Annotated in this window: 104 protein-coding genes (2 of these 104 running past the window's edge); 39 read left to right on the top strand and 65 right to left on the bottom strand. The window is 62.6% G+C overall.

Annotated elements, in window-relative coordinates; translation table 11 throughout:
* The 7 genes from HMI59_RS05140 to HMI59_RS05110 all read right to left on the bottom strand — a co-directional run.
* Positions 1–1,855 carry the 5' portion of a hypothetical protein gene (locus HMI59_RS05140; protein ID WP_193593032.1) on the bottom strand. 32 nt of this gene lie to the left of the window's left edge, so 1,855 of the gene's 1,887 nt are visible here — the first part of the coding sequence; its start codon is at positions 1,853–1,855; its stop codon lies beyond the left edge, outside the window.
* Positions 1,855–3,879: a CDP-glycerol glycerophosphotransferase family protein gene (locus HMI59_RS05135; protein ID WP_193593031.1), complete on the bottom strand. Its 2,025-nt coding sequence runs from the start codon at positions 3,877–3,879 to the stop codon at positions 1,855–1,857. The genes HMI59_RS05140 and HMI59_RS05135 overlap by 1 nt, the downstream gene beginning before the upstream one ends.
* 149 nt (positions 3,880–4,028) lie before the next feature.
* Positions 4,029–5,393 (bottom strand): lipopolysaccharide biosynthesis protein, encoded by a 1,365-nt coding sequence (locus HMI59_RS05130; protein ID WP_193593030.1) that lies wholly within the window; start codon positions 5,391–5,393, stop codon positions 4,029–4,031.
* 93 nt (positions 5,394–5,486) lie between these two features.
* Entirely contained in the window at positions 5,487–6,974 is a 1,488-nt protein-coding gene (locus tag HMI59_RS05125; protein ID WP_370583584.1) for a polysaccharide biosynthesis tyrosine autokinase, read from the bottom strand.
* A 211-nt stretch (positions 6,975–7,185) separates the two neighbouring features.
* A complete protein-coding gene (locus tag HMI59_RS05120; RefSeq protein ID WP_193593028.1) occupies positions 7,186–8,511 on the bottom strand; it encodes an O-antigen ligase family protein in 1,326 nt (441 codons plus the stop codon).
* A gap of 25 nt (positions 8,512–8,536) precedes the next feature.
* Positions 8,537–9,703, bottom strand: a complete 1,167-nt coding sequence (locus tag HMI59_RS05115; protein ID WP_193593027.1) for a glycosyltransferase family 4 protein — start codon at positions 9,701–9,703, stop codon at positions 8,537–8,539.
* A complete protein-coding gene (locus HMI59_RS05110; RefSeq protein WP_193593026.1) occupies positions 9,679–10,623 on the bottom strand; it encodes a glycosyltransferase family 2 protein in 945 nt (314 codons plus the stop codon). The genes HMI59_RS05115 and HMI59_RS05110 overlap by 25 nt, the downstream gene beginning before the upstream one ends.
* A gap of 330 nt (positions 10,624–10,953) precedes the next feature.
* On the opposite strand from HMI59_RS05110, the gene HMI59_RS05105 reads away from it, so the two are divergent.
* From HMI59_RS05105 to HMI59_RS05085, 5 genes are all read left to right on the top strand, one after another.
* On the top strand, positions 10,954–12,432 hold the full coding sequence (locus HMI59_RS05105) for a sugar transferase (protein ID WP_193593679.1): 1,479 nt from the start codon (positions 10,954–10,956) through the stop codon (positions 12,430–12,432).
* A 48-nt stretch (positions 12,433–12,480) separates the two neighbouring features.
* Entirely contained in the window at positions 12,481–13,794 is a 1,314-nt protein-coding gene (locus HMI59_RS05100) for a UDP-glucose/GDP-mannose dehydrogenase family protein (protein ID WP_193593025.1), read from the top strand.
* 473 nt (positions 13,795–14,267) lie between these two features.
* On the top strand, positions 14,268–15,656 hold the full coding sequence (locus HMI59_RS05095) for a DUF4012 domain-containing protein (protein ID WP_227471541.1): 1,389 nt from the start codon (positions 14,268–14,270) through the stop codon (positions 15,654–15,656).
* A gap of 173 nt (positions 15,657–15,829) precedes the next feature.
* Positions 15,830–16,450 carry an LPXTG cell wall anchor domain-containing protein gene (locus HMI59_RS05090; RefSeq protein WP_193593023.1) on the top strand — a complete coding sequence of 207 codons (621 nt, stop codon included), beginning with the start codon at positions 15,830–15,832 and terminating at the stop codon, positions 16,448–16,450.
* Positions 16,451–16,756: 306 nt separating this feature from the next.
* Complete coding sequence (locus HMI59_RS05085; protein WP_193593022.1) at positions 16,757–17,188, top strand: VanZ family protein; 432 nt, start codon at positions 16,757–16,759, stop codon at positions 17,186–17,188.
* Positions 17,189–17,485: 297 nt separating this feature from the next.
* On the opposite strand, the gene HMI59_RS05080 is transcribed toward HMI59_RS05085, so the two are convergent.
* A complete protein-coding gene (locus HMI59_RS05080; protein WP_193593021.1) occupies positions 17,486–19,720 on the bottom strand; it encodes a glycosyltransferase family 2 protein in 2,235 nt (744 codons plus the stop codon).
* A gap of 371 nt (positions 19,721–20,091) precedes the next feature.
* On the opposite strand from HMI59_RS05080, the gene HMI59_RS05075 reads away from it, so the two are divergent.
* Positions 20,092–21,624, top strand: coding sequence for a chitinase (locus HMI59_RS05075; RefSeq protein WP_227471540.1), 1,533 nt, complete (start codon positions 20,092–20,094; stop codon positions 21,622–21,624).
* 28 nt (positions 21,625–21,652) lie between these two features.
* Here HMI59_RS05075 and galU read toward each other — a convergent pair whose 3' ends face one another.
* Entirely contained in the window at positions 21,653–22,537 is an 885-nt protein-coding gene (galU, locus tag HMI59_RS05070) for a UTP--glucose-1-phosphate uridylyltransferase GalU (RefSeq protein WP_370583583.1), read from the bottom strand.
* 185 nt (positions 22,538–22,722) lie between these two features.
* Between galU and HMI59_RS05065 the strand changes: the two genes are divergently transcribed.
* From HMI59_RS05065 to HMI59_RS05050, 4 genes are read left to right on the top strand one after another with little or no spacing between them, the layout of a single operon-like run.
* Positions 22,723–23,250, top strand: a complete 528-nt coding sequence (locus HMI59_RS05065; RefSeq protein ID WP_193593018.1) for an alternate-type signal peptide domain-containing protein — start codon at positions 22,723–22,725, stop codon at positions 23,248–23,250.
* Positions 23,251–23,283: 33 nt separating this feature from the next.
* On the top strand, positions 23,284–23,901 hold the full coding sequence (locus tag HMI59_RS05060) for a SipW-dependent-type signal peptide-containing protein (protein WP_193593017.1): 618 nt from the start codon (positions 23,284–23,286) through the stop codon (positions 23,899–23,901).
* Complete coding sequence (locus HMI59_RS05055; protein WP_193593016.1) at positions 23,888–24,529, top strand: signal peptidase I; 642 nt, start codon at positions 23,888–23,890, stop codon at positions 24,527–24,529. Before HMI59_RS05060 ends, HMI59_RS05055 begins: the two co-directional genes overlap by 14 nt.
* Entirely contained in the window at positions 24,526–25,005 is a 480-nt protein-coding gene (locus HMI59_RS05050; RefSeq protein ID WP_193593015.1) for a hypothetical protein, read from the top strand. Before HMI59_RS05055 ends, HMI59_RS05050 begins: the two co-directional genes overlap by 4 nt.
* 9 nt (positions 25,006–25,014) lie before the next feature.
* Here HMI59_RS05050 and HMI59_RS05045 read toward each other — a convergent pair whose 3' ends face one another.
* Positions 25,015–25,962: a lipid kinase gene (locus HMI59_RS05045; protein WP_071416709.1), complete on the bottom strand. Its 948-nt coding sequence runs from the start codon at positions 25,960–25,962 to the stop codon at positions 25,015–25,017.
* A 131-nt stretch (positions 25,963–26,093) separates the two neighbouring features.
* Here HMI59_RS05045 and HMI59_RS05040 point away from each other — a divergent pair, with 131 nt between their 5' ends.
* Together HMI59_RS05040 and HMI59_RS05035 are read left to right on the top strand one after the other, a co-directional pair.
* On the top strand, positions 26,094–26,507 hold the full coding sequence (locus tag HMI59_RS05040) for a hypothetical protein (protein ID WP_193593014.1): 414 nt from the start codon (positions 26,094–26,096) through the stop codon (positions 26,505–26,507).
* Positions 26,486–26,929, top strand: coding sequence for a hypothetical protein (locus HMI59_RS05035; RefSeq protein ID WP_193593013.1), 444 nt, complete (start codon positions 26,486–26,488; stop codon positions 26,927–26,929). Before HMI59_RS05040 ends, HMI59_RS05035 begins: the two co-directional genes overlap by 22 nt.
* A gap of 6 nt (positions 26,930–26,935) precedes the next feature.
* Here HMI59_RS05035 and HMI59_RS05030 read toward each other — a convergent pair whose 3' ends face one another.
* Genes HMI59_RS05030 through paaA form a run of 6 tightly spaced genes read right to left on the bottom strand, consistent with a single transcriptional unit; the run spans position 26,936 to position 31,839 of the window.
* Positions 26,936–27,715: an enoyl-CoA hydratase/isomerase family protein gene (locus HMI59_RS05030; protein WP_193593012.1), complete on the bottom strand. Its 780-nt coding sequence runs from the start codon at positions 27,713–27,715 to the stop codon at positions 26,936–26,938.
* A 9-nt stretch (positions 27,716–27,724) separates the two neighbouring features.
* Entirely contained in the window at positions 27,725–28,930 is a 1,206-nt protein-coding gene (gene paaE, locus HMI59_RS05025; protein WP_193593011.1) for a 1,2-phenylacetyl-CoA epoxidase subunit PaaE, read from the bottom strand.
* 8 nt (positions 28,931–28,938) lie between these two features.
* Positions 28,939–29,502, bottom strand: a complete 564-nt coding sequence (paaD, locus tag HMI59_RS05020) for a 1,2-phenylacetyl-CoA epoxidase subunit PaaD (RefSeq protein WP_193593010.1) — start codon at positions 29,500–29,502, stop codon at positions 28,939–28,941.
* 5 nt (positions 29,503–29,507) lie between these two features.
* Positions 29,508–30,425, bottom strand: coding sequence for a 1,2-phenylacetyl-CoA epoxidase subunit PaaC (gene paaC, locus HMI59_RS05015; protein ID WP_193593009.1), 918 nt, complete (start codon positions 30,423–30,425; stop codon positions 29,508–29,510).
* Positions 30,422–30,844 (bottom strand): 1,2-phenylacetyl-CoA epoxidase subunit PaaB, encoded by a 423-nt coding sequence (gene paaB / locus HMI59_RS05010; protein ID WP_193593008.1) that lies wholly within the window; start codon positions 30,842–30,844, stop codon positions 30,422–30,424. Before paaB ends, paaC begins: the two co-directional genes overlap by 4 nt.
* Positions 30,844–31,839 (bottom strand): 1,2-phenylacetyl-CoA epoxidase subunit PaaA, encoded by a 996-nt coding sequence (gene paaA / locus HMI59_RS05005; RefSeq protein ID WP_062097748.1) that lies wholly within the window; start codon positions 31,837–31,839, stop codon positions 30,844–30,846. Before paaA ends, paaB begins: the two co-directional genes overlap by 1 nt.
* Before the next feature lie 313 nt (positions 31,840–32,152).
* Between paaA and HMI59_RS05000 the strand changes: the two genes are divergently transcribed.
* The gene (locus HMI59_RS05000; protein ID WP_193593007.1) at positions 32,153–32,761 is read left to right on the top strand and encodes a low molecular weight phosphatase family protein; all 609 of its coding nucleotides are present in this window, start codon (positions 32,153–32,155) and stop codon (positions 32,759–32,761) included.
* Here HMI59_RS05000 and HMI59_RS04995 read toward each other — a convergent pair.
* Complete coding sequence (locus HMI59_RS04995) at positions 32,758–33,762, bottom strand: LysM domain-containing protein (protein WP_193593006.1); 1,005 nt, start codon at positions 33,760–33,762, stop codon at positions 32,758–32,760. The genes HMI59_RS05000 and HMI59_RS04995 overlap by 4 nt on opposite strands.
* Before the next feature lie 503 nt (positions 33,763–34,265).
* On the opposite strand from HMI59_RS04995, the gene HMI59_RS04990 reads away from it, so the two are divergent.
* From HMI59_RS04990 to HMI59_RS04980, 3 genes are read left to right on the top strand one after another with little or no spacing between them, the layout of a single operon-like run.
* Positions 34,266–37,610: a response regulator gene (locus HMI59_RS04990; protein WP_227471539.1), complete on the top strand. Its 3,345-nt coding sequence runs from the start codon at positions 34,266–34,268 to the stop codon at positions 37,608–37,610.
* Positions 37,607–38,527, top strand: coding sequence for a diguanylate cyclase (locus HMI59_RS04985; protein WP_193593004.1), 921 nt, complete (start codon positions 37,607–37,609; stop codon positions 38,525–38,527). The genes HMI59_RS04990 and HMI59_RS04985 overlap by 4 nt, the downstream gene beginning before the upstream one ends.
* Before the next feature lie 9 nt (positions 38,528–38,536).
* Positions 38,537–40,756 carry a S9 family peptidase gene (locus HMI59_RS04980; RefSeq protein WP_193593003.1) on the top strand — a complete coding sequence of 740 codons (2,220 nt, stop codon included), beginning with the start codon at positions 38,537–38,539 and terminating at the stop codon, positions 40,754–40,756.
* A 69-nt stretch (positions 40,757–40,825) separates the two neighbouring features.
* Here HMI59_RS04980 and HMI59_RS04975 read toward each other — a convergent pair whose 3' ends face one another.
* The gene (locus tag HMI59_RS04975) at positions 40,826–41,638 is read right to left on the bottom strand and encodes a class I SAM-dependent methyltransferase (protein WP_193593002.1); all 813 of its coding nucleotides are present in this window, start codon (positions 41,636–41,638) and stop codon (positions 40,826–40,828) included.
* A gap of 19 nt (positions 41,639–41,657) precedes the next feature.
* Positions 41,658–42,056: an STAS/SEC14 domain-containing protein gene (locus tag HMI59_RS04970; RefSeq protein ID WP_193593001.1), complete on the bottom strand. Its 399-nt coding sequence runs from the start codon at positions 42,054–42,056 to the stop codon at positions 41,658–41,660.
* Between the two features lie 183 nt (positions 42,057–42,239).
* Between HMI59_RS04970 and HMI59_RS04965 the strand changes: the two genes are divergently transcribed.
* Positions 42,240–43,883: an ATP-binding protein gene (locus HMI59_RS04965; RefSeq protein WP_193593000.1), complete on the top strand. Its 1,644-nt coding sequence runs from the start codon at positions 42,240–42,242 to the stop codon at positions 43,881–43,883.
* 192 nt (positions 43,884–44,075) lie between these two features.
* Here the strand turns inward: HMI59_RS04965 and HMI59_RS04960 are convergent, their stop codons facing one another.
* On the bottom strand, positions 44,076–44,243 hold the full coding sequence (locus HMI59_RS04960) for a hypothetical protein (protein ID WP_021473873.1): 168 nt from the start codon (positions 44,241–44,243) through the stop codon (positions 44,076–44,078).
* A 106-nt stretch (positions 44,244–44,349) separates the two neighbouring features.
* Between HMI59_RS04960 and HMI59_RS04955 the strand changes: the two genes are divergently transcribed.
* Both HMI59_RS04955 and HMI59_RS04950 read left to right on the top strand, forming a co-directional pair.
* Entirely contained in the window at positions 44,350–45,411 is a 1,062-nt protein-coding gene (locus tag HMI59_RS04955) for a hypothetical protein (RefSeq protein WP_193592999.1), read from the top strand.
* 4 nt (positions 45,412–45,415) lie between these two features.
* Complete coding sequence (locus tag HMI59_RS04950) at positions 45,416–46,972, top strand: bifunctional diguanylate cyclase/phosphodiesterase (RefSeq protein WP_227471617.1); 1,557 nt, start codon at positions 45,416–45,418, stop codon at positions 46,970–46,972.
* Between the two features lie 48 nt (positions 46,973–47,020).
* Here the strand turns inward: HMI59_RS04950 and HMI59_RS04945 are convergent, their stop codons facing one another.
* Positions 47,021–47,584, bottom strand: a complete 564-nt coding sequence (locus HMI59_RS04945; protein ID WP_021473870.1) for a GNAT family N-acetyltransferase — start codon at positions 47,582–47,584, stop codon at positions 47,021–47,023.
* A 132-nt stretch (positions 47,585–47,716) separates the two neighbouring features.
* On the opposite strand from HMI59_RS04945, the gene HMI59_RS04940 reads away from it, so the two are divergent.
* From HMI59_RS04940 to HMI59_RS04925, 4 genes are all read left to right on the top strand, one after another.
* Positions 47,717–48,178 (top strand): hotdog fold thioesterase, encoded by a 462-nt coding sequence (locus HMI59_RS04940; protein WP_021473869.1) that lies wholly within the window; start codon positions 47,717–47,719, stop codon positions 48,176–48,178.
* Between the two features lie 6 nt (positions 48,179–48,184).
* Positions 48,185–49,531, top strand: a complete 1,347-nt coding sequence (paaK, locus tag HMI59_RS04935) for a phenylacetate--CoA ligase PaaK (RefSeq protein WP_021473868.1) — start codon at positions 48,185–48,187, stop codon at positions 49,529–49,531.
* Positions 49,532–49,612: 81 nt separating this feature from the next.
* Positions 49,613–50,215, top strand: a complete 603-nt coding sequence (locus HMI59_RS04930) for a TetR/AcrR family transcriptional regulator (RefSeq protein WP_021473867.1) — start codon at positions 49,613–49,615, stop codon at positions 50,213–50,215.
* A gap of 258 nt (positions 50,216–50,473) precedes the next feature.
* Positions 50,474–50,881 (top strand): VOC family protein, encoded by a 408-nt coding sequence (locus tag HMI59_RS04925; protein WP_166186645.1) that lies wholly within the window; start codon positions 50,474–50,476, stop codon positions 50,879–50,881.
* A gap of 101 nt (positions 50,882–50,982) precedes the next feature.
* Here the strand turns inward: HMI59_RS04925 and paaZ are convergent, their stop codons facing one another.
* From paaZ to HMI59_RS04875, 10 genes are all read right to left on the bottom strand, one after another.
* Complete coding sequence (gene paaZ, locus HMI59_RS04920; protein WP_193592998.1) at positions 50,983–53,082, bottom strand: phenylacetic acid degradation bifunctional protein PaaZ; 2,100 nt, start codon at positions 53,080–53,082, stop codon at positions 50,983–50,985.
* Positions 53,083–53,294: 212 nt separating this feature from the next.
* Positions 53,295–54,272, bottom strand: coding sequence for a glycosyltransferase family 2 protein (locus HMI59_RS04915; protein WP_227471538.1), 978 nt, complete (start codon positions 54,270–54,272; stop codon positions 53,295–53,297).
* A gap of 29 nt (positions 54,273–54,301) precedes the next feature.
* On the bottom strand, positions 54,302–55,048 hold the full coding sequence (locus HMI59_RS04910) for a tyrosine-protein phosphatase (protein ID WP_193592997.1): 747 nt from the start codon (positions 55,046–55,048) through the stop codon (positions 54,302–54,304).
* A gap of 66 nt (positions 55,049–55,114) precedes the next feature.
* Complete coding sequence (locus tag HMI59_RS04905) at positions 55,115–55,720, bottom strand: GNAT family N-acetyltransferase (protein ID WP_193592996.1); 606 nt, start codon at positions 55,718–55,720, stop codon at positions 55,115–55,117.
* Between the two features lie 114 nt (positions 55,721–55,834).
* Positions 55,835–56,926 carry a DDE-type integrase/transposase/recombinase gene (locus HMI59_RS04900; RefSeq protein ID WP_227471417.1) on the bottom strand — a complete coding sequence of 364 codons (1,092 nt, stop codon included), beginning with the start codon at positions 56,924–56,926 and terminating at the stop codon, positions 55,835–55,837.
* Positions 56,927–57,277: 351 nt separating this feature from the next.
* Complete coding sequence (locus HMI59_RS04895) at positions 57,278–58,141, bottom strand: 3-hydroxyacyl-CoA dehydrogenase family protein (RefSeq protein ID WP_193592995.1); 864 nt, start codon at positions 58,139–58,141, stop codon at positions 57,278–57,280.
* Complete coding sequence (locus HMI59_RS04890) at positions 58,138–58,932, bottom strand: enoyl-CoA hydratase/isomerase family protein (protein WP_193592994.1); 795 nt, start codon at positions 58,930–58,932, stop codon at positions 58,138–58,140. Before HMI59_RS04890 ends, HMI59_RS04895 begins: the two co-directional genes overlap by 4 nt.
* Positions 58,932–60,158 (bottom strand): acetyl-CoA C-acyltransferase, encoded by a 1,227-nt coding sequence (locus tag HMI59_RS04885; protein ID WP_069695882.1) that lies wholly within the window; start codon positions 60,156–60,158, stop codon positions 58,932–58,934. Before HMI59_RS04885 ends, HMI59_RS04890 begins: the two co-directional genes overlap by 1 nt.
* Positions 60,159–60,274: 116 nt before the next feature.
* Complete coding sequence (locus tag HMI59_RS04880; protein WP_193592993.1) at positions 60,275–60,931, bottom strand: pentapeptide repeat-containing protein; 657 nt, start codon at positions 60,929–60,931, stop codon at positions 60,275–60,277.
* Complete coding sequence (locus HMI59_RS04875) at positions 60,931–61,389, bottom strand: SRPBCC family protein (protein ID WP_193592992.1); 459 nt, start codon at positions 61,387–61,389, stop codon at positions 60,931–60,933. The genes HMI59_RS04880 and HMI59_RS04875 overlap by 1 nt, the downstream gene beginning before the upstream one ends.
* Before the next feature lie 367 nt (positions 61,390–61,756).
* On the opposite strand from HMI59_RS04875, the gene HMI59_RS04870 reads away from it, so the two are divergent.
* Positions 61,757–62,266: a hypothetical protein gene (locus HMI59_RS04870; protein WP_227471537.1), complete on the top strand. Its 510-nt coding sequence runs from the start codon at positions 61,757–61,759 to the stop codon at positions 62,264–62,266.
* Positions 62,267–62,322: 56 nt separating this feature from the next.
* Here the strand turns inward: HMI59_RS04870 and HMI59_RS04865 are convergent, their stop codons facing one another.
* From HMI59_RS04865 to HMI59_RS04845, 5 genes are all read right to left on the bottom strand, one after another.
* The gene (locus tag HMI59_RS04865) at positions 62,323–63,783 is read right to left on the bottom strand and encodes an amino acid permease (RefSeq protein WP_071416124.1); all 1,461 of its coding nucleotides are present in this window, start codon (positions 63,781–63,783) and stop codon (positions 62,323–62,325) included.
* A gap of 224 nt (positions 63,784–64,007) precedes the next feature.
* The gene (locus tag HMI59_RS04860) at positions 64,008–65,681 is read right to left on the bottom strand and encodes an ABC-F family ATP-binding cassette domain-containing protein (protein WP_193592991.1); all 1,674 of its coding nucleotides are present in this window, start codon (positions 65,679–65,681) and stop codon (positions 64,008–64,010) included.
* A 126-nt stretch (positions 65,682–65,807) separates the two neighbouring features.
* Positions 65,808–66,668, bottom strand: coding sequence for a metal ABC transporter permease (locus tag HMI59_RS04855; protein ID WP_193592990.1), 861 nt, complete (start codon positions 66,666–66,668; stop codon positions 65,808–65,810).
* A gap of 1 nt (position 66,669) precedes the next feature.
* Entirely contained in the window at positions 66,670–67,404 is a 735-nt protein-coding gene (locus tag HMI59_RS04850; RefSeq protein ID WP_166186657.1) for a metal ABC transporter ATP-binding protein, read from the bottom strand.
* Positions 67,401–68,345, bottom strand: coding sequence for a metal ABC transporter substrate-binding protein (locus HMI59_RS04845; protein WP_069695888.1), 945 nt, complete (start codon positions 68,343–68,345; stop codon positions 67,401–67,403). The genes HMI59_RS04850 and HMI59_RS04845 overlap by 4 nt, the downstream gene beginning before the upstream one ends.
* A 52-nt stretch (positions 68,346–68,397) precedes the next feature.
* On the opposite strand from HMI59_RS04845, the gene HMI59_RS04840 reads away from it, so the two are divergent.
* From HMI59_RS04840 to HMI59_RS04820, 5 genes are all read left to right on the top strand, one after another.
* Positions 68,398–69,126, top strand: a complete 729-nt coding sequence (locus HMI59_RS04840; RefSeq protein WP_021473850.1) for a CPBP family intramembrane glutamic endopeptidase — start codon at positions 68,398–68,400, stop codon at positions 69,124–69,126.
* Between the two features lie 150 nt (positions 69,127–69,276).
* A complete protein-coding gene (locus HMI59_RS04835; protein ID WP_193592989.1) occupies positions 69,277–69,714 on the top strand; it encodes a VOC family protein in 438 nt (145 codons plus the stop codon).
* A 22-nt stretch (positions 69,715–69,736) separates the two neighbouring features.
* On the top strand, positions 69,737–70,684 hold the full coding sequence (locus tag HMI59_RS04830; protein ID WP_193592988.1) for a 1,4-dihydroxy-2-naphthoyl-CoA synthase: 948 nt from the start codon (positions 69,737–69,739) through the stop codon (positions 70,682–70,684).
* Positions 70,685–70,691: 7 nt separating this feature from the next.
* Positions 70,692–71,831 carry an AMP-binding protein gene (locus tag HMI59_RS04825; protein ID WP_193592987.1) on the top strand — a complete coding sequence of 380 codons (1,140 nt, stop codon included), beginning with the start codon at positions 70,692–70,694 and terminating at the stop codon, positions 71,829–71,831.
* A gap of 51 nt (positions 71,832–71,882) precedes the next feature.
* Positions 71,883–72,761, top strand: coding sequence for a 1,4-dihydroxy-2-naphthoate polyprenyltransferase (locus tag HMI59_RS04820; RefSeq protein WP_166186661.1), 879 nt, complete (start codon positions 71,883–71,885; stop codon positions 72,759–72,761).
* Here the strand turns inward: HMI59_RS04820 and HMI59_RS04815 are convergent.
* Entirely contained in the window at positions 72,758–73,063 is a 306-nt protein-coding gene (locus HMI59_RS04815) for a DUF4229 domain-containing protein (RefSeq protein ID WP_166186662.1), read from the bottom strand. The two genes, HMI59_RS04820 and HMI59_RS04815, sit on opposite strands and share 4 nt — an antisense overlap.
* A 90-nt stretch (positions 73,064–73,153) precedes the next feature.
* On the opposite strand from HMI59_RS04815, the gene HMI59_RS04810 reads away from it, so the two are divergent.
* Together HMI59_RS04810 and HMI59_RS04805 are read left to right on the top strand one after the other, a co-directional pair.
* Positions 73,154–73,597: a PLD nuclease N-terminal domain-containing protein gene (locus HMI59_RS04810; protein ID WP_021473844.1), complete on the top strand. Its 444-nt coding sequence runs from the start codon at positions 73,154–73,156 to the stop codon at positions 73,595–73,597.
* Positions 73,598–73,602: 5 nt separating this feature from the next.
* On the top strand, positions 73,603–74,151 hold the full coding sequence (locus HMI59_RS04805) for a hypothetical protein (protein WP_193592986.1): 549 nt from the start codon (positions 73,603–73,605) through the stop codon (positions 74,149–74,151).
* Here the strand turns inward: HMI59_RS04805 and HMI59_RS04800 are convergent.
* The 10 genes from HMI59_RS04800 to HMI59_RS04755 form a co-directional block, all read right to left on the bottom strand.
* Positions 74,120–75,625 carry a dynamin family protein gene (locus tag HMI59_RS04800; protein ID WP_193592985.1) on the bottom strand — a complete coding sequence of 502 codons (1,506 nt, stop codon included), beginning with the start codon at positions 75,623–75,625 and terminating at the stop codon, positions 74,120–74,122. The genes HMI59_RS04805 and HMI59_RS04800 overlap by 32 nt on opposite strands.
* Positions 75,622–77,538, bottom strand: a complete 1,917-nt coding sequence (locus tag HMI59_RS04795) for a dynamin family protein (RefSeq protein WP_193593676.1) — start codon at positions 77,536–77,538, stop codon at positions 75,622–75,624. The genes HMI59_RS04800 and HMI59_RS04795 overlap by 4 nt, the downstream gene beginning before the upstream one ends.
* Before the next feature lie 146 nt (positions 77,539–77,684).
* Positions 77,685–78,998, bottom strand: coding sequence for an IniB N-terminal domain-containing protein (locus HMI59_RS04790; protein ID WP_193592984.1), 1,314 nt, complete (start codon positions 78,996–78,998; stop codon positions 77,685–77,687).
* Positions 78,999–79,164: 166 nt separating this feature from the next.
* Positions 79,165–81,252, bottom strand: coding sequence for a LuxR C-terminal-related transcriptional regulator (locus tag HMI59_RS04785; protein ID WP_193592983.1), 2,088 nt, complete (start codon positions 81,250–81,252; stop codon positions 79,165–79,167).
* 2 nt (positions 81,253–81,254) lie between these two features.
* On the bottom strand, positions 81,255–83,303 hold the full coding sequence (locus HMI59_RS04780) for an Hsp70 family protein (protein ID WP_193593675.1): 2,049 nt from the start codon (positions 83,301–83,303) through the stop codon (positions 81,255–81,257).
* Between the two features lie 213 nt (positions 83,304–83,516).
* On the bottom strand, positions 83,517–84,578 hold the full coding sequence (gene ccsB / locus HMI59_RS04775; protein WP_193592982.1) for a c-type cytochrome biogenesis protein CcsB: 1,062 nt from the start codon (positions 84,576–84,578) through the stop codon (positions 83,517–83,519).
* On the bottom strand, positions 84,578–86,275 hold the full coding sequence (locus HMI59_RS04770) for a cytochrome c biogenesis protein ResB (protein ID WP_193592981.1): 1,698 nt from the start codon (positions 86,273–86,275) through the stop codon (positions 84,578–84,580). Before HMI59_RS04770 ends, ccsB begins: the two co-directional genes overlap by 1 nt.
* Complete coding sequence (locus HMI59_RS04765) at positions 86,275–87,030, bottom strand: cytochrome c biogenesis CcdA family protein (RefSeq protein WP_166186669.1); 756 nt, start codon at positions 87,028–87,030, stop codon at positions 86,275–86,277. The genes HMI59_RS04770 and HMI59_RS04765 overlap by 1 nt, the downstream gene beginning before the upstream one ends.
* A gap of 5 nt (positions 87,031–87,035) precedes the next feature.
* Positions 87,036–87,644 carry a TlpA disulfide reductase family protein gene (locus HMI59_RS04760; RefSeq protein WP_069695893.1) on the bottom strand — a complete coding sequence of 203 codons (609 nt, stop codon included), beginning with the start codon at positions 87,642–87,644 and terminating at the stop codon, positions 87,036–87,038.
* A gap of 9 nt (positions 87,645–87,653) precedes the next feature.
* Positions 87,654–88,319, bottom strand: coding sequence for a histidine phosphatase family protein (locus HMI59_RS04755; protein WP_193592980.1), 666 nt, complete (start codon positions 88,317–88,319; stop codon positions 87,654–87,656).
* A gap of 204 nt (positions 88,320–88,523) precedes the next feature.
* On the opposite strand from HMI59_RS04755, the gene HMI59_RS04750 reads away from it, so the two are divergent.
* From HMI59_RS04750 to HMI59_RS04740, 3 genes are all read left to right on the top strand, one after another.
* Positions 88,524–89,075 (top strand): YceI family protein, encoded by a 552-nt coding sequence (locus HMI59_RS04750; protein ID WP_193593674.1) that lies wholly within the window; start codon positions 88,524–88,526, stop codon positions 89,073–89,075.
* Between the two features lie 193 nt (positions 89,076–89,268).
* On the top strand, positions 89,269–89,985 hold the full coding sequence (locus tag HMI59_RS04745) for a hypothetical protein (protein WP_193592979.1): 717 nt from the start codon (positions 89,269–89,271) through the stop codon (positions 89,983–89,985).
* Between the two features lie 301 nt (positions 89,986–90,286).
* Positions 90,287–91,054, top strand: a complete 768-nt coding sequence (locus HMI59_RS04740; RefSeq protein WP_193592978.1) for a hypothetical protein — start codon at positions 90,287–90,289, stop codon at positions 91,052–91,054.
* Positions 91,055–91,112: 58 nt separating this feature from the next.
* On the opposite strand, the gene HMI59_RS04735 is transcribed toward HMI59_RS04740, so the two are convergent.
* Positions 91,113–91,820, bottom strand: a complete 708-nt coding sequence (locus HMI59_RS04735) for a redox-sensing transcriptional repressor Rex (protein ID WP_193592977.1) — start codon at positions 91,818–91,820, stop codon at positions 91,113–91,115.
* A gap of 75 nt (positions 91,821–91,895) precedes the next feature.
* The gene (locus tag HMI59_RS04730) at positions 91,896–92,150 is read right to left on the bottom strand and encodes a glutaredoxin family protein (RefSeq protein WP_193592976.1); all 255 of its coding nucleotides are present in this window, start codon (positions 92,148–92,150) and stop codon (positions 91,896–91,898) included.
* Positions 92,151–92,322: 172 nt separating this feature from the next.
* Between HMI59_RS04730 and HMI59_RS04725 the strand changes: the two genes are divergently transcribed.
* Both HMI59_RS04725 and HMI59_RS26065 read left to right on the top strand, forming a co-directional pair.
* On the top strand, positions 92,323–93,138 hold the full coding sequence (locus tag HMI59_RS04725) for an HAD family phosphatase (RefSeq protein WP_021474351.1): 816 nt from the start codon (positions 92,323–92,325) through the stop codon (positions 93,136–93,138).
* A gap of 562 nt (positions 93,139–93,700) precedes the next feature.
* On the top strand, positions 93,701–94,276 hold the full coding sequence (locus HMI59_RS26065) for an endonuclease domain-containing protein (RefSeq protein WP_370583567.1): 576 nt from the start codon (positions 93,701–93,703) through the stop codon (positions 94,274–94,276).
* 290 nt (positions 94,277–94,566) lie between these two features.
* Here HMI59_RS26065 and HMI59_RS04715 read toward each other — a convergent pair whose 3' ends face one another.
* From HMI59_RS04715 to HMI59_RS04665, 11 genes are all read right to left on the bottom strand, one after another.
* Complete coding sequence (locus HMI59_RS04715; protein WP_003792170.1) at positions 94,567–94,665, bottom strand: 30S ribosomal protein bS22; 99 nt, start codon at positions 94,663–94,665, stop codon at positions 94,567–94,569.
* A gap of 171 nt (positions 94,666–94,836) precedes the next feature.
* Complete coding sequence (locus HMI59_RS04710; protein ID WP_021474348.1) at positions 94,837–95,049, bottom strand: helix-turn-helix domain-containing protein; 213 nt, start codon at positions 95,047–95,049, stop codon at positions 94,837–94,839.
* A gap of 150 nt (positions 95,050–95,199) precedes the next feature.
* The gene (locus tag HMI59_RS04705; protein WP_166187348.1) at positions 95,200–96,348 is read right to left on the bottom strand and encodes a 3-deoxy-7-phosphoheptulonate synthase; all 1,149 of its coding nucleotides are present in this window, start codon (positions 96,346–96,348) and stop codon (positions 95,200–95,202) included.
* A gap of 220 nt (positions 96,349–96,568) precedes the next feature.
* Positions 96,569–97,576 carry an acetylxylan esterase gene (locus HMI59_RS04700; protein WP_193592974.1) on the bottom strand — a complete coding sequence of 336 codons (1,008 nt, stop codon included), beginning with the start codon at positions 97,574–97,576 and terminating at the stop codon, positions 96,569–96,571.
* 49 nt (positions 97,577–97,625) lie between these two features.
* Positions 97,626–98,321 carry a DUF1961 family protein gene (locus HMI59_RS04695; RefSeq protein ID WP_227471535.1) on the bottom strand — a complete coding sequence of 232 codons (696 nt, stop codon included), beginning with the start codon at positions 98,319–98,321 and terminating at the stop codon, positions 97,626–97,628.
* Positions 98,318–98,989 (bottom strand): rhamnogalacturonan acetylesterase, encoded by a 672-nt coding sequence (locus tag HMI59_RS04690; protein ID WP_193592973.1) that lies wholly within the window; start codon positions 98,987–98,989, stop codon positions 98,318–98,320. Before HMI59_RS04690 ends, HMI59_RS04695 begins: the two co-directional genes overlap by 4 nt.
* A gap of 54 nt (positions 98,990–99,043) precedes the next feature.
* A complete protein-coding gene (locus HMI59_RS04685) occupies positions 99,044–99,916 on the bottom strand; it encodes a carbohydrate ABC transporter permease (protein WP_021474343.1) in 873 nt (290 codons plus the stop codon).
* Positions 99,916–100,890, bottom strand: a complete 975-nt coding sequence (locus HMI59_RS04680) for a sugar ABC transporter permease (RefSeq protein ID WP_166187355.1) — start codon at positions 100,888–100,890, stop codon at positions 99,916–99,918. The genes HMI59_RS04685 and HMI59_RS04680 overlap by 1 nt, the downstream gene beginning before the upstream one ends.
* Positions 100,887–102,419 (bottom strand): extracellular solute-binding protein, encoded by a 1,533-nt coding sequence (locus HMI59_RS04675; protein WP_193592972.1) that lies wholly within the window; start codon positions 102,417–102,419, stop codon positions 100,887–100,889. The genes HMI59_RS04680 and HMI59_RS04675 overlap by 4 nt, the downstream gene beginning before the upstream one ends.
* Entirely contained in the window at positions 102,409–102,714 is a 306-nt protein-coding gene (locus HMI59_RS04670) for a hypothetical protein (protein ID WP_193592971.1), read from the bottom strand. The genes HMI59_RS04675 and HMI59_RS04670 overlap by 11 nt, the downstream gene beginning before the upstream one ends.
* On the bottom strand, positions 102,707–103,468 hold the full coding sequence (locus HMI59_RS04665) for a YesL family protein (RefSeq protein WP_193592970.1): 762 nt from the start codon (positions 103,466–103,468) through the stop codon (positions 102,707–102,709). Before HMI59_RS04665 ends, HMI59_RS04670 begins: the two co-directional genes overlap by 8 nt.
* Before the next feature lie 290 nt (positions 103,469–103,758).
* Here HMI59_RS04665 and HMI59_RS04660 point away from each other — a divergent pair, with 290 nt between their 5' ends.
* A complete protein-coding gene (locus HMI59_RS04660) occupies positions 103,759–105,783 on the top strand; it encodes a DUF6807 family protein (RefSeq protein ID WP_193592969.1) in 2,025 nt (674 codons plus the stop codon).
* Here HMI59_RS04660 and HMI59_RS04655 read toward each other — a convergent pair.
* Genes HMI59_RS04655 through HMI59_RS04635 form a run of 5 tightly spaced genes read right to left on the bottom strand, consistent with a single transcriptional unit; the run spans position 105,780 to position 110,893 of the window.
* Positions 105,780–107,060: an MFS transporter gene (locus tag HMI59_RS04655; RefSeq protein WP_193592968.1), complete on the bottom strand. Its 1,281-nt coding sequence runs from the start codon at positions 107,058–107,060 to the stop codon at positions 105,780–105,782. The two genes, HMI59_RS04660 and HMI59_RS04655, sit on opposite strands and share 4 nt — an antisense overlap.
* A gap of 15 nt (positions 107,061–107,075) precedes the next feature.
* Positions 107,076–107,693, bottom strand: coding sequence for a Poxvirus protein I5 (locus HMI59_RS04650; protein WP_370583566.1), 618 nt, complete (start codon positions 107,691–107,693; stop codon positions 107,076–107,078).
* Between the two features lie 10 nt (positions 107,694–107,703).
* Positions 107,704–108,624 (bottom strand): carbohydrate ABC transporter permease, encoded by a 921-nt coding sequence (locus HMI59_RS04645; protein ID WP_069695902.1) that lies wholly within the window; start codon positions 108,622–108,624, stop codon positions 107,704–107,706.
* Entirely contained in the window at positions 108,621–109,574 is a 954-nt protein-coding gene (locus tag HMI59_RS04640) for a carbohydrate ABC transporter permease (protein WP_021474333.1), read from the bottom strand. Before HMI59_RS04640 ends, HMI59_RS04645 begins: the two co-directional genes overlap by 4 nt.
* 32 nt (positions 109,575–109,606) lie before the next feature.
* On the bottom strand, positions 109,607–110,893 hold the full coding sequence (locus HMI59_RS04635; protein ID WP_021474332.1) for an ABC transporter substrate-binding protein: 1,287 nt from the start codon (positions 110,891–110,893) through the stop codon (positions 109,607–109,609).
* 205 nt (positions 110,894–111,098) lie between these two features.
* Between HMI59_RS04635 and HMI59_RS04630 the strand changes: the two genes are divergently transcribed.
* Together HMI59_RS04630 and HMI59_RS04625 are read left to right on the top strand one after the other, a co-directional pair.
* Complete coding sequence (locus HMI59_RS04630) at positions 111,099–113,117, top strand: beta-galactosidase (protein WP_193592967.1); 2,019 nt, start codon at positions 111,099–111,101, stop codon at positions 113,115–113,117.
* A 343-nt stretch (positions 113,118–113,460) separates the two neighbouring features.
* Positions 113,461–114,566, top strand: partial view of an IS110 family transposase gene (locus HMI59_RS04625; protein WP_166185223.1) — the 5' portion only. Its footprint extends 133 nt past the window's final position; 1,106 of the gene's 1,239 nt are visible here — the first part of the coding sequence; its start codon is at positions 113,461–113,463; the stop codon falls past the right edge of the window.

Raw genomic sequence — 114,566 nt, 5'->3', positions numbered from 1 at the left:
CCTCGGCTCTCACAACAGTGACGTGCGGCCATTCAAGTGCCGCAAAGGCGCCTTCCGCCTCAGGGTCATCCCTAAGGTCATAAATGACTGCCTGAACGTGTTCCACGCCCGCGGCCACCAGTAATCGCACCACAAACACGTCTGCCAGGTCCCAACCATCCCGGAGCTGGACGGCAATCACGTGGGAGGCATGCCCTGTGACCGGGACTTCAGCCAAGGCAGGAACTTCGGCCTCGATGTCGCTGACAAAGTGGACCTCCAGAGTGTGGCCATCGGGGTTTGACGCCAAGACCTTATATCGGAACCGGCCAAGGCGTGTTCCGTCCAGAACTGCATGCTCCGCAGTCGCGCCGCTAGCCAGGCTGAGTTGGGCTGCCTCGATGACCCCTTCGATTCTGTCCCCCTCATGAGCCAGAGCGACTTGAGGCAGTTCGCCACTCGCTATCGTCCCCCGCGGTCCGATCGCGACAACGTGGGCAAGCTGCCCCACCGGATCGTATGCACGGGAAAGCCTCTGGGCTTCAGAGGTGTACTTGACGAAGCCGTAGGCATGGTTGCTCATGAGCTGCAGGAATCGCGTCCGCCCAAGCTGGCCTTCCAGGAACCAATTCGCTCCGCTCATTTCTGCTGACTCAGGATCGACGCGAACCTGGAGCTGGATGGCATTGCCTTCTTCGAATACCCTGGCCTGTTCGCACGTGATGTTCTGGTTTTGCGAGCCGCCTTGGAGGAATGCGCGAATAATTCCCAGCATCGCCGGCAGGGCCGTCTTGGCAACGTCCGAGTGTGCGCCGTTGACCCGGTATTTGGTCAGGTTCGGCACATCCCGTACGAACTCGATGAGCGAGTGGTTACTCAGCTCATCTGAGTTTGTGTAGAAGTAGTCAATCGTGCGGCCTTCGGCGAAGTACCGTCGAAGAGCGGACTCGGGCTGTTCGATCGCCCTCAGCGCCTTGTTTCTAAAGAGGTTGTCCCGAAAGAACGGTTTGTTGAAGTAGTACGGCAGGTTCATTTGCGGCACTGCCAGGAGCAGCCGGGCGTCCGGGTACTCCTGGGCATAGTGGATAGCAATGCTCGCACCCTTCGATGCACCAAACATGAGCACGTCCGCAGCTCCGATCTTGTACCGCGAGAGCAGTTGATTGATGGCGGCGCATACGCGGCCGTACAACGGCCTGCCGGCAGCGTCCACCATCATGTACGATCCCGCGCTCAGGTAGCGGTCTTGGAAGCAGACCATGACGGTGTCCTTCAGGTCCTGGTCCGTTAGCGCCTTGAGGTAGCTGACGGCGTAGGAGATCCGGGTGGTTGATGGCCCAAACCCCGGGAAAGTGATGAGCATTCTTTTGGGATTCTTGGTGTTTCCGCGGATGGAGTAGAAGACGTCTCCGTGCTGTTCCACGCCGTACTGCTTGTCGTACTTGAGCTGCTGCGTGGTAGTGAACGCTCCCCTACCGATCTTTAGTTCATAGGGGACGTCGATATCTATCGTGAACTTTGTGGGGTCGTCCGAGGTGACCACAATGTTACGGTACTCGAGTGGGAACCCACGTGCGGGCGGTTCGATGCGGTTGCCGTAGACCACTTTGGAGCCTTGGAGCAGCCGGAAGTTTGAACCGTTGTGTTCGCGCCAACGTGCAATGGTCAGTTTGGCGAAGTAGGTTCCTGGGGGCAGCGTCCCCGACGCAACGCGGCGAAGGCTTCCTTCCAGTCCTTTCTTCTTGACGAACTGCCGGGCAGCGGAGTTTGATGGGGAACTGAGAACCCGGCGTGCAGCTTCGGTTCCTAGTGATGAATAGGCAAGGTTCTTGCCCAGGCCGGTAACGCGGCGTTTGATATGGCGTGCGATGTTCATTAGAGGCTCAGCATCCTCTCCACGATTGATGCGTTGATGTTGGCCGGGTCCACTCCCCGGAAGAACCTTTCCCTGCGTTTGGCGAAATGTTCGTTTGAACGGAGGTAGTCCTCCTGAACGATGTGGCTCACCAAGTCGGCGTGTTTGTGGAAAACAGGTCCCAGTCCGTCTTCGGTGTAATCAACCCTGGCTTCGTACGGTTGCTCTTGGAAGAAGTCGGCAGCATCCCAGTGGTAGTAGGCGATCGGCGTTTCGATGAATGCCGCGTCAAGGACCGCTGAGCTGTAGTCCGTGAAGACCATTTCAGCCGAAGTGATCGCTTCCCGGTAGCTCAGTTCCGACTGGATAACGTGTTCGGAGAATTTGAAGTGACCAGCGCGCTTGTCCACGTTCGGATGTAGTTTCACCTGCAGAATGCGGCCTGTTTCGCGAAGGTGATTCAAGAGCAGCGGGTCGGTAATAAGTTCGTTGATCGCCCTGCAGTAGTCGGATTTGGCGAAGCCCTCCGCCGACACTTGATGCAGGTTGAACCGCCACGTGGGCATGAACAGCAAGTGCGTCGATGATGACTTCTCCCTGGCCAGAACCTCATAACGAGGCAGACCGGAGTTGACGGTCTCATTGGGCGCCAGCGCAGCCATGTAGTCAGCTTCGAGTTCACCCGTTGCCACAAAGACGTCGTAGTACTTGGACAGTACCCAATCAGTCATGTCGTTAAGCTGGATCCCGTGCTGAAGGTAGACGAACCGCGAGTTGGCGAAGGACTTTCCCCTGTACCTCACGTTGTAGATCTGGGAAGAAACCACCAGGTCAGAGATGAGGAACTTCTCGTAGAAATCCGTGGTGAAAATCGGCACGAGCTTGAAGCCCTTGTCCTTTAGCCGGGACCAATCCGGGGACTTTGGGTTGAGGGCGAAGTAGGCTTCCGTGTATTCCGGATGATTCCGGGTGAAGTACTCGTAAAGGTGTTCGGCATTGTCGTCAGCCTGCATGGGTCGGTCGAAAAACAGCATGGTCGAGTGTGGCCCTATGGGCCGGCTGTAGAAGTCGTAGGTACCGGCCCGCCCGAAACCCGGCCTATTATCATGCGGCCGGTAGGACTTCCGGATGGTCAGGACGTCTCCCCCGCACGTCAACCTGTAGAGCAACAAGTCGTCACCCGACTCTTGTTCTCCTTCGCTGAAAAGCAGATAGGAGTCGCCTCCGGTCAGTTGTTTGAAGGGACGAGCCTCAGGGCCTGGCCCGCCCAGCCAGCGAATCCACGCCGCTTCAAAAGGCTGTAGAGGTTCCACGAAGCGGGCCAGCTCGACCAACCTGAAACTGCGCACAACGTCGCGGAGGTGGTTCAGGCTGACTTGGGTGGCCTTCTCCGCCCGCAAGCCGCGCAGAAAGAGCGCAAGGTACCTGACGAGGTAGATGCGAAGTTCCGTGGAGGCCGCACCTATGAGCGGCACCAAGCGTTCCACATCAGACTCGACGCTCAAACCAATGGCAGCCTTTGTATCCGTTGCAACGGAGAAACCGACGCTCAGGGGCTTAACAGCCCCAATTGACCAGTACAGGCGGTAGCTGAGGTAGAGGGCTGAGCGGTCAACATCTCCTATGGCTTCCAGCGCGAGCGCCAAACGACCCGTGTTGAAGACAACGCCATAAATGTCCGTGTCGCGGGCATAGCGGTAGGCGTCCTCGATCTTGGTAGCCGACACGTTCTGGGGAATGGCACCTGCGTAAACCACCGGCTCTGCCAAGTAGATGTTCCTTGGTCTTAGGTAGTCGAGCATGGCTGCCAAATAGGTTGGCGATAGCTGCTGGGTGGCCCTCATGAACACCACGTACTTACTCTCAAGGGAATCGCACAAGGCAGCGATCGCCTTAGTGGTGAGAGTCTCATCAACGTGCACGATGCGGAGCTGAGATTCAAAGCGCAAACGTGCGGCCAGGAGCCGCCTGAAAGTCGCCGACTCCCGGTCCAAAGGACCAGGTTCCTCAAGGACGACGGTAAGCAAGGGCAGTGAGTCGGGCATCAGGTGGTCCTCTGAGTCGAAGGCGCAGAGCATCTTCGGCGCGGACCCCTGCGTACTTATTTATGGTTCAAGGACACAGTGGGCGCGGGACCCGAATCGTGATGCAGGCCAACAAAGGAAACTGTCATTGTCACCTACAGCCCCTCCCTCTAACTTGACACGGACAACGGAGGATTCTTATCTGCCTCCGCCGGTTCATGGGAGCGATTGCCTGTCCGTCTTCCTGCCCGTCGGCGATACCGGGACTTAGTCAGCCGTCGCCGTCCGCGTCCACTTTTTTCTCGCCTCAGCACCCACCAAATGTGGGACCACAGCACTAGGGCCAAGAGTCCTTCGCAAACCAGTGTGACCGTAGCCGCGCCATAGACACTCCACGTCGGAATGATGATCAAGTTCAGGCCTACATTTACTAGGGCCGCTCCAACTTGAGCTAATGTCCTGAACCCTTGGCGTCCGCAACCCGTTAACGTATCTGCGGCAAGATAAGACGCGGCCCGAAGGACTATAAGCAATGCCAACAGCCGTATCAGATCAACGGCCTCAGCATAGTCAGCACCCAACAGCAGTGGCGCGATGGGCGCAGCCAGAAATGCGCCGACCGCCGCAAGCGCACCAAGCCCAAGCACCAATGGTGCTATCTTGCGTGTTAGGTGCATTGCGGCATACAGGCCGCGTTCTCCTTCCCGAAAGAAATGAGGATATGCAGCCGCAGCAACTGCCCGAATGGGAGCGTAGGCCATGTCGATGACTCTGTAGGCGGCGGAATAGAGGCCCGCACTAGTCACGGAGCTCAGTCTCCCCAGCATGGCCTTATCTATATCGTTGTAAACGTTCTGGGCCGAACCCGCAATCGAAAAAAGCATGCCTTCACGGACATCCGACCATCGGAGTTGAAAGCCAGCCTTCGCCCGGCCAAGTTTAAGCGTGGTTACAAGAACTGCAGCCATTGCTATGGGCATCGTCACCACAAGGTACGCGGTGCACCAATTTTCAAGTCCGATGTCGGGTGCCATGAGCATAACTACAGTTGCGGCCCCGAGCCGACAGGCGTTAATGACCGCCGGCAGAATGATCAACGCCCGAGTCCGCCCCAGGGCTTGCCAAAGCATGCCAGCCAACTCTACGAGTTTGACGCCTATGACGTCCGCTATGACGACCTGGAATATGGTCAAATAGGAGACCTCGGGCGGTGCAATGAGATCCGTTAGTGCGGTCACACCCAAGGCCAAGAGCAGCCCAACGACTACTGAATATCCCAGAGCCCTCAGCCACTCGGCACTCGCAACTGCCGCATTTCTCGAAACGTTGCGCACCATAATCGCGTTAGCACCTAAGCTGCTGAACGGCGCTACTAACGCTGCAAGCGCGAGTGCTGCAGCGAAGGCTCCATACTCGGCCGTTCCCAGCATCCGCGCCAACACAACAAAGTAGGCCGCCTGCAATCCCAGCCTCGTGAGCTGTCCGGCTAATAACCCCATGACATTCTTACGAAAGCCCTTTAGGTTGACAGTCACTTCATTCCCCTAAGACCTGGCGTCTATGACTACTGAACTAGTCGACCCCGGCACGCCTGCTTCTGTTCGTGCTGGAGAATAGGCGAGAGCGGGCTAAGAATCACCGGCTCGTCGAGGCGGATAGGTGGATGGAGTACGTACCGGCTCTTCGAAAAATGATCGCCCATGCTCCCTATACGAATCTTCATAGGTAGCACTCGCAGAAGAAGCCGAGGAGCGGACGCGAAAATCCTCGCGCCGTTTACTCCTAGATTCAACTCTGTCCGTGGTGTTGTCAGGGCGGCCGTCGTACGTGTAGGAGTAAGCATCAGGCCCCTTATGCGGCAATCTGTTCAAAACCATGCCCAGGACGGTGGCCCCTACTCGATTGAGTGCCTCCATCGAACGTTCCAAGGCCTGCTGTCGAATCTTGCCGACCCCTACTACGACTACAACCCCGCCGACATGCTCCGCGAGTACTGCAGCGTCGGTCACCGGAAGGAGGGGCGGTGCATCCACCACGACGATGTCAAATGTTGCTTCGAGACGGTCGACTAACTCGCGCATCTCTCGTGATCCAAGAAGTTCACTCGGATTTGGCGGCACTTGGCCTGAGGTAATGACATACAGGTCGTCTTCACCCCATCGCTGGATAACGTCATCTACTTCAACGGTGCCCACCAACGCACTGGTCAAACCTACCGTTTGGTCCAGTCCCAAGTACTCGGCAATCATTGGTCTGCGCAAGTCTGCATCCACAAGACAAACCGTTTGTCCCGCTTGAGCGAGGGCTATGGCCAGATTGGCTGCTGTAGTGCTTTTCCCTTCCCCCGGTAACGAGGAAGTAAGAACTAGAGATTTCTCTTTGAATGAAACGTTGGCGAACTTCAGGTTCGTTCTGAGCGTCCGGAAAGACTCCGCCCTTGGGCTTTGATGCGCGATTTGCGTAATCAAAGGCTTCTTCACAGCTGCTTGCTCGAAAGCTATGCCGCCAAGAAGCGGTGCGGAAGTGATCCCTTGAAGATCCGCTTCGCCCCGGATTCGGGTATCCAGGAGCCCCCGGGCCAACGCAGTTCCTAGCCCAAGCGCGAGGCCTGCCAAGAGCCCGAGAATCAAGTTCAACTTCGTATTCGGCGTCGACGGGGACTCAGGAGCAACCGCGGGAGCCACCACAGAAAGGCTGACCGGAGATGCCCCGCTTGTCCGCGGCTTTTCTAGAGTCTCCACTGCCTTGATTAGGCTGTCACCCACAGCTTGCGCAATCGCCGCGGCTTGGACGGGGGAACGATCCGAAACCTCAATGCTAATGAGCACAGTGTTAAGCTGCGAGGACACCTTCATCTGCTCAGCCAGTTCTTCGGGGCTGGTATCTAGCCCTAACGCCTGGATAGCCGGCTGGAGAACGATAGGAGTGGTCGCTGTTTGTACGTATGACTGCACCCGCGCTTGCGTGAAGGTGTTGCCCTGCTGTAGCTCCTGAACCGACCCAGAGTTCTGTATAGCAACAAATAGTTTGGTGTTCGCAGTGTAGCTGCGGGGCATGGCAAAGCTAAGTGCGGCCCCCGCTAGAAGGCCAACAAGTAATCCTGCGCAAACGATCATCCAGTTTCGGCGTAATATGCGCAAATAGTCTGGCAAATCCAAGACTTCGGTCCCCCCGTTTTAGTAAAGATGTTGTCCGGCACAGGCCGACAGAAGCCTCGATCCTCAGCCAGAGCAATCATACCGGCTTCAAAGCTCGTCTCGGTCGGCTGGCAGCCCGCTTCCGAATTGGACCGGCCGTGAGCGCTTCCAACGGATCCCGTTGGAAGCCTTATTCAGGACGCAACGAGAGCTTCCTAGAACGATTTGTTGATAGCCCAGACGGCACGGGATCGACAGCCCTACTCGCAAGATAGACAAGCGGAAGAACTAGAAAGGTGTGCCCGTCAAAGGCCACAGGGTTCCAGTAAGCCTCGGTTAGTCCTAGCACTGCAAGAAACACATTGTAGGAGACCGCAACTCCCAAGTCAGCCGTTCGCCTGCTTGCAGAAGCGATTGAAGAGTAGTGGGCCGCATACAGGAAGCCCACGCTCAATACACCTCCACCGAAGAGAAGTAACAAATACTCACTGTGTGGGAACAGCGGTGGCAACAGCCCAATCGATTGGTAATAAGTCCAGCGGTCGAGTCCTAGGCCTGCTGCCCAGTCATCACCAAGAGCTGTCAGACCCCGAATCCATATCATGCCCCGGTTGCTGAACTGTGCGGGTTCGGCATTGGTCACTAGGTAGAAACCGACACAGAAAATAGCGGCCACCGTCAATTGGAATACTAGCCGTTTGCCCCGGGACGGATCTGGGTGGAAGTCTCTCGTTCTTCTTGTCCCTTTCAGGCAGAGCAAGTAGAAAGCCCAAGCTGCGAGCCCCAGAACGACCGCAAGTTGGGACGTGCGTGACTCAGTTGCGTACAGCGTCAGCAGAACAGGCAGTAGCGACAGCACAGACACCGTCCCCGACCAGGTTTTCAGCACAAACAATATTGCCACACATGCATATATAGCGAGAGCGTTTTCTGATGAGAAAGGTCCGGTATATATAGCACCGAATGGGCCACATTTAAATATGTCGCATGGGCGCCATGCGGGCCCTGCAAAGAGGGTCAACATCAAAATGATCAAAACAGAGCATACTATGATTCGACCGACATCTTCGAGATATATCCGCCCCACACAAGCCAAAAGGCCCGCAAGCACAAGAATCGCAACAGCGAGGAAACGACCAACGGATTGCCCGAGTGGCAAATCGACATTTGCTACGGCATTCACCGTTGCCATGACTACAGCGACGGCGGACGGAAAGAATGGGCCAATAGACAACGGGCGGGATAGCTGCGCTCCCCCTCTTTGTTTCTCCCTTACACGACCGACCGTAGCAAGTATGACGCAGCCCAGAAGAAGACCGAATACAGCGACTTGCCCAGGCTGCCCGACCAGCCCAAGTCCAGCCTCATACAACAGTCCGCCGAGTACAAGGGATGCCACACCTATAAGACTTGGCAAGTCGCGTTTGATGATGCCACTGGAGGCGAGCACACGGAGGTTGGCGATCAGCGCGACCAGCGACATGCTTACGATGGCGTACTCGACGACAGTTTGCATGTCTAGCCTTCTCCCTCCCCGGCCATCATAGCGATCGCGCCGGTGAAGTCAGAGCGGAAAAAACTTCTGCCCACTTGTTAGCAACTGAATTTGAACTAAAAGTAGCTCGCCGACGCTGAGCTGATTTATATATCAGGGCCTTCTCTATTTTTGCCGAAGCTCGTGCCTTAATTTCTTCAGCTACGCCTGATGGACTTGCAGCGCAGGTCCACCCAGGAACAAAAGCAGGAATCATTTCCTCGGCCACGTCATTACTTGTGGATATAACGGGTAGACCATGGTTAGCTGCCTCCACATATACCAAACCAAAGGTTTCGACAACAGCGCAATGAACCATCAGGTCAGCGCTTATCATTTCATGTTTGAGTTCGTCAGGACCCAAGAAACCCGCGAACCTAATACGGGGGCCAAGACCCAAACTCTGTGAAAGCTCTCGTAAGTTATCCTCACGAGGCCCCGCACCCACTATAGTCAGCGTATATTTATCCTCAAGCAGAGATAGTGCTCGGATAACGATTTCTTGTGACTTTATTGCAGTTAGTGAACCAACAGTGATCAACCGAATACTGTCACCGCGAACGCGTGGCCGAGAAAGAGGTAAATCAGCATCCAGGGGGGTTTCTACAAAATTCGGTATGGTGACGACCTGAGAGGAACGAGCAAGAGCCGCTATGTCACGTCGCAAGGGTTCACTTACGGCAACAACAGCGTCCGAGCGCCTGTAAAAAAGCCGCGCGCCACAGGCCAGAACACGCATCTGCAGTGAGGACGCGACGCGCTTACTCAGTAAGGAATGTTCCCAGACCAAGACCGCGAATCTGTTTCGCCTGACAACCATCAGCCAGGGCAATGCTACCCAGACTCCAGTTAGTAGCACGACATCCGTCTCTAGCTGACCCGAGAACTTGAACAGGCGCCACAACGACGTCACTCGGCGCCAACCCCGCAGGGGCCCGCCCAAGATACGGGCCTCTGGATAAAGTTCGCGGTCTGATTGCGAACCGCCTATACAGACAACCTCAACCTCGTAGTTAGCACCCAACAACTCAGCGGTTTGAAGCGCCACTCGTTCCATGCCAAACGCTGGTGCCAGATGGGACACAACAATCGCAACCTTGCGGCATTCTGTTTGCTGCAAGTCGATCCCCCGTTCCTGTGTCATAGCACCTACCGTATTTTCCTCATCAACCACTGCAGTGATTTTCTCGGGATGGCACCGGCCAGGCCGATAGCCGCAGGGCCAATGCTTGGGACGCACCGGCTTTGGAGCATGCGCTTTAGGACCACCCGAACGCCCGTTAGGTCTCTCTTCTGAAGGGCGTAACGCAGCGTCTGCGCGGTGATGAAATCCACATACACCCTTGCGCCTAGCGGTCGAAGCAACCGATCTGCCCAAGCAAGGGAGCTAGCCCAATCGGCACCAGCAGAAATCGATCCTTGGCTGCCTAAGTGAATAGAAACGAGGACGTCCTCCGCCTGAACGACTGATACTGATTCCGCCTTGCTCGCACGCACCAACCAATCCCAGTCTTGGTGCCGAGCCAAGGTCTCATCCCACGCTATCTCTTCACAGATGCTTCGAGCAGCGAAAACCGTCGATGTGAAGAAACTCGCGCGCTTAGCTCCTGGGCGCCTCCTTGCAAAGAGGTAGTCTTCAATTCGATCTCCCGAACCGATCAGCTTTGCAGGGATTCCGGAAACGATGTTTGCGGGCCCAGACGTCTGCGATACTTGCTGCACCCGGCAGCCAACGATGGCTCTCTTCCCCCTGCTGGCTTTGGCTTCTGCAAGCTGCAACTGTCGGGTGATTTTTGAGGGGTGCCAGGTATCATCGTCGTCGAGAAACGCAATCCAGTCGCCGTTCGAGTGGCGGACTCCAAGGTTCCTGGCAAACCCGCCCTTCCGTCCCCCGCCCGTAAACATAACGGCATCGGCATCTGCAGCCAACCGTTCCACCTCAGGACTGGTCTTTTCCGGATCTATGTCGAATACAACGATAACTTCCAAGATGCCAGAAAAGTTCTGACTTTTAGCGCTCTCAATTGCCTGCGACAGCGTCGCTCTTCCGGTGGACGGAATCACAACTGTGACGTCAACAGCCCTCTTCCCCAAGTTCTGCCCCTTCTAATTTGATATCCGGCACGCCCCCACCAGCGTGAAAATGACGCGGAGACGGAGTCGCGCGCGATCGGCTGGACATGCGGGCCGGAGGCTCCTGCGTCAACTATCGCACGATCGCATAGAGCTTACGCCTAACCGCTTGTTCCACGATTCAGGTAGCCAGCGAGCATGGTCTATGATTGCGCTGTATCCGTTGACAGTCGCAGTTGTCTTTGGCATGCCTGACCAGTGACACCGTCGGTCGAGAATCCTTCGCAAGAAGTAACATTGGCGCCACTCACAGCCTTGACCGACAATATGCTGCGGACATCAACAAACACTATGGGGGCCCAAATTTCTTCGCTAACGAGGTTGCGGACGACTGCGCAACGAAAGGCATGGCGTACTCATTACGTCTCCAGAATCCGGTTCGTTGATGCCGCGGTCATCATCTGGGCCATCGTAGGTGCGTACGGCGTACGTTTCGGTTTCGCGGACCTAACCAACGGCACTATCCGCGACTTCGATTATGTTCTCCTATCCGTAGCATTAGTATTAGCTTGGTGGCTAATGCTCGAGTTGTGGGGGTCTCGTGAATCCAAGGTGCTAGGTAGCGGAACAGATGAATACAAACGAATTATCTCGGCTTCCGCTTGGCTTTTTGGTTTCGTTGCCATTTTTTCCTACGGGTTCAGAATAGATACTGCCCGTGGATATGTTGGATTGGCTTTCCCAGCGGGCGCTTTAGGCCTGCTCATAGCCCGGTGGTTGATTAGGCAGCACCTCAACTTGGACCGCAGAAGAGGGCAAAGTAGCTCCCGAGTATTAATTGTTGGCAGCTCTGACTCCGCAGCGCATCTTGTTGAGTCCTTAGGTAGTGTTCCTGAAGCAGGCTACGTGCCTGTAGCTGCTCACCTACCCGGTGAAAGCAACCAGAGAGTCGAGCAAACGAATCTGACCGTTCCGGTCACCGGCCGAGAAACAGACGTAGAGTCGATTCTGGCCGCCATATCAAGCATTAAAGCCGACTCTGTCGCCATTTCAGCAGGTGCAAACATCCCCCCTCGCGACCTCCGGAAACTAGGGTGGGAGCTGGCTGCTCGTGATGTAGGAATGATACTGGCGCCAGCGCTTACAGATGTAGCCGGCCCGCGCATCCACACGCAACCAGTAGCCGGCTTGCCGCTAATTCACGTTTCCACCCCTAAGCTAACCGGCGGCAAGAAGGTTGCGAAACGGACTTTCGATATCGCGATTGCCGGGTCGCTGGTGGTCATTCTGTCCCCACTTTTTCTAATAATCGCTTTGTTGGTCAAGGGCACAAGCAGTGGACCAGTGTTTTATCGTCAAAGCAGGGTGGGACTACGTGGCTCAACCTTTGACATGCTTAAGTTTCGCTCCATGCGCCCAAATGCGGACGCCGAACTAGCGGCCCTGTTGGAAGCGCAAGGCTCAGCAGATAGACCACTGTTCAAAGTTGAAAACGATCCACGAATTACGCCGATAGGACGAATTCTACGCAAGTACTCTCTGGATGAATTGCCGCAACTCATCAACGTCCTGGGTGGCAGTATGAGCCTCGTAGGACCCCGGCCGCAGCGTGACGGCGAAGTCGCACTCTATGATGACGCAGCTCATCGCCGTCTCTATGTCAGTCCTGGAATGAGCGGGCTATGGCAGGTCAGTGGCCGTTCAAACTTGACCTGGGAAGAGAGCATCCGCCTCGATCTCTACTACGTTGAAAACTGGTCCTTGATGGGCGACGTAGTCATCCTGTTCCGTACATTTAAGGCCGTTTTCGCAAGCACAGGTGCCGTTTAGCACCGAATCGGCTAGACCAGATTCAACAATGGGGAAGGCAATCGTCTCATGCGCATTTCAGTTATCGGCTGTGGCTATTTAGGCGCCGTGCACGCCGCCTGCATGGCTAAACTCGGACACGAAGTAGTGGGGATAGAACTGGATGAAAGCAAAGCTAAGGCGCTTGCATCGGCAGAAGCGCCATTCTTCGAACCCGGCCTCGATGACCTCCTCCAGGACGTTCAGCAAACTGCTCGGTTGACTTTTACGAGTGACATCGCAAGAGCCGCTGGAAGCGATGTCCACTTTATTTGCGTCGGAACACCACAGAAGAAGGGGGAGAACGGCGCGGATCTCACATACGTCCACGCGGCGGTTCGTGCTCTGATCCCATACCTTTCGCCGGGTGATGTCCTCGTTGGGAAGTCGACGGTACCAGTTGGAACAGCAGCCGGGCTCGCCCGGTTGGTGGCTGACCACGTACCGGGTGTTCACGTTGTCTGGAATCCTGAATTCCTACGTGAAGGCCACGCGATTAAAGACACTCTTCAGCCCGACCGATTTGTATACGGCGTCGCCGATGGCTTGGAGGATAACGTCGCGGTCACTATCCTCGACAAGGTTTACGAGGCTCCACTGGCCGACGGAACCGTTCGGTTGGTCGTTGATCTACCAACTGCAGAGCTGGTAAAGACGGCCGCAAACTCCTTTTTGGCTACGAAGATTTCTTTCATCAATGCCATGGCAGAACTATGCGATGCTGCAGGAGCAGACGTGACCCAGTTGGCGGATGCAATTGGGCTCGACGAGCGTATCGGACGCAAGTTCCTCCAAGCTGGCATTGGTTTCGGTGGAGGATGCCTTCCGAAAGACATACGAGCTTTCATGGCACGAGCCGGGGAACTGGGCGCGGACCAGGCACTGACTTTCCTTAGAGAAGTCGACGCAATAAACATGCGCCGGCGTACTCGTGTTGTCGAGTTGACCCGCGAGCTCTGCGTGGACGGTTTGCTTGGAAAACGCATAACCGTGCTGGGCGCGGCTTTCAAGCCCGATAGCGACGATGTCCGGGATTCTCCTTCTCTGAGCATCGCGGCCCAGCTACAGCTCCAGGGCGCCGTAGTGACGGTCACCGATCCAAAAGCCCTAGCCAATGCATCACGTCGCTTTCCTGAACTGCAATACGAGCCCGAATTGGATCAGGCCCTCCGCAACGCCGACGCCGTCCTGCTGTTGACGGAGTGGAACGAATATCGGGATCTCGACCCATATGTTGTCAAGGATCTCGTTACTGAACCACGGATCCTAGACGGTCGAAACGTTTTGGATTCTGCCAAATGGCGCACAGCCGGGTGGCAGTACCGCGGCCTCGGAAGGCCGTAATCTTGGACGCGAATACCACGGAGACCAGCGACGACGACAAGTCAGTCGCGCCCCGATTGGCACGGAGCCGCACGCCCCGGCGATCTGGGCGGATAGGGATATGGCTACTCGCATTCGTTCTGGTCGTTCTGGGAGCCGGGGCTTGGGTAGGCTCTAGGGCGCTGGTTATCGGCACGGAACTTAAGGATGCCTCAGCCCTCGTCCCTGCACTGAAAAAAGCTATCGCTTCCAACGATGTGACTTCGGTTGCTGAGTCCGTCGATTCCCTCCAGCGACATACAAGTCGCGCACGTGAAGCTGCGAACGACCCTCTCTGGAAAGCGTCCTCACTAATTCCATGGGTCGGCGCAAACGTCAGCGCTGCGAGTGAAGCGGCCACTTCCGCCGACGATGTTGCTCAACTCGCAGCTGGACCGCTTGCAGATGTCTTTCAGTCCTTAGATTGGAAGTCACTGAGCCCCACACCGGAGGGCATGGCCCTGAGCCCGATAAAGTCTGCGGCGCCCAAAGTCCAAGCAGCCGCCCATGCCGTGAGGGAATCGGTAAGGAGGCTACATGGCATTGATTCAACCAAGCTACTGCCCCAGATCTCCGAGCCCCTCGCTGAAGCCAGGAACGACTTATCGACCTTGAGCAGCCAACTCGACACTGCGGCCGATGCCGCGGTGTTAGCCCCATCGATGCTTGGCGCCGATGAGCCCAGGCGGTACCTGCTTTTGATGCAAAATAACGCTGAGTCAAGGGCTACAGGTGGTATTCCTGGAGCGCTCGCCGTGCTGGACTTTGATCAGGGTCAACTCAGCTTGAAATCACAAACGAGTGCCGGCGCCTTGGGCCAATTCACGCCTCCGCTGCCTATAAGCACTGAGGAGCAAGCAATCTACTCGCCACGAGTCGGCAAGTTTATGCAGGACGTGAATCTCACTCCGGATTTTGCCACCACCGCACCCACGGCAAAGGCCATGTGGGAACAAAGGACCGGCGAGAAGGTTGACGGAGTGGTTTCACTGGATCCGGTTGCGTTGAGCTACTTGCTGGAAGCAACGGGTCCGGTAGAAGTTAGAGATCCCGCGGTATTACAGATCAGCGGGGGTCTACCCACTGAACTCAGCAGCAGAAATGTAGTGAAAACACTGCTCTCAGATGCCTACGCGGCGATCGAAGATCCGGACCTTCAAGACGTCTACTTCGCCGGGGCAGCGAAAGAGATTTTCTCTGCCCTTTCTGACGGCAAGAGTGATGCCAAGGGACTAATGGAGGCCCTTGCCAGAGGCGTCGAAGAACGACGCATCCTGTTATGGTCGAGCGCTGAGCCTGAGCAGTCTGTTCTTGCAAAATATCGCGTTGCTGGTCTCGTCTCGGGGCCGAGCGTAACGCCAGCTCAGTTCGGCATCTACTTCAACGATGGCACCGGGGCAAAGATGGATTACTGGGTGAAGCGCTCAGTACGCGTGGTGAAGGATTGCACTCGCGACGGATACCGTGCGGTTACCGTAAGGGTTACGAGCACTAACACTGCACCTAACGACGCTGGGGAGTCTCTACCCGACTATGTGACTGGCGTGGGTGCATATGGAGTGCCCCCAGGATCGGCGCAGACCAACGTAATTGCGTATGGACCTGCACAGTCGACGATTGACACGGTCGTAAAAGACGGGGCTCAGGTCCCCTTTGCGGCGCACAAGCATAATCAACGAGGGGTTGGAGCTTCGACGGTGCGCTTGAAGCCTGGAGAAAGCACGACATTGGACTTCAACTTTGGCCACATCGTGCAGAATACTGAGCTGAACATGGTTGTCACGCCAACTACACAAGCTGTGAAAGATGTCGTGCTTCCTGCCGCGTTGGCATCGTGTGAATAAGACACCAACAGGTTGTTAAGCCTTTGTAACAGCTCTCGATTTACTTTGCTGTCAACAACTCTTGAATGGTAGGTTTTACGTGGGCAGCACATGAGATTTCGCTTACGGTCTCGTAGGTCTCGGAAATCTCCAACACCAGGACGTACCACTCAAGGGTCTCAGGGGGGACACACATGAAGAAATCTCTTGCAGCGCTTGCGCTCGCAGGCTCTATTGCACTCGTCGGCGCAGTGCCGGCTGTAGCTACAAACTACCCGGCACCCGGCTCAGGGATCACGGTATCGGACGGCACCGTAGCACCGGGCCAGCCCATCACCGTCAGCGCCCAAGGCTTCACTCCGGGCGAAGTCGTTGTTTTCTCCGTGGTCCAGTCGGGCGCACCGTTGGCCACCGGCGGTAGCGTCTCCGCCGGAAGCCTTTCCGTCTCCGGTCGGATTCCGTTGGCCCCGTCCAACATTTCTTCGACAGCCAACGGGAATGGTGCAGCCTCCGCTCAGATCGTTATCAACGAGCCGGGTACCTACGCTGTCACCGCAACGGGCCAGACCTCCGGCGTCACAGTGGGTCCCGTCACCGTTGTAGTTGGCGGTGCAGCCCTTCCCAACACCGGCGCAAACGCTGGCGCTGGCACGGGTGCTGACCTGGCGAACACCGGCGGAACGCCGCTGGCAAACACCGGCGCTGACTCCAGCCTGATCCTCTGGTCCCTGGTGGGCGCTGGAGCACTGGCAGCTGGTACGGCATCCGTCGTGGTAGCACGCCGCCGCGCCAAGGGCACGGAGGCTTCTGCCTAATTCGGGCTTTAGCAATTGAGGGTGGATTCCCCAGCATTTCTTGCTGGGGAATCCACCCTCAGTTATTTAGTTCCCCAATCGACCTCCGCTGTGGTATCCATATCCTTATGGGACGGCATTGGAGAAGACGCAGGTGGGTGTTGAATCTTCCAACCATCGCGTTGCCGCGACCAAGCCTTTCTCAGGGATTTCTTCAGTACGTTCTGCTGGGCCTCTTGGCGATCGCGGCTTTCACCGTGAGTGCCTGGGCGCTCGTCCGAACCTAGTAAGGCGCATTTGAAAAACCCACTCCCCTGGCGCTTCGCCATGGCAGCCTACCTGGCGTGCCTGGCTGCAGTCGGGTTTTGGCCGACACCAGTGGACAAACCAATTCAAGGGACACTGGCCTCCATCCTGGGGTACCTGCACGATCACGGTGTACCAGGGTGGTTCAACTATAAATTCATTGAAGCCTCGGCCAATGTCGTGCTGTTTATCCCCTTCGGAATTCTCATCGCTATGTCACTTCCAGGATTGAAATGGTGGCGACTTGTCGCGCTTGGCGCACTGGCGTCCATCTGCATAGAGCTTGGTCAGTTGCTCTTCATGGCAGCACGATTCGCCACACTCATGGACATCCTCATGAATACGGCGGGAGCCCTTATTGGCGTAGCGATTGTTCGGCTGATACTGCGCAAACTCACGGCTCCTCCGACCTCGACTACAGCGACTCTGTCAAGTCACAAAGATCTCTTGTGAATTTCTTTCGGCGCTTTGCAAAGTTTTTGACAAGGAGCCTTAGGATAGTGCTGGCGGTGCGCCTCACCACACATGTTGCCCAAACAGGGGCGTACCGCTGCTAAATTCCGCTGGGACGCTTTGTAACAAAGAACTCCCCCGTCTCGGCGCCAGCAAAGTTGCGCACCCGAGAGGACATCACTTGCCGTACGTAGATATCAACCCGCACAAAACGGGGCCTAAATGGCCTGCCTACGTGGGGCTGTCGATCCTGCTCATCGTGACCATCGCCGTCGTTACATACGTGCTGACTGCGCACTAGCGCAGGGAGATCCTCCGCCGTCGGTCGGTACCATCGCGAAGGTCCCGGTTCAGCCTCCGGTCACCGTGGTACAGGATCGACTGCCAATCGACTTCCTCGGCCGTCTTGGGAACTACCGGGGACTTTGTCTGGGTCTTTGCTTTCGGGGTCACGTAGAGCCAATTGATGGCCCCCAGGAACACATCCACCACCGAGTTCCACAGACCGATGTAGGACTGGATGCACACCATGGCCAGCACGGCGTTGAGTGAAGCGAAGGCAACGTTGCCCCAGTTCTGATGCTGGAAGTCGCGCCAAATGGTCAGGGCAGAGAATGCGACGATCGCGTACGGAATCAGCACGTAGATCGCCGGAGCGGCCGTCCGGTTTTTCACCTTCGGCGTGCGGACAAAGGGTATCTTGTCTCCCGTCAGTCCCTGTTGGAGCGACTTCAACACGCCGGCAAGGTTGACCGGCAGCAAAATCAAGTTGAACCCGTAAATGCGGAAGATGTCACTGAACCGGTGGCCGCAGTCGCGGAGGTCGGATCCCATGCACAGGAAGTACGGCAAGGCGGCCACAAAAACGGCCGGACTGAGCAGCCTGCTGTCATAGGGGTACGCCAGCAGGAAGAGCAGGCCAAAGCTCGCCCACGTAATGGACGCCATGTAATTCACCCGAAGAAGGACTTCGCGGAAAAGGATCCGCTCCCTTTGGTAGCGCCGTTGCGAGAGTTGATTCCACAGCTTGGGCAGGATCAAGAGTCCACCGTTGGCCCATCGCCGGCGCTGCACCACCAGTGAACCGAAATCCGGCGGTGTGGCGCTGTAGCTCAACCGCTCCGGATAGTTCACCAGCGTCCAGCCGTAGGTTCCAAGGTCGATGCTTGACTCGGTGTCCTCAATGACGGTCCGGTCCTGGATGTAGGTGCGGACTTCAAAGCCACCAACCGTCTCCACTTCCACAATGTCCTCCAGGGCACGTTTGCGGATGATCGCATTTGCACCCACCCAGAACGTGGCGCCGTAATAGCTCATGCCCTGGTGCAGAATGTGCTGAATGTCCGTGGTGGCCCCGGCGATCCTCTCAATCCTTGTAGGAGCACCGCGGAAGGACGAATACGGTGTTTGAGTGACGGCAACCCGCTCGTTGCCGGGCGACTCCAGGAAATACACCAACCGCAGGCAATAGTCCCTCAGCAGCAGGGAGTCTGCGTCCAGTGTCAACAGATAGGTGCTGTCCGGGACTACCAGGTCGTCCTCACGCGGCGTGGTAGCAGGGCGGAGTACGGTTTGGCCGGCCGTTTCCTCTTTCCTCCACCGCTTGCCCATCAATGAGATGTAGGCATTGAGATTCATGGCCTTATTGGCCTCGTGGGACAGGCTCGCGTAGCGCTTACGCTCGAAGTTCTCCAGCCGGACATTGAAGATCCACGTGAGCCGCAGGTAGAGCTGTTCAGCCCGTTCAACGTCGGGGGATGTCGTCTGCGCCTTAGCCGCTTCGAGCGCCACAAGCACCAATCGGAGTTCCCTGGCCAGCCCCATGATCACCAGATCCACAAAGAACTCATCAACATGGTCCTGGACGTTTTCGGCCTCAGCCATGGCTTCAAGCCATTCAGCCGCAGCCTGGTATTCAAGGATCAGCCGGTCGAGTTCATCGGAGGAAACTTGGTCCGTCTCAAGGACACCGGAACCATAACGTCCCCTGAACGCACTCAGCGCTTGGTTGGCCCTGTCAGCAGGAGCGGACATCGCATGCTCAATGTGCCCGGCAAGTTCGCGCGTCTGTTCGAGCCGCGCCTTCTTCTCAGGGTCCGTGGGATTGGGCGGATCGTCCAACAACAGCACGACACGAAGGTCCGGAAACTCCTGCAAGGCTGCAGACCACAAGGTTCCCCGCACCACATGCGGCTCTTCAGCATAAGAAGGCACAAGGACCGTGACGGACTCCGAGTAGTTGGCAAAATGCTTGTCCAACTCCCCCCTCGGAACCCGGCGATGCTCCCGGAACCGATAAAGCGCGCCCTGCCGGGCCATGAGATACATCAGGGCAGAGAACGTTAGGAACGTAACCACCACTAAATAGGACACGGATTCCAGTCGGAACCGGAATCCCGCGTACGGATCCTCGACGAATTGACGGATAACGGTGGAAACGACGTAGTAAATCCACGACCCCACAGTGACCAACATCGCCAGGCGGCCCAGGATGATCTTTCTGGAGCTAGGGGTGGGGTGGACGATCGACATGGGTTCGGAACGTCGTTCCGATCCCCACTGCCGTCTGCGGCCCCCGGATTCCGGGGTCTTTGCGGTTGTCTTGCCCGAATCCCGCACATGGTCAGGTGAGTCCACCAACTGGTCCGTCAATCGTTCCCCATCAAAATGGACACCGGGCTGAGCCCCCGGCGTCCCGTTGCACGTCGGCCTTCCGTCACCCCCGCGACGCTAATACGCCTTATAGTAATCCACAAAGGGCGCTTGTCGATTGCTGTCGTAAACCGTTGACACCGAAGCAGTAATAGCGTCCTGAAATTAAGAATCTTTGCATCTTATAGACAATTATCTTGCTCAGCGTGGGAGTTTCTGTGTCCAAGTATTTCCCGGGGCGAAGGCTTTCCGTGCCTCGTCTTGCTCTGCTTGTCCTGGTATTGGTTGGACTTGTTGGTGGCGGGATTGCCACATGGCAGAGCTACTCGGACAGCCGTGCGGCCGCAGCTTCCCCGTCAATCTTCGCCGGATACGTGGATGTGACGGCAACACCGCGGTACGCCTTCGAGCAGCCCGTGAACGAAGACGCAAAATCCGTAGTTTTGTCCTTCATCGTGGCCAGCGAAAAGGACGCTTGCTCCCCCTCATGGGGAAACTTCTACAGCTTGGATCAAGCCGGATCGGATCTTGATCTGGATCGCCGAATTGCACGATTACGGCAAGCCGGCGGTGACGTGTCGGTTTCTTTTGGCGGCCTCACCAATAAGGAATTGGCCACTGCCTGCACCGACGAATCCAAGCTCAAGGCAGCTTACTCGGAAGTCATCGACCGCTACGATCTGTCCGTGGTGGATTTGGACATCGAAGGTGCAGCACTGTCCAATACGGCCGCCATCAAAAGGCTGGCAAAGGTGATGCGCGAACTTCAGGAAGACCGCCAATCCAAGAAGAAAGCCCTGTCGATCTGGCTCACGCTTCCGGTGGTTCCCAGCGGCCTCACCAGCGAAGGCACGGCCGCTGTTCAAGAGCTGCTTTCGGCGGGTGTGGGCCTTGCCGGCGTCAATGTCATGACCATGGACTACGGAGACAGCAGGGTGCCCGACCAGTCAATGCTCCAAGCCTCCATCGCAGCAGCTGAAGCCACGCACTCCCAGCTCAGCAACGTTTACTCCGCGGTCCACCAGGAGATCGGCGCACAAACCCTGTGGCGCAAGATCGGCCTCACGCCCATGATCGGCCAGAACGACGTAGAGGCTGACGTCTTCACCCTCCAAGATGCCCAAGGACTTCACGACTTCGCCGTGTCCAAGGGCATCGGCAGGATGTCCATGTGGTCCCTCAACAGGGACGCCGAATGCGGCCCGAACTACCCCACGCTGACCGTAGTCTCGGATGCCTGCAGCGGAGTGGAACAGGGTGATCAGCGCTTCTCCGAGGTTTTGGGAGCGGCGGCCGACGTGAAGCTGCCGGGCGTTCCGGACGCGTCTCCTACAGCTGCCACCACTACAGCAGCGCCGGTGGTGGATGACCCCGCCACCAGCCCCTACCCGATCTGGTCCGGCCTGGCCGCCTACACCAAGGCAGAGCGGGTTGTCTGGCAGGGAAACGTCTACGAAGCCAAGTGGTGGACCAAGGACGATGTGCCCAACAATCCGGTAGCAAAAGGTTCCTCCGCGCCCTGGGCACTGATCGGCCCGGTGCTTCCCGGAGATAAGCCCCAGCCGCAGGTCACCGCGCCCGCAGGAACGTATCCGGAATGGTCATCCGGCACCGTCTACCGCAAGGGCGATCGGGTGATGTTCGATCAGAAGGTCTTCGAAGCCAAGTGGTGGTCCCAGGGACAAAGCCCGGAAACTGCACTTCAGGGCTCAACGGAATCAGCCTGGATGAAACTCTCCAACGAAGAGCTATCCAGGCTGATCTCCGGCGACGCGGCGAAGTAAACGGGCGGCGTGCCCGGGGGGCTCTTGCTTAGTCCAGGAATTCCTTCATCCAGGACTTCAAGTCCTCCCCAAATTCGGGTCGCTCTGAAGCCAAAGTAATGACGGCTTTCAGGTAGCTGAGCTTGTCGCCGGTGTCGTAGCGGCGACCCCGGAAAACAACACCGTAAACGCCCGAACCTTCGCCCTCGGCGGCGGCGAGTGTCTGCAAAGCATCGGTGAGCTGGATTTCGCCTCCGCGGCCGGGCGCGGTGTTCTCCAGAACGTCGAAAACAGCCGGGTGAAGGACGTAGCGCCCGATGATGGCCAGGTTGGACGGAGCCTCATCCACACTGGGCTTCTCCACGAGCTCGTTGACCCGGACGTAACCTTCGCCGTCGATAGCGGAGATGTCTGCGCAGCCGTAGGCACTGATCTGGGACGGCTCCACCTCGATCAAGGCGATGACCGAACCACCGGTCTTGGCCTGCACCTCCATCATGGTGGTCAGGAGTTCATCCCGTTCATCAATCAGGTCATCTCCCAGCAGAACCGCGAACGGTTCATCACCAACATGCTGGCGCGCACACAGCACGGCGTGCCCCAAACCCTTCGGTTCACCCTGCCGCACGTAGTGGATGGGACCGAGCTCGGAAGCATAGTGAACGGCTTCCAGCCGGGACAGGTCACCCTTCAGCTCCAGGGTCCGCTCCAGCGCAGGCTCCCGGTCAAAGTGGTCCTCCAAAGCACGCTTGCTGCGTCCGGTAATCATCAAGACGTCGGAGAGGCCTGCGTTTGTGGCTTCCTCGACCACGTACTGGATAGCCGGGGCATCCACTACCGGCAACATCTCCTTTGGCATTGCCTTGGTAGCGGGCAGGAAACGGGTGCCCAATCCTGCCGCTGGAATGACGGCCTTGCGAACAGTTTTCCCCATATGAGTCATGAACAAATCCTAGAAAATCCGCCTAAAATCACGAAATTCGTGACCGTTCTCCTTACTGGTTAAGTCAAGAGAATCTTGACTTAACCTTGAGCGCCCGCCGCACTCCCTCTTGAGAAAGGACAGCGAGAGTACTTACAGGCACAAAGCCGGAACAAAAAACGAAAGCAGGTCTCACCATGAAGAACAACACAATGCTCAAAGGCGCAGCGGCGATCGTCCTGGGTGGGGCTCTGCTCCTGGGCGGCGGAGGCACGCTGGCCTGGTGGAATGCAGCCGATTCCGCCGCAGCCGGAACAATCTCCGCCGGCGAGCTGAACGTCAAGGCAGGAGCCGGTGTGTGGAAGGACCGCAGCGGCTCCACCGTGAATCTCAGCACTTACAAGGTGGTCCCCGGCGACAAGCTCACCTACACCCAGGATCTGGACGTCACCCTCACCGGCGACAAGATGGCAGCCAACCTGGTGGCCGTGAACGCCGACGCAGGAGCCGGTTTCACCCCGGAGAACGTCGTCATCACCGCCCCCACCCTGACGGTCGGCGGCGTCGCGATCGAAAACCCGCTGACCACGTCCCAGCACGTGACTGCGAGCATCAGCTTCGAATTCAAATCGACGACCACCGGCACCGCTGACGTCAACGCCACCAAGAACCTGGGAACGGTCGGATTCACCCTGCAGCAGGTCACCCAGACCGGCCTTCAGTAACCCGCAGCCAGTAAATACCCAGCAGGAGTGGCAATGAGAATCCCCGGAAGCATCAAGACAGCAGGCCTCATGGTCGCTGCGGTGCTTCTGGGGCTCATGGCGGTGCAGGGAACGTACGCGCTCTGGTCTTCCACCGCCGTCGCGACTCCCGGCACAGTTCAGGCCTCCTCCTTCACAGTGAACCTGACCGGCAGCCCCTCAACGGCCTCCACTCCCATGACCATAAACGGTCAAGCCACCTCATTGGCCCTCACCACCACCCAAGCGCCGCTCCAGGACCTGGTGCGGGGCGGCTCGGTTTACACCTCGGTGAAGATCAGTAACGCCAGCGACGCCGGAGGTGTCTTTGACATCAACGTCACCGCTACCGCGCCAACACTCAGCAACGTAGGGAGCGGAACGCTGGCCGGGTACCTCAGCGTGAGCGCCACGACAGCGGCATCACCTGACGCTTGCCCTGCGGCTACCGGGTACCAGTCACTGACGACCGGGGTCACCACCCCGGCTATCGCCAAGGGCACCAACGCATTTCTCTGTTTCAAAGTGACCCTCAGCTCCACTGCCCCTGTGAGCGTTGAAGGCAACTCGGTCTCCATCCTCATCCCCCTCCATGCCCGCCAGAAATGTGGTGTTCCCAATGGTTGTGCTTAACAGTCCCCGGACGCAGCCCAGCGTCCAGACCCCGGTTGGCGCCTCCGCCACCACAGTTGGCACCTCAAGCCCCAGGTGGGCGCACCGCATTGGTCGGGCAGTCGGCGTCGTACTTCTTTCGCTCGCCGTCCTGGTTGTTTCGGTCCTGATCCTGGTACCCAAGGTGATCGGCGCCCAGACGTACTCGGTGCTGACCAACTCCATGGCACCCAAGTACTCCCCCGGCACGTTCATAGTGGTGCAGCCCGTACCGTTCGACGAACTGAAGCTGGGCGACGTCATCACCTACCAGATCAAGTCCGGGCAACCCGGGGTGATCACCCACCGCATCACCGGCATGGGCTTCCTGCAGACCGGAGAGAAGACCCTCACCCTCAAAGGCGACAACAACGATGTGGTTGACCCCGACCCCGTGCGCGAAATGCAGGTGCGCGGCAAGCTGCTCTACGCCGTTCCCTACGTTGGGTTCGTCGGCAACGCGCTGGGAAACAGCGACCGCTCACTGTGGCTGGTCATCGGGGCCGTGGGGCTGATCGGCTACGGCGGCATCACCGTCTTCCGGGTAGTGCGATCCTCCAGGAATTCCACCAAGGCCAATGACTCTGAAGAAGCAGGGCAGAACCCATGAACCCGAACAAGCACCCGTCGGCCGTCATCCTGGCCATCGGCGTCTTCTGCCTGACCGTGATGCTGGGGATCGGTGGACCGGCTGCGGTGGGGCTGTGGGAACAAAGCTCCTCAGCCACCATGACGGTCCGGGCGGCAGTAACGAGCCCGACGGTCACGTGCACCACGTTGGGGTCCAACGACGGTGTACGGCTGACCATCACAGGAGTTTCCAACCCCACCACCGTTTCCGTCGCGGCGAAACTGCCGACGGAACAGAACTACGGGGCGGGCGTTGCGGGCTTGGCCGTACTGAACTCCGCAGTGGACATCACCCCCGCCACCCTGGTGCTGGCCAAACCAACCATCGCCAATAATGACGTCGTATCCCTCCGGATCGCGATAACCCAAGCGAACCTGAACGTGGTCACCACGGAATACTCCTACGTGAAGATCTTCAGCCAGGGGAAAAAGGCTCAGTGCCAGGCGACCCTCTAGGGCAGGCCGCTAGTGGCTTCCTGACGGCCCCTCGAACGTAGCCCCCGTACTCCCCTGCGGCACCACCACATGGACCGCGTTGCGCTGGACCGTGAAGTCCGTCGACGTTTCCGTGGCGATCTCGCCGTCGAGGTTTACCGGCATGGACGGGTGGGTGACCAGCCGGACGTTCCTGGTCTCCAAGTGGTACACGCGGTCATGGTCCACGAAGCTTCCATCTTTCAGGAGCCGCGCAATCTTCACGTGCTCCCTCAGCGGTGCGGCAAGGATGGCGTAGATGTCCAGGGTGTGGTCGTCGATCCCGGCCATCGGTGAAACAGTATTGCCGCCGCCGTAATGCCTGCCGTTTCCCACGGCGACCTGGAGCAGGTCCTCCAGCTCCAATGTTGGGTGGTCGCCGTCCGGGAACTCCAGCCGGGCACGGAACGGCCGGTGTCGGGCATAGGCCTGGACCGTTGCGACGCCGTACGCCAAGGGACCGATCCGTCGCTTGAGCGCAGGGCTGAGCGCTTGGGTGACACCGACTGAAAGGCCAACGGAAGCCACATTGAGGAACGGATGCCCATTTGCCCGGCCGAGGTCTATGTCCACCACTTTCCCGTCAGCGATAACGGCGCAGGCTTCCGCGAGGTTGGCCGGAATTTCGAGTGTCCGGGCAAGATCATTGGCTGTCCCCAGCGGGAGCACGCCGAGCACGGTGTCAGTCCCGGCAAGCAGCCCGGCAGCGTAGCTCACCGTGCCGTCGCCGCCGCCCACAACCACCAGGTCATGCTGCTCCGCTGCCACGCGATCGAGCACACCCGTCAGCTCCGCACCCGAGGTCACCGGATGGACTGCGGTAACCGGCACGCCGGCCTGCTTGAGGAGATCGACGGCGGACGTCGCGGCAGCGGCCCCACGACGTGAAGCCGCATTGATCACCACGGCAACAGAGCGGGCCTCACGGACGGATTTCATGCTGACCATCGTAGGCGGACGGACCTTGGAGAACCCTGCGAAGGCTCTGCGCGCTGCAGGCCCGGTTGCCTACGCCGGTCGTTCATACAGGATCTGCCCATGTTGTCAGCGGCACCCACTAGGCTTATCGAATGGGAATTGGGGATCACAAGTCACTGGAACAAGGTCTCTTACATCACGAGAAATGCGATGGCTGCCTTGAAACCAGACCTGCGCTCAAAACCTACATAGACACAGAAGACACCTTGCTCTCTGTTGAACGGTACATCCAGTGTGGCTCGTTCGTTTGGGACTTCAGCGTCGGACTCTTGGCAGAGCACCGGGCGACGAAGGGCTTGGAAAACGTGGTCAGAGCCTGCTCGGCTCATGCCAACTACCATCTGCATCGGTGGGAGTACCTGTTTCCTCGTAGGAAACAGGTACCGGAATCTTTGGCCATGCTGGACAATGAAGAACAGGCACACGAGGCGTCCCTCGACGCCTACAGCCGCGTGATTGTTGACGCAGTGGAATGGAGGGAAACGTGGCGAGCAGGGAAACTCTGAAGAGCCGCGCCAAGATCGCTGCGCGTTTTTCCGCGCTTATGCGCACCCAAAAGTTCTACGAAGCTGCCAGCGAGATGATGCCGGTTGACTCTCAGGGTGAGTACTCAGTGATAGTGGCTGATCCCGCAGAATCGGCGGTGGTAACCATTCATCGAATGGAACAACTACGCGAACAGGCCCTGACCTTGGTTACGGTGTTGGACGAGCGCATCAACGTAACCTTCTTCAGGATCAGTGATAACGCCGGGCCTGACACCAAAGAGGTTGATCAGTCCAGCGACGATGTCGTCGACATTACGGGTGGCATGAGCGTTAAGGACTGGCTTATGGCAATCGACGTGTTCGGCGAGGGGAAGCCATTTACCGTATCTGGACGCGAATTCGCGGCGGAACTCACTCCCATGACCATGACCAACCACTGAAGCCAACTACCCCTTGAAAACAGGCGCCCGCTTCTCCTGGAACGCCCGGAAGCCCTCAGCGTAGTCATCGGTCTTGCACAGGCGGGCCTGCTCGGTGTTCTCCTCGGCCATTGACTCCCACAGCCCAAGGCGCTGATCACGGATGTGGGCCACCAGCTCCTTGGAGGCGACGAATGCCTGCGTGGCACCGGAAGCCACGCGCTCCACGATGGACCGGGTGGTCGGCAGCAAGGCGTCATCCGGCATGGCCCGGCTGAACATGCCCTGTGCCACGGCTTCGGTCCCGGAAATGAGGTCAGCCGTGTAGATCAGGTCCAAGGTGCGGTGCATGCCAAGGCGCTCGGCGAAGTACCAGTGTCCACCGGAATCCAGCGTCGCGCCGAGCTTGGCGAAGGGAGAGCCGAACTTGGCATTCTCCGCCACATATACAACGTCCGTGGCCAGCAGCAGGCCAAGCCCGACGCCCAGGCACGCACCGTGCGCAGCTGCGAAGGTGGGTGCAGGGAACGCTGCCATCTTCTTCAGCAACGGCTCCACCAAGCCGCCCAGGTACGCCTGGGCGTCATCGGTTTCGGGGGTCACGCCGGCGATGTCGCGCCCGGCGCAGAAGGCCCGGCCCTCTCCGCGAAGCAGCAGCGCCCGGACATCACCGCGTTCGGCGGCGGCAGCAGCGTCGTCGTACGCTTCGCCCAACTCGGCAAGCGCGTCTTCGTCCAGCGAGTTCAGCTTCTGCGGGGCGTTGAGGACGATTTCGGCGATGCCGTTGGCAATGGAGAGCTCGATCATGGGGACTCCTTAGACGTCGAAGTCGACGGTAACTTCTTCGCTGGTGGGGTGGGCCTGGCAGGTGAGGACGTAGCCCTTGTCCAGCTCGTCCTGCTCCAGGGCGTAGTTCTCATCCATGGTCACGGTACCCGTCACCACCTTGGCGCGGCAGGTGCCGCACACGCCGCCGGCGCAAGCGAACGGAACGTCCGGGCGGACGCGCAGGGCTGCGTTGAGGATGGATTCGCGGGCGTGGGTGGGGCTGGCGACGTCGCCGGTGAGGCCGTCCAGCTTGAAGGTGATCTTGTAGGTATCCTGCGACTCGTCCTCCACAACCGGGCGGCCGGCGTTGCCTTCAGGACGGTCCGGGCGGCCCGTGGTGAACAGCTCGAAGCGCACGTGCTCCGGCTCCACGCCGCGCGCAGCCAGGGTGTCACGGCACAACTGGACCAGTTCGAACGGCCCGCACAGGAACCATTCATCCACATCCTCGGCATGGATCGCGGAGGACAACAGCGCCTGCAACTTCTCCGAATCGATGCGGCCCGTCATCAGCGGCGCAATACGCTGCTCGCGGGACAGGACGTGGTGAAGCGCCAGGCGGGTGGGGTACTTGTCCTTCAGGTCCGCCAGCTCTTCCAGGAACATGACGTCCATGGCGGCCTTGTTGGCGTAGATGAGATCGAACGTGGTGTCCGGGTTGGCGGCCAGCAGCGTGCGGGCAATCGCGATAACCGGCGTGATGCCCGAACCCGCCGCGATGGCCACGAAGTTGCCCGGCTCCCCCGCCAGTTCCTCCGGGTGGTTCATGGAGTTCATGACGTTGTGCTGCACGGACGCGCCGTCCTTGCCGTGCCGCGAAATGAACGCACCCTGCGGACTCATGACGTCCAGGGTGTCCCCGGCCTTCAGCTCGGCATTGGCCCACGTGGAGAAGATGCCGCCAAGGTCCTTCTTGATGGCCACGCGGATCTCGCTGCTGCCGTCGCCAAACGTGCGCGGTTCGGCGCAGATCGAATAGCTGCGGCGTACCTCGTGCAGCTCACCGTCCGCACCCGGCAGCGACGCGCGGAGGGCAACGTATTGGCCGGGCAGGTAGTCGTACTGGCCGGCCAGCTCGACGGGAACACCAAACGTGACCTCGATTGCGTCGTCCGTAAGGCGCCGGACTTCCGAGACGGTCAGGTTGTGGAAAGACGCACGACGGCGGCTGGCCGTCTGGGTTTCGGTGGTCATGCTCTTCCTTACAGGACTTTGAAGTAGTCGAACGGTTCCTTGCAGTCCTGGCAGACAAACAGTGCCTTGCAGGACGTGGAACCGAAGCGGGTGAGTTCCTTGGTGTTCAGCGATGAACACTGCGGGCATTTCACGGCCAGGTTCAAACGGACGGGACCGGAATGGCCACCGGCAGCGGACCGGCCCGAAGGCGGCGCAATTCCGTATTCCTCCAGCTTCGCCTTGCCGGCCTCGGTCATCCAGTCAGTGGTCCATGCCGGGGACAGGACCAGGTTGATGTCGACCTTCGCGTAGCCTTCCTTCTCGAAAGCCTTCCGCAGGTCATCGCCAATGGCGTCCATGGCCGGGCAGCCCGAGTACGTGGGCGTGATGGTCACCTCGACGGCGGAAGCCGCCGGGCCGCCGTCGTGCCCGCCTCCCGAAGCGGCTGCCTCTGGCGACTCGACAACGCGCACGCCGCGCAGGATCCCCAAGTCCTCAATGGTGAGGACCGGGATCTCCGGATCGCAAACGGTGGACGCGACGTCCCACGCATGCTGTTCCGCGGCGGTCAAGGAGCTTACCGTGGCCATGGTGGTCACCAGCTCGCGCCGGGGTGCTCGCGGGCCAGGACCTGCATCTCGGCCAGGATGTACCCCATGTGCTCGGAGTGCTTGCCGCGACGGCCACCACCCGGCGCCTGCGGAACGGCCGGGATCTCCAGCTCGGCCTCGGCCAGGATCTCGCCGGTCAGGCGATCAAACTCTGCCCGCAGGCTGGACGGCTGGACAGCAACGCCGGCTTCGGCCAGGCGCGTGGTGAGTTCATCGTCTTCAAAGAGTTCATCAACGTACGGCCATACGAGGGTCAAGCCCTTGATCATGCGCTCGCGCGACTCATCCGTGCCACCGGCAAGGCGCAGCACCCACTGGGCGCTGTGGTCGCGGTGGTAGTCAACTTCCTTCACGGCCTTCGCGGAAATGGCTGCGATGGTTGCATCCGTGGACGCGGTGAGCGCCGTGTAGAGCTGGTACTGGTAGAAGCTCACAATGAACTGGCGCGCGATGGTCACCGCGAAGTCGCCGTTGGGCTGCTCGAACAGGTGCGCCGAACGGAACTCGTGCTCGCGGCGGAAGTAGGCGAGGTCGTCTTCCGACTTGTCCCAAGCGGCACCGGCGTAGGTCAAGAAGGACCGTGCGTGGCCCAACTGGTCCAGCGCGATGTTGCCAAGCGCTATGTCTTCCTCGAGCTCGGGAGCGCGGGAAATCCAGTGGCCCAGGCGCTGGGCAAGGATCAGTCCGTCATCGCCCAGGCGCAGTGCGTACTCGGCCACATCTTCGCTGGGCTTCACTTCCCCGCGGCGGATCTCAAGGGCGATGTCCTCGGGACGCAGTGCGTTGCCCGGGGTGATACGGGTGGCACTGGCCGAACCGTCACCGGACGCACCCGCACCGGAGACGCCCACGGAGATATCGCCGTGGCCTTCGATGGCGAAGTCAGTTGCTTTGTCAGTCACAGGTGCTTCACGCCTTCACTCTTGGTGTAGTACGTCGCATGGCGGTAATCCTTGCCCTGCGGGGATTCGAAGAACGAGCCCTTGGAATCGGGATCGCTGGCGGCAATTGCCTCGGCCGGCACAACCCAGATGGACACGCCCTCGTTGCGGCGCGTGTACAGATCGCGGGCGTTGCGGAGGGCCATGGCGGCGTCCGGTGCGTGCAAGGAACCTGCATGCACGTGGGACAGGCCGCGGCTGGACCGGACGAAGACCTCCCAGAGGGACCAGGGAGTTTCTTCCTTGGCGTCGCCGGACGTGACGTTCCCGCGCGGGGCGGGCGCCGCCGTCGTGCTGTTTGCAGCGGCGACCTTGGGTGCCTCGCTGTTGATTTCGCCAGCGGCGCTGGCCGGAGCTTCCGGGTTTCCGTGGGGAGCCATTATGCTGCGTTCGCTTTCTGTGCTTGCTTGCGGGCGTAGGCTGCGGCAGCTTCCCGAACCCAGGCACCGTTTTCGTGTGCCTCACGGCGGCGCTCAATGCGCTGCGAGTTGCAGGGACCGCGGCCGGCCAGGACTTCCTTGAACTCATTCCAGTCCAGGGGTCCGTGTTCCCACTTCTTGGTTTCTTCGTTGAAACGGATGTCCTTGTCCGGGAGGGTCAGGCCGAGGACCTTGACCTGCTCCACCATCATGCCGACGAACCGGCTGCGCAGCTCGTCATTGCTGAACCGCTTGATGTTCCACGCCATGGACTGCTTGGAGTTGGGTGAATCGTCATCCGGCGGGCCGAACATCATCAGCGACGGCGCGTACCAGCGGTTCACGGCGTCCTGTGCCATCTGCTTCTGCGCCGGCGTTCCGTTGGAGAGTTCCAGCAGGATCTCGAAGCCCTGGCGCTGGTGGAAGGACTCTTCTTTACAGATGCGCACCATTGCGCGGCCGTAAGGACCATAAGATGCACGGCAGAGGGGAACCTGGTTGCAGATGGCTGCGCCGTCAACCAGCCAGCCGATGGCACCCATGTCCGCCCAGGAAAGCGTGGGATAGTTGAAGATGGACGAGTACCGGGCCTTGCCCGCAATGAGGTCTTCCGTCATCTTGTCCCGGGACTGGCCCAGGGTCTCGGCAGCCGAGTACAGGTAAAGGCCGTGGCCGGCTTCGTCCTGGACCTTGGCCATGAGGATGGACTTGCGCTTCAGGCTCGGTGCCCTGGTGATCCAGTTGGCTTCCGGCTGCATGCCGATGATTTCCGAGTGCGCGTGCTGCGAGATCTGCCGCAGCAAAGTCTTGCGGTAAGCCGCCGGCATCCAGTCCCGCGGTTCAATGCGCGAGTCCTCCGAGATAATGCGGTCAAAGTACGCCTGACCAGCCGCCTCCCGTTCCTGCTCCTCCGGGGACAGCTCAACGGGCACAGACTGCAGATTCTGCGTTGCCATGGTTGCTCCTAATAAATTACCGACCGTTCGTTCAGAATATGCGGACGGGAGGTTTTCAGTCAAGCTTTTGGCCGCCTCGGTGGGGCTCGCCCTGAATTTGCTGGATCATCCGCGGCTTGGCTGAGGCGAAGCCCGGGAATCCAAGGATCGAGTCCGTGCCGGACCGAATGATCCAGCAAATTTTTCGTCAGCGGCGCTGTCCTCGGCGAGTCGCAACCGCGCGCGACAATTGACAAGGCTCCTTCGGATAGCCCGTGTTAACTTGGGGTGGGGTCCGGACAACCCCGAACCCAACGCCAGGAAAGAGCTCTACGTGGAATCGCCCCAGCCCTTCAGGATCCTCACCGTATGCACCGGCAACATCTGCCGCTCCCCCGTGGCCGAACGGTTGCTGCAGGCGGGACTCAATCAGGTGAGCCCGGGATCGTTCGAGGTGCGCAGCGCGGGCACCCGGGCCATGGTGGGCGATCCCATCCAACCTCTCTCAGCCCACATCATCAGCACCTTCCGCGGCGACCCGGACGGTTTTGCAGCCAGGCAGTTGAACCAAAAGATCCTCCGCCAATCAGATCTGGTGCTTGCCATGACCTCCAAGCACCGCGGCGAAGTCCTGCAACTGGATGCTTCCCTGCTGAAGCGCACCTTCACTGTCCGGGAATTTGCCCGGATGCTCTCCGTCCTGCAAACCCGTGACGACGTGACTGCGGCAGGGGACATTGTTGAGTTCTGGCGGCAACTGCCGGCAAAGGCAGCCTCCGTGCGGCATCTGGCCTTGCCATCCGACCCATCAGAGAACGACGTGGTAGACCCCTACCGACGATCGGAAGAGGTCTACCACCAGATGGAGGATGAGCTGGCCCCGGCCATCCTTGGCATCCTCCGGTTTGCGCGCCTCACGGCGCCGGGTCAGGGGACCTCTTAGTTCAAAGCGATCACCAGCATCTGGTTGGTTCCCGGGATACAGGTCTGCAGGACCACTGCGGGGAATCCGCCGAATACAGCTGCAATGTTGTTGGTGGTTCCCGGGTTGGGTACTTGGCCCCGTGCCGTAGCCGTGAACGTTCCATAGCCGGGGATGCTTACCCTTTCACCGACGCTGATTCCCGAGAACCGGGCCCAGCCTCCGCAGTAGTCGTGCTCCGTGATGAACGTGGCGTAGGCGTTGGTTGGGGTGTAGTGGATTGGCCCGATGCACGCATCCACCATGCCCTGCCCACCTGCACCTGCAACGTAGATGGTCCTGATGGCCGGAGCGGGAGCGGGTGCGGCTGCCACGGGTGCTGCAGCCACTTGGGCCTGGGCGGCAGGCGCTTGGGCAGCTTGAGGGGCAGGTGCCGGCGCTATTAGTGCGATCGGCGGTCCCGTCAGCTTCAAGACTTGGCCGGGCACGATGATCGAATAGGCGCTGAGCCCGTTAGCGGCCAGCATGGCATTGACATCCACGCCGAACCTGGCGGCAATGCTTCCCACCGTGTCACCGGAAACCACTGTGTAGAGGTTTGGATCGCCGGCGGGTGCTGCGGGAGCCGGTGCGGGTTCTGCGGCGGGCGCTGCTGCCGGTACCTCTGCTGCCGGTGCTGGCGCTGCCGGCGCGGGTTCAGCCGCTGGCGCAGCTTCCGTTGGCGCCGCTGCGGCCGCGGGTGCTGACTCGGCCGGAGCCTGGTCAGCGGCCGCGGGAGTGTCCGCTGTTTTGCCGTTGGCATTACCATCGGACGCCGCCGAGAGTCGGTCCGAGGCGTTACCGGCATCATTTCCGGAAGGCGCCCACCAATTGACTACCCCGAAATAGAGGGGAATCAAGGCCAGAATTGCCAGCACCGCCAGAGCCACCAAAAGCCTGGACTTTCTCCGGCGCGGCTTTTCCACCGCGCTGCTTCCCGCACTCGGTGCTGCGGATTCAAGATCAAGGTCGTTCATACTCATGGGAAAACCCCGTGACTCCAAGGCGCGGACCGCGGATGGCCGAAACTCTTAGGAAGGAGCACTGGCACCAAGCGCAGAAATGTTATGGGAGGCACGTGCTGCGTCAACACGTGCCGTCCGCCGCTGAGCCGGAGGAACGGGATCACTTAACCTAGGAATCCCAATCGTAGGAATTGGGAAATCTGCGCACATGAGTAGCAGGTACTCGACTTTTTTGCGACTAAGCTCCCACTCGAGCCAAGTAATACTCGATTAGCCACGGCCAACTACCTGATTCCGGTGCTGCAATTCGGGACCATATCCAGATGGCACATGATGGTTGGGCTTCCGTTCACGTATGATCGCCACAGCGCAACGGACAGTACGCGCATTGTTCGCTTTTGGGTGGGGCCACGGTTGAAGGCAGGGGTTCGGTGGCAGGAGTGAAGCAAGGAGTTCTGCCACCGCGCAGAGTAACCGCACGAACAATCCGGCTCTTCTCGACGGCCGCAGCTTTATGCTTTGTGCTCCTGTCGGCCGGTCTCGCCAGCGGTATCGGTTCTCCCACCGCACAGTTGCTGGGCGACCTGGCAATACTGACTGCCGCGCTTACAGCCCTGACCGCCCACACGCTGGCGGCCGTGCGACGCCGGGGCCATGCCACAGGCCGGTGGTTCGTTGTTGCCGGGCTGGCTCTGTGGACTGCCGGCCAGCTCATCTGGACCGTCAACGGCATCACGCTTAACCACGATTACCCTTTCCCCTCCATCGCCGACATCGGCTTCATCGGGTATGCGCTGCCCGCAGCCATTGGGCTGACCCTGCTGTTGAGGGGGAAGGGCCGGAGGCTCTCCCTCAAACGGACCATCCTGGATGCCGGCGTGGTGGCAAGCTCCACGTTCTTCATAGCGTGGAGTGCCGTCCTGGGACCTTTGGCAGGAATTCCGAACCAAGACCCCTTCGCCCAAGCCACCCAGATGGCCTACCCCATAGCTGACGTGTTCATGGTGACCGTGGTCATTGTCCTGACCATGCGGGCGGTGCGCGGAAGGCGGCTGCCGTGGCTTTGCCTGGGTGTGGGCTTCTGGATTCTCGCCGGCACGGACCTGATCTATGTGCGCTTCACCCTTGAAGGCGTCACCGGCGTCACGGGTTCGCCCTTGGTCTTCGGGTGGGTGACGGCCCTGCTGTTGATTGCCCTCAGCCCCCTTGTTCCGGCGTCGGACAAGGTGCGCAAGGACGGCCGCGCCTACGCGGCGATGCTGGAGCTGCTCCCCTACCTGCCGGTTTTCAGTGCCGTGTTCTTCTCCAGGAGCAGGGCCATCGGCTTCGAACCCGTCCTGGTAATCACTGGTTTGGTGACTATTAGTTTCGTCATCGTGCGCCAGGTGCTGATCGTCGTCGAGAACGTCACGCTTACCAGCGAACTCGAAAGCAAAGTTGCCGAACGCACCGCCGAACTGGAAGGGCTCGGGGCGATCGTCAACTCCTCCGGCGACGCGATCATCGGCAAGGACCCTGACGGCACCATCACCAGCTGGAACCCGGGCGCCGAGCGCATCTACGGCTATCCGGCGTCGGAAACCATCGGCAGGAAGAGCGATTTCTTCATTCCCGCCGACCTCCGCCAGGAGGAAGCGGAAGCCCTCGCCATCACGGCAGCGCAAGGCACGGTGCAGAACTATGAATCCACCCGGCGGCGCTCGGACGGGACCCTCGTTCCTGTCTCCATCACCATGTCCCCCGTTCGTGGTGCAACGGGCATCAGGGGCGTGGCCACTATCTCCCGGGACATCACCGAACGGAGGGCCGCCGAAGCCGAACTCTTGTGTGCACGTGAGACGGCGCTGGAGGCGAGCCGCCTGAAGTCCGAGTTCCTCGCCACCATGAGCCACGAGATCCGGACCCCGCTCAACGCCGTCATCGGGCTGACGTCCCTCCTCATGGACACCGAATTGAACGAAGCCCAACGCCAATACGCACAAGGCGTGAAAGGTGCCGGCGAGGTCCTCCTCACCCTCATCAACGACATCCTCGATTTCTCCAAGCTGGAAGCCGGCAAAGTGGACCTGGACGTCACCGCTTTCGATCCGCGGGCACTGGTGGAAGAGGTGGCCGGACTCGTTGCCGAAGCGGCGCAGAGCAAGGACCTTGAACTCATCTCCTACTGCCATCCGGACGTCCCGCCACGGCTCATGGGCGACTCCGGACGCATCCGCCAGATCCTGCTGAACCTTGCCTCCAACGCCGTGAAGTTCACCCCCTCCGGTGAGGTGGAGATCCAGGTGTCCCTCTTGGAGGAGCACGACGGCAAGGCGTCCCTGCGCTTCCAAGTCCGGGACACCGGAATCGGCATCAGCGAAGCGGACCACCATCGACTGTTCGAATCCTTCGCCCAGGCCGACGCGTCCACCACGCGGCGTTACGGTGGCACCGGCCTCGGCTTGGCGATTTCCCGGCGGCTCACGGAAGTCATGGGCGGTGAAATCGGCTTGACCAGTGAGGAGGGCGCCGGCAGCCGGTTCTGGTTCGAGCTGGAGCTGCCGATCGGCCCCGTCCCCGCGGACACCGCGGCGGTTCCGGCGTCGTTGGCAGGCCGCCGGGTCCTGGTAGTGGACGACAACTCCACCAACCGCCTCGTCCTGGAGAACCAGCTGGCCAGTTGGGGCATGGTCCCGGTGGCTGTGCCGGATGCCGGAAGCGCCTTATACGAGTACCGCGCCGCCGCCAAGGCTAAAGCGCCATACGACCTCGCGGTGGTGGACATGTGCATGCCGGACACCAACGGGCTGCAGCTCGCCCGCCAACTCACGTCGGAAGGCAACGGCACACAAGCTCCGGGCATCATCCTGCTGACCTCCACCATGGGCGTGGAGAAAGCCGAACTCACCTCCGCAGGCATCCGCGAATACCTCACCAAGCCGGTCCGGAGCTCCGAGTTCTACAACCGGCTGCTCCGGCTCATTGCCGGGAAGACTCCAGGCCCGGCACCCGCGAAGGCCGCTTCTCCCAGGCCGGCGGCCGGGAGCCTTGGCAGGCTCCTGGTGGCCGAAGACAACGAGGTCAACCAGCTGGTGGCCCGCGGCATGGCGAACCGTTTGGGTTACGAGGTGGACATCGTCGACGACGGCGAACAAGCCGTTGCTGCCACCCTCACCCAGGACTACGCAGCCATCCTCATGGACTGCCACATGCCGGTCATGGACGGATTCGAAGCAACCCGCACCATCAGGGCCCGCGACGCCGCCGGCCGACGCGTTCCCATCATCGCCATGACTGCCGGGGCCTTGGATGAGGACCGCGAGCGCTGTTTCGCCGCCGGCATGGACGACTACATCAGCAAGCCCGTGGACGTGGACACGCTCGGGCAGACCCTGGCCAGGTGGGTGCCGCAGGAGCCGGCGGCAGCAACGCCGTCGGGCGCTACATCCCAAGCGGACGCTGCATCCCAAGCGGACGCTGCATCCCCGGCGAGCGTTTCATCCCAAGCGGACGCTACATCCCAGGCGAGCGCTGCTCCGGCGGTTGACCCGGACCGTGTGCAAATGCTGCGCGAGCTCGGCCCCGGGCTGCTGCCCGACGCCGTCGCGGCTTTCAGGGAGGAGGCGGGCCGGGCGCTCGGCGTCTTGGACCAGGCTCTGTCCCGCAACGACGCAGGCTTGCTCCGGTCGGCGGCGCACAAGCTGGCCGGTGCCGCGGGGAGCATTGGCGCTGTGGGGGCGTCGGCTTTGTCGAAGCGGTTGGAACAGCTGGGCGGCTCGGACGCATCCCTGTTGGAGCCGGTGGGCCGTCCAGTGTTTGAGGAATTGAAAGCAGAATTGGCCCGGGTGGAAGACGAGCTCGGGCGCACGTTGTTGGGAGCCCCATGAAAGTCCTGATCGCGGACGATGACCTGATTTCCCGGATGATCACCAAGGCTGCGGTGGAGCAGGCCGGGCACGAGTGCGTGGTGGCGGTTGACGGCGACGAGGCCTGGGAGCTGTATCAGGTCCACCAGCCCGAGGTTGTGGTGACGGACCTGATGATGCCGGGCTTGAACGGCCTGGACCTGTGCCGGGCCATCCGGGAAGCGGAGGATGATTCCTATACCTACCTGATCCTGGTGACCTCGCACGGTTCCCGGGACGATGTGCTGGCCGGCATGGAGGCGGGGGCGGACGACTACGTTACCAAGCCGTTGGACCCGTTCAACCTGCGGATCAGGCTGCTGGCCGCGCAACGGATCACGTCGCTGCACGCGGACCTCGCACGCTACCGTTCGGCGCTCACCGAGCAGGCACGCACGGATCCCCTCACCCAGCTGCACAACAGGCTCAAGCTCACCGAGGACCTCGCGGAGCTGCAGGACCGGACCGAGCCCCACGATTTCTGCTTGGCGATGGTGGATGTGGACAACTTCAAGAGCTACAACGATCTGTACGGGCACCCTGCCGGTGATGCGGCGCTGGTGGCCATCGCCTCCACGCTGGCCGGGGCGGTGCGGGAGACCGACGGCGTTTACAGGTTCGGCGGCGAGGAGTTCCTGCTGCTCCTGCACGGGCAGGACTCGGACGGCGCTGAGGGTGTCATGGAGCGCATCCGTTCGGCGGTGCACGCGCTGCAGATCGAGCACACGGGTGATCCGGATGGCGTCCTCACCATCAGCGCCGGAGTGGCTTCCTATGCCGAGGGGCACCGTTCGGGCACCGAGCAGCTCCTCAAGGATGCTGACCTCGCCCTGTACGCAGCCAAGGCATCCGGCCGGAACCGTGTGACGGTAGCGAGCCGTAGTTCCTTCCCCCGATAGAGTGGCCACATGAGCCACACTTCTTCCGCGCCTGCTCCTGCCCCGGCTTCCTCACCCCAACCCCCTGTTGCCAAGCGTGTCCCTACCCGTCGCGAACACCACGGCGACGTCTTCGTGGACAACTACGAGTGGCTGCGGGACAAGGAATCCCCGGAGGTGGTTGAACACCTCAAGGCTGAGAACGCCTACCAGGAAGCTGTGACCGCACACCAGGAGCCGTTGCGCGAAGCGATCTTCCAGGAGATCAAGGGCCGCACCCAGGAAACCGACCTGTCCGTGCCCAGCCGCAAGGACGGTTGGTGGTACTACAGCCGTTCCGTGGAGGGCAAGGAATACAGCATCCAGTGCCGGGTCCGGGCCCAGGACACAGGAGACCGCGTGGCGGACTGGACTCCGCCGTCGGTTGAGCCCGGCGTTTCCCTTGCAGGCGAGGAGATCCTCCTGGACGGCAACGTCGAGGCAGAGGGACAGCCCTTCTTCAGCGTTGGCGGTGCCGCCGTCACCGTCGACGGCAACCTCTACGCCTACGCCGTGGACAACGCCGGCGACGAACGCTTCACCCTGCGCATCAAGGACCTCCTCACCGGCGAACTCCTCCCGGACGTGATCGAGAACGTCTTCTACGGCGTGGCCTTCTCCCCCGACGGAACCCGCCTCTTCTACACCGTGGTGGACGAATCCTGGCGCCCCTACCAAGTGAAAGCCCACGTCCTGGGAACGCCTGTCACCGAGGATGAGGTGGTGTACCAGGAGGACGACGTCGCCATGTGGTTGGGCTTCGACCTCGCCTCTGACCGGCGCCACCTTGTGCTCAGCATCGGCTGCTCGGAGTACAGCGAGACCCGCCTGCTCCGCTTCGACGACTACGACGCCGGGTTGACCACCGTCATCTCCCGTGACGAGCGCCTCCTCTATGAGGCCGAGCCCTTCCTCCTGGACGGCCGCGAGACCATCCTGCTCACCCACAACAAGGACGCCATCAACTCGATGGTGAGCCTGGTGGATCCTGAAGAACTGGCCAAGCCGCTGTCCGGGCAGGACTGGCGTACCGTCGTCGAACATTCAGACGAGGTGCGCGTCAACGGCGCCGGCGTGACCGCCACGCACCTGGTGCTGTCCATCCGGAAGGACACCATTGAACGCGTGCAAGTCCTGCCGCTCGCCGGGCTGGGGATGCCGCAGCAGGCTGCCCCGGTGGAGCCGGAATTCGACGAGGAGCTCTACACCGCGGGCGTCTCCGGCTCCGACTACAACGCTCCCGTCATCCGGATCGGTTACACGTCCTACTTCACGCCGTCGCGGGTTTACGACTTTGTGCTGCCCACCGCTGACGCTCCCGCCGGTGAACTGCTGCTGCGCAAGGAAAGCCCCGTACTGGGCGGCTACTCGGCCGCCGACTACGTCGCCACCCGTGAGTGGGCAACCGCCGACGACGGCACCCGGGTCCCGCTGTCCGTGCTGCGGCACGTTTCGGTCAAGCAGGACGGGACGGGCGCCGGCCTGGTGTACGGGTACGGCTCGTACGAAGTGAGCATGGATCCCGGATTCGGCGTGGCCCGGTTGTCCCTGTTGGACCGCGGGATCGTCATGGTGATTGCGCACATCCGCGGTGGTGGAGAGCTGGGCCGGCACTGGTACGACGACGGCAAGAAACTCACCAAGAAGAACACGTTCACGGACTTCATCGCGGCCACGGATTGGCTGGCTTCCTCCGGTTGGGTTGCGCCTGACCGCATTGCCGCAATGGGTGGCTCGGCGGGCGGCCTGCTCATGGGCGCCGTCGCGAACATGGCGCCGGAGAAGTACGCGGCCGTGGTGGCCCAGGTGCCGTTCGTGGATGCGTTGACCACCATCCTGGATCCGGACCTCCCCCTGTCCGCGCTGGAATGGGAAGAATGGGGCAACCCGATCACGGACCCCGAGGCCTACGCGTACATGAAGTCCTACACACCGTACGAGAACGTGCGGTCCGTGGCTTACCCGAAGATCGCTGCCGTGACCTCTTTCAACGACACCCGTGTGCTGTACGTGGAGCCGGCCAAGTGGGTGCAGGCGCTGCGGTCGACGTCAACGGGTTCCGAGCCGATCGTGATGAAGATCGAGATGGACGGCGGGCACGGCGGAGCCTCCGGCAGGTACGTCCAGTGGCGTGAGCGTGCGTGGGACTACGCGTTCGTGGCCGACTCCCTCGGCGCGACGGAACTCCTCCCCGGGGCCGGCCTCAAGTAAGCCTCCCCGGCACCCAACTGGGTCGCATTTGTGCGCGTTTAGAGCCGTCAAAACGCGCACAAATGCGACCTACTTGGGTTGGTGGGGGCGGAGGATGGCGAAATAGCCGGGGATCACGTCCGGGCGCCCGGGGTTGCTGAGTGGCCGGGTTTCGATGTTCGCCGCACCCTCCTCCACCAAGTCCCAGTCCGACGGCGGAAACGCCTTGCGCCGTTGAGCGGCACCGAAGCGCCCGGGCATGGGAAGGCCACGGATGGCCCACTCCAGCGGCGCGGGAATGGAATGCCGCGTCGCGCCAAGGTGGCTGACGTAGTCCACGGGGGTGCCGCGGAAATTGGTTTCCGCGAGGAACACCGTCCCACGCCGGCCCACGACCGGCAGCAAGTTCGCTGCCAAAGCAGCCCGGCCCTTCCGGTCCAGGACATGGAGCACGCCGCGGATGAACACGTTGGCGTCTCCGCTGAAGCCTGCCTCTTCCAGCGCCGTCCCTACGGTTCGCCACGCGCCGGGTGCCGTGAGGTCCGCAACGGCGAACGACGTCGTCGGGCACTCATGCGATTCGCGCCGCGCCCGCTCAACGGCGTTTGCCGAGTAGTCCACGCCCACAGCGTGCGGGAAGTACGGGGCGAAGTAGCGGGTGAAGCTGCCGTTGCCGCAGCCGACGTCCACCAACGGAAGGTCCGCATCCAGCAAGGCAAGTTTGGGCAGGTAGCTTTCTGCTTCATGGCTGCTGCCCGAGTCCCAGAGGACATCGCCGTCGGCCCCCGTGGAACGTACCTTGCCCCAGTATTGGTCCCATGCGGTCTGCGGGTCCTTGGGCGCCCCGGAGGACAGCCTGATGAGGCGCGGAACCAGCAGGTACTTGCGGAAAGCGGTCAGCATCCTTCCAATATATGGGCGCCTACGCGTTGATCAGCCAGTTGAGAGCTTCTGTTTCGTCCGTGAAAAATTTGGTGGGGCACGGGGGCTTCATGATGCCGATGAAGAAATTGGCGATCACCCTGTCCACCGGCGACGACCCCCACAATGCGATCCGCGAGGCCTGGCACGGTTTCGCAAAGACGGACCTGGCACCGCGGGTGACATCGTTGGTAGTGGCCATGTCCACGATCATCGGATGCCGGTCCTTGCCGCAAATTTCATTCACGCGGTCCATGGCGCGCTGGGCGTCCCGTTCCTTGATGCTCGCTCCCCGGGGCCACGTCAGCCGAAGAATGCCCGGTTCCTCCAACTCAAGTTCAAAATCAACGGGCTGGTAATCCTGGGATGCTGCTTCCTGCTCCACCGTGCTCCTCGACATATTCGTAACCGGGGCACCGCTGGTTCCTCCCCCGACACATCAACACTTGCCGAGCGCGTGCCCAAAGTAAAGAGGCGTGACGCGACCCAATTGGCCATGCCGGGCCGTGACCTGCGGATGCGCTGATAAGGTGTGCAACATCTGGTAAAACCGTGGAACAAAAGTTGTAACGGAAGGGGCTCAGTGGTTCACAACGGAGCCGAAGTACAGCACGTTCCGCTCACGGCCGTGGTGCTGGATTCGGACGTGGAACGGTTGACGACGACGTCGGCCGCCCTCACCGCTGCCGGCTTCCAGGTTTTCCCTGCTTCAAACCCTGATTCACTGGCCATCAGCCTCGAACACAACCACCCCTCGATCGTGGTGGTGGAGAACGCCCTCGCCCACGGACTACGCAGCCCCGGGATCCCCGTCCTGCTGCTGCTGAACGCCGGGGATTCCGTGGACCTCGAGGAAGCAGAAGCGTGGCGGGTGGTGGATTACGTCATCAACCCCGTCCGCCGGGACGAGCTGGTTCACAGGGTCAACACCCTCATCGGTAGGTCCAGGGAACGCTCCCGCTCCCGCAACCACATGGAGGCCCTGCGGGAAAGCCTGCGCAACGTGTCCGCCGCGATCCGTGAAACCAACGACCCCCAGCTCATTGCCGACCACGTAGTCCGGGGTTTCGGCGAAGCGTTGGGCGTGGACCACGTCTGGTTCGCAACGTTCCGTGACGAGCGCGTCCCCTCCATCCGGGCGCAGTGGAACGCCCCCGGCACCAAACAGCTTCCCGCCAAGCTCGGCAACAGCGAGAACGCCATCGCGGAGCTGTCCAACCGTCTGTGGACCGAAGCGGACGCCATGACAGTCCTGGACCACCGGGAGGAACCCGATTCCAGGATCACCCAGGCCCTGCTCGAATGGTCCCCGGAACTCCAGCCCGTCTCCACGGTCATCCTCCCTGTTGGTGAGGGCGCCTCGGCACTGGGCGTGGTCCTCCTGTGCACCGTGAACCGGATCCATGACTGGACCCGCCCCGAACTCTCACTGATGCAGCACGTGGCCGGGAACGTTGCCCACGGACTCATCCAGGGCCACCTCATCAGCGCCCAGCAACGGGTCCTGCAGCAGCTGAGGCAGCTGGACAAGGCCAAGACGGACTTCCTGGCCACCGTCAACCACGAACTCCGGACTCCCCTGACGTCCATCACCGCCTACCTGGACATGATCCGCGACGGCTCAGGCGGCCCGGTCCCCGACGGCATCAAGAAGATGCTGGACGTCATTGCCCGGAACTCGGACCGGCTGCGGCGGCTGATCGAGGACATGCTGACGGTCTCCATGCAGGACGGCAGCAACCTGGACCTCAAACCCGTGGATGTGGACAAACTGCTGCAGGTTGTTGTCGCCACGCTCCGGCCCTTGGCTGAGTCCCGGCACGTAGACATCTCCTACGTTGAAGCCTCCGAAGACATCGAGGTCACCGCCGACGAAGCCAAACTCGAGCAGGTCTTCACCAACATCGTGGCCAACGCCATCAAGTTCACCCCGGAGGGTGGCCGGGTCGGGATTACCAGCGTCCTGGAGGAAACGGACGACGGCGGACACGCGGCACTGGTGCGCGTGGCGGACACGGGCCTTGGCATCCCTGAACACGATCTGCCCCATATCTTCACCCGCTTCTACCGGGCATCAAACGCAACGTCGGCGGCCGTGCCCGGGAGCGGGCTGGGCCTGGCGATCGCACACGACATCATCAGCAGGCACATGGGGCGGCTGAACCTAGATTCCACCCTGGGGGCAGGGACCACGGTGTCCATTGAGCTCCCTGTCGGCGGGCCGTAAGCAACAGGCGGGTGTCGCCGTCGTCGGTTTCTGCCCCCCGCCTCGGCGTGTGACAGCCCAGTCAAGCACTCCGGCCCGTCCTGACGGCGAGGGTCACTAATCCGCGACACATATCGAAACAAAACAGATGCCCCGGGTAACAACCCGGGGCATCAAATTGCGTCATGGGGCCTTTTCAGGCGTCCCCCCAATTTAGTTCGGCCACCATCCGATGCTGGTGGTGTTTGTCTTGGTGGTGACGCTGTTCGGCCACCAGCCGATTGCCGTGGAGTCCTGCGACGGCTCGGCGTTAGCCGGAGCAGCGAATCCTGTAACTGCCAGGACTGCCGCCATGAGCAGGGTTGCCGCAAATTTCTTCATCCGCTGTGCCCTTTCGTTCTGATGCGAATTTGAGAGTGTGACTTGAACAATGTCACGGGGCAAACTATACGAGCTTTTCAATGCTAATGACATGGATAATGGGTTTATGCAGAGTCCCCACCTGGCATCACACGTTGTAGCAGGGCTCAATGCACGTGCCAAATGGAAAGAGCGAAAATTCGACGAGGCTTTCGAACTCGCCGGTGACGCCGCTGACCTGGCCGGTGCCGCCGGGGATGACGACACGTGGTGGGAAATGCTCTACCTCCAAGCAGAATGCCGCCGGGACCAAGGCAGCATCGAAGAATACCTACGGCTTGCAACCGAGCTGAACAACCACCAACTCACATCAACCTCCTCCGAGCGCGGCGCGAAGGCCGGGACCATGGTGGCCGTCGCCTTCCAGGGACTCGGGCGTCTGGCCGAGGCTGCTGCCATGGCTTCGGACTCCGCAAAGCTGGCCGCCGGCGACCCCGATCTGCTGCACGTCCAGATCCTCGCCCAGCGCGCACTCATCGCGGCGTTGGCCGAAAGCCGGCTGCTCGAGGACGCCTGGCGCGAATGCCTGCAGCTGGAAACCCTGCTGGCCGATGTTGACGAAGACACTGCAGGCAAGGGCTATTGGGTCATCGGCAACGTCGCGTTCCTCGCGGACAGGGTTGCCGACGGCGGGATGTACCACGACCTCGCGGCCGAACGCCTGTCCCCCTCCAAGGACGTGGACCTGTGGGCGCGGTTCAACCGGGCCTCGGCCGAGATGCGTCTTCAGGCCAAGCTCCTGGATTCTGCCACCCTGCGCTGCATCGAGCGGGCCGAGATGGCCACGGACATCGTGGGCGGCTCCGAGCGGGACCACTTGGAGATGTCGCTGGTCCGGGCCCGTTGGAACTACCTCAACCAGGACATGCAGGAAGCCCTGGCCATCCTCGAGCCGCTCTGTGCACAATCCTCCATCCTTGCCACCCAGACAGCCGCCGAAGCACACTTCCTTCTCGGCAGGACCCTGCTGGCACTGGGCCGCCTGGACGATGCCGAAGCGGTGTTCGACAAGTCCGCGAGCCTCTTCGACCAATCAGCCCTGCCCGAGCGCAGTTCTGCCGTGCATGACTACCTCCGCGATAATGTTGGCAGTGCTGCAAAAGATCGGGGCGGCCAACACAGGGGGTGACCAGGTGCCGCAGGAGGACTCAATAGCCGGGAAGGACCCACGGCTGGGCAAGCTCCTGGACGGAATCGTCAGGCTCGCTGCCGGCGACCTTGACGCCCGGATGGAAGTCTCGGACGCCCGGGACGAGATCGACGCCGTCATCATGGGCACCAACCTCCTGGCCGAAGACCTGCAAATCGCGTACGCGGAAATGGAACAGCGCGTAGCCGCTCGAACGCGGCAGCTACATGAGGCGCACCGCGAGATGCAGCACATGGCCATGACGGACTCCCTCACCGGCCTCAGTAACCGTTCAGCCTTCACCACGGCACTCACCGACGCCCAGGAAAAAGCCGCCGCACAGGGGCAGCGCCCGGCCATCCTCCTGCTGGACATGAACGGCTTCAAAGGCATCAACGACTCCCTGGGCCACACCATCGGCGACAAGGTCCTCGAAACAGTGGCCGGGCGCATCACCGGCGCAGTGCGGGACGAAGACATCGTCGCCCGCATGGGAGGGGACGAATTCGCCATCCTCTTGCACGACGTGACCCAGGCGATTGCCGCATCGATCGGCAACCGGGTGCTTGCCGCCGTCGACGGCATCATGGAAATCGAGGGCCACCACGTGCGTTGCGGAGCGAGCATGGGGCTTCGCATGGCCGCTCCCGGGCAGAGCGCCCAGGAAATCATGATGGAAGCGGACATCGCCATGTACGAGTCCAAAGCCGAGGGCCGCGGCCGGCTCAAGTCATTCCAACCGGCCATGCTGCATGCCCGGCAGCTGAGGAACCAGCTGGTCACCGAGCTCAAGGAAGCCATCTCCGGCAACCAGTTGGTGCTGTTCTACCAACCCATCGTCCGGTTGGACACCCGCGAAATCGAGGGCGTGGAAGCCCTGGTCCGCTGGAACCATCCCACGCGCGGGATGGTGATGCCGGACGAGTTCATTCCGATCGCCGAGGAAACGGGTCTCATCTCCGACCTGGGCGGCTGGGTGCTGCGCACCGCCGTCGAGCAGTTGCAGCGCTGGCGCAACGATCCCCTCACAGCGCACCACAACTTCAACATGCGCATCAATGTCTCCGCCGCGGACCTGCAGCGGCTCGAATTCGTGGAGGACGTCCGGGACGCGCTGTCCACAGCCAAGCTCGACCCCACATTGCTGGTCCTCGAGCTGACCGAAAGCGCCGTGATCCAAGGCAACGACCTCGACCGCTACACGCTCAGCAGCCTGGAACGGCTCGGTGTCGGCATGGAGATCGACGATTTCGGCACCGGCTACTCCTCCATCGACTATCTCCGCCGGCTGCCCGTCCACGCCGTCAAAGTGGACCGCTCGCTACTCTCGGCCCTCGGCAGCGATCCCGCCCAACCCGCGCTGCTGGCCGCCGTGCTGCAGCTCATCCGCGCTTGCGGGCTCGGCGCCGTGTGGGAGGGCATCGAGACCGAGGACCAGGCCCGGTACCTGCTCAGCATCGGCTGCACCAGCGGGCAGGGTTACTACTTCAGCAGGCCACTATCGGAGGAAATACTCACTGAGCAGCTAAAGCACCACAAGACCTGGCCGGTGGCGGACTAGGAGCACGACGGCGGCCTGCCGGCTTGGTTGCCAACTGGTGGTTTGCGGCTACTCGCCGTTGCGCCGGGCACGCCACTCGGAGTCGAGGATGGCGTAGATGTTCTCGGTGGCCCACTGCCCCTTGTAGTGCCAGATGTCCACGAGGGACGCCTCCAGCCGCATGCCAATACGCTTGCAGATCGCCGCGGAACCGTGGTTGAGGGCGTCCAGCTTGGCGTCGACGCGATGGAAGGCGAGGAGTCCGAAGGCCAGGTCCAGCACGGCTTCCGCGGCCTCCGTGGCGATTCCCTGGCCCCTCGCTTCAGGATGCAGGATCCAGCCAACCTCTGCCTGCCCCGGCCCTTCCAACCACTTCAGCACCACCTCGCCCAGCAGCCCCGGCTCATCCTGCCGCTCGATCGCCAGGCAGACCCAGTCACCCTCCTGCTTGAATTCGAAGTTCGCGTAGCGCCCCAGCACCTCCATGGCCTTGGTCTTGCTCAGGGGCGGGCGCAAAAGGAACCGCGCGGTCTCCGGGAGGGACTGGTAGGCGTGGAAGCGTTCCAGGTCCTCGGCCTCGAACCGCCGCAGGATGAGGCGTTTGGTGATGATCGGGAGCGCGATATCGGGCATGTCTTCGAGGCTACAGTGCCGGTCCGAAAGGATGTCCAGTTCAGGCCTTGGAGCTTTGTCCAGTCTTGACACGTGGCGCGATCTGGGATTACCTAATGAACATTCGGTAAATAAAGCTGGAGGCAATGACGCATGGTTGAAACAACCCTCTCCGGTGCTTCGCACCACATCCTGACGAACGACTATGCGTCCGAATGGATGGGCATCGAGGTCCTCAAGGTCGACGACGGACACGCCACCATCAGGATGAAGCTCCGCCAGGAAATGCTCAACGGCTTCGGCATGGCACACGGCGGAATGATCTTCGCCTTCGGTGACACCGCCTTCGCGCTGGCCTGCAACCCGGCCAGCCCGACACCCGAGGAGGCCGCCACCATCACGGTTGCATCCGGCGTCGACATCAACTTCATCAAGCCGGCCTTCGAAGGCCAGGTGATCACCGCCGTCGCCAACCGCCGTGCCACAACGGGACGCAGCGGCCTCTACGACATCCAGCTCTACGCGGCTGACGAGTCCTCCTCCCCCACCATCACCGAACCCGGCGAACTCATTGCAGAGTTCCGTGGCCGCAGCCGCACCATCTCCAAGAAGTAGGAAGCCATGACACAGAACACCGTCGCCGCAACAGCCACCCCGGAGGCAGCCGCTGTTCCCGGACTGGACCGCGAGGAAACCATCTCCCGCGACGAGCTTGAGGCCCTGCAGCTCAGCCGCCTCCAGCACACTGTCGCCTACGCCTACGACCGCGTGCCGCTCTACAAGCGCAAGTTCGACGAAGCCGGCGTCCACCCCAGCGATCTGCGCGAACTGGGCGATCTTGGCAAGTTCCCCTTCACCACCAAGGAAGACCTCCGCCTGGAGTACCCGTTCGGCATGTTCGCCGTCCCGCAGGACCAGGTTGCCCGCATCCACGCGAGCTCCGGCACCACCGGCCGCCCCACCGTGGTGGGCTACACCAAGAACGACCTCGCCAACTGGGCCACGCTGGTTGCCCGCTCGCTGCGCGCCTCGGGCGTGCGCCCCGGCATGAAGGTCCACAACGCCTACGGCTACGGCCTGTTCACGGGCGGCCTCGGCGCACACGCCGGCGCCGAAGCCCTCGGCTGCACAGTCATCCCCATGTCCGGCGGCCAGACCGAGCGCCAGATCCAGCTCATCCAGGACTTCGAGCCGGATGCCATCCTGGCCACGCCCACGTACTTGCTGACCATCGCCGACGCCATGGCCCAGCAGGGCATCGACCCCAAGTCGACGTCGCTCAAGTACGCCGTCCTCGGCGCCGAGCCGTGGACCGAGGAGATGCGCCGCGAACTCGAAGTCACCATGGACATCAAGGCCTGCGACATCTACGGGCTCTCCGAGGTCATGGGCCCCGGCGTCGCCGGCGAAGCCGTGGAAACCCAGGACGGATGCCACATCTGGGAAGACCACTTCCGCCCCGAAATCATCGACCCGTTCGACCACACTCGCGTCCTGGGTGACGGCGAACCGGGCGAGCTCGTGTTCACGTCCCTGACCAAGGAAGCGCTGCCGATCATCCGGTACCGCACCAAGGACCTCACGCGCCTGCTCCCCGGCACGGCCCGTCCGGCCCACCGCCGCATGGGACGCATCACCGGCCGCAGTGACGACATGATCATCCTCCGCGGCGTGAACCTGTTCCCGTCCCAGATCGAGGAAATCGCTTTGAGGATCCCGGAGCTCAGCCCCCACTTCCAGCTCGAGCTCACGCGGCCCGAAGGCAAGCGCATGGACTCCCTGACGGTGCGGATCGAGCGCCGCGAGAACGTTCCGGTTGAAGCAGGCACGACGGCGGCACACGCCTTGCGCGAGCAGATCAAGATTCACGTCGGGTCATCGTGCGTAGTGGACGTCGTTGAGCCCGGCTCGCTTGAACGCTCCAACGGCAAGCTCCGCCGCATCTACGACCTTCGCCCCAAGGCCTAGTCTTCCCGGTGACGCCCCGTGTACTTCACGGGGCGTCTTCGGTTTGACAGGTCCGCCCACTGATCGTGAGAAAATGCCACCATGCCAACTGAGACAACCTCCAAGCGCGGACGGCCCGGTTACGACCAGCAGTCGGTGCTCCGCATCGCCGTCGACGTCTTCAACCGCCACGGGTACGACGCAACGTCCATGGGCATCCTGGCCGAAAACCTCGGAATCTCGAAGTCGGCCATCTACCACCACGTCCCCTCCAAGGGCGACCTCCTGAAGCTTGCCCTGGACCACGCCCTGGGCGGCCTGGAGGCCATCCTGGAGCAACCCGAGGCCATGACCGGCCCCGCCGATGCCCGCTTGGAATTCGTGCTGCGGCAGACCATCGCAGTGCTCGTGGAACGGCTCCCCTTCGTCACGCTGCTCCTGCGCCTGCGCGGGAACACCGACATTGAGCGCGACGCTTTGGAACGCCGTCGTGCATTTGACCATAAGGTGGCTGCGCTCATCTCGGCTGCGCGCGAGGACGGCTCGCTGCGGCAGGACATTGATCCCCGCACGGTCACGAGGCTCCTGTTCGGCACCATCAACTCGATCGTGGAGTGGTACAAGCCCGGCGGCTCGCTGTCCCCGGAGAAGCTTGCGGACGACGTGATCACCATGGCTTTCGACGGCCTCCACGCCGCCGCCTGACCCTCTATCACCTCCCGCCCCCTTCCCGGCGCCCCTCTATCACCACCCGCCGCCTTCCCGGCGCCCCTCTATCACCACCCGCCGCCTTCCCGGCGTCCCTCTATCACCACCCGAACCCTCCCCGGCGTCCCTCTATCACCTCCCGAACCCTCCCCGCGTTCCTCTATCACTTCCCGACCCGCCCCGGACGCGACAGAAATTCTTAAGGTCTCCGGAGCCGTTGCAAGCGTAGGATTTTCAGCGTAGGAGGTGGCCATCATGCAACTAGCCCTCAACACAGCCACAACTGTCCTGCCCGTCGATGACATGAGCCGCGCGCACGCTTTTTACGCGGAAAAGCTCGGCCTGCCACACCGTGGGAAAACCTGGGACGGAAATGATTTGTTCGGCATCGACGGCGGCGCGATGCTGCAGTTGCTGCCCATCACGGATGGCATGCACTCAAGCCATACCGCACTGAGTTTTGAGGTCCACGACATCGAGCGATTGGTCGCTGAAATGGAAGCCAGGGGCGTTTCATTCCAGGACTATGACGAGCCCGGCCTCAAGACGGAAAACCATATTTGCACTACTGAAGCCGAGAAATGCGCTTGGTTTATGGACACGGAGAACAACATCCTCTGCATCCACGAAACGCTCGGGCAGCAGGCCGAATACCAGCTATAAAGATTAACGACAAAACGCTCTCCTTGTTGGGAGAGCGTTTCGTCGTTCGCGGCGGGAAGCGATAGAGGAACCCCCCAAACCCCGCGGGAAGCGATAGAGGGTTATTTCTCCACGAGGGTGAGGACGTCGTAGGTGGCTACGATGTCGTCGTTCTGGTTGGTCAGGACTGCATCCCAGGCAACCTCGCCGTACTCGTCCGTTTCACGCGGCGTGATCTTCTTGGCGGTCAGGGTCACCCGGATGGAGTCGCCCGCGGCAACCGGCGTGATGAAGCGCAGGTTCTCCAGGCCGTAGTTGGCCAGGACGGGACCCGGAGCCGGCTCCACGAACAGACCCGCGGCCCAGCTCAGGAGCAGGTAACCGTGCGCCACGATGCCCGGGAAGAAGGGGTTGGCCTCGGCGGCTTCCTGGTTGGTGTGCGCGTAAAAGGTGTCGCCGGTGGAGTTTGCGAAGGCCGTGATGTCCTCCAGGGTGACCTCGCGGAGCTCGGAACGAACAGCATCGCCGATCCGCAGGGTGGACAAATGCTTGCGGAAGGGGTGCTCACCTTCGGTTTCGATGGTGAAGTTCCGGTCGGCACCGGTGTGCCACTGGCCGGTGACGGCGGTGAGCATGTTCGGCGAACCCTGGATGGCCGTGCGCTGCATGTGGTGCAGCACGGAGCGGATGCCGCCCAGTTCTTCGCCGCCGCCTGCGCGGCCGGGGCCGCCGTGGACCAGGTGCGGAACGGGGGAACCGTGGCCGGTGGAAGAGCGTGCGTCTTCGCGGTTGAGCATGTGGACACGGCCGTGGTGGGCTGCGATTCCGGTAACCAATTCACGGGCCACTGTGGGATCGTTGGTGCATACGGAGGCCACCAGCGAGCCGGAACCGCGGGCAGCGAGGCGCACTGCGTCGGCGAGGTCGGTGTACCCAAGTACGGAAGAAACGGGCCCGAAGGCTTCGAGGGAGTGAACTTCTTCGGCTTCCGCGTCAGCCCAGCTGAGAAGCACCGGAGCCATGAAGGCGCCGTCCTCCACTACGCCGACGGTGCCGCCGACGGAGGTGACCGACGGCGAATCGAGGCTTCCGTACGCAAGCTCACCCCCGGCGTCGAGCATTGACTGGACGGCCGCGCGAACATCGGCGAGCTGCTCCAGCGACGCGAGGGCACCCATGGTGACGCCTTCGGCGCGCGGGTCACCGACCACAACGCGTTCGTTGATGCGGGCGCCGATGGCTGCGGCGACCTCGGAGGTCAGCTCCTTGGGGACGAGCACGCGGCGGATGGCGGTGCACTTCTGGCCCGCCTTGACGGTCATCTCGGTGACGACGGCCTTGACGAAAGCGTCGAACTCGGGGGTGCCGGGGACGGCGTCGGGGCCGAGGATGGCCGCGTTCAGCGAGTCCGTCTCCGAGGTGAAGCGGACGCCGCCCTGCACCACGTTGGGGTGCGATTTCAGCGACTTGGCCGTTGCGGCGGAACCGGTGAAGGACACGAGGTCGCGGTAGTCGAGTTCGTCCAGGAGCGTGCGGGCAGAACCGGAGATCAGCTGGAGCGAACCTGCGGGAAGGATGCCGGATTCGACGATAGCCTTGACGGCAGCCGCGGCGACATAGCCCGTGGGCGTTGCCGGCTTAACGATGGTTGGCACGCCGGCAAGGAAGGACGGCGCAAACTTCTCCAGCATCCCCCAGACCGGGAAGTTGAAGGCGTTGATCTGGACGGCTACGCCGGGAATGCGGGTGTAGATGTGCTCGCCGGCGAACGAACCGTCCTTGGACAGGACCTCCATGGGACCGTCCACGATCACCTGCGAGTTGGGCAGTTCACGCCGGCCCTTGGAACCGAACGTGAAGAGCACGCCGATGCCGCCGTCGATGTCGATCATGTTGTCGATCTTGGTGGCGCCGGACTGCGAGGACTGGGCGTAGAGCTCTTCGCGGCGGCCGTTCAGGTACTGGGCCAGCTCCTTGAGCTTGAGGGCCCGCTGGTGGAACGTCAGTTTGCCGAGTTCCGCTTGGCCCGTGGTGCGTCCGTAATTCACGACGGCGGCAAGGTCCAGGCCGTCGGTGCTCACGTTGGCCAGGACTTCGCCGGTGCTGGCATCACGCACGGGCACGGTCTTGGCTTCGGGCGCCGGGGTCCACCACGCGTCCTGAACGTAGCTGGGGACGGTGGCAACGTCTGTGGTTTCCGGGGCGACTGCTGTAGTGGTCATCGTCGACGGGTCCTTCCGAGGCACATGAAAGCGGCACGGTCGAATGTCGGATGGACCAACATTACTGACCGGCCGTTCGGTAATATATACAGACTACATGAATGCCCCGGAGAGTACAGCGGGAATTTGCTCCCATTGTGATGGAGGGACGCCCGAAACACGGCGGGATGTGAGAGAGGGACGCTCGGAACCCGGCGGGATGTGAGAGAGGGTCAGGACCGGTTGCCCAGCTTCCGTGCCAACAGCAGTGGTTTCTTCAGGAACTCCCCCACGCTGGTGCGGGTAATGATCGTCTGGTTCAGGGCATCCAGCCGCCCCAGGACCTGGTCCAGCTTGGCTACGGTTTCATCGAGCCGCCGCTCCTGTGCCCGGATGAGTTCCTCCTGTTCGGCCAGCACGCGGGACAGGTAAAGCACGGTCCCCATCCCACCCTGGGCAACCTCGGTCCGCAGGTGATCGTCGCGGACCAGGGCGTCGTAACGGGCGTGCTCCGCCGCCTTGGCAAAGATGCTGTTCCCATCATGCCCATCCGATTCCGGCCGCTGCGACCAAAACGCCAGCGGTTCCCCATCGATGAACCCCACGCGGGAATGGCTCAGCACGCGCAAGTGGAATTCCCAGTCCCCCACCACGGGAAGATCCTCGTTGTAATACCCCACCGCGTCATGGAGACTCCTGCGGTACAGGAAGGAAATGGGTACCGCGCGGTTGATCCGGAGCATGTCCGCAAGGGTGATCTGACGCAGGTCGGCCCAGAAGATCTCACGCCGGACGGGCTCGATTCTGCCGTCTGCAACCTCCTCGATGACAATTTCCGTCCGCACCATGACTCCCGCGTCCGAGGCATGCGCCGGGTCATCCAAATACTCCACGGTGCGCTCCAGGAAGGTGGGCGCCCAAAAATCATCGTCATCATGGATCACCACAAACTCGCCGGTGCCGGCCTTGATTCCCGCATTCGACGCCGCTTCCATCCCCACAGACTCAGCATGGTGAAGCGTGGTGATACGCGCCTGCTCAGCTTGCGACCGCTGCGAGGTGAGCTGTTCGACGGCGGCCGGGTCGCCGCCGTCGTTGACGATGACCAACTCGAAATCCTGGAAAGTCTGGGCAAAGATGTCGTCCAACGCACGGGCCAGGAAAACCGGCCTGTTCTTAGTACGGGTCACGATGGTGATGCGGGCGGTCATGGCTCGTCCATTCAGTTGGGGATGGTTGATCAATCCTGCATGCTAGCAGCGCGCCGGGGCCGGGGATGGAGCTTCGCAACAAGGTCGGAAATTTCCTGCTCCGTTACGCCGTGCCCAGCAAGGTAGGCCCGCGCGTCCAGCTCGTCCAGGAACCGGCGCAAGGCATCCCTCCGCCGCTCCAACAGCTCTTCCAAATCCTGGTCCGGAAGGTAGGGATCATGGGCATGCGGCGCACCGTGGGTCCGGTGGCGTTCATTGATCCCGCGGGCCGCAAGCTCGTAGCCGCGCAGGATCTCGGCGTCCTCAATGCCGGCCAGCCGTTGCAGTATTAGCGCGATCATGCCGCTCCGGTCCCGCCCCGCCGAGCAATGCACCACCACCTTGCCCGGAGACGCAGCGATCGCTTTGAACACGCGGGCAATCTTGTCCCCGAACATCGCCAGGTACTCCGCGTACTGCCCGGGCTCCTTGAGGTAGGGGCCAAAGGTGGTGCCGAAGTCGCTGTGGTCCGGGTCTTCCGTGGGGCAATGTACGACGGCGATCCGCGCCTTCGCGTCGTCCGGCACCTGGGGATCGGTGTCGCGTTGCCGCCGCTCGCGGGAGGCGCGGAGGTCGATCACGGTGCGGACGCCGTCGTCGTACATTTGACGCCAGCCGGCCTCCGTCACCCACTCGTGGCGCCCCATCCGGTACACGTCCCCGGCAATGCGCCAAGCATTGACCGCACCGTCCCAATCGACGGCCTGCAAGCGGCCTGCCGCGGCGTTCCCATCCATGGAAGCCATGCTAGCCGTGCCGAAGGGTGAGATCTCGCGGCTTTGGCGTGTGTTTAGCCCCGAGAGCTAACCCCTCGGGGCCAGGTGCTTGGAGAGCCGGTACTCCAGGCCGGTCCTGACCGCCGGCCATTCGTGCTCGAGGATGGAGAACACCACTGTGTCGCGAAGGGCGCCGTCCTTGCTGCGGGAGTGGTTCCGCAAAACGCCGTCCTGCTTGGCCCCAAGGCGCGCGATCGCTTCACGGGACTGGTGGTTCAGCCAGTGCGTGCGGAACTCGACCGCGGGGCAGCCCAACGTTTCAAAAGCGTGACGGAGCAGCAGGAGCTTGGAATCCGGGTTGGTGCCCGTTCCGTGGGCTGAGGCCGCGTTCCAGGCGGAGCCGATCTCGACGCGCGGAGTGTCGGCGTCAATGTTCATGTACGTCGTCATGCCGATGAGCTTGCCGGTACTGTTCAGCCGCGTCGCGAACGGCAGCATGGAACCTGCTGCCTGGAGGGCAAGACGCCGATCGATGTCGGCGGCCATGCCCTCCGGGGCTGGCACGGACGTGTACCAGAGCTTCCAGAGTTCGCCGTCGCGGGCGGCCTCCACCAGACCGTCGTGGTGCGCGGCGTCGAGGGGCTCGAGTGTTACAAAGTGGCCTTTAAGGGTGATCGGTTCAATCGCAGTCACCCGGTCAGCCTAGCGGACCCAACTGAGTCGCAGTTGTGCGCGTTTAGAACGCTTGTCATGTCTCAGGACCTTGTAGACACTTCATGTCTCATGACTTCGTAGACACTTGATGTCTCATGGCTTCGTGGACAGTTCGTTCGATGGTTTGGGGTTCCGGTTTTTGAGCTGTGGGTAGATGGTTCGTTTGGCGCGTGTGCCTCGGGGGTCGGCTGCGACGCCTGAGGGTTTGCCGTTGCCGACGTAGGTGGTTCCTTGTGGTGGTCTGGGGTGTGTGATGATCTCGGTGCCTTGGGCTCCGAAGAACATGATGGTGGTGTCGTCGTAGAGGATGTGCACGGTGGTGCCGGTATGTTCCTTGCCCATTTTGAAATGGGTGCCCAGGATCGTCACTGAGCCGTTTCTGTTCACTGTCCGTTGTGCGCTTCGCCTGTCCGGACGGGGCGCAATCGGTTCAGGGGCCGCTGGCGGGGACGTCTTGGGGGTGGCGTTCCAGGCTTCACGGGGTGTCATTGCGTTGGGCAGGCCTTGGTGTTCGCGTTCGTTGTTGTAGTAGAGATCGAAGGCGTCCACCTGTGACTGGAGGGCGGCCATAGAGGTTGCCGGTGGCTGCCGGTGAAGGTAGCGGTGCAGGGTCCGGTGGAACCGTTCGTTCTTGCCTTGGGTGGTCGGTTTGTAGGGTTTGCCTGTGATCGGTTCGATGCCTTTGGCTTTGAGGAACTCCACAAGCGCACCGGTGCGACCGCGGCGTGTGGGATTCAGTGCCGCACCGTTGTCGGAGAGGAATCGTTGCGGTGTCCCGTGGCGTTCGATCGCTTGCGTGACAACGGCGATCGCAGCGGCGCTGGTTTCCCCGGCTGCGACCAGGGACGCCAGTGCCAGACGTGAATGATCGTCGACGAGCTGGAAGATCGCTACCTTCTGTCCGCCGGCGAGTTGCCATTCGGTCGAGTCGATCTGCCAACAGGCGTTCGGCTGGGGATAGACGAACCTTTTGTACGCGCTTCGTGGTTTCTTTCTGGGCTCGGGCACCACGACACCTGCCCTGACAAAGATCCTGGCCACGGTGGCACGCGAAGGCGGCTTGAAGCCCTGCCTTGCGAGCTTCGCGATAACGGAGAGCGGGCCGTAATCAAACCCGCTCTCCTGAAGTTCTGCACGGGTACCGAGCAGCAGTTCGATCATGACCGGAGCCGTGACAGTGGGCATGGACTTCGGAAGCGGGGGCTTTTTCTCCAACGCCTTCACTGGTCCCACTTCCGAAGCCGCTGCCCGGACCCGGTAAAACCACGCCCGGGAGACATTGTGCTTCCTGCAAAAAGCCGAGACCGCGCCCCTAGGCGAATCCTCGGGCCACGTCGCGACAGCATGCCGAATCCTGATATCCGGCTGGGATTTACTCATGAACAGCAGCAAACCCGCCAGCAAAGTGTCCACGATGTCATGAGACAGAGTGTCTACGAAGTCATGAGACAGAACTGTCTATTAAGTCATGAGACTCCACACGCGTTTAGAACGCTCTAAACGTGCACAACTGCGACTCAGTTGGGTGGGCCCAGGCTAGTCCGTCCAGTCGAAGAAGCCCTTGCCGCACTTGCGCCCCAACTCCCCGCGCGCCACCTTGTCTCGAAGGATCTGCGGCGGTGCAAAACGGTCACCGAGGGTGGAGTGCAGATACTCGGCAATCCCCAACCTGACGTCCAAGCCAACAATGTCCGTGGTCTTCAGCGGGCCGGTGGGGTGCTTGTAGCCAAGCACCATGGCGGCGTCGATGTCCTCCGCGGACGCCACGCCTTCTTCGACCATCCGCATCGCTTCGAGTGCGATTGCCACGCCCAGCCGCGAGGACGCGAACCCGGGGGCGTCATTGACGACGACGGCGGTCTTGCCAAGTGCCTCGGTCCAGCTTTTCGCCGCGGCAGCAAGCTCGGGCGAGGTTTCCTTGCCAAGGACCACTTCGATGAGGGTGGAGGCCGGCACGGGGTTGAAGAAGTGGAGGCCCACGAAGTTGGCGGGACGGCGGAGTTCCTGGCCCAGTCCGGTCACGGAGAGGGAGGACGTGTTGGAGGCCAGGAAGGCATCCGCGGACAAGTGCTCCTCAACGGACCGCAGCGCCGTAACTTTGAGGTCGTAGTCCTCGGGAACGGCCTCCACCACCAAACCACAGTGAATGAATGACCCGTAGTCCGTGGAAGTGCTGAACCGGGCGAGGACCTCTTCCGGCGATTCCGTGAGGGTGCCCCGGGCAGCGGACTTCGCTACGGCCTCGGCCACGCGGTTGTGCGCACCGGCAGCGGCCTCGTGGTCACGTTCCACTACGACGACGGTGGCACCCTTGATGAGGAAGGCATGGGCAATACCTGCGCCCATGCGGCCACCGCCCAGGACTCCGACGACGTTCGGGATGGCGGGTGCTGTTGTCATTTCTGGTTCCTGTCCTGAGAGGTGGCGTCGTTGGCCTTGGCGGACTTCTTATCCAGGAAGGCCTGCATCCGATCGAACTTGGCCTGGGATTCGAACAGGATCCCTTGGGCCAGGGTGTCGATCAGGGGGTGTGCTTCGGCCGGTGCGTGGAAGACCGACTTGGTGATCCGCACAGCCAGGGGGTCTTGCCGGCCGATGCGGTCCGCCAGTTTGTGGGCTGCGTCCATGAGCTCCGGGGCCTCGTGGATCTCGGTGATGAGGTTGATCCGCAGTGACTCTTCGGCACGGAGCACCGTTCCGGCCAGGAGGATCTCCTTCGCCTTCGGTTCGCCCACCAATTCCTTCAACCGCCAGGTTGCACCTGCCGCGGCGAGGATGCCCAGACCCGTTTCCGGGTTGCCGATGCGCACGCTCGGAGTGCCGATGCGGAAGTCGGCGGCATAGGCCAGCTCGGCTCCCCCACCCAGGCAATAGCCGTCAAGCGCGGCGATGACGGGCATGGGCAGCTTGGCGATCCGGGCGAAAATGGTGGAGTTGATGCCTTGGAGCGCATCGTCCCGGCGCCGTTCGCGCAGTTGGCCAATGTCCGCGCCGGAGGCAAAGACTCCGTCGGTTCCGGCGATGATCAGGATCTTGGGATTCTTTTCCAGCTCGGCGCAGACCGCGTGAAGCTCATCCACCATCTTCTGGTCGATCGCGTTGCGGACTTCCGGGCGGTTCAGCAGGACGGCGAGCCGGTCCTCGCGCTCCTCAAGCAGGAGGGTGCTGAAGTCTTCCTGGTTCAGGGCCATTACACGCCTTCCAGCAACATTGCCGTACCCTGGCCGACGCCGATGCACATCGTGGCGAGGCCCAGCTTCGGTCCCGTCTGGGAGGCGAGCTCGCGCTCCATGCGGCCCAGCAAGGTAATGGCAATACGCGAGCCGCTGGAACCGAGCGGGTGGCCCAAACTGATGGCACCGCCGTCGTTATTGACGATGTCCGGATCCAGGCCGAGGCGGCGCATGCTCGCCAGCGACTGCGTGGCGAAGGCTTCGTTGAGCTCCACTGCGCCGAGCTGCTCCACGGAAAGGCCGGTGCGGGCGAGGACTTTCTGCGTGGCGGGTACGGGACCGATGCCCATGATCTCCGGTTCGCAGCCGGCGGACGCGCCGTCAATAATGCGGGCACGCGGCGTTAGGCCGAACTTCTTGATGGCGGCCTCGGAGGCAACGATGATGGCCGAGGCTCCGTCGTTGAGGGTGGAGGAGTTGCCTGCGGTCACGATCGAACCGCCCGGGACCACGGGGCGCAGCCCGGCCAGGACGTCCATGGTGGTGCCTTCGCGGGGGCCTTCGTCAGTGTCGACGACGGTCTCGGACTTGCGCGTCTTGACCGTCACCGGGACGATCTCCTCCTTGAAACGGCCGCCGGCAATAGCTGCCAGCGCACGCTCGTGGGAGCGGACGGCGAAAGCGTCGGCGTCTTCACGCGAGATGTTGTCCACGCGCCCAACTTCTTCCGCGGTCTCCGGCATGGAGTACGTCATCTTGCCGTCGCGGGAAAGATCACCCTTGGTGAAGCGCGGGTTCGCAAAGCGCCAGCCGATGGAGGTATCGAAAATCTGGCCCGGCTTGGCGAAGGCCGTCGCGGGCTTTTCCTGGACCCAGGGGGCACGGCTCATGGATTCAACGCCACCGGCAACCACGATGTCCGCAGCCCCCGACTTGATCATCTGACTGGCCATGATGATCGCGCTGAGGCCTGAAGCGCAGAGCCGGTTGACCGTAATGCCCGGGATGTGGAGGGGAAGTCCGGCAAGGATGGTGGCCATGCGGGCCACGTTGCGGTTTTCCTCGCCTGCGCCGTTGGCGTTGCCGAGGATTACCTCGTCAATGGAGTCGGGGTCGACGCCGGCGCGTTCCACTGCTTCCCGGACCACCAGGGCGGCGAGATCGTCGGGCCGGACAGAGGAAAGTGCCCCACCATAGCGTCCGACCGGCGTCCGTGCGCCACCAACAAGAAAAGCCTCGACCATGAGAACATCCTTCGCGAAGTGAAAGGGGCCGGCACGGAATAATATACCGACCGTTCGTTCTATAAAGATTACACGGCCCGCGCGGCCGGTCAACAGATGACGGTCCTCACACCTCCCTAAATCACACGGATTCCAAGGTGGCTGGCGAGCAAAGGAGCCATCAAACTCAACTGGTAGTCATCAATGACCGCCCCGGTCAGGCCGGCCAACCCGTTGATCCCGCGGAACTCCGAAGTGCGAAGGTCAACATCCTTGAACTTGGCCCCGGTGACGCCCAGTGTTCCGATGGTGCAGTTCTTCAAGGCCACCCGGGTTCCCGTCACTCCGCCCAAGTCCAGCTCATTGATGATGCAGTCGGAGATCCGGACATCCACCAGCTTGGAGCCGCGCAGGTTCACGAAGTCCAGCTTGCCGCCGTCGATTCGGACGGAGCGCCAACTTCCCTCATAAAGTTCGGCCGAGCCCCACCTGGGATTGGTGATCTCCACGTCCTGCCACGATGTCCTCGCAGCCGGGAAAACCGGGGCGAACGGCTCGGCGAAGATGCAGTCGCGGAAGGTTGCTCCCCGCAGCTGGGCTTCATGGAAGGAGACGCCGTTGAATTCACATTCGATGAAGTCCGCCCCGCTCAGCTCTTCCCCGTCCGCGGAGGCCCGGGTGAAGCGGATACCGTCATACCGTTCCCCGCGCTGGAAGTCCGGGGCGTCGTCGTCGCGCAGTTCATCCAGCCGCACCGGCGGGACCTTGGGTGCGGCAACTTTGCCGGCCGCCATCAGAGCGACTCCGCCTTGGCAGCGATCTCGGCAAGGTCCTTGCCCAACGCCTTCCGCGTGAAGCTCATGCCGAGCTTGCCGAAGAGGGCCATGCCCACCTTGCTCAAGAAAGTCGGCTTCAGAACCTCTGCCCCGAAGGTCACAGTCAGGTCCGTTCCGGCGTCGCGCCCGGCAAGGCTGAAACGCGTGGTGTAGGCGGCACCGCCCTGGTGTGCCTTGACCGTTGTGCTCCGCGGAGAATCGGCTTCCGCGACCCACATTTCCACGGTTTCCTGCCTGCCCATCATGGTGCGGGTCTCTTTCCAGCGGGTTCCTTCGCCGTACGGGCCCTCGCTGAGCATCTGGACGGAATCGATGCCGGACAGCGTGGCGGCAGAACCGGGAATGTCAGAGATGACCGCCCAAACCTTCTCCGGGCTCGCGTTGATGTGCTGGGTCAGCGTGGTGGTGTGTTCCATACATCGAGCCTAGACCCGGGCACTGACACTCCCAACTGACTGGCAATAGGGGTTGTTCTGAGGCTCCAGAGCAACCCCTATTGCCAGTCAGTTGGGCTTCCGTACGCGAAGGCTGTGGATAACGTCCCGCGCTGACGGAAGGTTTGCCAGCATGAGGAGATGCGACTCCCCCAACCACTGCCGGAAGCCCTGTCGTCAGTTCCGTTCACATGGCAGGAAGCGCTCGACGCCGGCGTCTCGCGTCAGCGCTGGAGGCACCGCTCGCTTGGGGCACCAAGCAGGGGCATCCGGGCCCCTCCGAACGGTGAAGTCGGGTTGCCTGCTCATCACCACCCGTCCCCGGACATGGCTCGACTGCGCCCGACGGATGACCATCGATGAAATCACAGTCGTGGCCGATCATCTGCTCAGGAGGCCGAGGCCAACCTTCGAGGACCGAAGCGAACCGTACTGTACACGTGAGGAGCTGGAAGAGATGCTTGACCGGCACAAGGGAACACCCGGAATCCGCAAGGCGCGCTTGGCTTTGGAACAGGCCAGGGTTGGCGCCGATTCAGCGCCCGAGACGCGGCTCCGGCTGGCACTTGAGCGGGCCGGGCTGCCCGAACCGGAACTCAACCAGCCCACGGAACTGGGTTTCGGCGTCGTACGTGAACCCGACCTTGGCTACCGCGAACAGCGCGTCGCCGTGGAGTACGAAGGCGAGGGACATTCAGAGCCCGCGCAGATTGTCCGGGACATAGAACGCGAGGAAGACTACAGCCGTGCGGGCTGGCAGTTGGTGCGGATATCCAAACGGCACATGGGCAACGATGCAAGGTCTGCTGTGTCCAAGGTACTGGCCGCGATGCAGGAGCGCGGGTGGACGCCCAAGTAGCTGGCAATAGGGGTTGTTCTGAGGCTCCAGAGCAACCCCTATTGCCAGTCAGTTGCTTAGGAGAACAGCTCGCTCTTGGGCTGGTTGTTCTTGACCTTCTGCCAACCGAGCCACAGCACCACTGCGAAGAACGGAATGGTGGCCAAGGTCCAGAGGCCCAGCAGGAAGACGTCGCCGGTGGCCTTGTCCGTGACGGTGTCGAAGCCGATCAGGACCGTAATGGCCAGCAACGCCACGAGGCCGATCCAGCTGGTCCAGGGCGAGCCCGGCATGGGCAGGGAGGACACGTTACCGCGTTTCTTGCGCAGCGCGATCTGGCTCGCGAAGATCGAACCCCATGTGAAGATCACGCCAATGGAAGCGGTGTTCAGCGCAAGGTCGAACGCGTGCGAACCACCCAACCAGATGTTCAGGAGGATGCCCACCAAGTACACGCCGCCGATCGCCAGGATGGCCGCAAACGGCACGTGGCGGGAGGACATCCGGGTCAGCCACTGCGGAGCGTGCCCGTTGTTGGCCATGGTGCGGAAGATGCGGCCGATCGAGTACAGGCCGGAGTTGCAAGAAGAAAGCGCTGCGGTGATGACGATCATGTTCATCACATCGCCCATCCAGCCCAGGCCCATCTGACCGAACACGGTGACGAACGGAGACGTGCCGGCTACGTACTGGTCGGACGGGAGGAGCATGGCCAACAGGGTCACGGAACCGACGTAGAAGACCACAATGCGGAAGACGACGGCGCGGATCGCCTTGGGAACTTCACGTTCCGGATTCTCCATCTCACCTGCGGTGATGCCCACGAGCTCGATTGCGTTGTAGGCGAAGATCACGGCGTTCAGGACGAGGATCATCACCAGGCCGCCCTTGGGGAACATCCCGCCGTCGGAGTGGAAGAGGTTGGCCACGGAAGCGTTGCCGTCGCCCACTTGTGCGTTGGTGACCACCATGAAGGTGCCCACAGCCAGGAAGATCACGATCGCGGCGACCTTGAGGCAGGAAGCCCAGAATTCGAATTCACCGAAGGCCTTGACGCTGAACAGGTTCACGGCCACCAGCAGCACCAGCGCTGCGATGGCAGAGAGTTCAACAGGAACATTCGGGAAGAAGAACTGGAAGTAGAGGCCGATCGCGATCAGTTCCGCGATGCCGGTCATGGCCCAGTTGATGAAGTACATCCAACCGGACAGGTACGCGCCCTTCTTGCCGAACATTTCACCGGCGTAGCTCACGAACGAGCCCGAGGTCTGGCGGTACATGATGAGTTCGCCCAAGGCGCGCATCAGGAGGTAGGCGATGACGCCGGCAATGGCGTAGGAGAAGATCAGGGCCGGGCCGGTGGAAGCCAAACGGCCACCTGCGCCCATGAACAGGCCAACGCCGATCGCGCCGCCCATGGCAATCATGGTCACGTGACGGCGGCTGAGCGTCTTCTGGTAACCCTCTGCGCTGAGGGTGGAGCCTGCGGCCGTGGATGGGGCCGTGGGCTTGAGGTCTGTGGGGGTACTTTGCGGCACAGCTGTTTCCTTGTGGGTTGGGGTCTTGCTGTAGGGGGCTGCGCCCGGTGCCGGAGCACGGGCGGTTTTGGCACAGGAAATTCGGAGATTTCCCCTTTGGGAATCCCGTTCTGTGACGTGGACCGCAGAACGTCGAACGTTCGCGCAACCCGTCTATCTTACGGCATGTGACGCGGCACCCGTGACGAAGACAACAAATGGGCTCCTGAGCAGGGCAGGAACCGCTACAGCAACCCGCCGTCCCGCATGCCGTACCGCACCCACGTTCCCGCCGCACCGGCGGCGTCCGCGCCTGGGACCGAACCCGCCGAGCACCGGTCGAACCAGTCACCCAACGCACGGTCGTGGCTCACGATCACCACGGTTCCCGAAAAGGTTGCGAGCGCCGCCTCCAACTGCTCCACCAACACGGGAGCCAGATGGTTGGTGGGTTCGTCCACGATCATGGTGTCGTAGCCGCCCAGCAGGATCCGGGCGAGGGCAAGCCGGCGTTGCTGCCCGGCCGAGAGCCCTCCAACCGGCACATGGAACTCCGCGGGACGGAACAGCCCCAGCCGCAACAGGTCCTCGGCATGGTCATCGATGGCGCCGCCCAGCCCGGCGGCGAAGGCCGGGAGCAGGCGCAGTTCCGGGCGGGAAGGCACGTCGAGTTCCTGCTGCAGGTAGCCGACTCTCCCTGGTGCAGCCACGGAACCGGCAGTTGGTTCCAGGACACCGGCCAGAACTGATAGCAGGGTGGATTTGCCGGCACCGTTGGGGCCGGTGATGAGGACCTTCTGTCCGGCTTCCACCCGCAGGTCGGTGGGCTGGAGGCGGCCCGGAACGCTGACGCCGCGGGCTTCCAGGGCCGGCTCGGAGACGTCCACGGCCACCGAGCCCAAGGGAGCGGCAAGCTTCAGAGGTACGGGAGGCCGGTCCACAGGGTTTTCCTCGAGCCTCCGGAGCCGCTCCTGGGCGTTGCGGACTTTGCTCGCAGCCGCCCGTTGCCAGGTGCCGCTCTTGAAGCTGAAGGCCATCTTGTCCTTGTCCCGCCTGCGCCCGTAGCCCATGCGGTCCGCCACGGTGGCCGCTTGAAGCCGTTCGGCGGCGATGGCGTCCACCCAGCCTTCGTACTGTTGGGCCCACCGGGCGCGTTCGGCAGCTTTCTCGCGAAGGTAGCCGTCGTAGCCGTTTCCGTAGCGGTTCACGGAGCGACGATCAGCATCCACCTCAATGATGGTGCTGGCAACTTTCTTCAGCAGGACACGGTCGTGGGAGACAACCACCACGGTTCCCCGGTGCGCAGCCAGCCGGGACTCCAACCAGGCGGTGCCGGTGGCGTCGAGGTGGTTGGTGGGCTCGTCCAGGAGCAGGGCTTCTGCGGGGTCGGCGAGCAGGCAGGCGAGCGCTACCCGCTCTTGCTCGCCGCCGGACAGGGAGCCAAGCGTTCGACGGCGGTCCACGCCTCCCAGCCCCAGTTTGTCCAGCGCTGCTTCCACCCGGGATTCGGCGGCGTATCCTTCGCGGAGCTGGTATTCGGTTTGCAGGCTGCCGTAGAGCTCAAGCGTCTCCGTGTCGGCCTCGGACAGTCCGCGTTCCAGTTCGGCGATCCGCGCTTCGAGGGACCGCAGCGCGCCAAGGGAGGCGTCGATGGCGTCCCCCACGGTCAGGGACTCCGCCATCCCGTGTGTCTGCGCGAGGTAACCCACGCGGTAGGCGGGGTTGCCGGAGAAGCCGGCTTCGCCGTCGTCGGGCGTTTCGACCCCGGCCAGAAGGCGGAGCAGCGTGGATTTCCCGGCACCGTTCTCGCCCACGACGGCAACATGCTCGCCATGGGGGATCACCAGGTGGACGGCATCAAAAAGTTGGCGGTCCCCGTAGCCGTGGGAAACGCCGGAAAGGTGAAGGTGGTCAGTCATGAGGTGTCCTCGCAGGTCCGTAGCAGGCAGATGGCCAGGGGTGTACGGGGGATGCAGCCGGATAGTGGCCGCTCTCAAGACTTCATCGGTCCAGACTGCCCGCTGGGAAGCGGGCGCGTCAAGGGCCTAGACCGCCAGCGCCCGCTTCCGCCGGGCCTTCGCCAGCCGGGTTCCGATGAGCCCCTGCCGCGGGCTGAACAAGTACACGACGGCGAACACCGCACCCTGGGTGACCACCACCATGGCGCCCGAGGCGGTGTCCAGGTAGTAGCTCAGGTAGATGCCCGCCACGGAGCACACCACGGAGATCACGGGGGCAATGACCAGCATCCGGTTGAACCGGTCCGTCAGCAGGTAGGCCGTGGAACCGGGAATAATGAGCATCGCCACGACCAGGACGACGCCGACTGTCTGCAACGCAACCACAGAGGTCAGGGCGAGCAGTCCCAGCAGGAGGGCTCCCAGCAAGCGTGGCGAGAGACCGATTGCGTGGGCGTGCGTGGGGTCGAAGGCGTAGAGCGTCAGGTCCCGCCTCTTGAGGATCAAAATAGCGAAGGCGACGGCCCCGAGAATGACCACTTGGATCAGGTCCGCGACGCTAACTCCCAGCAGGTTGCCGAAGATGATGTGGTTCAAATCGGTTTGGCTGGGCGTCACGGAAATCAGCACCAGGCCAAAGGCAAAGAGTGATGTGAAGACGATCCCGATCGCCGCATCCTCCTTGACCCTGCTGGTGTTCCGCACAACGCCGATGAGGGTCACCGCCAAGAGCGCGAACACCAAAGCGCCCAGCGCGAACGGCGCACCTACGATGTAGGCCAGCACGACGCCGGGAAGCACCGCATGGGACACGGCGTCACCCATGAGGGACCAACCGATGAGGACCAGCCAGCAGCTGAGTACGGCGCACACCACTGCGGCGATGGCCGTGGTGGCGAGGGCACGGACCATGAAGTCGTAGCTGAGGGGTTCGAGCAGGAATTCCATCTCAGCCCCTGTTCATGACGTCGAGGCCGAAAGCCATGGCCAGGTTTTCCGGTTGCAGCACCACGTCCGGGCTTCCGTGCATCAGCACTTTGCGCATGAGGAGGACTGCTTCGTCGCAGAGTTGCGGGAGCGCATGGAGATCGTGGGTGGAGACCAGGATGGTGGCGCCATCGGCGGCCAGTTCCTTGAGCAGCCGGGTGATGGTGGCCTCGGAGCGTTTGTCCACCCCGGCGAACGGTTCATCGAGAAGCATCATGGTGGCGTCCTGGGCAATGCCCCGGGCCACGAAGGCGCGTTTCTTCTGCCCGCCGGACAGCTGCCCGATTTGGCGGTCGGCAAAGTCAGCCAGTTCCACGCGTTCCAAGGCGTGCTCGACGGCGTCGCGGTCGGCTTTGCGGGGCCGGCGCGTGAAACCCAGATGCCCGTAGCGGCCCATCATCACTACGTCGCGGACGGACAACGGGAAGGCCCAGTCCACTTCTTCGCTTTGTGGAACGTAACCGATGCCCGCCTCTTTGCGGATCTTTGCCGGCGGGTGGCCGTTGACCAGGACCCGCCCGGTGTCCGGCTTGACCATGCCCATGATGGTCTTGAACAGCGTGGACTTTCCCGAACCGTTCATGCCCACCAGGCCGCAAATGCGGGAGCGTTCCAGGGTCAGCGATGCCGAGTCCAGGGCGAGCACCTCGCCGTAGTGGACGGTGACGTTTTCAACAGCAATGGCCGGGGTGCTCATGCCGTTCCTCCTGTGAGGGCCTCGGTGATGATTTTGGCGTCGTGCCGGATCAGGTCCAGGTACGTGGGTACGGGGCCGTCCGCTTCAGACAGTGAATCTACGTACAGCACTCCGCCGAACTTCGCTCCGGTGGCTCCCACCACTTGCTGCATGGGTGCATCGGACACGGTTGATTCGCAGAAGACTGCGGGCACCTGGTTGTCCTTGACGAACCCGATTGCCCGGGCGATTTGCTGCGGCGTGGCTTGCTGTTCAGCGTTTACGGCCCAGATGTAGACCTCTTTGAGGCCGGCGTCCCGGGCCAGGTAGGAGAACGCCCCTTCGCAGGTGACCAGTGCCCGGTGGTTTTCCGGCAGGACGGACAGCTTGGACACCATCTCGTCCTTCACTTCCTGCAGCCGGGAGTTGTAGGCCTTGGCGTTGGCTTCGAATTCGGAGGCATGCTCCGGAGCCAGGCCGGCAAAGGCCTTGGCCATGTTGTTCGCGTAGATCTGGACGTTGTCCGGCGACATCCAGGCATGCGGGTTGGGCTTGCCGCGGTAGCTGTCTTCGCCAATATCCATGACTTTCACGCCCTCGCTGACCACGGCGTGGGGAACGTCCAGGCCTTCGACGAACTGCGCGAACCAGGCCTCGAGGTTCAACCCGTTATCCAGGATGAGGTCCGCTTGCGCCGCCTTGCGGATGTCCCCGGGCGTGGGCTCGTAGCCGTGGATTTCCGCGCCTGCCTTGGTGATGGATTCCACCTGCAGTTTGTCTCCGGCGACGTTCTTTGCAATGTCTGCAAGGACCGTGAAGGTGGTGAGCACAACGGGCTTGTCTGAGTTGCTCGCGGTGGAGTTGCCACCGCAGGCCGAGAGCCCCAGCACCACGGCAATGGAGGCCAGGAAAGCAACGAAACGGCGGACAACTTTGGCGAGCCGAAACGGAAAGTTAGGCATACCGAAAATTGTAGCGGCCCCCGGTTGCGGGCGGCAAAGCTAGGCTGTTCATATGGGCACAATTTCCACGCAGACAAGGCTCTACAGGTTCAATGCCCTGGATGCTGCCGCCGTTGCCGCATACGTGGGCTTTACCCTGTACTTCACCTTCTTCGGTGCGTCCGTCGAGCGGCTGATGCTTCAGCTGTTTCCCGAGCCGGCCACAGCGTCCTACGCGGTCAACGCGGTCTTCTATGCCGCCGTCGGGCTTTTCGCCGTAGCCTCTGCCTGGCGGGTGGCCGGCCGCGACCTCAAAATCCTGGGCACGCGGCCGTGGTTCACGCTGGGCATGGTGCCCTTGGCAGTGGTGGCAATGCTGATCCTGACTGCGCTCCTGGTGGCCGCGCTGGGAACCGCGCAGAGTTCCGAGAACCAACTGGGGATCCAAGGCCTGCTGCAGCAGGTGCCCGCCTGGCTGATGGTTCCGTTGCTGGTGCTGGTGGGGCCGTTCGTCGAGGAATACCTCTTCAGGCATTTGTTGATCGGGAAACTGTCCAAGTACGTCAACATCTGGGTGTGCTGCGCCATCTCCACCGTGGTGTTCGCGTCGATCCACACGATCGGACGCGAGGGCCTGGAGTTGTCTGCGCTGGCGCCCTACCTTGGCATGGCCGTGGTCTTGGTGGGCGTCTACGTCTGGACGGGCAAGAACCTCATGTTCGCCTACTTCGTGCACGCGACCAAGAACCTCCTCGCCGTGGTGCTGATCTACGCCATCCCCGCGGAACTCCTCACCAACTGACCCCACCCCCAAAAACCCCCAACTGGGTCGCATTTGTGCACGTTTTGAGCCCTGAAAACGCGCACAAATGCGACCCAGTTGGGGGAACCCGGACGGAAGGTGACCGCAAAGCCCTACCCGGCCACCCGCAGCGGGGTTAGCTTGGAGCACATGACACTCAACATCCAGGTGGTAGTGGACTGCAAGAACCCGCACGAGCTCGCCGATTGGTGGGCCGAGACCCTCGAATGGACGGTGGAGCCTCAGGACGAGGACTTCATCCGGTCCATGATCCAGCAGGGCTATGCAACCGAGGACCAAACCATCACGCACAACGGCAAGCTGGTGTGGGCCGAAGGCTGCGCGATCGTTCCGGCCGAGGACAAGGATCCCAAGACCGGCCGGCGCATCCTCTTCCAGACGGACCCGAACCCGAAGAGCGTCAAGAACCGGGTGCACTGGGACGTGCGCCTGGACGGCCGGGACAAGGACGTGGTCCGCAAGGAACTGGAAGCGCGCGGTGCCACCCATCTGTGGACCGCCAGCCAGGGGCCGCACGAGTGGCACACCATGGCCGACCCCGAGGGCAACGAGTTCTGCATCAGCTGAGGAGCGTTACTAGACTCGGACTGTGAACAACGATCTCCCTGCCAAGGTTTCCGACGTCTTTGACCCCTCACGCTGGCGCACCGTTTCCGGCTTCGACGACTTCAAGGACATGACGTACCACCGGCAGGTTGAGCGCACGGCTGACGGAATCAGGGACCTCCCCACCGTCCGGATCGCCTTCAACAGGCCCGAAGTCCGCAACGCGTTCCGCCCGGGCACCGTGGATGAGCTGTACCGGGCCATGGACCACGCCCGCATGACCCCCGACGTGGCAACCGTGCTGCTCACCGGCAACGGCCCCTCCCCCAAGGACGGCGGACACTCGTTCTGTTCCGGCGGGGACCAGCGGATCCGCGGCCGGGACGGTTACCGCTATGCAGAAGGTGAAACGCAAGAAGGCATTGACCCCGCCCGCGCCGGCCGGCTCCACATCCTTGAGGTCCAGCGCCTCATGCGCACCATGCCCAAGGTAGTCATCGCCGTCGTCAACGGTTGGGCGGCCGGCGGCGGCCACTCCCTCCACGTGGTCAGCGACCTCACCATCGCCTCCCGCCAGCACGGCAAGTTCAAGCAGACGGACGCCACGGTAGGAAGTTTCGACGCCGGATACGGCTCAGCGCTGCTGGCCCGCCAGATCGGCCAGAAAGCCGCGCGCGAGATCTTCTTCCTGGCCCGCGAGTACTCCGCCGAGGACATGGTGCGCATGGGCGCGGTCAACGAGGCGGTGGACCACGAACGGCTGGAAGAAGTGGCCCTGGAGTACGCTGCGGACATCGCCCGCCAGTCCCCGCAGGCCATCCGCATGCTCAAGTTCGCGTTCAACCTGGCCGACGACGGGCTGGCCGGCCAGCAGGTCTTCGCCGGGGAAGCCACCCGCCTGGCCTACATGACGGATGAAGCTGTGGAGGGCAAGGAAGCCTTCCTGCAGAAACGCGACCCGGACTGGTCCAACTTCCCCTACTACTTCTAGGACCGGCATGGACATCGATCCCATCCTGAAGGCCCTGTCCGCTGCCCTCCATGGCGAGGGCCCCGCCGTCGAAATCGTCACGGACGCGGACGGCCGGCCGAACGCGGTCCCCGTGGAAACCGGCGTCGAGGACGCTGCCGTGGTGGTCCGCACCTCGGGCTCCACCGGGACACCCAAGGCGACCGTCCTCACGATTGATGCACTCGCGGCGTCGTCCGTGGGCACGGCCATCACATTGCGTGCCGAGGGCCAGTGGCTGCTGGCACTTCCGCTCCAGTATGTTGCCGGGGTGCAGGTGCTGGTGCGTTCGCTGTATGCGGGCACCAGGCCGTGGGTGATGGACCTGTCCAACGGCTTCACCCCGGAGGCGTTCACGGCGGCCGCGCAGGAGCTGACGGACAAGGTCCGCTTCACATCGTTGGTGCCCACGCAGCTGCAGCGCCTGCTCGACTCCCCCGCCCCTGAAACCCTGGCCGCGCTGCGCCGTTTCAACGCCATCCTGCTGGGCGGCGCCCCCGCTTCCGCCGAGCTGCTCGCGACCGCCCACAGTGAGGGCTTGAAGGTGGTCACCACCTACGGCTCCGCCGAGACGTGCGGCGGGTGCGTGTACGACGGCGAGCCCCTGGACGGCGTCGAGGTCCGGATCGGCACCGGCGAACTTGAAGGGCGCATCCTGCTGGGCGGCGAAACGGTGGCGGCCGGCTACCTTGACGGCAACTCTCCCGCAAAGGACGCGTTCTTCGAAGAGGACGGCGTCCGCTGGTACGTCACCGGCGATCTCGGCGAACTCTCCGACGACGGCAAGCTCACCGTGCTGGGCCGCGCCGACGACGTCATCATCACTGGAGGCGTCAAGGCCTCCGCCGCGTACATCCAAAGCAAGCTGGAAGAGCTCGACGGCGTCACGGCCGCTTTCGTGGCCGGCGTCCCCTCGCGTGAGTGGGGCCAGGCGGTGGCAGCGTATGTGGCCATGGCGGATCCGACGCCGGCCGGCATCAAGGGCTTCACCGGCCGCCGCGAGGCGGCCCTGGGAGTCCTGGCCCCCAAAACAGTGCTGGTGGAGAAGGAACTGCTCATGCTGCCGAACGGGAAACCGGACCGGCTGGCCATGACCGAACAGCTCAACCGGCTGCATCAGGGACAATAGGACAGATTCGTCCCAACCGAAGATCAAAGCGAAACACACGAGGTACTGCACGTGGCGACAGCTGCACAATGGATTCAAGGAGCCAGGCTCCGAACACTGCCCGCGGCGATCGCGCCGGTCCTGATCGGCTCCGCGGCGGCGTTTGAACTCCAGGCATTCAAGCTGCCGAACGCCATCCTCGCCGCACTTGTGGCGCTGCTGCTCCAAGTCGGCGTGAACTACGCCAACGACTACTCCGACGGCATTCGCGGCACCGACGAGGAACGCGTGGGGCCGCTGCGCCTGGTAGGTTCCGGCGTTGCCAAGCCTGAGCAGGTGAAGTGGGCCGCGTTCGGGCTGTTCGGGCTGGCCATGCTGTGCGGTTTGATCCTCGTGATCATCACCCAGGCGTGGTGGCTCATCCTGGTGGGCATCGGCTGCGTCCTGGCCGCCTGGGGCTACACCGGGGGCAAGAACCCCTACGGCTACATGGGCCTGGGCGATGTGTTCGTCTTCGTGTTCTTCGGGCTTGTGGCTACGCTCGGCACCACCTACACCCAGGCAGGGCAGGTGAGCCTCGCCGCCGTCGTAGGTGCGATCGGAACCGGCCTTATTGCGTGCGCCCTGCTGATGGCCAACAATGTCCGGGACATTCCCACGGACACCGCCGCCGGCAAGCGCACCCTGGCCGTCCGGCTGGGTGACCGCCACGCCCGGGAAAGCTACGTGCTGATGCTCGGTGTGGCAATCCTGCTGGTCATCGTGCTGGCGCCCACCAAGCCGTGGATGCTGATTGTGCTGTTGCTGATCCCCGCTTGCCTCATGCCGGCGTGGCTCATGATCAACGGCAAGAAGCGCAAGAGCCTCATCCCGGTGCTCAAGCAGACCGGCCTGATCAACCTCGGCTACAGCCTGCTGTTCTCGCTCGGACTGATCCTCACCCGGATTTAGGCGTTGGGCCGCTTGTCCGTGTTGATGGATACGTCCGGGTTCTGCTCCACCAGGCCGTCCTCGGCAGCGGCATCGTCCACTTCGCCCGCAGTGCGCATGGGCTTGGCACGCCCGGACAAACGTTCACGCATGGCAGCCGTGGCCTCGTCACGCTGCTTCTGGAAGAACAGGTAGCTGATGGCGAAGGCGATCAGCCCGGCAAAGATCACTGCCAGGAACACTCCGGTCCCCAAAAACAGGAAAAGGACGAACAGAGGCACGAACAGCGCCAAACGGATCAGGGAATACTTCAGGAAAGCCACCCTCCAAGTTTAGCCGTCCGATTCATTGCACTCTGATCACAGCCTTTGGAGGGGATCCAGCGAACCGCTCCGGGCGACTAGACTTGGTGCATGCTCCGGGTTGTTGGCGTCGTCGTCGTCCTTGTTGTCTTCGTGTACGCCCTTGTGGATGTCATCCGCACGGACCGCCACGCCACCCGCGGGATTTCCAAACCGGCCTGGATCGTGGTCATGATCGTCTTGCCTGTGCTTGGCGCCATCCTCTGGTTTATCTTCGGCCGCCCCTACGGCAAGCCTTCGGCACAACCCGTCCGCCGCTACCCCACGGCCCCTGACGACGATCCCGAGTTCCTCCGCAACCTCGAACTCCGCCGGCGGAACCAGGCAGAAGAAGAACGGCTGAAGAAGCTCAAGGCCGAGCTCGACGCCAAGGAGCGAAAGCTCAAGGATTCCAAGGGCCCGGAGGGAACGGGCGGACCCAAGGGCAAAGGTTTTGCTACCGGTGAGGCCAAGCATGGCGAGCCGGACCCCCATGATACCGACGAGCTGAAGTAGGTAATATGGCCACACCAGCGCCTCCGCCACGTCCCGGTGTAACGCTTTCCGCACCACCGCCGATAGCCGTTGCTACGGAGGCACCTGGTCCGGCCAAGGTGTCGCGCTCCTTGTGGGTGGCAAGCTTCGTTGCCGGAGCAGCGTTGATCGTGACGGATTTCCTCGGCAGGAACGCCCATTTTGAACGGCTCAAGGGCGTCATCGAAGGCATGGTCCCGGCTGGTGACGCTGAGTCACTGGAGGGCGCCACCGCCGTCGTTTTCCTGGGAAGCCTGGGCATGCTGGCGCTGGTGATCGCAATGGAGGCAGTCCTCCTGGCGATTATTTTCAAGCGCAGGAGCTGGGCACGGTGGGCGTTGGCACCCTTGGTCCTGCTTCACGCCGTGGTCACCGTGATCATCTCGGACTTCGTCGTTGCGCCGGGTTCCGACGGTGTCCTGGCCACCGTGCTGCTGGCCGCCCAGTACATTTTGGCCGCGGCCGGACTGATCCTGCTCTTCCTCCCCGCCACAACAGCGTGGCTCAGGAGCGGGCGGGAGCAGCAGCCGGAATAGCCGCCAGCATCCCTTCGCAGCTGCGGATCACCACGCGGCAAGCATCCAGGGCTGACGGCTCGGTGAGCGGGTTCTCGGCGATCAGCCGCCAACGGTTCAGGCTCGCCCGCGCAGCTTCGCTGATGGCGTCGTCGTCCGCGTCCTGCGCGACTCCCAGCCGGTGAGCCGGCAGGGTCCCGCGGCCACCCACCAGCCGTTCGGCTTCGGTGGCGAGCTCCGGAGTGAGGCCCGCGCCTTCGGTCCTCAGCTTTGCCAGCAGCTTCAGTTCCCGGAATTCGTGTGCGCCCGCTTGCAACCGTTCCATGGCCGTGAGCAGCCGGGCGGCATCCTCGCCCACTGCTGCGCCGGCCGTCCCGGCAGTGCGGAGCAAAGCTTCCAAACCCACGACGGCGGCCCTGGCCTTGAGTGCCTCGGCCCGCGTCTGGAAGAGCGCGGCGACCGTTTGAAGGAGTTGGCCCAAACCGCTGCGCCGGGCAAGCTCGTGGGCCAGGTTGGTGGGATCGCCGATGCCGCCATTGATCAGCGCCACCCCGAGCCGGATCCCGAACAACCCAAACCGCGCAACCAGGGAAGCCTTGGCGCCTTGTTCCACACCGGCGGGCTCCGGTGAACGGACAAAACGGTCCGCGGACAGCAGGGTCTTGTCGCGTTGGGCCTTGTCCATTCCGGCCAAGGCAACCATCACCTCAAAGTCGGTTTGGCGCATGGTCCTGGAGCTTTGAGCCAGGAGGCCAGCCACCGGGACGACGCCCAGGGCCAAGGGCTTGAGGTTCTGGTCCCGGCTGTAGCGGTCGGCGATCACAGCGGCCGAGATCAGGGAGTCGATCCGGCCCGCTCCGATCTCGTCCGCTCGCGAGAGCACGGCCAAGGCGTTGACGGTCCCGGACTTCCCGGCAGCGTTGTCCTTGAAGGACTCGAGGAAACGCACGTCCGAGGCGTGCAGGTGCCTCATCAAGTAAATGACGGCATCGGCAGACGACGGCGCGTTCTCCGGAAGGAGGAAGGCCGTTGACCGTCCGGAGACGTCCTGGGAGAGGGAGGCAATGCCGGGAGTATCTATCAGGGTGAGGTCCCTGAGGCTGGCGGCCGGCCAGTCAACCACCAGGCGGTCAACATCTTCCGCCTGGATGTCCCCCAATTGAAAGACCAGCCGGCCGTCTTCCCTGGTGACCGGCAAGGTGCGGGGCTCGCCCGCAAGGGGGTGGAGCGTCACACGGGGTGTTGCTCCGTACCGGTACCAAGTAACTATGCGTGTGCATTCACCGGCGTCGGTGGGTGCGATCTCCTCGCCGATGACTGCGTTGAGCAACGTGGACTTCCCGGCCTTCACCATGCCGGCCACCGCGATGCGCAGCGGCCCGTCCAGGCGTTCCGCCAAGTCGTCGATGACCGCGAGCGCCGGGGCGTCGCCGTCGTACATCTGCCGGGCCTGTTGCAGCAGCACTGCGGCTTCGGCTACCACCTGACCATTCATCCGGCCCGCACCGCGGTGGCTTGGGAAGCCTGCTGCTGTTCCGGTGCGGCACGCCGCTTCTCCGGTGCCGGGGTCCTGGCGTCGGCGGCGGTTCCTTGCAGCTGCGTTGCTGCCTGGTGCAGGGCGTCCACGGTCTTGAGCTGGGTCCGGATCTCCTTCATGCGCAGGTCGCGTTCCACCGCGTAGGTGGCGGCGGCCTTTTGCGCGGCGGCCACGGAATCGGTGAGGGAACGGTGGTGTTCGTCGGCGATCTCGGTGAAGTGGTCCCGGGTTTCGCGCTGCACCATCCTTAAGCGGTCTTTCAGCTGCTTTCCCACTTGGAAGACGATGTCGTCGATTTGCTTCCGGACCAGCGTTTTCGCTTCGGCCTGGCGCCGTTTGAGCCGTGCTTCCTTCTCCTCGCGGTAGGCCTTCCTGCCGAGCATGAGCCCTGCCCCGACGGACAGCGGGTTGATCAGGGCCATGCCGAAGATGCCCGTTAGCAGGCCGAACATCAGCACCCCGCCATACGAGCCGCGCATGCCGATGAGGAGTTTCTGGAGCGGTCCCAGGCGCCCGTCTTCCATGGTGGGCATTTCGCCGACCGGATCGAGCACGCCGCCCGTATCGGCGACGTTGGTCAGGGGCAGCGCGACCACTTCCTCGGAAAAGTGTTCGGCTACCTGGAGGGCGAGCCACTGGGAGCGCTCGCTGGTCCAAATAAAGGTATCTGAGATGGCGGCAGCCGTGCTTTGCTCCAGCCAGACGGTGAACTGATCCCACGCCGGACCCGGGTCGCCTTGGTCGATGGCAATCTCTGCTTCGCGTTGGATGCGGCGGAGCCTGTCCCTGAGGTCGTACTCCATGTCCGCTATGAGGTCGCCGATTCCGTCGTTGAGGGTGGTCTGCCAGCGGGAGGAGCGTTTCCTGAGCGCGTCGGCTTCCTGTTTGGCGGCCTGCAGGTCGGCAATCATTTGCGGGGTGCCTTCAGGGTTCTCCAGGGCTGACAGTTCGGATTGGAGGGAGAGCCTGAGGTGTTCGGTGACGGTCAGCAGGTCCTGCGCCACAGAACGACGCCGAAGCGTGGCGGCTTTGCCGACCACGTCGTTGCGGAGCGACGTGATGAGCGCCGGGAAGCCCGACTCGTCGTTGAGCTCCTTGTCCTTCAGGCGCGCAGCCTGCAGCCTGAGCTCCGAGGACACGGGGAACAGGGGAATTCCGGGCCCTACGTCGGACAAGTGCTGCCGGTCGAGCGCCTCGATCTGCCGCCAACTGGGGTACAGGTCGGTCTTGGTGAGCGCTGCGAGGACGTTCGGGCTGACGCGCATGGCCTGGCGGAGGAACCGGATTTCGGGTTCGGTGTATTCCTGGGAGGCGTCGGAGACGAAGAGCACTGCGTGTGCCGACGGCAAGGCGGTGAGGGTGGTGAGCGTGTGGCTGGAACCGAGGCCGCCTACACCGGGGGAATCCACCAAAGTCAGTCCGCCTGCGAGGAGTTGGCGGGGCAGCGCGACTTCGGCTGCCGCAAGGTTCTTGGCGTTTCCGGGGTTTCCGGCTTCCGATACGTAGGCCGCAAGCTCGTTGATGTTGACCGGCCGGCGTTCCAGCTGGTCACTTCCGGCAGGGGCAGCTTGGGTGGCAGGGTCCTGTTCCGGTGCTTGGGGGCCCTTGGCCACCAACACCGAGGCCGATGGCGCGTCCCCGTGCTTCACCACGGTGGGCACGGAGGTGGCGACGTCATCGTCCACCGGACAAACCGGGGCGTTAACCAAGGCATTGATGAGCTGGCTCTTGCCTTGCTTGAACTCGCCCACCACGATCACGCGGACGCTGGGGTCAAGCAAACGACGCCGGGTCTGCTCCAGCCGGCGTCGAAGGTCGTTCCTCTCCCCTGCCCCCACCAATTCCATGCCCTGTTCCACCAACGTGGCCATGCGTTCGGTTTCCGTCACAGCTGATCCTTTGTTTGCGACCTCAAGTATTTGAATGTCCGGCGAAAGTGCCCGGCAGGTGGTTTCCCGCCTGCCGGGCACTGCCGGGGCCTTTCCTTGCTGGCCTCTAAACCGGTTGGCTCCCGGTATTAGTCGATTTCCACATCGTTCTTGGCTACGACCAGCGAGTCGTCGATGTCGTTGTATTCGACCTCGACGTCGAGTTCGTTGTCGGCAATGACCGTGTTGTCTTCAACGTTGGTGTACTCGAGTTCGACCTCGTTGTCCTGGATCACCGTGGAATCGTAGTTGAGCTGGACGTCTTCCACGTCGTACTCCGTGGAGTTGTTAACTTCCAGCTCGTTGTCCTGGACCACGATGGAGTCGTTGATGACCTCCACGTCCACGTCTCCCACTTCGAGTTCTGTGGAGTTGTCCGTCTCGTTGAACGAGTCGGTGACGTTGACCGAATTGTTCGAATTGTCCGTGTGCGTGGAGTTGTCCGTGTTGAAGGAGTCCTCGATCTCCACATCCACGTCCAGGTCGGTGTTGTAGGAATCGTCCGTGTTGTACGAATCGTCCGTGTGCGTGGAGTTGTCCGTGTTGTAGGAGTCCTTCGTCACCGAATGATCCGAGTTGTCGTTGAACGAATCCTCGATCTCCACATCCAGCTCGGTGTTGCCGACGTTCACTTCGCCCGAGCCGTTGGTGATGTTCAGCGAGTGGTCGTCGGTGTTGTTGGTGGTTGTGGTGGTGGTCGTGGTGGTTGTGGTGTTGCCCGAGTTCTCGACGTCGTCGCCGGCGGCAATGGCTCCGTCACCCGATGCGATGACTGCGTCCTGGTTGAACAGCTGGGTAACGTCGCCGTCGGCCCAGATGTTCTGGTTCACGGACTGGTCCGTGATGGTGTCGCGGTCGTCGATGTTGGTGGTGTAGGAGTAGTTGTTCACCACGTGGACCAACTGCTGGACTGCATGGGCGTGATCGTCCCAGTCGCCGCCGTTGTGTCCGCCGCCACCGCCGTGTCCGCCGTCGTGGTCGTCATCATCGTGGCCACCCCAGCCGCCGCCACCGCCGCCGCCGTGTCCGCCGTCGTGGTCGTCATCATCGTGGCCACCCCAGCCGCCGCCACCGCCGCCGCCGTGTCCGCCGTCGTGATCATCGTCGCGGCCGCCCCAACCGCCGGTGTTGCCACCGCCGCCGGGAGCGTGGTGCTCGCCGCCGCCACCGGTGGAGGCGTGGTTGCCGCCGGTGTTGTACTCACGGTCGAAGGAGGCACGGGCGTTGATGGGTGCGTAGTCCAGGACTACGGGCCGGGCGGCATCCACATCAGCGCAGGAAACGTCCCGCAGCCCTGCGGCTGACAACGCAGCCTCGGGGTTGCGGACGAACTCATCGGCTGCGTCGGGGTTGTTGAACAGGCTCATCAGGAACTGTACGAGCTGTTGTGCGAGTGTTGGCATTGGAACGCTCCCTCAAATTCTGTGGTGATGGAAAACGCCCGGCGCCTTTGCCGGGCTTGCATTCAACGTATGGCCGGGGGGATGCCCGGGGCATCGGGTCCGGTCCCCCTATCCGGCACCCCACCATTAGGGGATTTCGGCCGGGCTCCGTTAGGGGCACAGGGGTTCACTCCCCGGGCGGGTGCCCCTCACCCAGCGCGATCCGCAAGCGAACCAGCAGCTCAGAGCGGTTTTCGGCCCCTAACCGGCGCCGCATCCTGGCCACGTGGTGTTCGGCGGTGCGGGGCGAAATGTAGATGGCCTCACCGATCTCGCGGTAGGTTTTTCCCTCCAACATGAGTCTTGCCACCTCGATTTCGCGGGCACTCAAACCGTTCGGCTCCGGCGCCGGCGCGGTGGAGGCGGGAGATTCCTCATGTGTCTCCGCGGGAGCGTGGCCACCCTGCGGGTGAATGTCCCGGGCACAGGCCAGAAGCTTGACCATGTCCCGGCGTTCATCGGCACGCGCGGCCGCATGCCCGGCCAGGCGCGCCCCTTCCCACGGCATTCCGACGGCGGCCAACCCACGGGCGGCCGTTTCGACGTCGGCCGCAGCGAACCTGCCTGCCAGGACCGATACCCAGGCCTTGCCTCCGGCGGCAAGCACACCCGCGAAGTGGCTATGCTCCGAAGCCCTGACCAAGGCCGCTGCATGTGGTGCAAGGTCCGCCGGACTCTCGCTCAGCAACGCAGCCTGGACGGCTGCCCAGTGCAGAGGGACCGACCACAGCGGCGGATTCCCGAGCCGCTCCAGCAAGTCCCAGGCCCCGTGCAAGTAATGCGAAACCCGATGTGATTCCCGCAAACGTGCAGCGGTAACAAGCACCTCGCCCCACGGCAGGAGGCTGTACAGGTCAACGGAGACGTGCATCATGGCTTCCCGCGCCCTGTCCCATGCCAGAACCAGCTCGTGGACTTCTCCGCCGCGGCGCGCCAAACCCAGTTCAAGGGCCGCCAGGAGGAATTCCTCCCGGGGCGCCAAGGCCCAGTGATTGGCTTTGTTCGCTTCATTGATGGCCAGGCGGGCATCGTCCGTGTTGTCCTGCTGCATGGCACACCAGGCCTGCAACAGGTACAGTCGGGGCCGCATCGCGTCTCCGCCCTGACCGGCGGCCACTGCTGCCTTGAGCACGGAAGCGGCCACCGCGGTCTCTCCGCTGTGCAGGGCGCACAAGGCCGCCAGCACTGCCGGTGCCTCCGGGAGGGGAATGGCTGTGCCAGCGGCGTTCATCATGTCCGAGGCCCTGATCAAGGACGGCAACCCCAAGTGCGGCGTTTGGCCCAGGGTCTGGCGCAGGCCGTCGCTTGCCAGGGACAACGCCACCGCCAAGTGGGTCGGGGACCGGCGGGAGCCGCAGTCGGCCACCATGGCCTCCGCTCCGGCAGCGTCTCCGGAACCGATCATGGCAATTGCTGCCAGGGGCGCCGAGGCAGCCGTCTTCGCAGGCCCCAGCCACGCGTAGGTATCGGCACTTCGGGACATCATGCCCCGCTGGGCCCACACCGAGGCGGCAACGTCCACTCCCCGCCGGACGTCCGGCGGTTCCGGCAGCGCGAGCAGCCGGTCGATCAAACGGCCGGCGGAGTCCAGGTCACCGATGCCCGCTGCGGCCTGGGCCCGGCAGGCCGCTTTCGGCATTTCCTTCGCACCGGCCAGCACCGACTCAGCGTAAAGAGCTGCGGCCAAGGCGGGCTCGGTCTCCAGCGCGTTGTCCGCGGCTTCCTCCAGCTCGGCTGCCACGCGATGGTCCTGCAGCCCGCCCCTGGCCAGATCACGGGCCAACTCCCCCAGGGGCCGGCCCTCTGCAGCCAACTTATCCACCAATTCCCGTTGCAGGGCGTGGATGGTTGGGACTGGAGTGCTGGTGAGCAGGGCATGCTGCACCGTGCCCACTACAGATCCGTCAGGCATCAGCAGCTGTGCATCGGTCGCCGCATCAATGATCCCGGGAAGATCGCTGCGTCCGGCAAGGTTGTCCGGAAGCGGCGAAGGCAGGGTGAATCCCGCCGACAACGCCAGCAGCAACTCCCGTACCGCCGCGGTCCCGCCCGGCAAGGCGGTCGACTCCGACGAGGTCGCCGCAGCCGTCAGCGTGGTCCGGTCCGACGGCAGCGTGGCATCAGCCGGCAGCGTGGTCCCGGCCGACGGCAGCGTGGCATCCGCCGGGTGGGACTTGTCTTCCGAGGGTGCTTCCGCGTTTCCCTGACCCCTCATGCCTACACCTCCGGGGCCGGTGCGGGTTCTTGGCTCGGGCTCGTTTCAGGTGGAACGGGCGCCACGGACGGCTCCGTCGCCGGTTCCGTTGGCACTGGGTCCTGCGTTACCGGAGGAGGTTCCGGCGCTTGGATTGTAGGTTCGGGCGAAGGCACCACGGGGTCCGGCTCGGGCGGCTGCGTCGGATCCGTGACAGGAGGTTGCGTCGGGTCCGTGACAGGAGGTTGGGTCGGATCCGTCACAGGAGGCTGGGTCGGGTCCGTCACGGGCGGCTGGGTCGGTGGGGTGGTCGGGGTTGGACCACTGGCTGCACCACCCGGTTCCGAGGCAGGGGGCGACGACGGCGTTGACGTCCCCGGAGTGGCAGTTCCCGTGCCGCTGCCCGGGGCTGTGGTCCCCGGCGTCGTGGTTCCGCCTGCGTTGCCGGTGGTCGCGCCGGCCGCAGTGCCGCTGCCCGTTCCGGCGCTGCCGGTACTTTGGCCGGTGGTGGACTTCTTTGCGCCCTGCCCGGTGCCCGCGGACGTTCTGGCAGCGGCGCCCTTGGCGCTTGCGTCCAGTCCTGTTCCGGCCTTGGCGGCAGGAGGAACGGCCCCGCCGCCGTTGGCCTGTCCCTTCGCTTGGGCTCCGCCTTGCGCACCGGCGGGCTGAGCGCCGCTTGCCTGGGCACCGCCGTCGCGCATCACGTCCGCGGCCTGTGAGCCGAAGAGTGCCTGCACGTCCGGGCTCTGCGCCGCCGTCGCGGTCAACACGGTCAGGACGGTGGCGGCCGCCGCGGCAGCCGCGGCCATGCGGACGCGCGAACGCGGAGCATGCCGGCCTGCCTTGGTCCCGTCCGCTGCCGCGGCTTTCAGCGCAGCCAGCGCCGGGCGTCCACGCACGACGTCGGGGCGCGGCACGGTTTCCAGCGGCACCTCGCGTTGCTCCTGGGCGGGGGCCACAGACCCAGCGGCAAGCGCAGCGGCTTCGGCGTCGGGTGTGCCCTTCAGCGAAAGCGCGGCACCGAGGCAAATGGAGGCTTTGGGATCGGCGTCCACGGCGATGGGCCGCTCCAGTTCAACCGAGATCAGTTCGGCAACCAGCGGCACTCGGGACGAACCGCCAATGAGCAGCACCACGCTCAAGTCCTCCGGCTGCAACCGGACCTCAGCCAAGCTGCGTTCCAAGGCGTCCAGGGTGTCGCGGATGTGCGGTTCGATCATCGCCTCAAACTCGGCGCGGACCAGGCGGACCGACTGCTGGGTTCCCGGGAGGGAGACAGAGATGCTTGCTTCGCTGTCCAGGGACAGCGCTTCCTTGGCTTCCCGGCACTCACGGCGTAAGCGTGAGAGTGCGGCGAGCGTTGCAGGGTCCTCGGGCGCCAGGCCCGTGACGGCTTCGCCCAAGTGGGCCACCACGTGACGCAAAACAGCGGCGTCGAAATCGGCGCCGCCAAGGGTTTCAATGCCATCGGGATGGCCCAGTAGTTCAAAGCGTCCTGCTCCTGCCTTGCGGAGCACAGCGGTGTCGAACGTGCCACCGCCGAGGTCGTAGACGGCAATGGTGCTGCCATCCTCCACACGGGTCTGGGACGCGTAATGGAGTGCTGCGGCTTCCGGTTCGCTGATCAGCGTGACTTCCGGAAGTCCGGCTATATTCAGGGCTGCAAGGACCGTGGATGTCCGGTGCTGGCCCCATGCAGCCGGGTGCGTCATGATTACTGAATCCGCCGGACCGCCTTCGCGTTCCCGGGCCTTGTCCACCACCCAACGGGCCATCGTGGCATAGACGTCCTCGGGCGCCATCCATGCTTCCCCGACGGCGATCGGGACGGAGTCTCCAATGCGTCTCTTGAATTCCCGGACCATCCGCTGGGGATCGTCCAGGCCCCGGCGCTCGGCGGCTTCGCCCACCAGTACCCTGCCGTCGTCGGCGTAGTAGAGCACCGAGGGCACTGCGCTGCCGTGCAAACCCAACGGGAGTATCTCGGGGGCAAGGTTGGTGCCTTGCCCCTCCTTGTAAATGGCTGCCGCGGTAAAACTCGTCCCGACGTCAATGGCGAGAACATAGCTCATAGTTACCTCGAAAAGAACATGGGCATGGCGCATGCGGTCTTCTTCACAGGCGGGGTTCACACAAGGTAGCACTTGCCCGGCAGCGGGCAAAAGCACTTTTCACAGCTTCCTTGGAGCTTTCTTCAACTGATAGTCGACTCGATGGAGAAAGCCCAGATCAGGCCACGGTCGCGGCCTTGCCGGCCAACATTCGGCCGCCACGGCCGTACGGCTTTAGAGGCCTGAGTACGAGTGCAGGCCGTTGAAGACCGTGTTCACCAGCGTGAAGTTGATGATCACGCAGGCGTAGCCCACGATCGACAACCACGCAGCACGCGTTCCGGTCCAGCCGCGGGTTGCCCTGGCGTGCAGGTAGCCGGCGTAGACCACCCAGATGACGAACGTCCAGACTTCCTTAGGGTCCCAGCCCCAGAAACGGCCCCACGCCTTTTCGGCCCAGATGGCACCGAACATCAGGGTGAAGGTCCAGCCGACAAAGGCCACGGTGTTGATCCGGTAGGAAAGGTTTTCCAGGCTCAAGGCGTTGGGGACCACGCGCAGGAACGCCAGGTTGTCCGCGCGGCCTGCGGCCAGGTTCTTCTGGCGGTAGGACTGGAGCAGCTGCAGCGCGGACATCGCAAACGTCAGGGTGAACAACGCAGAGGACAGCACCGCAATGGACACATGGATGATCAGCCAGTAGCTCTGCAACGCGGGAACGAGGTGGCCCACCGGAGTCCAGAAAGCCACGGATGCGGCAACAAGCATGATGATGGCCAGGCCAACCACGAACGTGCCCAGGAAGCGGAGGTCCCTGCGGATCAGCGCGATGAGGAAGACCGCCACCGCCACAAAAGCACCCGTGGTGAGGAACTCGTACATGTTGCCCCACGGCACGCGGCCGGCACCCAGCGCACGCGTCACGACGCCGGCACCGTGGATGAGCACACCCAGGACGGTCAGTGCTACGCCCACCCGGGCGGCAGCCCGGCGTTCGCCGGCGTACTTCATGTCGCCCGCCGCCGTCGACTCAGCAACGGTAGGGCCCGACGTCGGACGCTCGCCACGGTCCGCCGGCCCTGCGGCGTCGGAGGCACCCAAGCCGATTCGGCCGGCCGCCACGGCGACCTTTTCCGTGGTCGAGCCCGCTGCCGCCTTCAGGTCAACGGCACGGAGGGTCTTGCTGCTCTTGGCCAGGTCCCAGAGGAAAGCAAGGAACGCAATGGTGTACGTGCCGGCGGCCAACAGCATGAAGAGCTCACTGTACTGGCCCAGGGTTTCGTTGATAGCGGGCATTACTGGTCCTTCTGGGTTGTGGAAGAGACGGTGTCGGGAGTGTCACTGGGGTGCGGCGAAATCTGCCATTCGTTGGCGAGGAGTTCCCTGATGGCCGCTGCTTCGCCGGCCAGGCGGTGGTCTTCGCCGCGGGCCAGGAGGCCGTACTCGATCATGGTGCGGCCGTCCTGGTGGGTTCCGGTCCGGACCCACACGCGGCGGCGGCTGATGTAGAGCGAGGTCACCAGGCCGGCAACGGCCAGAAGGCCGAAAATCAACGCGTACAGCTGGCCCGGGTTGTGGTGGATGTCCACACCGACGTACTTCTTGACGCTGTCGAAAGTGATGCTTCCCTTGCCCTCCGGGAGCGTCGCAGTCTGGCCCAGGGCGAGCGTGATGCCGCCGGCCTCGAGCTTGCGTCCGTTCAACTGGGTGAGGTCGCTGACGTCGAGCTCGAAGACGTTCTGGGGAACACCCTTGTCCAGGCCCAGGTCGCCGAAGTACGAGTCGAGGTTGAGCTGGGGGTTGGCCAGGACGGGATCGGCGCTGAAGGAGATCCCTTCTTCCGTTTCGAACGCGGTGGGCAGGAAGAAGCCGTTGAAGCCCAACTGGTCCGGTTTGCCGTCCGGAACCTTGATGACCACCGAAGAGTAGTAGTTGTCGCCCTGGACCTTGGCAGTAACCGGGCCCTGGAACGCTACATTGCCCTCGCCGTCGCGGACCGTGACCACAGGAGCGTAACCGTTACCCGTGAGGTACATGCTGGTGCCGCCCAGGGAGATGGGGTCGTTGACCTTGAGGATCTCCTTCTTCTCGGGAGCATCCGGGTTTTCCTTGGTGGTTACCTCGGCCGTGTAGTCGATCGGCTGGCCGGTCTTATTGGGCGATTCCCTGTCGAAGGTGGCTTGGAACTTGTCCAGGCGGACCGAGTATGGCTGCAGCCAGCCGCTCTGGAAGTTGGTGCCCGGGGAGAACTGGTCGTAGCCCACCAGGGTGTTGACGAACGTGTCGCCCTCCACAAGGATGCGCTGACCGCTGTAGCCGAACAGCCCGCCGATGGCCACTGACACCAGCACGCCGATCAGCGACGTGTGGAAAACCAGGTTTCCCACTTCCTTCATGAAGCCGCGCTCGGCGCCCAGGCTCGGCAGATCGCCGTCGGCGTCCCTGACCTCAACGCGGTAGCCGCGCTTCTTCAGTACTCCGGCGGCATCGGTGATGGCCGTCGACGCCGGGATCCCGGCGTCGGCGGCCAGGACCAGGGTGCCGTACTCCGGAAGCCGCGACAGGCGCTTTGGCGTACGCGGCGGCTGGGACTTCATGGCCTTGTAGTGCGCAATGGCCCGGGGCGTGACGCAACCGATCAGCGAAATGAACAACAAGAGGTAGATGGCCGAGAACCACGCCGAGGAGTAGACATCGAACATCTGCACAGCATCCAGGAACGGGCCCGACGTCGGGTTGTTCTTAATCCAGTCGGTCACCACTGCGGGATTCGCGGGCCGTTGCGGGAACAGCGATCCGGGCACTGCGGCAACCGCAAGCAGGAGCAGCAGGAACAGGGCCGTGCGCATGCTGGTGAGCTGCGTCCATGCCCAACGGAGCATGCCGCCCACACCCAACGTGGGCAGCGCGGCGTCCGACTTTGCTTGCTGGAGCTTGCCCGCGTCAGGTCCTTCGGCGGGAGACTTCTTGGTGGATTTCACGGACTCGCTCATCAGATCGGCAACTTCACGTCGGTTTGGAACCAGTACTGCAACTCAGTCACCCAATGACCCCACACTCCTGTGGCCATGAGGATGCCAAGCATAATCAGGATGCCGCCGCCGATCCGCTGGATGGCCAGGCGGTGCTTGCGGAAGAAGGACATCACGCCCATGCCACGCCGGACGGCCAGCGCGATCAACAGGAACGGCACACCCAGTCCCAGGCTGTAAACGAAGGCGAGCAGCGCACCCTTCGCCGCGGACGATCCTCCGGAAAGGCTCAGCAGCTGCACGGCCGAATACGTCGGTCCGATGCACGGGGCCCACCCCAGGCCGAACGTCAGCCCAAGCAACGGAGCACCCCACAGGCCGGCCGGAGGTTTGGCGTGGATCTTCGCGTCGCGCTGCAACCAGGAGAAGCCACCCATGAACACGACGCCCATGATGATCACCAGGACCCCCAGGAGCTGGGTGATCCATGCGTTCTGGCTGCCGGTGAGCACTGTGCCCAGTTGGCCGAACGCCCCGCCCAGGAGCACGAAGATGACCGAAAAGCCCAGCACGAACAGGCCGATCCCGACCAGCATGCGGCCCCGCCGCTGCCGTTGAAGGTCGACGCCGGTCAGCCCGGTGACGTAGCCAAGGTAACCCGGGACGAGCGGCAGCACGCACGGGGAAAGAAAGGAAACAAGGCCCGCCAAAAGAGCCACCGGCACGGCCAGCAGCAACGATCCGTTCAGGATGGTTTCGGCGAAGGGACTGTTCATGGGGACTACTCGGCCACGGCTGAAGCGATCAGGGCCTTGAGCGTGCTCTTTTCGATCTCGCCCAGCACACGGGAGGCAACTTTGCCGTCCTTGTCCAGCACCAGGGTGGTGGGTACGGCGCCGGGTGGAACAATGCCGGAGACGGAGAGCAGGACCGCCCCGTCCTTGTCATTGAAGCTCGGGTAGGTGATGTTGAAGGTCTTGTCGAACGCTTCGGCCGTGGCTTTTTCGTCACGCAGGTTGACCCCGAAGAACTGGACGCCCTGGTCCTTGTACTCCTGGTGCAGCGCTTCGAGCTGCGGCGCTTCCACCCGGCAGGGCGCGCAGGCGGCGAACCAGAAGTTCAGCACCGTGACTTTTCCCTTGAGGACGTCCGGGGTTACGGCCGTTCCGTCAAAGAGGGTTCCCTTGAGCGCCACAGGTGCACTGCGGTCAGCCTTGGCAAACTCGGTCACGGAGCCGTCGCCTGCAACGTAGTTCTTGTTGTCGCCCTTTCGTGCTTGTTCGGCGAGGGAATCCTCCTGGGCGCAGGCAGAGAGGCCCATGGTGAGCCCTGCCAGGAGGACGCCGCCGGCAGCGAGCGCACTGCGGCGCGTGAGGTTCTTCTTATCCATGATTCGCTTTCATGCCCCCGGGGTGCTGGCAGCACCGGGCAGCAGGACTGCCGCGGGCTCGCTGTACTCGATGCGGAGGATCTTGCCGTCTTCGTCAAACACCAACGACGTCAGTGATGTCAGGGTGCATTCACGTTTCCGGGGGTCGTGGGCCAACGGCCGGCCCTCCGCGGACAGGCGGGTAGCCCAGATGGGCAGCTGGTGGCTGACGAGGATTGCTTCTGCTCCCTCACCGCCCAGTTCAAGGGCCTTCAGGCGGGCATCCTGGACCGCGGCGATCACGCGGGCCGCCTGTTCCTTGTACGGTTCGCCCCAGGAAGGCCGCAGGGGGTTGCGGAAGTAGAACCAGTGCTTGGGCTTGAGGAACTCGCTCTTGGTCGGGTGGAGCCCCTCGAAGTGGTTCTCCGCCTCGATGATGCGCGGGTCGGTAGTGATCTCCAGGCCAAGTGCTTCCGCCGTGGGCACGGCAGTTTCCTGCGCGCGCGTCAGTGGCGAGGCCACCAGGTGGACGATCTTCGCGCCGTTTCCTGCACGCGCCGTGAAGTGCTCGGCAAGCATGCGGGCCATATCCCTGCCCCGTTCGGAGAGGTGGAATTCGGGCAGCCGACCATACAGGACGCCATCGGGATTATGGACTTCGCCATGGCGGAGCAGATGGACAGTTGCGTGGGGCATGTTTACCAGTTTCTCAAAGATACGGAGCGATCTGAAATCTTCTACCGCTAGTAGAACTCAAAGTTTTCCAAAAATGTTCCGGCGGGGTGGAATAAAAGATGCATATGCATGTTTATACTGGATACGAAGCTCGGTTGATACTTCAAGTAATCAAGTTCAGCCGGGTAAGCACAATCCCTTCCACCACACAGGAGCAACACCATGATGACCCTCCCCGCCAACGTCACCACCGGCACTTGGACCCTCGACAACTCCCACAGCGAGATCGCTTTCACCGTGCGTCACGCCGGTATCAGCAAGGTTCGCGGCCAGTTCAAGGACGCATCCGCCACCCTGGAGGTCGGCGAAACGCTCACGGACTCCAAGGTGACCGCCACCATCCAGACCGCCAGCTTCGACTCCGGTGACGCCAACCGCGACGCCCACGTCAAGGGCGAGGACTTCTTCGACATCGAGAAGTTCCCGGAGATGACCTTCGTCTCCCGCCACGTCAAGGCCAACGGAGACGGCTTCGACCTTGTGGGCGATCTCACCATCAAGGGTGTCACCAAGGAAGTTGCCATCGAGACCGAGTTCAACGGCGTGGCCGTAGACCCGTTCGGCAACACCCGCGCCGGCGTCTCCGGCGAAACCACCATCAGCCGCAAGGACTTCGGCCTCACCTGGAACGCCGTGCTCGAAGCCGGCGGCGTCCTGGTCAGCGACAAGGTTGCCATCAACCTCGAACTCGCCTTCATCGCACCGGCCGCTGCCTGATTTCCCCGCTTTTCCACGGAACGGCGTCTCCCCCTCACCGCATCAGGTGAGCCCCGACAGGGCTGGGCGGAGGCGCCGTTCCCGCGTGCTCGGAACTCACCGGGCTAATAGCTGGCTGACCTGCGCGTACTTACCTAAATCGTTGGTCCGGAATTTCCTATGTTTCGCACACCCTGCGGTCTAGAGTGATGCCATGAGTAACCCAGACGAAGCACCACAGCCACAGCAGCCCGGCGCCCAGCCTCCGCAGCCCGGCAATGTTCCTCCTGCGGGTTACCAGCCTCCGCAGGGCTACCAACCTCCCCAGGGCTACCAGCCGCCCCCGGGTTATCAGTCACCGGGTCAACAGCCCCAGCCCGGCCAGTATTCGCAGCCGGGCCAATATTCGCAGCCTGCTGCGGGCCAGCCCGGCGGGTTCCACTTCGAAATGCCCACCGACGGTCCCCGGAGCTTCAACGATGTCCTCCCCCAGGGTGGCTTCTCCGGCATGTTCAAGACCCAAGGCCTGCCCACCGAACTGAAAGTGTCCTATTTCATCTGGGTAATCTCGGGCCTGGTGGGGTTATTGTTCGGGCTGATCGGACTTTTCGCCATCATCGCGGCCTTTGCCTTCATTCCGGCCCTGGCAGCCGTCGCCCTGGTACTGCTCGTCGTGAGCCTCGCCGTGGCCGCAGCCCAAGTGGTGCTGGCCATGAAGATGAAGGAAGGCAAGGAATGGGCGCGCCTGGCGCTCACCGCCATTGCCGCCGTGTCACTGGTGCTCGCCATCTTCGGCTCCATCAACATGGGCGGTCCAAGCACCGGGCTGGGCAGCAACTGGTTCGGCTTCCTTGTCAGCGCCGTAGCCGTCGTCCTCATGTGGCTTCCCAACTCGCAACTTTGGTTCAAGGCAGTCAAGGGCACTGCCTGACCAAACCGATGCTCCGCCGTCGGGCCTTATGGCCGGCGCCGGACTCCGGTTCCGCCGTCGGGCGTTGCTCAAGCGCGGAAGGCCGCGGCCCTTACGGGGGCCGCGGCCTTCATCACGAAGGCGTATTTCCCGCGGTCTTTGTACGCCCACATGATGATTTATCCACACGCGGGAAATTCCAGCGTGTGCTCGTCCCCACCGCCAAACGGTCGGGGTACGGTGGATTCAGAACCATGCTGGGGGCAGGGTATTTTGTGGACCCCGGTAGCCGTACCAGTAGTCGAACAAGCAAAGGAATGCCATGAGCAACCCTCCCTACCCGCCCTCGAACCCGGGCGACTCCGGCCCCGAGCAGCAGGGGTCCCAGCCCTCTACACCGCAGTACGGCCAGCAGTCCCAGCCGCAGGCGCCGCAGTACGGGCAGCCGGCTGCTCCCCAGTACGGTCAACAAACGCCGCAGTACGGCCAGCAAGCCCCACAGTATGGCCAGCAGGCACCGCAGTACGGCCAGCAGGCTCCCCAGTACGGGCAGCAGGGCTCGCCTTACGGCCAAGCTGCTCCGCAGTACGGGCAGGACACCAACTGGCCCAGCCAGCAGCCGGGTCCCAGCGGCGTCCCCCAACTGGTCAACGTCTCCTTCTGGATGATCCTTGCCGCCGGCATCCTGACCCTGATCTCCATCCCCGTAACCATCGCCCTGCTGAACTCCAGCGAAGGCCAGTCCATGATTCAGGACGCCCTTGATGCGCAGGGCACCAGCGGAAGCGAAATCTCGGTGAGCAGCATCGTTGGCGTTGCCATCACGTTCGTGGTGATCATCTCGCTGATCATGGCCGGGCTGTATGCCTTGGTCGCCTTCAAGATCCGCAAGGGCAAGAACTGGGCCCGCATCCTGGGCACGGTCTTCGCCGCGATTTCGCTTCTCGGCCTGACCCAGATCGGCGTGGGCACCATCACCATCCTGCTCGGCGTTGCCGCGATGGTGTTGCTTTACCTGCCGGCTACTGCTCCCTACTTCCGTAAGCAGCAGGCCTTCGGCAACCCGTACCAAAACCCTTACGGCCGCTAGGCCATCACTTCACGGTCATAAGCCGTGAACTTTCAACAACGGGCACGGACCCGGCGGGCTAAACGGCCCCGCCCGGAGTCTGTGCCCGTTGTGCGTGGTACGCCAGGATCTGCAGCTCGGTGGCCATGTCGACTTTCCGCAGGTTGACGTGCGGCGGGACCTGAAGGAGCACGGGCGCGAAGCTCAGGATGCTGCGGATCCCCGCGGCGATAACCCGGTCGCAGACTTGCTGGGCCACTGTTGCAGGGAGCGCCAACACCACCATGTTGGCGTGGGTCCGCTCCAAGACGCGTTCCAGCTCGGCGGCGTCGCTGACCCGCAGCCAGCCCACCTCGTTGCCGATCACCATGGGGTCGGCGTCAAAAATGGCAACAACATCGAAGCCGCGGGACTCGAAGCCTCCGTACCTGGCCAGTGCCTTGCCGAGGTTCCCGGCACCGACAATCGCGACCTTCCAGTCGTGCGTCAGCCCCATGGCAGCGGCGATGTGGCGGCTGAGGTTCTGCACCTCGTAGCCCACGCCCCGGGTGCCGTAAGACCCCACGTAGGACAGGTCCTTGCGGAGGGTGGAGGAGCTGACACCGGAAGCCTCAGCCAAGGCCTCCGAAGAGACCCGCTCCACGCCTTCAGCCAGGAGCGAGTTCAGCGCGCGCAAGTAGAGGGTCATCCGGGCCACAGCCGCGGGCGGGATCTGCTTCGCGGCAGATTCGTGGTCCCCCGTTGTTGCTTCAGGGGACGGTTCCAGCGCAGTCACGGTTTTCTCCATTGCGTCACTTTGTTGTTCAACTCTATGGCCCCCGGCCACGCTCAACAAAAGCCGTTACCTCCCGGTAGCTGCCGCTCAGGCCGCCAGGGCCTTCTTGAGAATCCGCGTCAACCGCTGTTCGTCGATCGTCCAAAAATCCCGCTGCACGCCGTCCACCAGGACCACCGGGATCTCCTCCGCGTACTTCTGCTGCAGCTCAGGATCATCCTCGATCCGTTGCTCCGTCCACGCCACTCCGAGCCCGGAGGTCACGCGTTCGACGGCGGCGCAGGCCGCCGTGCAGAGGTGGCAGTCAGCTTTGGTGAGGAGGACGACGTCGGGAGTAGCCATGCCTCCACGTTAACCCCCACCCGACCATCCCTCTCCCACATCCCACCCCCACCCGACCATCCCTCTCCCACATCCCACCCCCACCCGACCATCCCTCTCCCACATCCCACCCGCGGGGCGGCGTAAACGCGCCTCCCAGCGAGGGGCGGCGGCAATTGACTAGACTCAATGCATGCCCGAGGAGAATAACGCCGCCATAGCCGCGGCTGCCCTAGCGCAGTCGAATACCGGTGAGGCTGCTTTCTTCGACGTGGACAACACCTTGATGAAGGGCGCAAGCCTCTTCCATGTGGCCCGGAAAATGTACGAACGAAGGGCCTTCACGCTGTCCCAGGCAGCGGGGTTTGCCTGGAAACAGTTCAAGTTCGTATTGCGCGGCGAAAACCTGGATGATGTCCATGCCGTCCGGGACTCGGCCTTAACGCTCGCCGCAGGAATCACCGTCGATGACATCAAAGCACTTGGCGAAGAGGTCTACGACGAGATGATCGAGTCCAGGATTTGGCCCGGCACCAAGGCCTTGGCGGAGCAGCATCTTCGAATTGGTCGACCCGTCTGGCTGGTTACTGCCACTCCTATCGAAGTTGCCACAGTGATATCCACCAGGCTTGGGCTGACCGGCGCGTTGGGTACCGTCGGTGAGATCGAGGACGGTATGTATACCGGGCGTTTGGTGGGCGACATTCTGCATGGCCCGGCCAAAGCAGTCGCCGTCAGCCTGGTCGCTGAAAGGGAAGGCCTGGATTTGGAGCACTGCTGGGCCTACAGCGACTCCGCCAATGACATCCCGCTCCTCACCATGGTGGGCCATCCCGTGGTGATCAATCCTGATTCCCGGCTTCGCAAGCACGCCCGCGAGAACAATTGGCCGGTCTACGACTTCCGCTCCGGTCGCCGCGCGGCAACCCTCGGCCTCAAAGCCGCTACGGTGGGTGGGGCTGTTTATGGATTGTGGCGGGGATTCAGCCGCTTCCGCACCCCCCGCTGACCCTCTATCACTTCCCGCCCCTTCCCCCGGGTTCCTCTATCACTTCCCGCCGCCTTTCCCGGCTTCCTCTATCACTTCCCGCCCGGTTTTCCGGCTTCCTCTATCACCCGGTCAAAATCGACCGGGTGCCTGTGGATAACTTCTGCGGGCATCGAGGCTTTCCGGCAACAATGCCTTTATGGAAAAGCCTTCTCTCATCAGCCCTAGACTGCCTTACGCGCCCTTTACATTGAGTGAAGCCAAAGCTGCGGGATTACAACAGACCGAGCTATGGCGGCGAACTGACATCGATCCTGTCAGCAGGGGCCTCTATCGACCGGTGGAGTGGGATTTTGACCTTGCAGCGGCAGCACGGTCGTTGTCCGCCGCCAGCCCGGGAGCATGGATTTCACACGTTACCGCCGCGAGATTGCAGGGACTTTTCCTTCCGCCGTGGTTGTCAGATTCCAACGAACTGCACCTCAGCAAACCCAGGAAGCTTCCTCCTGTGCGCCGCAAAGGAGTGGTCGGACATACCGTGTTGGCCTTTGACGGTGAAGTCGAGGAGACGCAGGGAATTCGGATGACCACGCGTTCGAGGACGTGGCTCGACTTGGCCACACAGCTACCGTTATACGACCTCATCTGCGTTGGAGATCAGCTCATACGCGTGCCGAGGCCGGAGTTGGAAGGACGAACTGCTCCATACGCAACCCTCGCTGAACTGCGCACACTGCTGGACCGTCACCGCAGAAGGCAGGGCGTCGTCCGCGCGCGTGAGGCCCTCGAGCCTATGCGCGTCGGCGCTGATTCGGCACCGGAAACGCGGCTTCGGCTCGCCATGCTCGATGCTGGCCTCCCGGAGCCTGAACTCCAAGTGAAACTTCGGGTAGGGGATCCCTTCTCGCCGACTACCGACCTGGGCTTCAGGGCCCGCCGGCTCGCCATACAGTACGACGGCGGCCATCACCTTGAGGAGGAACAGATCCTCAGCGATATGCGCAGGGATAAAGCCTTTCGGGCGGCCGGATGGACCGTTTTGGTATTCGACAAAGACGACGCGGGAGAAGACTTCGTCTCTGCAACGAAGCAGATCAAGAAGGCACTGCGGACGGCATGGATGGACCCTTCGGTCGAGTCCGGGTTCGCCCGGGGGTGACAGAGGGACGCCCGGAAATGGGCGGGACGTGATAGAGGAACACCCCGAAACGGGCGGGACGTGATAGAGGAACACCCCGAAACGGGCGGGACGTGATAGAGGAACACCCCGAAACGGGCGGGACGTGATAGAGGAACGCCCCGAAACGGGCGGGACGTGATAGAGGAACACCCTAAAGGGCGCGGGAGGTGATAGAGGGATGCAGGAGGGGCGGGGATGCAGGAGGGGCGGGGATGCAGAAATGCCCGCCGCCTTGGAGGCAACGGGCATTCACGCTTGATGAAATATTTCTACTTCTTATTGCGGCGCTGGTGGCGAGTCTTGCGAAGCAGCTTGCGGTGCTTCTTCTTGGCCATACGCTTGCGGCGCTTCTTAATAACTGAACCCACGAAAGTTCCTTACAAACTAGATGAAGGTCCTGTCTGTTGGAACGGATCCGCGGACAAAGCAGCAGACAGTACAACTGACAGATTCTTACAATGACGTAAAACGTTCCTTAACAGGGTACCGCTTCACAGAGGTACCCGATGACCACGGCCCGCTGTGCGGACAATCGGCACTCAGGCGGTCTCGGTTTGCCCGTCCACAACAGCACCTTTCAGGTACTGTGCGACGGCCTCCTCGGGAACACGGAAAGAACGGCCGAACCTGACGGCCGGCATTTCTCCGGAGTGAACCAAGCGGTACACGGTCATTTTGGAAACGCGCAGGACGTCGGCCACTTCGGCCACCGTCATGAAACGCGCGTTCGAGAAGTTAGTCTCCGCGGACATTTCCCATATTCCTTTGCTCTCAGACAATAGGACACCCCCAGCAGAACGGTGTGCCGATGCTGAGCCATCAAACAACCATGTCTAGATACTCTAGAGGCTGATGGTGCCAATGTGAAAGCACTTTGGGAAAAGTGGGACTGTACTTCCCGCCTACTCCCCCGACGCCAGCCGACGCTTCCGGGCCGAGGCCGCCAGCTGCTCCAGAACGGAAGCAGTAACGTCCCACTCCATGCAGGCATCCGTGACGCTCTGGCCGTAGACGAGGTCCTGTTCCCCCGCGAGCTGCTTGGCGACGTCCAGGTTCTGCGCTCCGCCAACCAGGAAGCTTTCCAGCATGACGCCGGCGATGGGGGTAGCCGGATCGGATTCCAGCTGGGCGCCGATCTCCAGCGCCACTTCGGCCTGGCGGTGGTGGCTCTTCCCGCTGTTGGCGTGGCTTGCGTCGACGATCAGCCGGGGGTTCAGGCCCTTCGAGGAGAGCTTTTCCGAGGCATGCGCCACGTCATCCTGCGAGTAGTTGGGGCCCTTGCGTCCACCGCGGAGGATCACGTGCGTGTCCGGGTTTCCGGCGGTTGCCACCAAAGCGGCGCGGCCGTCGTCGTCGATTCCCAGGAAGGCCTGTTCGGCGGCAGCGGCGCCGCAAGCGTCGATGGCTACCTGGAGGTCGCCGTCGGTACCGTTCTTGAAGCCGATGGGCATGGACAGTCCGGAGGCGAGCTGGCGGTGGATCTGGCTTTCGGTGGTCCGCGCGCCGATGGCACCCCAGGAAACCAGGTCAGCCATGTACTGCGGGCTGATGGGTTCCAGGAACTCCGTGGCGGTGGGCAACCCCAAGGAAGTGACCTGCTTCAGGAAGCCGCGGGCTGCGCGGAGGCCGGAGGCGATGTCATGGCTGCCGTCCAGGTGGGGATCGTTGATGAGGCCCTTCCACCCGACGGTGGTGCGCGGCTTTTCGAAGTAGGTGCGCATGACGATCAGCAGGTCTTCCTTGTGCTTCTCGGCCTGGCTGACCAGCCGGCGGGCGTATTCGAGGCCTGCCTTGGGGTCATGGATGGAGCAGGGGCCCACGATCACCAGCAGCCGGTCGTCGACGCCGTCCATGACGGCGCGTACTTCGTCGCGGCCACGGTCGACGACGGCAGCCGAGCGGGCGTCCAGCGGCAACTCGGCGATGATGTCCTGGGGTGCCGGAAGGGGCTCGAAGCGGGCCACCCGAAGGTTGGAGGTGGCGGGCTGGGCGGCCTCAAGGGCATCAGCGGGTTGGGCGGCTGCAGCCGTTTCGTGGGCGATGCTGGTCATTTTCTGGGTCCTGTTCCGGTGGCGGAGCGGGCCCCTTTTCAGAACCCGCCGGATATGGCGAAGGGCAGAGAATCATCTCTGCCCTGTTGGCTCTGAAGGAAAGTTGGATGCGTGTCAGTTAGACGCGGGCCCCTCCAGAGCCAACGAAAAATACGCATACCAACGCTTAGTCATAGCCACACCATAACCGCGGCGAATCAGCCCCGGCAAATCGCGTCCGTCATGATGACAAAAGTTTGCGCAGGAACTGCAACTGCTTGATCCAGTGGTGTTCCTGCCCGCCCTCGTGGTTGTTGAAACGGTAGACCTCAATGTCCTTCTCCGGGGTACCGCCGGAAAGGCCGTAGCTGTTGTAGCCGGCAAAAACGGTGGACGGCGGGCAAATGTCATCCATTTGGGCGGCGGAGAAGAGGGCCGGGACGGTGGCGGCCTTCCCCAAGTGCACGCCGTCGAAGTAGTTCAGCACGGCGAGCATGGCCTCGTAGCGGTCCCGGTGCCGGCCCAGGAAGGAGGCGATCTCCGGGTACGGTCCGCGGGGAGTAATGTCGATGGCCCGCGGGAAGTCCTGCAGGAACGGGACGTCGGGCATGGCGGCGATAACGCCGTCGAGCCTTCCCGCTGCCAGCCCCGCGGTGGCCACGGTGATGCCGCCGCCCTGGCTGATGCCCGTCAGCACCACTTTGGAAGGGTCGACGGCGGGATGGCTCTGTGCCGCTTCGACGGCACGGAAGGCGTCAACATAGACACGGCGGAAGTAGTAGTCATCCTGGTGCCGGATACCGCGGGTCATCAGGCCGGCATAGGCCACGTCCCCCGCGGAGGAATGGGGATCCGGGGTATCGCCGGAAACGCCGCCGTAGCCCTGGCCGCGCGAGTCCATGATGAAGTGCGCGTATCCGGCCTGCGCCCAGCGTGTGTTCTGGTTGGCCAGCCCCCGGCCACCCGAGTAGCCGATGAACTCAACCACAACGGGCAGGCGCTGCCCGGGCTGGAGGTGTGCGGGGAGGTGCAGCCAGCCCTTGATCCGGTGGCCGCCGAAGCCGGAGAAGGTGACGTCAAAGGTGTCGATGACGGCGAGGTAGTTGTCGACGGGCTCGAAGGTGGCATCGAGGGAAAATTGGCGCGCTTCCTCAATGGTCCGGTCCCAGAACGGTTGGAGGTCGGCCGGCTGGACGGCGCTGGAGGTGTAGTCGCGGAGCTGTTCGAGGGGAAGGTCGAAAAGAGGCATGGTCCGTTCCAAGGAGAGAGGGGTTGGTGGTAGCGCAGTTGAGGACATCCTACGTCATGGCAGCGTGGTCTCCGTCACTTAGGGGCCCGACCATCAGGTTCCGGTAGGCGGCCCGGAGCGGAGCCATCTGGCGGATCCCGAAGTAGCCTCCACCCAAGGGCACGGCCGCCGGGTCCGACCATGCGAACAAGGGCAAACCGTTGATGGAGAAACGAACCTCCGGCCCGTCCTTGACCACTTCCATGCGGTAGAAGCCATCCGCGTCCTCGGCCGGCGGGAGCGGAGCGGCTCCCTGCGCCACGAGTTCGAATCCGGCGCTCTTCCGGAGGTTGCAGGTGCGGAACGCGCGCTCGGAAGCGTACTTGTGCCGGAAGTAGGAGATATGAAGGGCGTCGATGTCGCCGGAGTGATACTGCGGATAGAACCCGGTGCGCGGAGTGAGGGCCGAGGAAAACAGGTCCTCGCCACCGTGTCCGCGGGCTGCAAAGAACACCATCGCCAAGCCCGGTTCTTCGATCGGCTTGAACTCCCACGTGATGCGGACGTGGTCCGGCAATTCGCGGGGACACCACAGGGTCCAGTGGGCATGGTCGCCGTGGACTTCAGGATCAAGCGCGCCCGAAAGCAGCAGCGCCTGCCCGCCGTCGTCGTCGTATGTTTCCAACTGGACCGGCCCCTCGGCGATCCAATCAGCAACGTCTCCGGGCCCCTTGAGCTGGTTCCCGTAAACGGTAGTGACGCTCAAGCCTGCACCCCAACGCCCAATGACACCGGCAGCCCAAACCCGAGCTTTTCCAATTCGCCCGCCACGTGAGCCGCAATCAACCGCGCGCCCTTCTCATGAAAGTGCGTGTTGTCCTCGAGGCCGCCAGCCCAATGGGCGTGCTCCCCGGGAGCGAAGTGGAAGAACAACTCCTTGGACCCCGCCTCCCCCATTTCCAGGTACAGCGCGCGGGTCCACCGGTTCAGGTCGATGACGTCCAGCCCTAGCTCGGCGCCGAGTTCACGCACGACGGCGGGATACTCACCGAGTGTCTCCTGAAGGGCGCCGCCGTCGAAATGCCGGCGTTCCACGGGGGTACACAAAAGCGGAACCCCGCCCTTGGAACGCACCTCGGCAACCATGCGACGGAGGTTCTCCGCGTAGCCTGTCCGGGCGGCAAGGTGGGCGCGCTTCTGGTCGTTGTGCCCGAACTGGATGAGAACGACGTCGCCTTGGACGCTCTGGTGGAGAAGCTGGTGCCAGAGGCCTTCTTCGCGGAACGACTCCGTGGTGGCGCCGCCCTTGGCGTAGTTGTGCACGGCAGCCCACCAGTAGGTTTCGGGTGCGAGGTGGGCGCCCCAACCGCTCATGGGGTATTCGTAACTTGGGCAGGCCGCCACTGTGGAGTCGCCCGCGAGGAGGATTTTCATGGTTTGTCCTTTGGTGTGAGCCTTGTGAGCCTTGTGAGCCAAGCCTTGTGAGCCTCAGCCCTTCACTGAGCCGATCAGCATTCCCTTGGCGAAGTGCTTCTGGAGGAAGGGATAGAAGATAAGGATGGGCAGGGTGGCCACAACGATCACCGCGAATTTCACGCCTTGCTCGGGCGGGATGTAGGTGGGGTCCACATTGCCGGTACCCAGGAGGTCCGACGCCGCCGTCACTTGCCGGAGGTACATCTGCAGGGTCCACATACTGTTGTCGCTGAGGTACAGCAACGGAGACATGAAGTCGTTCCAGATCCCGACGGCGTAGAACAGGGCAAACGTGGCCAGCACGGGCTTGGACAACGGCAGCAGGATGCGCCAGAGAATTCCAATCTCCGTAGCGCCGTCCATCTTGGCGGACTCCTCCAGTTCTCCGGGTAGCTCCTGGAAGAAGTTCTTGATGATGATCAGGCTGAACGGGTTGATGGCCGCCGGCAGGATCAACGCCCAGTATGTGTTCAGGAGGCCGAGGTCCTTGACCAGAAGGAAGGTAGGGATCATTCCGCCGGAGAAGACCATGGCAAAGACCACCAGGGAAAGGATCAGCTTCCGGCCCCGGAGTCCGCGCTTGGCCAGTGGGTAGGCCATGGTCACCGTCAGCAGGAGCTGGATCAGGGTGCCCACCAGGGTCACGAGCACCGTGGTGAGCAGGGCCTTGGTGAACGCGGGCGTGGAGAAGATGTACTCGTAGGAACCGAGCGTGAACTGTTCAGGCCAGATGAAGAACGGCCGCCTGGTGATTTCCGCTTCGGAGGCGAACGATCCGGCAAGGACGTACACGAACGGCAGCAGGGTGACGATCCCCACCAGCGACAGGAAAACGTAGTTGGCGGCGTCGAAGATCCGCCCGCCTCGGGTGTTGTGAATCTTCATTAGAACAGTCCGCTCTGGTTGAAGCGTTTTGAGAGCCAGTTGGTGCCGAAGATCAGCACGATGCCCACCAGCGACTTGAAAAGCCCCACGGCGGTGCTGTAGCTGTAGGCGCCTTGGGTGATGCCAACAAAGTAGACGTAGGTATCGAAGACATCGGCCACGCTGCGGTTGAGTGCGTTGGTCATGAGGTAGATCTGCTCGAAGCCGGTGTTGAGCATCTGCCCGATGGCCAGGATGAGCATCACGATCACCGTGGACCGGATGCCGGGGAGGGTGATGTGCCACACCCGCCGGAAGCGGCCGGCACCATCGATGATTGCGGCCTCGTACTGGTCCTGGTCAACGGTTGCCAGCGCGGCGAGGAAGATGATGGTTCCCCAGCCGGTGTTCTTCCAGATTTCCTGGAGCACGATCAGCGGCCGGAACCAGTTGGGATCGGAGAGGATGTCCACGTTGGTGCCGAAGAGTCCGTTGACGAACTGGAAGAGCGGGCCGATGTCCAGCGCGAACAACAGGAAACTCAGGGACGCGACGATGGTCCAGGACAGAAAGTGCGGAATGTAGACGAGGGTCTGGACCGTGCGCTTGAGGATGCTGAGCCGGACTTCATTGAGCAGCAGCGCCAGCACGATGGTCAGCGGGAACGCGATGCCCAGGTTGAGGAAGGCAAGGATCAGCGTGTTGCCGAGCAGCCGGGGAAAGTCCGGGTTCGCGAAGAAGTCTTGGAAGTGCTGCGTTCCCACCCAGGGGCTGCCGTTGACGCCGAGGAAAGGAACGTAGTCCTTGAAGGCGATGGACACCCCGTACATGGGTCCGTACCGGAAGATCGCAAAGTACAGGAGCCCGGGGAGCAGGAGCAGGTAGAGCCACTTGTAGTGGGCGAAGTGGACGGCAAAACCGCGCCGCCGCACCGGGGCGGGCGGCTGCGTGGCCGCCCGCTCCGGAGCTTTGGTCTCAACGACGGGCGCTGTCACTTCTTGTTTTCCTGCCAGAGCTTGTTGATTTCTTCCTTGACCTTGTCACCGCCGCTGGTGTTCCACAGCTTGATGGCGTCCTTCAGGCCCTGCTCATCGATCTGGCCGGCGAGGTACTTGATGCGGGCGTCGGCAACGATGTTGTCCAGCTGGGCGCCCTTGGCAACGTAGGTTGGCGAGACGAAGGCGGCAGCCGGGTTGTAGACGGCGCTCTTGAGGTCTTCGGCCATCACGTTCTGGCGGTCTTCGAACACTTTTTGTTCGTACTCGGAGGCCTGCTTGACGTCGTAGAAGTTGTTGCCGGTGACGTTGGTGCCAAGCTGTGAGTAGCTCTTGACGTCGGTGTTGATTTCTTTGCCTTCGGGAGTCTCCGGCGTGATCTTGGCAGCGAGGTTGTCCTGGACCGTGAAGTTGACGCCTTCGATGCCGTTGTTCAACAGCACGGCCGCTTCCTTGCTGTTCATGGTGTCCAGGAACTTCAGGACATTATCCAGCTCAGTTTCCGTGCGGACGCTGGACTTGGGGATGGCCAGGAATCCCGAGTAGCCGTCCGTGGGGTGGGCGTGCAGTTCTCCGTCCGGGCCCTTCAGGCTTCCCACGAAGCCCACTTTGTTCTGGAAGTCAGCAGGGTTGGCTTGCTTGAAAAGGTTGATCAGCACGCTGACCCGGGAGTCGACGTCGACGATGATTCCGCCCTTGCCGTTGAAGAACGGCTCGTTCCACTTGGTGGGATCGAAGGTGGCGAAATCCGGGTTGATGAGTTTCTCGTCCACCATCTTCTTGATGAACCGGTCGGCTTCGAGGAATTCGTCCGTTTCGAAGCTCGGTACCAGCTTGCCGTCCCGTTCCGTCCAGCGGTTGCCTGCGCCAAACCAGGTTTCCATCAGGTCGTAGGGGCTGTTGGTGCCCAGCGATCCCCATTTGGGGATGGTGATTCCGTAGGTGTCGTTCTGGCCGTTGCCGTCCGGATCCTGTTCGGTGAAGGCCTTGGCAACTTTGTAGAGGTCTTCCACCGTTTCAGGAGCCTTCATGCCGACTTTGTCCAGCCAGTCCTGCCGGAACATCACAGCCGCACGGATCGGGTTGCGGGCCCGGAACACCCCGTAAACCTTTCCGTTGACGCTTGCGTTCTGTTGGACTTCAGGGAAGGTGGTCTTGAGGTTGGGGTAATCCTTGAGCTTGTCCGTCAGGTCCCAGAACGCCCCGGCCTCGGCGTTCTTCACGAAGCCCGGGGACTTGCTCTGGACCACCAGCACCTGTGGAATGTCCGAGGAGGCCAGGGTGATGTTCATCTTGTCTTCGTACGAGGCATTCGGTGCCCACGAGATAGTGATGTCCTTGCCGGTCATCTCTTCGAGCTTCTTTTGTACCGCACCATCGGAGGAAGGCGGCTGCGCCTCAAGGAATGGCGCCATGATGCTGATGCTCTTCATGTCGGCGGCTTGGGGCTCACCCCCGCCGCATGCGGTCAGCGCCAGTGCGGCGGAAACAACGACGGCGGCTGCGAGCGTTGATCTTCTACGGTTCATGATGTTCCTTTTCCACTTCTTCGGGGTTGGTGTCCGTCGGGAGTTCCAGGCTTCGGCCGCCGTGAAACCGCTTGATGGTCCACAGCTGCGTACCCGCCAAAATTTGATACGTTTCATTAATGTCGTCGCCAGAGCCGGACAGAGTGTTCAGATCCCCTCCTGGCGACTGGCCGGGGATGGCTTGCCCAGGCGGGACATGCGAGGGAACTACACCCACGGCATCCCAGGAGGCGACATCGAGGGCCCGGTACAAAACGGGCCGCATCACCGGCACATCGGGACCGATGTCACGCAAGGCTGGCCTCCTTGCTTGCCGGCACGGTGGTGGCGGTGGCAGCAAGAGCAGGCCGGGCAGCGGTCACACGTGACGCTGCTCCGGAGGCGGCCGGCGACGCCAGCACCTCAGCGGCACCGTCAGCGGCCGCGCTTCCCTGGGCAACGGCGTCGTCATTGGCCGAGAAGAAGCGGTCGCACAACCAGCCCGTGACGTACAGCCAGGCGCCGACCCCAAAGAACGGAATGAGCCCCGGAACCTGGCGGCACGCGAACGCGGCCGCCGCCGTCATGAAGAGCAGGATGGCCGTCCCGGCCAGGTGGCGCATGGCGAAGCGCGAAGACATGAGGAAGTACTGGGGAATGGTCAGTTCGTAGCGGGCAAACATCGGGAAGAGGTGGCAGAGGGCACCCGCAGCGAACAGGACCAGCAGGAGAACGGCCATGGATGCCACCTGCGATCCAAGGTCCCAGCCGGCCGAAAAGTAGCTCCAGTTCAGGAACAAGGCAACGGCAACCAACAGCACCGGAACGCCCAGCAGATTCCCGTTGAGGAAGTTCTTGAAGTACTCGCGCGCAAATCGCTTCAGCAGCGGCGCCGCGTTTCCTCGAACCCGGTCGCGCACCAGGATGTGCGCAGCCGCTGTGCTTGGACCTACACCCAGCACCACCCCGCCCAGAAGGGTGAAGGTGATCCAGAAAATGTTGAGGCAGGCGATCCAGAGGAGTGTGTCGAAGAAGGTGTAAGCCCGGAATCCGAGTCCGCCAGACGGCATGGAACTCCCCCCTTTCTCCATCGTTGCAGAATTGGCAGCCGCGGGGGCGGCATCACAAAGTAAACGGTTTCAGGCAATCTAGCCGCGTCCCACTATGCCGGTCAAGGGTTTGTTTGAATCGTTACATCTTCTCGGGAGCTTCAGCGCAGCTCCAAGGGCTGCCTGCGGGAAAGCGCTTGCCGCAACTAGTACCAAGGCGATAACCTGAAGGCCCTACCCAACCCCGGACGTGACGATGGCGTCATCCGCCCCTCGTCCAGCCGGCTGTTGTGAAACGCCAGAGGAGACCCATGGGCACGCCGTCAACCGATTCGCCAACCTTGTCCGTGAAGGTGCCCGCCGCCTCCTCCGGAAGTGCCCGGGTTGCACTGGTTGGCGTCCACGGATTCGGCGAACACCACCTGCACAATCTGGCACGGCTCAGCGGCGAAAAACTGGTGGACCTCGTTGCGGTGGCTGACCCCAACCCGCCCGCTGCCGGCACCCTGCCCGGCACAACGGCTGTCTATCCGGAGCTGGACACACTCCTGGCCGCGGACCACAGGCCGGACGTCGTCATTGTTGCCACCCCCATCCAGACCCATGCACCACTTGCCTTGTCCGTGCTGGCTTCCTCGGCCCACCTCTACCTTGAGAAACCTCCCGTTGCTTCCATGAAGGACTTCCTCCACCTGCAGGAGGCTGCCGGGAAAGCCGGCAAGAGTGTCCAGATCGGCTTCCAGAGCCTTGGCTCCCACGCCCTCAAGGCGCTGGAGCAGCTCGCCAAGGGTGAAGCAACCGCAGACCTCCCGTCGATCGGCAGGCTCAAAGGGATATCGGCTACAGGCCGCTGGGTGCGCGACCGGGCCTACTACGCTCGGTCACGATGGGCCGGAAAACGTAGCCTGGATGGCGTGGACGTGGTGGATGGCGTTGCAACCAACCCGTTGGCCCACGCCATTGCCACGGCACTGCGGATCGCCGGGGCCCGCACCGCAGCCGACCTGGAGTCGGTGGATACCGACCTTTACCGGGCCAACGACATTGAAGCGGACGACACCTCCGTGATCCGCATGCGCACCGTCCAGGGGCTGCCGATCACCTGTGCCCTGACGCTCTGCGCTTCAGAATCGGTGGAACCGTACGTCACCCTGCACGGCACTGAAGGAACGGCGGTGTTCCACTACACCGAGGACCGCGTGACCGTCCGCACCGAGGCCGGCGAAACAACACGGGAGTTCGGACGGGACGACCTCACGGAGAATCTCCTGAACCATCTTTCCGAAGGCACGCCGCTTCTGAGCCCACTGGATCACAGCGGCGCCTTCATGAAGGTCCTGGAAGCCATCCGAACAGCTGAACCACCAACCGCCATCCCGTCCGATGAAGTGAACTGGGTGGGAACGGGCCAACAGGCCCACGCGGTACTTCCCGGGATCGAAGAGATCCTGGAACGGGCCACAAAAGCCCACGCCACGTTCTCCGAGCTCGGGGTCTCTTGGGCCTGCCGGGACTCGACCGGCACAGAGCCACTCTTCACAGATTCCCCGGGGGCCTCCCTGCAACGCGGTTCAACGCTCTGGAACGAGCTTTCAGCGCGGCCCTATCTGCACCCGGTCTCCACGCTCGCGGGAACAGTTGTTACCGACCACATGCCCGTGGACCACGTGTGGCATCTCGGTGCCGGGTTCGCACTCCAGGACGTCAACGGCACCAATTTCTGGGGTGGCCGCAGCTACCGTCGCAGCGCCGGCAGGTACGTGGACCTCGAGGACCACGGCCGGATCGCCATCAAGAACATCGATCGAGGACCGGGCAAGACCACGCTGGACCTGCAATGGATCGCCGCGGACGGTTCCACTCTCCTCCGGGAAGAACGGAGCTTTGCACGTACTTCCATTGACCACCGCACGTGGCGACTGGACATCCGGACCGAACTGACCGGCGTCGTTGATTGCTCCTTGGGCAGCCCGGGCTCGCACGGCGCCGCCGGCAGTGGCTACGGCGGCTTCTTCTGGCGGTTGCCCGCCAACGGTTCGGCCCGCGTCTTCTCCTCCACAGCCGAGGGCGAGTCCGCGGTGCACGGTTCGGTGGCGCCGTGGCTGGCGTGGACCGGGGATTTCGACGGCGGCCAGGCGACTCTGGTGTTCGGCGCGCCCGCCGAGTCCCCGGATCCGTGGTTCGTGCGCCTCCACCAATACCCGGCGGTGGGTTCGGCCTTGGCTTGGGATTCACCGGTGGACGTCGCTGCAGGCCAGAGCCTGAGCCGCACCATCACAGTCTGGATCAGCGATGGAACGCTGACGCCAGAGGAGATCGAAGGCTTGGTCGCCTAGGCTCGCGAGCGCCTGCGCAGCAGCACGGCAACCACCACGGCGGAGGCCATCCCCAGTCCGCCCGTGACCACCAGTCCGGTGCGAACGCCGAACTCCTCCGTCAGCCATCCGGCCAGCAAGCCGCCCACGGCATGCCCACCCAGCAGGAGGGGAAAGTACAGTGCCAGCACCCTGCCCCGGACGTGTGATCCTGCCTCCAGCTGCACCGCAGTAGCGGCACTTGTCAGGAACAACAGGGTCATAAAGCCCACCACCACCAGCATCACAACGAATGATTCCTGGGTGGGCATCAGGGCCGCCAGCAACTGGGACAGGCCGAACAGCCCGGCGCTGGCCACGATTCCCTTGCGGCCGAAGCGCTTGATCCGTGTAGCCAGCAACGCCCCCGTCAGCGCTCCCAAGGCGCTGACCGTGTTGAAAAGGCCGAAACCCGCGGGCCCGCTGTGCCACACCCGGTCAGCGAACGCGGCCAGCACCACAGGCCCGTTCATCCCGAACGCACCCATCAGCCCGGCCAGGATCATGGTGAGGAGGAGCGGCGGACGGGCACACACAAAATGGAAACCGGCCAGGATCTGCCCCCGGCCGTTGGTGCGCGGGAGCGGGTTGTGGTTGTCGGCACCGTGGTGCAACTCTGCCGGCCGGATCGCCGCGATCATGGCCAGGACCGCGACCCCAATACCCGCATTGGCCGCAAACGCCGCCGCCGGTCCGGCCTGGGCGATCACGACGCCGGCAAGGGCGGGCCCCAGCATTGCACCGAGCTGTCCTATGGCGCTGTTGAGCCCTATCGCTGCGGGCAGGCCCCGGTCCCCGACTACCTCGTTGACGAAGACCTGCCGTGCGGGCCCGTCGATGGCGCTGGTGACGCCAAGGATGATGCAGCTGGCGTAGACAACGCCGACGTCGGTTCCGCCGGTTGCGCTCCAAGCGGCCAGTCCCGCTGCCAGCACCGTTGCCACCGATTGGCAGGCCAACAGGATCCGGCGTTTGGGAAAGAGATCCACCAGCACGCCGCTGAGCGGACCCACCACCAGCATGGGCAGGAATTGGAGCGCCACGGCCAGCCCCACCGCTGCGGGGCTTCCGGTTAGCTGCAGGACCAGCCAATCCTGCGCGAGCCGTTGCATCCAGACGCCGCCGCTGCCGGCCAGCGTCAGTGCAATGAAGATGCGGTAGTTGTGCTGCCGGAGCGGGTAGTGCCACGTCTCCGGATCAGGAGCGGTTGGAGCAGGACGTCGGGAAGTGGAGCGCTGGGAAAACGGGCGCGGCGGCAAGGCTGGGGTCAGCTCCTATGAGCGGGATCGGATCTTGATGGCGGCTGCAGCGAGGACCAGCGTTCCGGGGACGATCACAAAGAGGGCCTGAAGCATCCACACGAACACCACGGCCATGCCCACCGCAGCAAGCAGCAGCAGCGTGCCCGACCAGTCGCGCAGCATTTCTTCCTTGGCGTTCGCGTACGCGGCTGCCCAGCGGTCCCGGCCTGCAATCTCTTCCCGGCCGCTCCAACCCGCGGCGATCCTCAGCAGCAGGACGGCGCCCACGGCGGCCAGCGCGACTGTCGCCGGCAGGATCAGCGAGCGTCCCGGCAGTTGCCCCACCAGTGCGAGCAGCAGGTTCAGGACAATGACGACGCCGGCTGCCGCCGTCGTGGTCCCGAACTTCCAGCTGCCGGGCAGTGCCAGGCGGAAGTTCCGCCACAGGGTCTTGAGGGAATCGTCCCTGCCGCTGAGGTGCCTCTCGAGGTGCGCGACGCCGGCAGCATAGGCCGCGGGCAACGTCACCAACGGCAGGGACAACAGGAGCACTATGACGCCGGCGAGGATGGCTTCGGAAAAGAGGGCAAAGCGGTTGACCGGGATTCCCGGCTTGTCCGGAGACTGTCCAGTGGTGTCCATGATGCTCATGTGCCTTCTCCTAGCCCTTGAGGCCTTGGGTTGAAACGCCTTCGACGATGTAGCGCTGGAAGATCAGGAAGAACACCAGCACCGGCAGCAGGGCGAGGACCGACATGGCAATCATTGCGCCGTAGTCGGAGGACTGTGTCTGGTCCACGAACAACCGCAAAGCGAGCGGGAGCGGATACTTTTCCGGGGTGTTGAGGTACAGCAGCGGACCCAGGAAGTCGTTCCAGCTCCAGATGAAGGAGAAGATGGACGTGGAAATCAGTGCCGGCTTCATCAGCGGGAGCATGATCGAGCCGAAGATCCGCACATGCCCGGCACCGTCGATGCGCGCTGCTTCGTCCAGTTCAGCAGGCAGGTTCCGCATGAACTGCACCATCAGGAAGACGAAGAAGGCATCGGCTGCGAGGAACTTGCCGATCAGCAACGGCACGTACGTATCCACCAGGCCCAACTGCTGGAACACGATGTACTGCGGAATGATCACCACGTGGAAGGGCAGCAGCAGGGTGGCAATCATCATGCCGAAGAACAAGCCGCGCCCCGGGAAGTTGATCCGGGCGAACGCGTAGGCGGAAACACTGGCGGAGAGGATGGTTCCCACCACCGCCCCGACGGCCAGGACCAACGAGTTGGTGAAGAACGTCAGCGTGCTGACCCCGCCGATCCCGTCCATGGCGGTGATGAAGTTGTCGAAGCTGAAGTTGGCGGACCACAGGGCTGTGTTGCCGCCGCCGATCTCCGAATTGGGCTTGAAGGATGAGGCAATCATCCACAAAGCCGGATACAGCACGATCGCTACCAGCGCCAGGGCAACAACGTGGAAGATGATGCTCTTGACGCGCTTTGCCGTTCCGGATTCCGACTTGGGGTTGTAGGCGGGAGCCGGCGCGGGCGCAGGTGCTGACTGCATGGGAGTTGCCGTTGTTGTCATTTTGAATCACCGCTGTAGTGGACCCACTGCTTGGACGTCTTGAAGAAGATCAGCGTGATCACGCCGACCACGATCACCAGGAGCCAGGCCATCGCCGAGGCGTAGCCCATCCGGAAATCGCTGAAGCCGCGCAGGTAAAGGTAGAGCGTGTAGAAAAGGGTGGAGCCGGCAGGCCCTCCTTCACCGTTGGAGATGATGTAGGCCGAGGCGAAGATCTGGAACGCGTGGATGGTTTCCATCAGCAGGTTGAAGAAGATCACCGGCGACAGCATGGGCCAGGTGATGTTGAAGAACTTCCGCACCGGCCCGGCACCGTCCATGGACGCTGCCTCATAGAGATCCGCCGGGATCTGCTTGAGACCGGCCAGGAAGATGACCATCGGAGCACCGAACTGCCAGACGGTGAGCAGGATCATCATGGGCATCGTCATGGACGGGTTGCCCACCCAGCCGCCCAGGTTGATCCCGAAGAAGGACAACCCCTGATCCACGGGTCCCGAGTCACCGAACATGGCTTTCCAGACGATGGCGATCGAGACCGACGCGCCGATCAGGGAGGGAGCGTAGAACGCTGAACGGTAGAAGCCCTGGCCCTTGCGCTTGCTGTTGAGCAGCATGGCGATCGCCAAAGCGGCTGCGAGCTTCAACGGGGTACCGAAGACCACGTAGCTCAGGGTCACTCCCACCGATTGCAGGAAGCGCTCGTCCTGGAAAAGGGTGGCGTAATTGTCAAAGCCTATCCACTTGGGAGCTTCGAAGAGGTTGTAGTTGGTAAAGGAGAGGTAGAGCGAGGAAATCATGGGCCCTACGGTGAGGGCGATGAATCCGAGCAACCAGGGCAAAAGGAACGTGTAGCCGGCGCGGGCATCCGCGCCGCGCCGCCGCGACTTGCGCGGTTGCGGGGCGGCGGACGTCCGGGGGCGCCTGCTCAGGGTTGGGCTTTGAGTCACGAGTTACGTCCGTTGGTTGGGGAAAGCCTGTATCAGGCGTTCTGCTTGATGAGGTCTTCGGCTTCCTTGAACCACGCGTCTGCGGCACTGTCCACGGTCAGCTTGCCGTAGTTCAGTTCAGAACTGATGCGCTTGAAGGAAGTCTCCAAGGTGCCGAAACCGACGATCGGCGGCTCGGGAGCATCTTTGAGGTACTTCTCGATGGACTTCTCGTAATCCACCACCAGCTTGTCCGTGCCTTCGAACGTGGTGCCGTCGCGCTGGGTCTTCGACGCCGGAACACCGCGGGAGGTCTTGAAGATCTGCCCCACCTCGGGGTCGTTGACCATGAAGTCGATGAAGCGGGCGGCTGCGTCCTTGTACTTGGTCTTCGCGCTGGCAACCATGAGCATGGAGGGCTTGAGGAAGAGCCCCAGGTTGTCCGGATCGTCCGACGGAACAGGAACCAGTTTCAGTTCCTTGGCACCGCTGTCAGCGAGGTATCCGGCCATGAAGTTGTCCCACGTGACCTCGGTTGCCGTGACATTGGAGCCAAAGGGAGACTTCGGCAGCAACTGGGTCACCTTGTCCTCGCCCACAATGGCCCCGGTGCCGCGGAGGTCGGCGGCCAGGTTCCACCACTTCTTGAGGTCGTCCTTGGAGAAGCCCAGTTTGCCTTCATCGGTGAAGGCTTGGATGTTGTTCTGACGCAGCCAGATGTTGAAGTTCCACCACACCCCGGTGTAGTCGGTACCACCGAACAGCGTGCCGTTGCCCTTGGAGCCGACCTCCGTGAGGAAGGCGTTGAATTCCTTGTAGTTCCAGCTTCCGTCCGGTTCCGCGATGCCCAGGGACTTGAGCTTTGCGGGGTCGTAGTAGACGGCGAAGGCGTTGGTGCTGGTGGGGATACCGAAGGTCTTGCCGCGGATCTGCCCGGAGGGAAGAAGGGACTTGTCAAAGGCGTCGGTGTTGATCTTGACCGTACTGAGGTCCAGGAGCTGGTTGCGCTGGCCGTAGTCGCGCAGGTAGGACAAATCCCACTGCATGACATCCGGCAAACCGCCGCCTGCGGCTTCCGTGGCACGCTTTTGCCAGTACCCGTTGAAGTCGGTGAAGTTGCCGTTGACCTTGATGTCCGGGTTCTTGGACTCGAACAGCGCTATGGCTTTGCGGGTGCGCTCTGCACGGTCGTCGTTGCCCCACCACGTATAGGTGATGGTCACCGGATTCTCGGCAGAACCGGTCTGTCCCGCCGACGAAGACTGCCCGCAGGCGGCGAGGAACGCAGCCGATGCCGCGCCCATGGCCACCGTGGTGAGGAAATTCCTTCTGTTGATCATGAGAGCCTCCTTGCTCAGTCGGTGCAAGCCCCATGTGATCCGTCCAACGTGGCAGTGATCTCGCTTACACTCTTTCTGAAACGATACAATAGCCCCAATCGGAGATCTGGGCAAGCGTTTTCCAAGAAGGGTGGTTTTCAGGTTTCCGGCCGCACCATGCCCCGCATATCCCTGCCAGCACCGCAGAATCGACGAAGGAGTCCCCTTGCTTTCACCTGAAACACCACGCGGTCCGTCCGTTTGGAGCAGCGGCCCCGGGCTTGGGTACGGCGGTGATTACAACCCCGAACAGTGGCCCGAACACGTCCGGCTCGAAGACATCGATCTGATGAAAGAGGCCGGCGTCAACCTGCTGAGCGTTGCCATCTTTTCCTGGGGCCTCCTTGAGCCAAGCGAAGGCAATTACGACTTCGCCTGGCTCGATGATGTCCTGGACAATCTCCACGGCGCGGGCATCAAGGTGGCCCTCGCCACCGCCACCGCTTCTCCCCCGGCATGGCTTGCCCGCAAGCATCCCGAAATCCTTCCCGTCACTGCGGAAGGAACCCGGCTGGAACGGGGCTCGCGACGGCACTACTCGCCGTCGTCGTCGGTGTACCGCCGGTACGCCACGGCCATGACGCGGGTGATCGCCGAACGCTACAAGGACCACCCGGCGCTGGCACTGTGGCACGTCGACAACGAACTGGGCTGCCATGTCGGCGAGTTCTACGGCGAGGAGGATGCAGCCGCTTTCCGCCTGTGGCTTGAGCGCCGCTACGGCAGCATCGATGCGTTGAACGAAGCGTGGGGCACAGCCTTCTGGTCCCAGCACTACGCATCCTTCGACGAGATCATCCCGCCGGGTCTGGCCCCCACCACGCTCAACCCGGGCCAGCAACTGGACTTCGCACGCTTCAACTCCCGGGCCTTCATGGACTACTACCGCGAGCTGCTGGCCGTTCTTCGCGAGGTCACCCCCGATGTCCCGGCAACCACCAACTTCATGGTCTCCAGCGCAACCAAAACCCTGGACTACTTCGACTGGGCCAAGGACATGGATGTCATCGCCAACGACCACTACCTGGTGGCCGCCGATCCCGAACGGGAAATCGAACTCGCCTTCAGCGCCGACCTGACCCGCGGCGTCGCCGGCGGCAACCCATGGATCCTCATGGAACATTCGACGTCGGCCGTGAACTGGCAGCCCTACAACCAACCCAAGATGCCCGGCGAAATGCTGCGCAACTCACTGGCCCACGTCGCGCGCGGGGCGGACGCCGTCATGTTCTTCCAATGGCGCCAAAGCAAGGCCGGTTCGGAGAAATTCCACTCGGCCATGGTGCCGCACGGCGGCCGCAACACCCAGGTCTGGCGCAACGTGGTGGACCTCGGGGACGCCCTGCGCAGGCTGGAGCCGGTCAAGGGTTCGCGCGTTGATTCGCGCGTTGCCATCGTCTTCGATTACGAGGTCTGGTGGGCTTCCGAACTCGACTCGCACCCCAGCCAAGGCGTCAAATACCTGGACACGATGCGGGCATTCCACCGCGCCCTGTACCTGCGCGGCGTGACCGTCGACTTTGTCCACCCCTCCTCGGACCTGGGCGGTTACGACCTCATCCTCGTTTGCACGCTGTACTCGGTTACGGACGAAGCCGCCGGGTCCATCGCCGCCGCAGCAAGCGATGGAGCAACCGTCCTCATCAGCTACTTCAGCGGGATCGTGGACGAACGCGATCACATCCGGTTGGGCGGCTACCCGGGCGCGTTCCGGGAACTGCTGGGAATCCGGACCGAGGAGTTCCACCCGCTCTTCCCCGGCACGCCGGTGACCTTGAGCGATGGAACCTCCGGCTCGGTATGGAGCGAACAGGTACAGGCGCTCGAAGCCACCGAGGTCCTTTCCACGTTCACGCACTACCCGCTCGAGGGCGTACCTGCCGTGACCCGCCGGGCCACGGGCGCCGGCTCGGCCTGGTACCTCGCGACCCTCCCGGATGCGGACGGCGTCGATGCACTCACCGCGCGGTTGCTGGAGGAGGCAAAGGTGACCTCGGCAGCGGAAGCCTCTGCCGCCGTCGAGCTTGTCCGCCGCCGCTCCGCGGACGGCCGCAGCTTCCTGTTCGCCATCAACCACAGCCGGGAGGACGTGGCGGTGAAGTCCGACGGCGTGGAGCTGCTGGGCGGCCAGCGCTTCACGGGCGTGGTGCCTGCCGGAGCCGTGGCCGTCATTGCCGAAGACTGACCCAAGCAGGTCGCAGCAGAGCGCATTTTGAACGTTCTCAACCCGCTCTAATGCGACCCAGCGTGTGAGCGCCGCTGGCGCGCCGTGGGGCCGGGAAAGTGTACGGGGTGGCTCGCCAGGGCTCTGGCGGACTCTGGCCTTCCGGGTAGATCATTGGGCTGTCCGTCTCGGTGAACGCCGACCCAACTTGGTGCCGCGAGTCCGTGACCCAGCGTGGTGTGGAGGACCTCCACGGGAACCGTGGATTGTTGCCCTTGAGCACGAGTATTAGATTCCTGAATATTCCCAGTCCTCCCCGAGACAGACACTGTCATCACCGTCAAACAGTGTTGGAGGGAAGAAGATGGACATCGTTAATGAACGGGCCGCGGGGATGGATATCTCCAAACGCGACGCGAAGGTCTGCGTGCGGATCCCAGGCGCCAGGGCCGGGACCTACACCTCAAAGGTCACGACCTGGGGCGCGACCACGCATCAGATCTTGGAACTGCGGGAGTTCCTCGAACGCGAACATGTCACCGTGGTGGTGATGGAAGCGACCAGCGACTACTGGAAACCGTTCTTCTACCTGCTCGAAGAAACCCTGCCCGTGATGCTCGTCAACGCCAAAGCTGCCCGGAACATCCCTGGACGCAAAACCGATGTCTCCGACGCCGCCTGGCTGGCCCAACTGGCCGCGCACGGGCTCCTGCGGGCCTCGTTCGTGCCGCCCGAACCCATCCGCGAGCTACGGGACCTGACCCGGGCGCGCGCCATCGCGACCCGCGACCGGGCCCGGGAGATCCTCAGGTTGGAGAAGTTCCTTGAAAGCTCCGGAATCAAACTTTCCTCCGTCGTTTCGGACCTGACCGGAGTCTCCTCCCGGGACATGCTCGAAGCCCTCATCAACGGTGAACGGAACCCCGAAGTCCTGGCCGGAATGGCCCGCGGAATGCTGCGTTCGAAAATCCCGGCCCTCGTCGACGCCCTGACCGGCCGGTTCAAACCACACCATGCCTTCATGGCCAGGCTGCACCTGGACCAGATCGACGCCCACACCCGAACCATCGATACCCTCACGACACGGATCGAGGAGGCGATGGAACCCTTTCGTGACGCCAGGGAAGCCCTGGCCACCATCCCCGGAGTCTCCCACCGCGTCGCCGAAGTGATCATCGCCGAAACCGGGGCGGACATGGCAGTCTTCCAAACCCCGGGCCGGCTCGCGTCCTGGGCAGGGGTCTGTCCCAGCGCCAACGAATCCGCCGGACACATCAAATCCAGCCACATCATGCCCGGGAACAAATACCTCAAAGCAGCGCTCGGCACCGCGGCCATGTCCGCCACACGATCCAAAAACACCTACCTCGCCGCGAAATACCGGCGCATCACAACCCGCGCCGGACGCAACAAAGCCCTCGTCGCCGTCGAACATTCGATCCTCACCGCAGCCTGGCACATGCTCAGCAC

The organism is Paenarthrobacter sp. YJN-5, assembly GCF_015040095.1.
Taxonomy (GTDB): Bacteria; Actinomycetota; Actinomycetes; order Actinomycetales; family Micrococcaceae; genus Arthrobacter; species Arthrobacter ureafaciens.
Note: the sequence above shows the minus strand (reverse complement) of the source record. Positions and strands in the feature narration are given on the sequence as shown.

What these genes read in the sequence shown, in the direction of transcription:
- HMI59_RS04790 (WP_193592984.1), bottom strand. Translation starts at nt 78,998, where the DNA reads ATGCCAACACTCGCACAACAGCTCGTACAGTTCCTGATGAGCCTGTTC.
- HMI59_RS04785 (WP_193592983.1), bottom strand. Translation starts at nt 81,252, where the DNA reads ATGAGGGGTCAGGGAAACGCGGAAGCACCCTCGGAAGACAAGTCCCAC.
- HMI59_RS04870 (WP_227471537.1), top strand. Translation starts at nt 61,757, where the DNA reads ATGACCATCGATGAAATCACAGTCGTGGCCGATCATCTGCTCAGGAGG.
- paaB (WP_193593008.1), bottom strand. Translation starts at nt 30,844, where the DNA reads ATGGCTCCCCACGGAAACCCGGAAGCTCCGGCCAGCGCCGCTGGCGAA.
- HMI59_RS04660 (WP_193592969.1), top strand. Translation starts at nt 103,759, where the DNA reads ATGGGCACGCCGTCAACCGATTCGCCAACCTTGTCCGTGAAGGTGCCC.
- HMI59_RS04835 (WP_193592989.1), top strand. Translation starts at nt 69,277, where the DNA reads ATGACACTCAACATCCAGGTGGTAGTGGACTGCAAGAACCCGCACGAG.
- HMI59_RS04750 (WP_193593674.1), top strand. Translation starts at nt 88,524, where the DNA reads ATGACCCTCCCCGCCAACGTCACCACCGGCACTTGGACCCTCGACAAC.
- HMI59_RS04765 (WP_166186669.1), bottom strand. Translation starts at nt 87,030, where the DNA reads ATGAACAGTCCCTTCGCCGAAACCATCCTGAACGGATCGTTGCTGCTG.
- HMI59_RS04890 (WP_193592994.1), bottom strand. Translation starts at nt 58,932, where the DNA reads ATGGCCCTGAACCAGGAAGACTTCAGCACCCTCCTGCTTGAGGAGCGC.
- HMI59_RS04930 (WP_021473867.1), top strand. Translation starts at nt 49,613, where the DNA reads ATGCCAACTGAGACAACCTCCAAGCGCGGACGGCCCGGTTACGACCAG.
- paaK (WP_021473868.1), top strand. Translation starts at nt 48,185, where the DNA reads ATGACACAGAACACCGTCGCCGCAACAGCCACCCCGGAGGCAGCCGCT.
- HMI59_RS04975 (WP_193593002.1), bottom strand. Translation starts at nt 41,638, where the DNA reads ATGCTGACCGCTTTCCGCAAGTACCTGCTGGTTCCGCGCCTCATCAGG.
- HMI59_RS04970 (WP_193593001.1), bottom strand. Translation starts at nt 42,056, where the DNA reads ATGTCGAGGAGCACGGTGGAGCAGGAAGCAGCATCCCAGGATTACCAG.
- HMI59_RS04700 (WP_193592974.1), bottom strand. Translation starts at nt 97,576, where the DNA reads ATGCCTCTTTTCGACCTTCCCCTCGAACAGCTCCGCGACTACACCTCC.
- paaA (WP_062097748.1), bottom strand. Translation starts at nt 31,839, where the DNA reads ATGGCAACGCAGAATCTGCAGTCTGTGCCCGTTGAGCTGTCCCCGGAG.
- HMI59_RS05135 (WP_193593031.1), bottom strand. Translation starts at nt 3,879, where the DNA reads ATGCCCGACTCACTGCCCTTGCTTACCGTCGTCCTTGAGGAACCTGGT.
- HMI59_RS05060 (WP_193593017.1), top strand. Translation starts at nt 23,284, where the DNA reads ATGAGAATCCCCGGAAGCATCAAGACAGCAGGCCTCATGGTCGCTGCG.
- HMI59_RS04675 (WP_193592972.1), bottom strand. Translation starts at nt 102,419, where the DNA reads ATGAACCGTAGAAGATCAACGCTCGCAGCCGCCGTCGTTGTTTCCGCC.
- HMI59_RS04860 (WP_193592991.1), bottom strand. Translation starts at nt 65,681, where the DNA reads ATGACTGACCACCTTCACCTTTCCGGCGTTTCCCACGGCTACGGGGAC.
- HMI59_RS05125 (WP_370583584.1), bottom strand. Translation starts at nt 6,974, where the DNA reads ATGATCGTTTGCGCAGGATTACTTGTTGGCCTTCTAGCGGGGGCCGCA.
- HMI59_RS04735 (WP_193592977.1), bottom strand. Translation starts at nt 91,820, where the DNA reads ATGGAGAAAACCGTGACTGCGCTGGAACCGTCCCCTGAAGCAACAACG.
- HMI59_RS04995 (WP_193593006.1), bottom strand. Translation starts at nt 33,762, where the DNA reads ATGAGTATGAACGACCTTGATCTTGAATCCGCAGCACCGAGTGCGGGA.
- HMI59_RS04955 (WP_193592999.1), top strand. Translation starts at nt 44,350, where the DNA reads ATGCAGAGTCCCCACCTGGCATCACACGTTGTAGCAGGGCTCAATGCA.
- HMI59_RS04980 (WP_193593003.1), top strand. Translation starts at nt 38,537, where the DNA reads ATGAGCCACACTTCTTCCGCGCCTGCTCCTGCCCCGGCTTCCTCACCC.
- HMI59_RS04850 (WP_166186657.1), bottom strand. Translation starts at nt 67,404, where the DNA reads ATGAGCACCCCGGCCATTGCTGTTGAAAACGTCACCGTCCACTACGGC.
- HMI59_RS26065 (WP_370583567.1), top strand. Translation starts at nt 93,701, where the DNA reads ATGACCACGCGTTCGAGGACGTGGCTCGACTTGGCCACACAGCTACCG.
- HMI59_RS05095 (WP_227471541.1), top strand. Translation starts at nt 14,268, where the DNA reads ATGGCCCTGAGCCCGATAAAGTCTGCGGCGCCCAAAGTCCAAGCAGCC.
- HMI59_RS04885 (WP_069695882.1), bottom strand. Translation starts at nt 60,158, where the DNA reads ATGGTCGAGGCTTTTCTTGTTGGTGGCGCACGGACGCCGGTCGGACGC.
- HMI59_RS05100 (WP_193593025.1), top strand. Translation starts at nt 12,481, where the DNA reads ATGCGCATTTCAGTTATCGGCTGTGGCTATTTAGGCGCCGTGCACGCC.
- HMI59_RS04810 (WP_021473844.1), top strand. Translation starts at nt 73,154, where the DNA reads ATGCTCCGGGTTGTTGGCGTCGTCGTCGTCCTTGTTGTCTTCGTGTAC.
- HMI59_RS05105 (WP_193593679.1), top strand. Translation starts at nt 10,954, where the DNA reads ATGGGGGCCCAAATTTCTTCGCTAACGAGGTTGCGGACGACTGCGCAA.
- HMI59_RS04725 (WP_021474351.1), top strand. Translation starts at nt 92,323, where the DNA reads ATGCCCGAGGAGAATAACGCCGCCATAGCCGCGGCTGCCCTAGCGCAG.
- paaD (WP_193593010.1), bottom strand. Translation starts at nt 29,502, where the DNA reads ATGGCCACGGTAAGCTCCTTGACCGCCGCGGAACAGCATGCGTGGGAC.
- HMI59_RS04845 (WP_069695888.1), bottom strand. Translation starts at nt 68,345, where the DNA reads ATGCCTAACTTTCCGTTTCGGCTCGCCAAAGTTGTCCGCCGTTTCGTT.
- HMI59_RS04705 (WP_166187348.1), bottom strand. Translation starts at nt 96,348, where the DNA reads ATGACCAGCATCGCCCACGAAACGGCTGCAGCCGCCCAACCCGCTGAT.
- HMI59_RS05030 (WP_193593012.1), bottom strand. Translation starts at nt 27,715, where the DNA reads ATGATCGAGCTCTCCATTGCCAACGGCATCGCCGAAATCGTCCTCAAC.
- HMI59_RS04840 (WP_021473850.1), top strand. Translation starts at nt 68,398, where the DNA reads ATGGGCACAATTTCCACGCAGACAAGGCTCTACAGGTTCAATGCCCTG.
- HMI59_RS04755 (WP_193592980.1), bottom strand. Translation starts at nt 88,319, where the DNA reads ATGCCCCACGCAACTGTCCATCTGCTCCGCCATGGCGAAGTCCATAAT.
- ccsB (WP_193592982.1), bottom strand. Translation starts at nt 84,578, where the DNA reads ATGCCCGCTATCAACGAAACCCTGGGCCAGTACAGTGAGCTCTTCATG.
- HMI59_RS04745 (WP_193592979.1), top strand. Translation starts at nt 89,269, where the DNA reads ATGAGTAACCCAGACGAAGCACCACAGCCACAGCAGCCCGGCGCCCAG.
- HMI59_RS04985 (WP_193593004.1), top strand. Translation starts at nt 37,607, where the DNA reads ATGAAAGTCCTGATCGCGGACGATGACCTGATTTCCCGGATGATCACC.
- HMI59_RS04825 (WP_193592987.1), top strand. Translation starts at nt 70,692, where the DNA reads ATGGACATCGATCCCATCCTGAAGGCCCTGTCCGCTGCCCTCCATGGC.
- HMI59_RS05050 (WP_193593015.1), top strand. Translation starts at nt 24,526, where the DNA reads ATGAACCCGAACAAGCACCCGTCGGCCGTCATCCTGGCCATCGGCGTC.
- HMI59_RS04665 (WP_193592970.1), bottom strand. Translation starts at nt 103,468, where the DNA reads ATGCCGTCTGGCGGACTCGGATTCCGGGCTTACACCTTCTTCGACACA.
- HMI59_RS04945 (WP_021473870.1), bottom strand. Translation starts at nt 47,584, where the DNA reads ATGCCCGATATCGCGCTCCCGATCATCACCAAACGCCTCATCCTGCGG.
- HMI59_RS04710 (WP_021474348.1), bottom strand. Translation starts at nt 95,049, where the DNA reads ATGTCCGCGGAGACTAACTTCTCGAACGCGCGTTTCATGACGGTGGCC.
- HMI59_RS05120 (WP_193593028.1), bottom strand. Translation starts at nt 8,511, where the DNA reads ATGCAAACTGTCGTCGAGTACGCCATCGTAAGCATGTCGCTGGTCGCG.
- HMI59_RS04645 (WP_069695902.1), bottom strand. Translation starts at nt 108,624, where the DNA reads ATGACAACAACGGCAACTCCCATGCAGTCAGCACCTGCGCCCGCGCCG.
- HMI59_RS04730 (WP_193592976.1), bottom strand. Translation starts at nt 92,150, where the DNA reads ATGGCTACTCCCGACGTCGTCCTCCTCACCAAAGCTGACTGCCACCTC.
- HMI59_RS04900 (WP_227471417.1), bottom strand. Translation starts at nt 56,926, where the DNA reads ATGCCCACTGTCACGGCTCCGGTCATGATCGAACTGCTGCTCGGTACC.
- paaE (WP_193593011.1), bottom strand. Translation starts at nt 28,930, where the DNA reads ATGACCACCGAAACCCAGACGGCCAGCCGCCGTCGTGCGTCTTTCCAC.
- HMI59_RS04910 (WP_193592997.1), bottom strand. Translation starts at nt 55,048, where the DNA reads ATGGATGGGAACGCCGCGGCAGGCCGCTTGCAGGCCGTCGATTGGGAC.
- HMI59_RS04740 (WP_193592978.1), top strand. Translation starts at nt 90,287, where the DNA reads ATGAGCAACCCTCCCTACCCGCCCTCGAACCCGGGCGACTCCGGCCCC.
- HMI59_RS05055 (WP_193593016.1), top strand. Translation starts at nt 23,888, where the DNA reads ATGGTTGTGCTTAACAGTCCCCGGACGCAGCCCAGCGTCCAGACCCCG.
- HMI59_RS04760 (WP_069695893.1), bottom strand. Translation starts at nt 87,644, where the DNA reads ATGGATAAGAAGAACCTCACGCGCCGCAGTGCGCTCGCTGCCGGCGGC.
- HMI59_RS04780 (WP_193593675.1), bottom strand. Translation starts at nt 83,303, where the DNA reads ATGAGCTATGTTCTCGCCATTGACGTCGGGACGAGTTTTACCGCGGCA.
- HMI59_RS04685 (WP_021474343.1), bottom strand. Translation starts at nt 99,916, where the DNA reads ATGAAGATTCACAACACCCGAGGCGGGCGGATCTTCGACGCCGCCAAC.
- paaZ (WP_193592998.1), bottom strand. Translation starts at nt 53,082, where the DNA reads ATGACCACTACAGCAGTCGCCCCGGAAACCACAGACGTTGCCACCGTC.
- HMI59_RS04855 (WP_193592990.1), bottom strand. Translation starts at nt 66,668, where the DNA reads ATGGAATTCCTGCTCGAACCCCTCAGCTACGACTTCATGGTCCGTGCC.
- HMI59_RS04800 (WP_193592985.1), bottom strand. Translation starts at nt 75,625, where the DNA reads ATGAATGGTCAGGTGGTAGCCGAAGCCGCAGTGCTGCTGCAACAGGCC.
- HMI59_RS05080 (WP_193593021.1), bottom strand. Translation starts at nt 19,720, where the DNA reads ATGTCGATCGTCCACCCCACCCCTAGCTCCAGAAAGATCATCCTGGGC.
- HMI59_RS04960 (WP_021473873.1), bottom strand. Translation starts at nt 44,243, where the DNA reads ATGAAGAAATTTGCGGCAACCCTGCTCATGGCGGCAGTCCTGGCAGTT.
- HMI59_RS04635 (WP_021474332.1), bottom strand. Translation starts at nt 110,893, where the DNA reads ATGATCAACAGAAGGAATTTCCTCACCACGGTGGCCATGGGCGCGGCA.
- HMI59_RS05085 (WP_193593022.1), top strand. Translation starts at nt 16,757, where the DNA reads ATGGCAGCCTACCTGGCGTGCCTGGCTGCAGTCGGGTTTTGGCCGACA.
- HMI59_RS04690 (WP_193592973.1), bottom strand. Translation starts at nt 98,989, where the DNA reads ATGAAAATCCTCCTCGCGGGCGACTCCACAGTGGCGGCCTGCCCAAGT.
- HMI59_RS04925 (WP_166186645.1), top strand. Translation starts at nt 50,474, where the DNA reads ATGCAACTAGCCCTCAACACAGCCACAACTGTCCTGCCCGTCGATGAC.
- HMI59_RS04795 (WP_193593676.1), bottom strand. Translation starts at nt 77,538, where the DNA reads ATGGCCACGTTGGTGGAACAGGGCATGGAATTGGTGGGGGCAGGGGAG.
- HMI59_RS04895 (WP_193592995.1), bottom strand. Translation starts at nt 58,141, where the DNA reads ATGACAACAGCACCCGCCATCCCGAACGTCGTCGGAGTCCTGGGCGGT.
- HMI59_RS05090 (WP_193593023.1), top strand. Translation starts at nt 15,830, where the DNA reads ATGAAGAAATCTCTTGCAGCGCTTGCGCTCGCAGGCTCTATTGCACTC.
- HMI59_RS04875 (WP_193592992.1), bottom strand. Translation starts at nt 61,389, where the DNA reads ATGGAACACACCACCACGCTGACCCAGCACATCAACGCGAGCCCGGAG.
- HMI59_RS05045 (WP_071416709.1), bottom strand. Translation starts at nt 25,962, where the DNA reads ATGAAATCCGTCCGTGAGGCCCGCTCTGTTGCCGTGGTGATCAATGCG.
- HMI59_RS04880 (WP_193592993.1), bottom strand. Translation starts at nt 60,931, where the DNA reads ATGGCGGCCGGCAAAGTTGCCGCACCCAAGGTCCCGCCGGTGCGGCTG.
- galU (WP_370583583.1), bottom strand. Translation starts at nt 22,537, where the DNA reads ATGGGGAAAACTGTTCGCAAGGCCGTCATTCCAGCGGCAGGATTGGGC.
- HMI59_RS05065 (WP_193593018.1), top strand. Translation starts at nt 22,723, where the DNA reads ATGAAGAACAACACAATGCTCAAAGGCGCAGCGGCGATCGTCCTGGGT.
- HMI59_RS04805 (WP_193592986.1), top strand. Translation starts at nt 73,603, where the DNA reads ATGGCCACACCAGCGCCTCCGCCACGTCCCGGTGTAACGCTTTCCGCA.
- HMI59_RS04770 (WP_193592981.1), bottom strand. Translation starts at nt 86,275, where the DNA reads ATGAGCGAGTCCGTGAAATCCACCAAGAAGTCTCCCGCCGAAGGACCT.
- HMI59_RS04940 (WP_021473869.1), top strand. Translation starts at nt 47,717, where the DNA reads ATGGTTGAAACAACCCTCTCCGGTGCTTCGCACCACATCCTGACGAAC.
- HMI59_RS05040 (WP_193593014.1), top strand. Translation starts at nt 26,094, where the DNA reads ATGGGAATTGGGGATCACAAGTCACTGGAACAAGGTCTCTTACATCAC.
- HMI59_RS04915 (WP_227471538.1), bottom strand. Translation starts at nt 54,272, where the DNA reads ATGACCGCCCGCATCACCATCGTGACCCGTACTAAGAACAGGCCGGTT.
- HMI59_RS04650 (WP_370583566.1), bottom strand. Translation starts at nt 107,693, where the DNA reads ATGAGCATCATGGACACCACTGGACAGTCTCCGGACAAGCCGGGAATC.